Here is a 111134-nt window from a genome sequence, read left to right as displayed (position 1 = left end):
CGCCTCGGTCAAGGCGACGCAGAAGATCACCAAGGCGATGCAGATGGTCGCCGCGGCGAAGCTGCGCCGCGCGCAGGAAGCAGCGGAGGCGGCGCGTCCCTATTCCGAGCGGATGGGTGCGGTGCTGGCCAATATCACGCAGGCGATCGGCGGCGGCGGCGATGCCCCGGCGCTGATGACCGGCACCGGCAAGGACGATGTGCATCTGCTCGTCGTCTGCACCGCCGAGCGCGGCCTGTGCGGCGGCTTCAACTCGCAGATCGCACGTCTGGCCCGCGACCATATCCGCCGGCTTCTGGCCGACGGCAAGCAGGTCAAGATCATCTGCGTCGGCAAGAAGGGTTTCGACATTCTGCGCCGAGACTATGCCTCGCTGATCATCGACCGCGTCGACCTGCGCGATGTCAAGAAGCTCGGCTTCGTCAATGCCGATGCGATCGCCCGTAAGATCATCCATCTGTTCGGCGAAGGCGGCTTCGATATCTGCACGCTGTTTTATTCGCAGTTCAAGTCGGTGATCAGCCAGATTCCGACCGCGCAGCAGATCATTCCTGCCGGCGTGGCTTCCGCTCCCGCCGAAGCGACCGCCGGTGGCAATGCCGTCTACGAATACGAGCCGGAGCCGGGCGAGATCCTCACCGACCTCATTCCGCGCAACATCTCGGTCCAGGTCTTCCGCGCGCTGCTCGAAAACGCAGCCGGCGAGATGGGCGCCAAAATGAGCGCCATGGACAATGCAACGCGCAATGCCGGCGACATGATCAACAAACTGTCGATCACCTATAACCGCCAGCGGCAGGCGCAGATCACCAAGGAACTGATCGAAATCATTTCGGGCGCCGAAGCGCTCTAGGCGCGACCGCCAGGAGGTCATCGACCTTCTGATGGAGCGTGAGAAACAAAGGACGAGAAGGGTAAAGACGATGGCGAAAGCAGCGACCCCCGCGAAGACGGCCCCCAAGGCGGCCGCAAAGGCTCCGGCAGCAGCGGCGAAGGCCGCTCCGGCCAAGAAGGCGGCCGCGCCCGCCAAGGCCGCGGCCCCGGCAGTGAAGACGACGAGCGTTGCCGTCAAGAAGACCGGCGCCATCGGCAAGGTTCGCCAGGTCATCGGCGCCGTCGTCGACGTGCAGTTCGGCGATCATCTGCCGGCCATTTTGAACGCCATCGAAACCTCCAATGTCGGCAACCGCCTGGTGCTCGAAGTTGCCCAGCATCTGGGCGAAAACACCGTGCGCTGTATCGCCATGGATTCCACCGAAGGCCTGGTTCGCGGCCAGGACGTCTATGACACCGGCGCGCCGATCACCGTTCCGGTCGGCCCGGGCATGCTCGGCCGCATCATCAACGTCATCGGCGAGCCGGTCGACGAAGAAGGCCCGGTCGACGGCATCGAGATGCGCGCCATCCACCAGCCGGCGCCTACCTATGTCGAACAGTCGACGGAAGCGCAGATCCTGATCACCGGCATCAAGGTGCTCGACCTTCTGGCGCCCTACGCCCGCGGAGGCAAGATCGGCCTGTTCGGCGGCGCCGGCGTCGGCAAGACGGTTCTGATCCAGGAGCTGATCAACAACGTCGCCAAGGCGCATGGCGGCTTCTCGGTCTTCGCCGGCGTCGGCGAGCGCACCCGCGAGGGCAACGATCTTTATCACGAGTTCATCGAGTCCGGCGTCAACAAGAAGGGCGGCGGCGAAGGGTCCAAGGCGGCACTGGTCTATGGCCAGATGAACGAGCCGCCGGGCGCGCGTGCCCGCGTCGGCCTGACCGGCCTGACGGTCGCCGAATATTTCCGCGACCAGGGCCAGGACGTGCTGTTCTTCGTCGACAACATCTTCCGCTTCACGCAGGCCGGTTCTGAAGTGTCGGCGCTGCTCGGCCGTATTCCTTCGGCCGTGGGTTACCAGCCAACGCTGGCCACCGACATGGGTGCGCTGCAGGAACGCATCACCACAACGACCAAGGGTTCGATCACTTCGGTGCAGGCGATCTACGTGCCGGCCGACGATTTGACAGACCCGGCGCCTGCGACCTCGTTCGCCCACCTGGACGCGACGACCGTGCTCAACCGCGCGATCTCGGAAAAGGGCATCTACCCCGCCGTCGATCCGCTCGACTCGACCTCGCGCATGCTCGATCCGCTGGTCGTCGGCGAGGAGCACTATGCCGTCGCCCGCCAGGTGCAGTCGATCCTCCAGCGCTATAAGTCGCTGCAGGACATTATCGCCATCCTTGGCATGGATGAGCTTTCGGAAGAGGACAAGCAGACGGTGGCCCGCGCCCGCAAGATCGAGCGCTTCCTGTCGCAGCCGTTCTTCGTCGCCGAAGTGTTTACGGGTGCGCCGGGCAAGCTGGTCGACCTCGCCGACACAATCAAGGGCTTCAAGGGCCTCTGCAACGGCGACTACGATCACCTGCCGGAAGCCGCCTTCTACATGGTCGGCGGCATCGACGAAGCGGTCGAGAAGGCTCAGCGCCTGGCGGCTGAAGCAGCGTAATCAAGGCAATAGGGAGTAGTCAGTAGTCAGTAGTGAATAGCGGCCGGGTGATCAGGACAGCTGTCCTCTCCCTACTCCCTACTCACTATTCCCTACTCACTAAATTGACATGGCTGAAGCTTTCAAGTTCGAACTGGTCTCGCCGGAGCGCCTCCTGGTTTCCGAGCAGGTCGAGTCCGTCGTCATTCCAGGCGCCGAAGGTGAAATGACAGTCATGGCGCACCATGCGCCAGTCATGACCACGATCAAGCCGGGCGTCGTCACGCTGAAGACCGCCGGCGGCAAGGAAGAACGCTATGTGGTGTTCGGCGGCTTTGCCGACATCGTCCCTGCCGGCTGCACGCTGCTCGCCGAATCGGCGGTCGCCGTCGGCGATATCGACCGCGCCGATCTCGCCCGCCGCATCCAGGAAGCCAAGGAAGACGCCGCCGACGCCAAGGACGACCAGAGCCGCAGCAAGGCGGAGCAGTTCCTTAGCCAGCTTACCACGCTCGAAGGCGCGCTGCTGCCGGCGTAAGCCGCAGAATGACTGGACGTGATCCGAGGGGTCATGGTCGGGCAAAGGTATGAAACAGGCCGGGCTTAAGCCCGGCTTTTTGTATCCGGGCGACGTCAGGTCACCTGGTCTTTCCCGGTATACCCAGTGCCGCGAGCGCGAGCGCCACCCCGCCTTGCAGGATATGCTCGCGATGAGCGGCAACCAGTTCGATCAGCGTCTGGCGGTCGGGGCTGCCGCTGGCGAAGCCGGCGAGGTCAAACACCGTCACCACCCGTTCCAGCGTCGGCTGCGCTCCGAGCGCCGCCAGTGCCGCGTCGAGCGGATCGGTAAAGTGGGCTTCCGGCAGGTCCTTGCCGCGCGCCTCGCAGGCGGCGATCCAGGCGGCGATCACCAGCGTCAGATGCTCCGGGACCAGGCCGGCCTGGATGCGCTCGATGGCGGTAGCGACAATGCGTTGCGGCAATTTCTGGCTGCCGTCATTGGCGATCTGCGCCGTGCGGTGGGCCAGCGCTGTGTTGGAGAAACGTTCGGCAAGTTCGGCCGTATAGGCTGAGGTGTCGAGCCCGGCATCCCTAGGCAAGGTCGGGATGGCCTCGGCCCAGAGCCGGTCGACGAACGCGCGGATCGCGGGATCCGCGAAGGCGCGGTCGACCGTGACGTGGCCGCTGAGCAGGCCGATATAGGCGATGCCCGAATGGGCGCCGTTGAGCAGCCGAAGCTTCATGTCCTCGAACGGCCGGACATCCTCGACCATGGTGACGCCGAATTTCTCCCAGGCCGGCCGTCCGGCTGGAAACCTGTCCTCAATCACCCATTGCCGGAATGGCTCGGTCATCACCGGCCAGGCGTCCTCGAGGCCGAGTTCGACCGCGATGCGCGCCCGGTCGGCATCGGTGGTTGCCGGCACGATGCGGTCGACCATGCTCGATGGGAATGCAACGTCATCGGCTATATGACCGGCGAGGGCAGCGTCGCCTGAAGCAGCAGCGCCGGCATCGCGCAGTTTTGCAAACCCGACCAGCAGCCGGTGCAGCGTGGCGCCATTGGCCGGCAGGTTGTCGCAGCAAAGCACGGTGAAGGGCGGCGTGCCGGCGGCCCGGCGTCGCACCAGCGCTTCCGCCAGGAATCCATGCGCTGTCCTGGGAGATCCGGGATTGCCCAGATCGTGGACGATATCGGGATGGTTTTCGTCGAGGCTGCCGTCGGCGGCCCTGAGATAGGCCTTTTCGGTGATGGTCAGGGTGACGATGCGGGTGCGCGGGTCGGTCAGCGCGGCCAGCACCGCGCCGGGGTCTTCCGGCGCGACCAGCATCGACTGGATCGAGCCGATAATGTGCAGCGCTTCGCCATCGCTGCCGCGCACCGCCAGCGTGTAGAGCCCGTCCTGTGGCGTCAGCGCATCGCGCGTGTCGGGGCTGCGCAGCGAGACGCCGACAATGCCCCAGCCGGTTTCGCCGGCCGCTAGGCAGTCATCGACATAGGCGGCCTGATGGGCACGGTGGAAGGCTCCAACGCCGAGATGGACGATGCCTGGGGCGACACTGGCGCGATCATAGGCGGGGACGGCGACCGAGGCCGGCAAGGATTGCACTGTTGCGTTGGAAAGGCGTCTGCTGGTCATGGCGCGGCTTGTCGCTGGATGGTGTGCGGGGCGGGATCTGCTAGCGGCGTAACATCCGCTCTTCCGCCGCACAATGACCTGACGCCGGTTAAAAGTCATCATACAACAATCCAGTTTTTGTATGTTGACATTATTTCTTTCCAATCCTACCGATATCGCCCCTGGGAGGAACGACGTGGCGGGACTGACCGATCCGGATCTGCTTTTTGCCGCCGAAGGGCGCGCGCTGTCGATCGCGCGCGATCTCCATGCCGGCATCAAGGACCTGCCGATCATCAGCCCGCACGGCCACACCGATCCGCGTTGGTATGCGCTCAACGAGCCATTCCCCGATCCCGCGCAATTGCTGGTGGTGCCCGACCACTACATTTTCCGTATGCTGTTCAGCCAGGGCGTGCGGCTGGAAGATCTCGGCGTCCCGACCCTCGACGGCTCGCCGGTCGAGACCGATCCCAGGGCGATCTGGCGGCGCTTCGCCGAGCACTATTACCTCTTCCGCGGCACGCCGACGCGGTTGTGGCTCGACCATGTGCTCGAGCATCTGTTCGGCATCGAAGAGCCGCTCAACGCCGACACCGCCGACCGCCACTACGACACCATCGCCGCCCTGCTGCAGCGCGACGATTATCGTCCACGCGCGCTGTTCGAACGCTTCAACATCGAGGTCATCGCGACGACCGAGGGCGCACTCGACGATCTCCAATGGCACAAGACGATCCGCGACAGCGGCTGGCAGGGCCGCGTCGTCACTGCCTACAGGCCGGATGCCGTCGTCGATCCCGACTTCGAAGGATTTTCTGCCAATCTCGATCGCCTGGGCGAGATCGCCGGCTGCGACACCGGCACATGGGCCGGCTATCTGGACGCGCATCGCCAGCGCCGCGCCTTCTTCAAAAGTTTCGGCGCAACCTCGTCGGATCACGGCCATCCGACGGCCGAGACCGCCAATCTTTCCGATGCGGCGGCGGAAGAGCTGTTCAACCGCATCCGCCGCGGCTCGGACGACGAGCGCGAGCGCAAACTGTTTCGCGCCCAGATGCTGACCGAAATGGCCAAGATGAGCCGCGACGACGGGCTGGTCATGCAGATCCATCCCGGCTCATGGCGCAACCACTCGCCTGGTGTTTTCCAAAAATTCGGCCGCGACAAGGGCTTCGATATTCCGACCCGCACCGACTATGCCGCGGCGCTCAAACCCTTGCTCGACTGCGTCGGGCTGGAGCGCGACCTCTCCATCATCCTGTTCACGCTCGACGAGACCAGCTACGCGCGTGAACTGGCGCCGCTTGCCGGCGTCTATCCGGCGCTGAAGCTCGGGCCTGCCTGGTGGTTCCATGACAGTCCGGAAGGCATGCGCCGGTTCCGCGAGATGACCACCGAGACCGCCGGCTTCTACAACACTGTCGGTTTCAACGACGACACCCGCGCCTTTCCATCCATGCCCGCCCGCCACGATGTGGCGCGCCGGGTTGACTGCGCCTTTCTCGCCCGTCTCGTCGCCGAGCACCGGCTGCGTGAGGACGAGGCGCATGAGCTGGCGCGGGAGCTTGCCTACACGCTTGCCAAGAAGGCGTACCGGCTGTGAGCCGGGCGCGTGGAATTTTAAGGGAGGAAGACAGTCATGTTGCATTTTTCAAAACTGATGGCAGCCACATTCGCCTTCGGCTCGCTGATGATCGGCGTTGCCGGCGCCCAGACCGTACTGCGCTCGGCCGACACCCATCCGGACGGGTATCCGACTGTCGAGGCGGTCAAATATCTCGGCGAGCTCATCAAGGAGCGCACCGCCGGCCGCTATTCGGTCGAGGTCTATCATTCGGCGCAGCTCGGCGAGGAAAAGGACACGATCGAGCAGACGCAGACCGGTGTCATCGATCTGAACCGCGTCTCGATGGGTCCGTTCAACGGCATCGTGCCGGAAACCGCGGTGCCGTCGCTGCCCTACATGTTCCGTTCGGTCGAGCACATGCGCCATGTCATGGACGGGCCGATCGGCGACGAGATCCTCAAGGCCTTCGAGACGCATGATCTGGTCGGCCTTGCCTTCTACGATTCCGGCGCCCGTTCCTTCTACAACACCAAGAAGGACATCACCTCGATCGCCGATCTGAAAGGCATGAAGTTCCGCGTCATCCAGTCCGACGTGTTCGTCGATATGGTCAACGCGCTTGGCGCAAATGCCACGCCGATGGCGTATGGCGAGGTCTATTCGGCGCTCGAAACCGGTGTCATCGACGGCGCCGAGAACAACTGGCCCAGCTTCGAATCCGCCAAGCACTACGAAGTCGCCAAGCACTATACCGTCGACCAGCACCAGATCGTGCCGGAAGTGCTGGTGATGTCGAAATCGAGCTGGGACAGACTGACGCCGGAAGACCAGGCGATCGTCAAGCAGGCGGCCAAGGATAGCGTCGTCAAGATGCGCGAATTGTGGGACGCGCAGGAGAAGAAGTCGCGAGAGATCGTCGAGAAGGCCGGCGTCAAGGTCAGCGAGATCGACAAGCAGCCGCTGATCGATGCGATGAAGCCGGTCTACGACAAGTATCTGAAGACGCCGGAGCTCAAGGACCTCGCGACGCGCATCCAGGCGACCAAGTGATTTTCTGGCGGGGCGGCATGGCGCCGCCCCGCCAATCGCTTTTAGGGGACGGAAAGACCGGGAGGATCGGATGACTGCGGGAACGGCCAGGAGCGGAGCGCCACCGCGCTTCAGCGCGGTGCTTTCGAAGATTTGCGACGGTGCGCTCTATCTCGCGGGCATCGGGATGGTCGCCATGACCGCGCTTGTTGCCTACCAGGTGTTTTCCCGCTTCGTGCTCAACGCGTCACCGAGCTGGACCGAAGTCACCGCCATCATGCTGATGAACTGGTTCATTTTCCTGGGCGCTGCCGTCGGCGTGCGCGAGAATTACCATATGGGCTTCGACGTGCTGCTCTACATCCTGCCCAAGGGCAGCAAGTGGGCGCTGCGCACCCTGTCCGACCTGATCGCGTTCGGCTTCGGCTTCGGCATGGTCTGGTACGGCTGCAAGCTGGTCGGGCTGACCTGGCGGACCATCATCCCGGCGCTCGAACTTCCCGGCGGTTTCGACTATCTGCCGCTGGTTGGCGGCGGCTTTCTGATCAGCCTGTTCTCGGCCGAACGCATCGCGCTGCGCTGGTCCGGCGCCGACATCGACAAGGATATCAATCTCGAAGAAGTGCCGGAAATGCCGGCCGTGCAGGAGGCCTAGATGGAACTCTGGATCCTGTTTGGCGTCTTCACGCTTTTGATGTTTGCCGGCACGCCGATCGCCCTTTGCCTGGGTGCGGCGTCCTTCGCCACCGTGCTTTATCTCGGCCTGCCGCCCCTGGTGGTGTTCCAGCAATTGAAGTCGGGCATGTCGGCGTTCTCGCTGATGGCGATCCCGTTCTTCATCTTTGCCGGCGACCTGATGGTGCGCGGCGGCATCGCGCAGCGCATCGTTTCCTTTGCCGGCTCGCTGGTCGGTCATGTCCGCGGTGGGCTCGGTCAGGTCAACATCATCGCCGCGACGTTGTTCGGCGGCATTTCCGGCTCGGCTGTGGCGGAAGCCGCTGCCGTCGGCGGGCTGATGATCCCGCAGATGAAAGCGCGCGGCTACGGCGCCGACTATGCCGTCAACGTCACCTCAATGGCGGCGCTGATCGCGCTGCTTCTGCCGCCGTCGCAGAACATGATCATCTATTCGATCGCCGGCGGCGGCAAGATTTCGATTGCCGACCTGTTCACCGCCGGCATCCTGCCCGGCCTGCTGTTCGCCGCTTCGCTGATGGTCACCGCCTATTTCGTCGCCCGCAGCCGCGGCTACCCGGTCGAGGCTTTTCCCGGCTTCTCGCGTGTCGGCCAGCTGGCGGTCATCGCCATCCCCGGACTTCTGCTCATCGGCATCATCTTCGGCGGCGTTCGCTCGGGCATTTTCACGGCGACGGAAAGCTCCTGCATCGCCATCATCTACGCCTTGCTGGTCACCGTCTTCGTCTACCGGTCGATGGCCTGGGGCGATTTCGTCCATGCCACAAAGGGCGCGGTGCGCACGACCTCGATGGTGCTGCTGATCATCGGCACGGCGGCCTCGTTCAGCTGGCTGATGGCCTATCTAAAAGTGCCGGTGCTGCTGATCGCAGGCATGAACGCCATTTCCACCGACCCGCTGGTGGTGCTGCTTCTGCTCAACGTCCTGATGCTGCTGCTCGGTACCTTCATGGACATGGGGCCGATGATCATCATCTGCACGCCGATCTTCCTGCCGCTGGTCACCCATTACGGCGTCGACCCCGTGCATTTCGGCGTCATCACCATCCTCAATCTCGGCATTGGGCTCAACACGCCACCGGTCGGCACGGTGCAGTTCGTCGCCTGTGCCGTCGGCAAGATTACGGTCTGGGAAGCGATGCGCTCGATCTGGCCGTTCTATGGCGCGGGCATCGTGGTCCTGGGGCTGGTGACCTATATTCCGGCGATTTCGCTCTGGTTGCCGAGCGTGTTCAAATAGGGCGTCTTCAAATAGACGTCTTCAAACAGGGGTGCGATATGGCATCGGATAGCGCTGTTGATCTCAGGGTCGAGAGAAAACCCAAACTGTCGGAGACCGTCGTCGCAGCGATCCGCAAGCAGCTGCAGGCGGGCGAGATCCTGCCCGGCCACAAATTGCCGACCGAAGGACAACTGACCGAGACCTTCGGCGTCAGCCGCACCGTCATCCGCGAAGCGCTGGCCAAGCTCGCCGCCGACGGGCTGGTCGAGGCGCGCCAGGGCGCAGGCGTGTTCGTCACCGAGCACATCTCAACGATGTTCGGCGCGCTCGCCGCCGACATGGGCAGCAAGGATTCCATCGCGCTCAATGTGCTCGAAGTGCGCCTGGCCGTCGAAATCGAATCGGCCGGGCTCGCCGCCATTCGCCGCAACGCCGCGCAGGAAGCAGCGATCCAGGAAGCGTTCTTCGAATTCGAACGGCTGCTTCTCAACAGCGAGCCGACCGGTCCGGCCGATCTCGCCTTCCACCGGGCAATCGCCAGCGCCACCAACAACCCGTTCTATGTCGAGATGCTCGATGTGCTCGGACGCCGCGCCATTCCTTGCGACGTGACCTCGCCCTGGTCGACCGAACTGGTGCAATCCGACAGCTATCAGCGAGGGCTGCAACGCGAGCATCTGGTGATCCTGAATGCGATCACCTCAGGCGACGCCGAAGCCGCGCGCGAGGCGATGCGCGCTCATCTCACCGCCAGCCAAGAGCGCTACCGCGAGCGGCTGCACGCCCGCCAGGTCTACTACGCCGACTCGGTCAAGGCGTCGGCAACCAAATAGCCATTCATTCAGCTGGAGCAGCAATGACTCAAAGTCACCCGCATACCGATTTCACCTCGCGTTTCGCCATCGACCCGGTCGCCGCTGCTTCCATGGGCACCGACGAACTGCGTCACAATTTCCATATTGACGACCTGTTCCAGCAGGGACGCATCAGCCTGACCTACACCCATTATGACCGCATGATCGTTGGCGGCGCCGTGCCGGAAGGGACAGCGCTGCCGCTGGAGGCGATCAAGCCGACGGGGACCAAGAATTTTCTCGACCGCCGCGAGCTGATCATCGTCAACATCGGCGGCGCCGGCTCGGTGACGGCAAATGGCGAGACCCACCAGTTGCAGGCACGTGACATGCTCTATCTCGGCATGGGCAGGACCGACGTGTCGTTCGCGTCGGCCGACGCGGGCGCACCGGCCAAATTCTACCTGCTCAGCGCGCCGGCGCATCATACCCATCCGAGCCGGCTGATCCGCATTGGCGATGCCAAGCGCCTCGATCTCGGCAGCAAGGAAACCTGCAACGAACGCTCCATCTTCCAGTTCATCCATGCCGATGGCGTCAAGACCTGCCAACTGGTGGTCGGTATGACCCAACTGGCGCCGGGCTCGGTGTGGAACACTATCCCTTGCCATGTGCATGACCGGCGCATGGAGGCCTATCTCTATTTCGACCTGCCGGAGACGGCGCGCGTCTTCCATTTCATGGGCGAGCCGGACGAAACGCGGCATCTGGTGATGGCTAACGAGGAGGCGGTGCTGTCGCCGGGCTGGTCGATCCATTCGGGGGCCGGCACCTCGAACTATGCCTTCATCTGGGCGATGGCCGGCGACAATGTCGACTACACCGATGTCGACCCGGTGCCGCTGGGTGAATTGCGTTGAGCGGCCCTTCCTCCTTCAGCCTGGCCGGCAAGCGTATCCTGGTCACCGGCGCGAACACCGGCATCGGCCAGGGCATCGCCGGCTCGATCGCGCGCGCCGGCGGCACCGTCATCGGTGTCGGCCGCTCGGCGATGGACGACACGGAAAGACAAGTCGCGGAAGCCGGTGGCCAGTTCGAGGCGGTGCGATGCGATCTTGCCGACCATGCGGCCGCCAAGGCGATGCTCGACCAGGTCTGGGAAAAGACCGGCCCGATCGACGGGCTGGTCAACAATGCCGGCATCATCCGCCGCGCCGATGCGGTCGATTTCTCCGAGGCCGACTGGGACGACGTCATCGACGTCAATCTGAAGACGCTATTCTTTCTCAGCCAGGGTTTTGCCAGACACGTGCTGGCCGATCCCGGGCGGCGCGGCAAGATCGTCAACATCGCCTCGGTGCTGAGTTTCCAGGGCGGCATCCGCGTCGCGTCCTATACCGCGTCGAAACATGGCGCGCTCGGCGTGACCCGGCTGCTTGCCTGCGAATGGGCGGCCCAAGGCATCAATGTCAATGCCATTGCGCCCGGCTATATTGAAACCAGCAACACCGAGGCGTTGCGCGCCGATCCCGACCGCAGTGCTGCCATCCTGGCGCGCATTCCGGCGGGACGTTGGGGCGGGCCGGAAGACATAGGCGATGCCGCCGTGTTCCTGCTGGCGCCAGCGTCCGACTATATGCATGGCGCGGTGGTTCCCGTGGACGGCGGCTGGCTGGCGCGATGAGGAGATGGTCATGATTGAAGTCAAGATTTTCGCACAGCCCGGCGAGAGCGCCTGGACGCCGACGCCGGACGGCAACAGGCGGCGCGTTCTCCTGCACACCGACGAACTGATGATGGTCGAGTTCGGTTTCGACAAGGGCGGCGTCGGCGCACTGCATTCGCACCCGCATGTCCAGGCCAGCTATGTCGCCGAAGGTCGCTTCGAGGTGACCATCGACGGCCGCACCGCGACCATCGAGACCGGCGGCAGCTTCATCGTGCCGTCCAATCTGGTGCACGGCGTCAAGGCGCTGGAGGCCGGGCGCCTGGTCGACAGCTTTACCCCGCACCGCGCCGATTTCCTGGCCTGAACCTTTTTCGGCAATTCCAGAAACAGGAAACCCGCGCCTCCTGGGGAGGCGCGGGCCGTTGCCTGTGCGCTCGTGGCGCAGCGGTACTCGAAACATCGCCGCAGGGTTGGACGGTGCCGCAACATGGTGAAGATAGGTTTAACGATGCCAATCAGGTCGATCGCCGGTGGGGTGTTGCTGCTGCTTGTTGTGGTCGCGCAGGGGCTGCGCTAATCGTTCTGTCCACGCCGCTGCTTCGGGCGGCCGATCGCAAAAACATCAGTGATGCAGATATCGACGACAAGCGTGCCGACGCACGATCCCAAACGGCGCGTCCTCAAGGACGTGTTCGGTTTCGACGATTTCCGTCCCGGACAGGCCGCGGTGATGGAGGCGCTGCTTGGCGGCCGCCATGTGCTGGCCGTCATGCCAACGGGTGCCGGCAAATCGCTGTGCTACCAGGTTCCGGCGCTGGTCAAGGGTGGGCTGACCATTGTCGTTTCGCCGCTGGTGGCGCTGATGCAGGATCAGGTCGCGGCACTGCGCCTCGCCGGCGTCGCCGCCGATACGATCAATTCCTCGATCGACCGTGATGCCAATGTCGCGGCATGGCGCCGCGTCGCGTCGGGCCAGACGCGGCTGCTCTACCTCGCGCCGGAACGGCTGATGACCGAGCGGATGCTGGATGCGCTTGCCAGGCTCGATGTCAGCCTGATCGCCATCGACGAGGCGCATTGCATTTCGCAGTGGGGGCCGGCGTTCCGGCGCGAATATGAAGACCTGTCGCAGCTGCGTGGCATCTTTCCCGACGTACCGATCATTGCGGTGACGGCGACGGCGGACGAGACGACGCGGGCAGACATCGAGAGACGGCTGTTTGGCGGGCGTGTCGAAACGCAGGTGCTTGGCTTCGACCGGCCCAACATCAAGCTTGCCATCGAGCCCAAGCAGGACAGCAAGCGGCAGTTGCTCAACTTCATCGAGCGCCATCAGGGGCGCAGCGGCATCGTCTACTGCCTGTCGCGCAAGAAGACCGAAGAGATGGCGGCATTCCTCGAAAAGAACGGCGTGACCGCGCTCGCCTATCACGCCGGGATGAGCAAGGAGGCGCGTGATGCCAACCAGAACGCCTTCATGACGCTGTCGGGCGTCGTCATGGTGGCGACCATCGCCTTCGGCATGGGGATCGACAAGCCTGATGTCGCCTATGTCTTCCACACCGACCTGCCGGGCAGCCTCGAAGCCTATTACCAGGAAATCGGCCGCGCCGGTCGCGACGGCCGGGCGGCGGAGGCGCATATGCTTTACGGCCTTGGCGACATCCGCATGCGCCGCATGTTCATCGACGACGAGGACGCCGCTGTCGAACACAAGCGTCGCTCGCATGGCCGGCTCGATACGCTGATCGGCTATTGCGAGACGGCCGAGTGCCGCCGCCAGGTGCTGCTCGGTTATTTCGGTGAAGAGGCGGTCCCTTGCGGCAATTGCGACAATTGCCTGGAACAGGCGCCGCGCGCCGACGGCACCGCCGAGGCGCGCCTCATCCTGGCGGCGGTGGCGCAGAGCGGCGAGCGCTTCGGCGCCGGCCATGTCATCGACATCCTGATCGGCCACGAGACTGAAAAGATCGCGGCAAGGGGGCATCACAGGCTGGCAGCCTTCGGCAATGGCGCCGCGCACAAGAAGGATTTTTGGCAATCTATGATTCGCCAGCTGGTCGCGAACGGTTTCCTGATGCCGGACCCGGCCGGCCATGGCGGGTTGGCCATCGCGGACAAGGGCCACGCACTCGGCCGGGGCGAGGTGCCGTTCCAGTATCGGGTCGAGATGCGCACGCGCGCCGCGCGCCGCGCGGCTCGTGCCGGGCAGAGCCCTCAGAGCGAAAATGTCGATGCGTCGCTGCTCGCGGCGCTCAAGACGGTGCGGCTGCGGCTGGCCAAGGAACGCCAGGTGCCGGCCTATGTGGTGTTTTCGGATCGTACACTGATCGACATGGCCGAGCGTCGTCCGCAAGACCTCGACGATTTTGCCGAAGTGAATGGCGTCGGCGCCGCCAAACTCAAGGAGTTCGGCAAGGCTTTTGTGAGCGCCATTGCCGCGCACCTTTCCGAGACGCCAGGCTGAAAGGGTTTTGCTGGACCAAAGCCCGATCCGGCATCAGTACGCCTTCAACTTGCCCGCCCGCTTATCCTTTCATTTTGGCGCTACCCTGCCGTAGGGGAATGGCCTTCTAAATTGTATGGAACCGTGACGACAACACACATTCCTGAATCTATGCGGTCGATTCTTCGGATGTAGCCGTGACTATGGAAACCCGCTGTTGCGCGCGGATGGCGGTTTTCTCGGCCTTGGAGACGCTACCTCGGCAGCCGCTATCCGCTGACCCGAATGGTATGATTCAGACCATCTTTGTTGTTGAAAACCCGCTTTCGACGGGAGTATAAAACTCGAGGTTACCATTGCTTTTCGTATAGAGGCTGTGGTGGAAACGTGGGTCCAATCCGCAAAGCATTGCCTTGCGTGGAAGTGGTCGAAGCCGGCGGCGGATGGTCCGTTCCTGTGGCCAAGGAAGACCAGGAAATTACCCGATCATTCGTGATTGAACCGTTTGCGCTGTCCTATGCTGAGGGCCAGCGGATACGCCTGCATCTCGACAAGTTCGTTCGTCTGTAGAGAGGCTAAGCCCGATGAAAGACCGGTGGGAACCTGACCACCAGTTCATTGAAAGCGCCCGCCGTAGCCAGCTCCGAGCGGAGAGCCAACTGGACTCCCTGCAATCGACCATCGCCGAAACGCGACGCGTCCTAGAGGCTTCACGGAAGCTCTTGGAAAAGATAGGGAATGGCCGGTGCAGGTTGGGCATGCTTGTGGGGCTTCACCGCACCGGCCACTGCGGGAAGATATGAGGCCCCCCCCGCGCCGCCTAAGATATAGGCATATTAGCAATCGCGCAATTAACCCTATTGCGCTACCCAGCCGTAGAGGCAAGGAAATCGGAGAAGTTGGTGCCGGTTAACCGCCAGCACGCGAGCAAGTCATTCTGAAAGCATGAAAAACGCGATTTTGCTCGTGCCAATTGAGCGTCTGAAATCTAGTTCCTCCTGCCGATTATCCCTAAGTTAACTGGAATACTTATATCCCCGAAGGGTTGCGAATCAGTCGATTGTCAAGCGCATGCCATGGAGCAAGCAAGGGATCGATTTGAGCAGAAGGGCCGCAGCGGTCGAAGCGCGCTGGGAAATCCGAGCGGCTTCGGCAATTGTCCGCTCTGGCTCGCCCGCTACAACTCGACTCGCGCAGTGTGGACGGAATCACCGGCCATGTGGACGAGAACAATCTGGCGATGTCGTTCACCGAGTTTCGTTCGCGCTACAGCCTCTAAGGGCAAGGTAATCAAGGCGCTCGGATCGCCGCCTCAGGCGGCTTCGCGTTCGGCCTGCGCAGTCAGGTCCGGCTCCCGGCGGCTGTACTGCCGCGGCGAACAGCCCATGACGCGCTTGAATGCCGTGCTGAAGGCGCTTTCGGATTCGTAGCCGAGCGCCAGCGCGATGACGGAAACCGGATCGCCGGAATGCATCAGCCTGTCGCCGGCCAGCATCATGCGCCAGCGCGTCAGATAATCCAGGGGTGAGGCCCCGACCGTCTGCTTGAATCTGAGCGCAAAAGTCGATCGCGACATGCCGGCGCGCTCCGCCAGTTGCTGCAATGTCCAGCCATGCGCCGGGTCCTCGTGCATGGCGCCGATCGCCGCGCCGATCTGCCTGTCGGTGAGTGCGAACAGCCAGCCGACATTGCCTTGCGCGGTCATATGCAGGCGCAAGGCCTCGATCAGGATCATGTGGGCGAGGTGCTCGACGATGAGAAAGCCGCCGGGACGCCGCTGGCGCAATTCCTGCATCATCCGCTCCACCGGCCAGCGAAGCGCCGAATGGTCGCTCTCGCCGCGGATGTGGACGATGGGCGGCAGCATCCGCAAGAGGATGCCGGCATGGTCGCCGGACAGCGTGAAGCGACTGCTGACCAGGAGGAAATCGCCGCCGCCATTATGGACGGTGATGCCGCCGGTCCGCGCCGGTGAAAAGATCGTTCGCGCATCGACCGTCGGCAGGCCGAGATCGCTGGCAAGGCGGAAAGGCCGGCCGCGCGGCAACAGGAAGCAGTCGCCCACGTCCAGCCGCACCGCGTCAGGGACGCCCTCGACCGACAGCCAGCATCGGCCGGACACCACGGCGCCGCATTTGATGGCGGCCTGCTGGTCAGGAAACTGGATCGCCCAGTCGCCACCGGTTTCCAGCCCAGCCGACAGGTAATTGCGCGGCTTCAGTAGCGACAGCACGTCTGACAGCGGATCCATGAGCGTTCTCGGACGATTGCGAAGATATCTCGGATTTTACAGTATAGATCGTATGATCTCAAACTTCTATCTCCTTCGCAACGGGCTGGCTGTACGGCGTTCGACAAAAACCAAGGAGAAATCATCATGCGTGTGTTCGTTACCGGGGCTACCGGTTTTGTCGGTTCGGCTGTTGTGCGGGAATTGCTCGGGGCGGGCCATCAGGTGCTTGGCCTCGCGCGGTCGGAAGCAGGTGCGGAGTCGATCGTGGCCGCGGGTGCCGAGGCGCATCGCGGCGATATCGAGGATTTCGACAGCCTGCGCAGCGGCGCTACCCAATCGGATGGCGTCATCCACACGGCCTTCAACCACGACTTTTCGAGATTCGCCGCCAGTTGCGCAGTTGACCAGCGCGCCATCGAAACGCTCGGCGCGGCGCTCGAGGGTTCCGAGCGGCCGCTGCTTGTCACCTCCGGCCTCGCCGGTTTTGCGCAGGGAAGGCCGGCAACCGAAGACGACAAACCCGCGCCTCCATCGGCCGCCATGCCGCGCGCTTCGGAAGCAACGGCCGTGGCGCTCGCAGCGCGCGGGGTGCGCGCATCGACGGTGCGGCTGGCGCCGACCGTCCATGGCGAGGGCGATCACGGTTTCGTGCCGATGCTGATTGCCATTGCGCGTGAAAAGGGCGTCTCGGCCTATGTTGGCGACGGCGCAAATCGCTGGGCGGCGGTGCACCGGTTCGACGCCGCCACCCTGTACAGGCTGGCGGTGGAGAAGGGGGCGGGCGGCGTCAGCTATCATGCGGTTGCCGAACAGGGCGTGGCGAGCAAAGAGATCGCCGAGATCATCGGCCGCCGGCTCGGCCTGCCGGTCGCTTCCATAGGCCCCGAGGACGCGGCTGCGCATTTCGGCTTTCTCGGGCATTTCATCGGCAGGGACTTGTCGGCGTCAAGTGAGCAGACCCGCACTGCGCTGGGATGGCAGCCGACCGGGCCGGGGCTCATCGCCGATCTCGATCGTGCCCGCTATTTCGAGGCCTGATCAGGCCGGCCAGTCGCGTTGCATTGCACGACCGACAGCCTGGCGATCAGCGGCAGTGCCAGCAACACGGCCAGACGCAGCCCGCCGAGCGGGCAGCACCGTCGTGCTGCTGGAACCGCCGCCACATCTGTATGGCGGCAAGCAGAACGAACACGGCGTAGGCCGCCCGCAGCCCGGACGACCTGCTCGCCCGTCGCCGGAAAGCCGGCGAAGGCATGGCCTCGTCATGGCAGACCTACCTTGTTACGGGGATGCGCGCGCGATTCCCGCGCCTAGTTAGAGATCGCCCTTCCTCACCTTGCCGTAAACGATATTCCGGTTCGAGCCATAGTAGACTTTCGCGTCGAAAGGACTCCCGCCGAGGGCGGCATTGATGATGTCCCACATATCGTCGGCCGAACGTAGGATGAGCGGCCAATCCATGAAAGTCTCCATGTAACCATCCGTCGTTATCTCGTCGCTGAAATTGGCAAACAGGAATTCGCCACCGGGCTTGACGAGTTCCATGGCTCTTTGAAGCAGGCGGACGCCGATGGCACGCGGCAGGTAATCGTAAAGCCCCGATGCGTAGACGAGATCGAATGTGCCAAGGGCGTAGGCGCGGCGTAGGATGCCGCGTACGGAACCCTGGACTGCCTCGACTGCCGTGCCGGCAAAGTCGTGGTTCACCGTGGCTACGCTGACGGGGTCCTGATCCAGGCCGATCCAACGTTGCAGTTTATGCCTGGCCAACGCGTCGGAGCGTTCGGCTTCCCTGAGGTGGCCGCAGGCAATCGCCAGCACCTCAGCCTTTTCCACACTGCTGGCCGTCTCGTCCACGGTCCTGGCCAGAATATCCCGCCGCTCGCGCCCCGCCACCGAACTGGCAGCTTCACTGGTGTACGCATAGATTTGCCGACCAAGTAAGGTCGACGAGGCCACGATCTCGTCGGCGATCGGATGCTTGTAGTAAATATCCAGCAGGCCTGCATCGCCCGAATACCCGCGCGGTTTTTCGACCGACCACCGCGTGAACGGGTCCTGGAGCAAATATTCCGCGACCCGATGCTGCTGAGCCAAAGGAACGAGTTTCTGCCAAACCGCGGTAGCAACCTGCCGGCGGAGCTTGTGGAGTCGCCCCGCCAAACGATGGACGACGGGGGCGGCCGGTTTGTTTCGCGCAAAGGCTTGATGAGCAAGGTCCAGTATCAGGGCGAGCTGGGCCGTGCTGTCCCTCAACTCGTCGGAGTCAGCCGCCTCTTCGGAGGTCGCAACATGTTTCTTCATCAGCCTGGTGGTGACCAGGCTGTATTGGTCGAGCTGCAGTTTTGGCTTGATAGGCATGCCGTTTACTCTCCGGTTTACCGCCCCGGTCCCCGGCCAGCAGCATAGGTGCGCCGCCGACCAATGCTAACAATTTTAATAAAATTTTAGTAAAATTTTAAGCAACGGAACGGCCATCAATCCTGCAAACTGGCTAAATCCGAACCGCCCGTTTACCCTCGGTTAGCGACATCTGACTTTTCTTGCGGACAGGGACGTCTTCATTCCCCGACCGCAGGCGACGTCGGCTGTTGCATTCGCTACTGCAGATCGCGGAGGAGCGTTGCGATGCAACTGAGCGAGGACGTTGCCCAGAAGGTGGCGGCAGCGATTGGACGTCCGCGGTGGCATTCCGCCGATCCGGAACTCCTGACACTGTTCCTGCAGAAGGATGCCGATGAGAATCGCAGCCTTGTGCGATGGGGTATTGCGGCTGCTGTATTCAGCTATGTGGCCTATGGCCTTTTCGATTGGTTTCTTTTTCCGGATATCGCCGGCCGGCTTGTTTTGACGCGCGTTACGCTAGGGATCACTTCCCTGGCGCTTGTCGAATTTGTCGCCCGACGGGGCTTTGCCCTTGCCACCTTGCACCTTGTAGCAGCGCTGGCGATTGTATCCGGTGCCCTTGGGTGGCTCGTCTCCGCTGTTGGAACAGAGCATCAGGATGCCCTCTCCCATTTCATGGTTTTTGGCACCGTGTTCATCCTGGGTGCGAATCTGTTCTTCAACTTCCGTTTTTGGCTTTCAGCCCTTGCCTCCGCGACGGTCGCCGCAAGCTTTGTGTACGCCGCGATGTTCTCCCTTCAGGCCGACATCGCCGGTCGGGTCGTGTTGTCGGCCTATTTCGTGAACTGCCTCGTCTTGTCGCTTTATCTTTCGTGGCGGCTGAGCCTGGAGCGTTACCAGACCTTCCTGCACGCGCTTCGGGCGCAGTTCCAGGAGCAGGCTGCTATCAAGAAGGGGCAGAAGCTAACCGAAATCGCCGACACCGATCCGCTCACGGGAATGAAGAACCGCAGGGCGATCATTCGAGAATTCTCGGAGCTGCGCGAAGACTGGGCCGCGGACGACGACGAGATAGGGCTCATTCTGATCGACGTCGACTACTTCAAAAGGTTCAATGACGGACTTGGTCATCAGGCCGGCGACGATTGCCTGATCAAACTCGCCCATGTCCTCTCCGAGATGGCGGCTGCCAACAACGCCATCGCGGCCCGCTATGGCGGAGAAGAATTCGTCATTCTCTGCAAGGTCACCGGGCGGGCTCACCTTCATGAGATAACGAAGAAATTCTGTCGCGCTGTAGAGGATTTGGATATCTACCACCCTGATCGGGGCGACAAGCTCAACATCGTAACGATCAGTGCCGGGGCGTCGTTGACGCGCGCCGATCAGAGCATAGAGCTTAGAATCCTGCTGCAGGAAGCTGACCGCGCGCTCTACGCGTCCAAGTTTGCCGGTCGGGCTACGTTCACGATTTACGACCCGCATGCCACCAGCCAGGATCGCTCCGGCGAAAATCTTTCAGAACTGCTGAAGGTGGCAGTTTCCAACCAGCTCGTTTCTGTCGCTTACCAGCCAATTCGCGAGCTGGCGTCGGGACGCGTGCTGGGCCACGAGAGTCTGATGCGGGTATGCGACTTCGACGGCACCATGATCAGTCCGTCCGTATTCATACCCGTTGCCGAGCAGACCGGAGCGATCGTGGAACTGGGTACATGGCTGATCGATCGAGCCTGCGGTGACATGGCGGAATACGGATTGGGCTCGGTCGTGACGGTGAACGTATCCGTTCTTCAGCTCAAGGCTCCCAACTTTTCACTCCGGATCACCGAAATCCTTGGCAGGCACGGCCTTGCGCCCCAGAAACTGGCCATCGAAATCACCGAAGGCAGTGACATCTTTCTGGAGGCGCAAGCGGTCAGAAACGTGGAGCGGTTGCGAAAACTCGGCGTTCAGATCTGGCTGGACGACTTCGGAACGGGATTTGCCGGCTTGACATGGCTCCGCCGCTTCAAATTCGACGTGGTCAAGATTGATCGCAGCTTCCTCCACGATTGCCAGACGTCTCGTGGCTTGAGCCTGTTGCGGGACATGGTCGGGCTGCTTCGCAATCTCGGCCATGTCGTGCTCGCCGAGGGCGTCGAAACGGAGGAGCAGTACATATTGCTGCAGCGCCTGGGGGTAAATTTGATGCAGGGCTTCCTCACCGGGCATCCCGTGCCGATCGAAGAGGTAAACCAGATCAGGCAAGGCCTCGTTGCCTAGCGGCAGCCTCTACGCTGAAGCTTCGGAGGGCATCCTGCTTCGTTCCGGTCCCCCTACGCTACTTCGTAGCTTCGGGCGACACTCCTACGCCCAGATTCGGTTCCGGGTGGCCTGCCACCCGAAGCCCGCAGGGCGTAGGGTGGCGGAGAGGGAGGGATTCGAACCCCCGATGGGCTTGCACCCATGCCGCATTTCGAGTGCGGTGCATTCGACCACTCTGCCACCTCTCCGCGGTCATGGTCGGCCGTTGCCGGCGCGGCGCACTAGATAACGGCTGGGCGGGCAGGTTACAAGGCCAAATCCGCGGGGGAATTCAGCTTCCTGTGCGGGCTCTGTCTGGAGGGCTGCGTTGCGGCCACGTCGGCAGATGGGGCCAACCGGTCCTCGACTGGAGAGATCGGGGGCGGCAAGGAGGCGGCGTGGCCAAGGATTCCGCCCGTTTGCCTTGACTCGTACCGAACCTTCGGTTAGGGGAAGCGCGCAATCGGCGTGGAGGGTTCTTCCACGCCGCTTGTTTTTCGAACCCGCAGACTGACAAAAAGACGGCCGAACCGCGTGACGCGGCTCATCGAGGCCGACCGAACAGCGAAAGGCAAAAAATGTTCGCAGTCATTAAAACGGGCGGTAAGCAGTATCGCGTTGCCGCCAACGATCTCCTGAAGATCGAGAAGCTCGAAGCCAATGTCGGCGATATCGTCGAAATCGGCAGCGTCCTCGCCCATGGCGAAGGCGAAAATGTCACCTTCGGCGCCCCGTTCGTCGATGGCGCTCTGGTCACGGCGGAAGTCGTCGAGCAGGGCAAGAACCGCACCGTCATCGCTTTCAAGAAGCGCCGCCGGCAGAATTCGCGCCGCAAGATCGGCCATCGCCAGCTTCTGACCACCGTGCGGATCGCCGAGATCCTGCTGGGTGGCGCCAAGCCTTCCAAGAAGGCCTCAGCCAAGGTGGAAGTCAAGGCTGACGTAGCGCCCGAGGCGAAGGCCGAGGCCGCGCCGAAGGAAGCCAAGGCGAAGAAGGAAGCCAAAGCCGAGGCTGCTCCGAAGGATGAAGCCAAGACGGAGACCGCCGTCGCCGCGCCGCTGTTCAAGGCGCCGAAGGGCGAGCCGGACGATTTGGCCGTGATCAAGGGCATCGGCCCGGTTGCCGCCGGCCAGCTGCACGAGCAGGGCATCACCACCTTCGCCCAGCTTGCCAAGCTGTCGGACAAGGACGTGGCCAAGATCGACGCGCACATGCCCTTCAGCACCGACCAGATCAACGACTGGCGCGAGCAGGCCAAGGAACTGGCGAAGAAGTAAAACGAACCGGCGACAAGGTCGCCGGATCGGACTTGAAACGGAACGCGAACGCGTTCATAAGACCATTCAAGCGCCCCAGGGCGCATCGGAGTTAGTTAGATGGCACACAAGAAAGCTGGCGGCTCGTCGCGCAACGGTCGCGACTCGCATTCCAAGCGTCTGGGCGTGAAGAAGTTCGGCGGCGAAGCCGTCATCCCGGGCAACATCATCATCCGTCAACGCGGCACCACCTGGCATCCCGGCGTCAATGTCGGCATGGGCACGGACCACACCCTTTTTGCGCTCGAGACCGGCGCAGTCACCTTCAACAAAAAAGCCAACGGCCGAACCTACGTATCGGTCAACCCGATTACCAAAGCCGCGGAGTAGCCGGTTCCGCACTATAAAACCGGCGCCCATCTCGGGAACCGGTGTCTGGCCAAACCAGTGAATGGAGCCAGGAAAAGGATCAGGGGAGATGGGTTTTCCATCTCCCCTTTTTTCTTGCCTGGAGGACGTCGAATGGTTGCCGAAGCGGAAGACACCGAAGACGAAAGTTACGCGATAGATTGCCCGGTGCTGGCCACGGAGCGGCTGGTGATGCGCGCCCCGTGTGAAGCCGACATCGCGCAACTGGTCGAGCTTGCCGACAACCGTCACGTCGCCGAGATGCTGGCCCGCATGCCGCACCCCTATGGCGAGGCCGAGGCACGCGCCTTCCTGGCTATGACCCGGTCGCGCCGGGCCGGCATCGCCTACGCCCTGACGCTCGCCGGCACCGACATTTTCGTCGGCTGCGCCGGCCTCAACATGACCGATCGCGGGCTGGAACTCGGCTACTGGATCGGCGAGCCCTATTGGAAGCGCGGCTATGCGACGGAGGCCGCGCACGCGTTGGTCGACCTTGCCTTCCAACGGACGTCGATCCACGTGCTGCAGGCTTCGACGCGGGTGATCAATCCGGCCTCGCGCCGGGTCATCCACAAATGCGGCTTCCAGTATGCCGGCCAGGGCATGCTGAACTCGATCGTCGCCGGCCAGGTGCCGGTCGAGCGGTACCGGCTGGACAGAAAGACCTGGATCAGTCTTCGAAACTGGGTGCATTTCTAGGTGTTTTGATATTCAGGTGAGGCCGGCCTGCAAACGCGGGTTTTATGCGCTTCCGGTGCACGTACTTAAGTACACTCCGCTCCGGTTCTCGAAAGACAGTGTTTTCGGCTCGGCCTGACCTGAATCTCAACACCTAGGCGCGTGCCTCCAAACGACAGGTTTGGAAACGTTGGTTGTGGATCGGGCTCAACTCAGCCCATCTCGACCCAAATCGGGAGATGGTCCGAACCGACCGCTTGCGGGTCGACCCACAGGCGCTTCAGCGATCCGGCGAGCGAGGCCGAGGTAAAGATGTAGTCGATGCGCTTGTGGCGGCTTGTGTCTTCGGGTCGCGTGGGATCGACCCAGGTGACGACGTCTGGTGTGTTCAGGCGCTGGGCGACGTCGACGGCGAGATCGGCGGTCAAGGGCATGCCGAATTCATGGTCCGGGCGGCCGACGAGTTCGACATATTCGGGCGAGCCGGGCAGCATGTTGAAGTCGCCCATGACGATGAAGGCTTCGGGATAGGGCAGGTCCGGCAGGCCGATCTCGGGAATGCCGGAGAGACCGCCGCCCTCGAAGGCATAGTTCAACAGGCGCTGGCGCAGGAAACGGATCTGGCTGGCGCGCTCAACCGGACTGCGATGGTCGAGATGCGTGGAATAGAAGCGGATGAAGCCGAGCGGGGTCTCGACCAGCGCCTCGAGTGCGCCGCGCTGGAAGTTCATCGCCTCAAGGCTGCGGCTGCGCGGCAAAAGCAGATTGCGCGACAGATGGATCGGTGTCTTCGACAGCACCATGTTGCCGAGCTGGAAAGTGGTGGTGATGGCGCGGCCGGCCTCCAGGCGCGAGCCGACATTGACCTCGAAATTGCTGCCGTAGGCGGCAAAATATTCGGGCAGCGCCTCACCGATCTCGGCGACCATGTCGCGGTTGCCGTTCCTCGGATTGTTGCGGGTCACTTCCTGCAGCGCGATCACGTCGGCGCCGCGAACCGCCTCGGTGATGCGGCCGAGATCGTAGCGGCCATCCAGACCGATACCGTACTGGATGTTGTAGCTCACAACCTTCATTCCCGCGCCCCTCAAGCTCCGTCCGCGAACACTGCTACCGCGTCCCCGACAAAAGGGCATCCGGCGCTTTAGTCGCAAAACGGCCTCGCCCTTGGCCGCGCCTTGGTTTAGAGCAAGGCGCAAGATCTAGAGCAAAGCCGCAAGGCCAACAGAAACTGCGTAGTCCAATGAAATTTCTCGATCAAGCCAAGGTTTATATCCGCTCCGGCGACGGTGGCGCCGGCTCTGTGTCGTTCCGGCGCGAAAAATTCATCGAGTTCGGCGGCCCGGATGGCGGCGACGGCGGCCGCGGCGGCGATGTCTGGCTGGAAGCGGTCAACGGTCTCAACACGCTGATCGACTATCGCTATCAGCAGCATTTCAAGGCCAAGACTGGTGTCCACGGCATGGGCCGCAACATGACCGGCGCCAAGGGCGCCGATGTGACGCTCAAGGTGCCGGCCGGAACCCAGGTGTTTGCCGAGGACAATGAGACGCTGATCTGCGACCTGACCGTGGTCGGCCAGCGCTTCCTGCTGGCCAAGGGCGGCAATGGCGGTTTCGGCAACCAGCATTTCAAGACCTCGACCAACCAGGCGCCTCGCCGCGCCAATCCCGGCCAGCCCGGCGAAGAGATGAATGTCTGGCTGCGGCTGAAGCTGATTGCCGACGCCGGCCTGGTCGGGCTGCCCAATGCAGGCAAGTCGACTTTTTTGGCAACCGTCACCGCGGCCAAGCCGAAGATCGCAGACTACCCCTTCACCACGCTGCATCCCGGCCTCGGCGTTGCCCGCATCGATGCGCGCGAATTCGTCATCGCCGACATTCCGGGCCTCATCGAGGGCGCGCATGAGGGTGTCGGCATCGGCGACCGCTTCCTCGGCCATGTCGAGCGCACGCGTGTACTTCTGCACCTGGTCTCGGCGCAGGAGGAAAATCCTGGAAAGGCCTACAAGACCGTGCGCGCCGAGCTCGACGCCTATGGCAATGGGCTGATCGAGAAGGTCGAGATCGTCGCGCTCAGCCAGGTGGATATCCTTGACGCCGATGAGCGCAAGAAGAAGGTTGCGTCCCTCAAACGCGCTGCCGGCCGCGCGCCGATGCTGCTGTCGGCGGCCACCGGCGAGGGCGTCGAAGCGGTGCTGCGCGCGCTGATGGCAGTTGTCGGCGAAGCGCGCGACAGGGCTGCCGCTCCCGTCGAGACCCGCTGGGACCGATAACGATGACGGCGCGGTCGCTGACAAAATACCGGCGCATCACGGTCAAGATCGGTTCGGCCTTGCTGGTCGACCGCACCAGCGGCCTGAAGCGCGACTGGCTGGCTTCGCTTGCCGAGGATATTGCGGTGCTGGCCAATGGCGGCGCCGAGATCCTGGTCGTATCGTCCGGCGCCATTGCGCTCGGCCGCACCATTCTCGGTCTCGGAAAACGGGCGCTGAAGCTCGAGGAGAGCCAGGCGGCGGCCGCCGTCGGGCAAATTGCGCTCGCCGGCGCATGGTCGGATGCGCTGGGCAAGGGTGCGCTGAAATCGGGCCAGATCCTGCTGACGCTCGGCGACACCGAGGAGCGCCGACGCTATCTGAATGCCCGCGCGACGATCTCGACGCTGCTCAAGATGAAGGCGGTGCCGGTCATCAATGAGAACGACACGGTAGCGACCTCCGAAATCCGCTATGGCGACAATGACCGGCTGGCGGCCCGGGTGGCGACGATGATGGGCGCCGACCTGCTTGTGCTGCTCTCCGACATTGACGGGCTCTATACGGCGCCGCCGGCGCGCGATCCCGATGCAAAATTCATTCCGGTGGTCGACCGCATCACGCCCGATATCGAGGCTATGGCCGGGGCGGCCGCATCCGAACTGTCGCGCGGCGGCATGCGCACCAAGCTCGATGCCGGCAAGATCGCCACCGCCGCCGGCACCGCCATGATCATCACCTCGGGCACCAGGCTGTCGCCACTGATGGCGATCGAGCGTGGCGAGCGCGCCACCTTCTTCAGGCCGAGCGCCAATCCGGTGAAAGGCTACAAGACCTGGATCGCCGGCCAGCTCGAACCGGCCGGGCGGCTCACCGTCGACGCCGGCGCCATCGGTGCGCTGCTGTCCGGCAAATCGCTGCTGCCGGCGGGCGTCAGGCTGGTCAGCGGCAATTTCTCGCGCGGCGACACGGTGGCGATCCTGTCGCCCGAAGGGCGCGAGATCGCGCGCGGGCTGGTTGCCTATGATGCCGCCGATGCCGTAAGGATCGCAGGCCTGAAGACCGCCGAGATCGAAACCGTGCTCGGCTACGAGGCGCGATCGGCGATGATTCACCGCGACGATCTGGTAGTGAGCGGCGCGGCCGAGTGAGGCGCGGCCCTGCGATTGACGGCGCGCTACTTGTCAGGTTCACGCGGCCATTTGGGCGGATTGCGGTACCTCTCCTGAACGTCCCGTTGAATTTTCAGAAGCTTGCTGCAACCTCCCAACTGTCCTTCAATGATAGCCTTGGCACGTTTATCCATTTCGGCTTGGGGGAGGTCCGTCCCGTCTGCGATGAGGTCGTGCATGACTGAGTCGGCCATCATTGCGTCTGTCGCTTTTTCCTCCTCCATCTTTTTCTTGAATTCTGCTTCAAGCCTCACACGCGGCCCACATCCATGTCCCTCCTCAACTACGACGTAGATTTGGGAAAACGGCGTCGGTAGCGCGCCGCAATAGCGCTCAGCGAGTACGAGGGACATCATCGAACCTACCATGGTCATGGCCAGGCCATCGGGGCTCTCGCCGAGTTCGATCTTGTCATCGCAGTAATCGGCTGCGCGAAGGCCGGTGGGCGCCAGCATCGTGGCCAAAGCAAACAAGACTGCGGCGCTCTTCATTCTGCTCTCCCGAATTTGCGGCCATTGCCGCGAAGGCCGGCCGCGTGTAAATCCACCAGGCTTCACCGGAGCGGTCAGATGTTGAACAAACACCAAGGCGAAGATGTAGCCAGTTTGATGGCACGGATAGGCCGCAATGCGCGCGCCGCCGCCCGACCGCTGGCTATCGCCACGACCAACGCCAAGAATGCCGCACTCGTCGCCATGGCCGACGCGATCATTTCGCGTGAGCAGGACATTCTCGACGCCAACGCCATCGATGTCTCGAATGGCCACGAATCGGGATTGTCCGGCTCGTTCATGGACCGGCTGAAGCTCGATCCGGCGCGCACCCGTGCCATGGCGGATGGCATCCGTGAAATCGCCGAGCTCAGGGACCCGGTCGGCGATGTGATTGCCGCCTGGGATCGCCCCAACGGCCTGCAGATCGAGCGCGTGCGCACGCCGCTCGGCGTTGTCGGCGTCATTTATGAAAGCCGGCCGAATGTGACGGCGGATGCCGGCGCGCTCTGCCTCAAGGCCGGCAATCCGGTGATCCTGCGCGGCGGCTCGGACTCGCTCAATTCGTCCGCCGCCATTCATGCCTGCCTGGTCGAGGGGCTGAAGGCCGCCGGCCTGCCGGAAGACGCCATTCAGCTGGTGCCGACCACCGACCGCGCCGCCGTCGGCGAGATGCTGAAAGGGCTTGGCGGCAATCTCGACGTCATCATTCCGCGGGGCGGCAAGAGCCTGGTCGGGCGCGTCCAGAGCGAGGCGCGGGTGCCGGTCTTTGCCCATCTTGAAGGCATCTGCCATCTCTACATCGACCGCTCGGCCGATCTCGACATGGCGGTCAGGATCGCCGTCAACGCCAAGATGCGGCGCACCGGTGTCTGTGGCGCTGCAGAGACTTTGCTGGTCGACCGCGCGGTGGCCTCCACACATCTGGTGCCGATCCTCGACGCGCTACGCGCCGCCGGCTGCGAGATCCATGCCGATCAGGAAGTGATGAAGCTGTTCTTCGACGCCAAGCCGGCGACCGATGCCGACTGGATGACCGAATATCTCGAGGCCATCATCGCGGTAAAGCTGGTAGACGGAATTGCCGGTGCCATCGACCATATCGAGACGTTCTCCTCACACCACACCGAGGCGATCATCGCCGAGGATACCAAAGCGGTCGAGCGGTTCTTCAACGAGATCGACTCGGCGATCCTTTTGCACAATGCCTCGACGCAGTTCGCCGATGGCGGCGAATTCGGCATGGGAGCCGAGATCGGCATCGCCACCGGCAAGATGCATGCGCGCGGTCCGGTCGGCGTCGAACAGCTGACCTCGTTCAAATACCGCGTGCGCGGGTCGGGACAGGTGAGGCCTTGAGCGCTGGCCTTACCCTCCCCCTTGTGGGGAGGGTGGCGAGCGCAGCGAGCCGGGTGGGGGTACGACGCTGAATTCTGCAATCCCCCCACCCCGCTCCGCTTCGCGGATCGACCCTCCCCACAAGGGGGAGGGTGGGGCGCCTCTTTCCTCGCACTACCTCCGCATGCCGCATGCCGAAAAGGGCCTTGCCGTCGGCCTGTTCGGCGGCTCGTTCAACCCGCCGCATGCCGGTCATGCGCTGGTGGCGGAAATCGCGCTCAGGCGGCTGGCGCTCGACCAGCTATGGTGGATGGTGACGCCAGGCAATCCGCTGAAGAGCACGAGGGAATTGGCGCCGCTGAGCGACCGGCTGCTGCAGTCGGAGCAGATCGCCAAGAACCCGAAGATCAAGGTCACCGCCTTCGAGGCGGCGCATCATATTCGCTTCACCGCCGACACGCTGGCGCTGGTCAAGGCACGCAATCCCGGCGTCGACTTCGTCTGGATCATGGGCGCCGACTCACTCCGCGATTTCCACCGTTGGCAGCGCTGGCGCCAGATCGTCATGGCCTTCCCGATCGCCGTCATCGACCGCCCGGGCGCGACGCTGTCCTTCCTGTCCTCGGTCGTGGCCAAGACCTTCGACTATGCCCGCGTCGACGAGGGTGACGCGCCCCGGCTCGCCCGCATGAAGGCGCCGGCCTGGACTTTTATTCACGGCCCACGCTCATCGCTGTCATCGAGTGCTATTCGCCAGCAAGCCAAGGGGTAACTCCGTAAGACCAGATCGCCGATGTCGCTTTTACGGCGGCCTTTCGCGATTGGCTGGGCGATGCTGCGCTGGATATGGCCACTTCAGTGAACCAGACCGACATCGACCCCAATCATGGCACCCCGCCGGCGCCCGTGATCGCCATTGCCAGCGTAATCGTGTCGATGGCGCTGATTGCGGTCGGCAACGGGTTGATGTTCGCCTATATCCCGGTCCGGCTTGGCGTCGAGCGCTTCGATCCGACCTGGGCCGGGCTGATCATCACCGGCCTGTCTGCCGGCGGACTTGCCGGCTGTATCCTGACCGGGCCGCTGGTGCGCCGCGTCGGGCACGCCCGCGCCTTCATGGTGCTGTCGGCGCTGATAGCGCTGTCGAATGCTGCCATTGGCGCCGGCACCTACCCGCTGCTGTGGATCGCGGCGCGCGCGCTTTACGGTTTTGCAATATGCGGCCTGTTCATCGTCGCCCAGAGCTGGCTCAACGATGCCGTCGCAAACGCCATTCGCGGCCGGGTGATGGCGGTGTTTTACGTCGCCTATGTCGCCGGACTTGGCGTCGGCTATGCCCTGCTGGCGGCGGTCGACATCGCGACGGCGCAGGCGCCGCTGATCGGCATTGCCTTCACCGCGGTGTCGATCCTGCCGGTCGGCATGACGCGGTTGGCTCAACCGCCGCCACCTCGCGCAGCCTCCGTGGCGCTTGGCCGCGCCTGGCGGATCTCGCCGGTCGGCGTGGCCGGCATGCTGGCCGTCGGCGGCCTGTCGATGGCGATCGCCGGGTTCGCTCCGATCCATGCCACGGCCAAGGGCTACAGCCAGGCCGATGTGGCGCTGCTTTTGTCGGCCATGCCCGTCGGCACGCTGATCCTGCAGATCCCGCTCGGCTGGATTTCGGATCGTACCGATCGCCGTTACGTGCTGGCCGGCGCTGCGGCACTGGCCATCGTTGCCGGTATTCTGGCTATCGGCTTTGACGGTGGCGCTCTGGCGGTGCTGGTGGTGATCTATGTGATCTGGGACGGCGCTTCGGAATCGATCTATTCGCTGGCCAGCGCACACGCCGCCGATCGCGCCGGCAAGGACGACATGGTGGCGCTGTCGAGTTCGTTGCTGTTTGCCTGGTCGCTGTCGGGGTTCATCGTGCCGGGTATCGTGACGGCCCTGTCGGCTGTCTATGGCACGCAGGCCTTCATTTATGTGGCCATCGTCATCGCCACTGTCTTCTGCCTGTTCGTGCTGTGGCGAGTGGCCACCACGCGCGCCGTCCCCGCTACGGAGACCAGCAGTTTCGCGCCGATGTCGGCGCAGGCGCCGCTGCCGGTGGAGCTCGCCTACGCCCCGGAAGATCAGCGCTGAACGGTTTCACAGCTCCTACTGCCTGGTAGCGGCAGTTTCCTGTCGAGCCTCCGGCGGAGGTGCGGGAACCGAAATGGCTTCGGCGTCGAACGCCTGCTTGACGCGTTTGGTGAGATCGATCTGGGTGGCGAAGAAATCCGCCGCCGTGGTCCAGTAGCGCAAGGTGATGGCGACGCTGGCATCGCCCACCGTGGCGACGAAGGCGATCGGCGCCGGCTCTCGCTTGACGCGGCGCTCGCCGCCGGCAACGCCCAGCATGGTTTTCTGCGCCAGGTCGATGTCGTTCCAGGAGCCGATGCTCAGCGTGATGTCGCCGCGGCGCACACCGTTGCGAGTAAAATTGCGCACCGGCTGGTTCCACAGCGTCGAATTGGGCGCCAGCACATAGACGCCGTCTGTCGTGCGGAGCTTGGTGGCGAACAAGCCGATTTCCTCGACGGTGCCGGAAATGGCGCCGACCTCGACATATTCGCCGATGCGGAATGGCCTGAGCGCCAGAAGCATGATGCCTGCGGCGATGTTCTGCAGCGTGCCTTGCAGCGCCAGGCCGATTGCCAGCCCGATGGCGCCGATGGCGGCGATGATCGAGGCCGTCTGAACGCCGAACTGGCCGAGCACCATGATGACGACCAGGATCAGGATGGCGTAGCGCACGATCTTCGAGAAGAAATGGCGCAGCGTCGCGTCGAAACCATGGATATGGCCGAGGCCGGCTGAGATCGATCGTTCTGCGAGCCCGGCGACGAGATAGCCGACGACCAGCAGGATGATGGCGCCGATGGCGGAGAAGGAATAGGAAACGATCAGTGTGCTGAGTTGCGCAAGGCCAGCCTGCACGGTGAGCAGCGTGTTCTGGGGGTCGATTGGCATCAGGAAAATCCGTTTGGGGGGTGTGTCGATAACCCCTGCCGCGGCCATGGGTTCCGATTTTTCTCAAGGCTCCGGAACCGGAAGTCGTGCACTGCGTTCGCGGTGGCAGGGCCTCCCGTCTTGAAACTGCAAGGGAACTCTGCCTATCTATAGGGTGTCACCTGATTTCGTGGGTGATTTGGTTGTTCTTGCTGCGAAAGGAAATACACTGAGAACAGCATTGCGGAAGAAGGCTGACGTCATGCCTTCGCCGGCCAGGATCAGCGTAGATGACGCCGTGTCCCGTGCCATCAAGACAGTCCTTGCCAGTCTGGAAGACTCCAAGGCCGAAAATATTGTCTCAATCGACATTCAGCGGAAATCGAGCCTCGGCGACTATATGGTCATCGCGTCGGGCCGGTCGCACCGTCATGTCTCGGCTGTCGCCGACCACCTGCTCAAGGCGCTCAAGGATGCCGGTCTCGGCACGGCGCGCGTCGAGGGGCTGTCCGGCGCCGACTGGGTCCTGATCGATTCAGGCGACATCATCGTCCATGTCTTCCGCCCAGAAGTCCGCGAATTCTACAATCTTGAAAAGATGTGGCAGGCGCCGGACCTCGAGGAAGAGACCTTGCACTGAGCTCCGTCTCATGTCGTAACCATCCGGGGTGCGACATGGATTGAAAGCTCGCCGAGGCAGGGATGAAGATAGCAGTTCATGCCGTGGGCCGGATGAAGGCCGGCCCCGAGAGAGAACTCGCCGACCGCTATTTCGAGCGTTTCGCCAAGAGCGGCCCGGCGATCGGGTTCGAATTCTCTGGTGTCGCCGAGATCGCCGAGGGACGAGCCCAGAACGCCAATGAGCGCCGCCGCGAGGAAGGCCAGAAGCTGCAGGCACAGCTGCAGCCGGGCACGGCGCTGTTCCTGCTCGACGAACGCGGCAAAAACCTGTCCTCAGACGATTTCGCCAGCCGTATCGGCCAGCTGCGCGATGGCGGACGCAAGGCGTTGGTCATCGCCATTGGCGGCGCCGACGGGCACGACCAGTCGATTCGCGATCAGGCTGAGCTGATAGTCTCGTTCGGCGCGGCGACCTGGCCGCACCAACTGGTGCGCGTCATGCTGGGCGAGCAGCTCTATCGGGCGGCAACGATTCTTTCGGGACATCCCTACCACCGTTCGTAAATCAGTGGGTCGAGGATCAATCGTCCGGATTTCCGCCCCAATGCGCGGCTGTTTTGTGCTAGGCTTCGGTTCGATCATGGTTGATGGTTCGTTAACGAAGCCACGCATAGAGTCGGGCTTCAATGGCTGACAACGGGAAATCACGAACGGGCTTCCGGCACGCGCGCTGCGGCATCGCTGCAGCAGTGGTTTTGCTGTCGCTCGGGCTTGCGCGGGCCGAAAATACGCTGGACGTGGCGCCCGACCCCGATCTGAGCCGTGCCGAATATGAGAAGGTGTCGGCCGAGATCACGCTGTCGTCCGAACGGCTGGCCAAGCTCGCCGCCGACATTGCTTCGGTCAAGAAGGACCATGCCTCGATCACCGCGGCGCTTATCCAGTCGGCGATGACCGAGCAGAAGCTCGGCCAGGACATCGAGGATATCGGCGCCAGGCTCGAAGGACTGAAGGGCGAGGAACAGAAGATCCGTGTCTCGCTGGCGGCGCGGCGCGACGTGCTGGCCGAGGTGCTGGGGGCGCTGCAGCGCATGGGGCTCAATCCGCCGCCGGCGATCCTGGTCAAGCCGGAAGACGCACTGTCGTCGGTGCGCAGCGCCATCCTGCTCGGCGCAGTGGTGCCGGAACTGCGCCAGCAGACCGACAAATTGCTGGCCGACCTCAGGGAACAGACCCGGGTGACGGCCTCGATCGAGGCCGAGCGGACGCGGCTGACAGCGGCGGTCGGCGAGCAGACGGCGGAAAAGAAACGCCTCTCCATGCTGCTCGAAGCCAAGCAGAAGCTCGAGGCGGACACCTGGACGGCGATGGCCGCTGAAAAGCAGCGGTCCCAGGCGCTTGCGGCCAAGGCCGGCAGCCTGAAAGAGCTGATCGCTTCGCTTGAAGCCGACAAGAGCCGCAAGGCGGCGGATGCCGTCAAGGCAGGCGAACAGAAAGCGGCCGACAGCGATAAGCCGGACGCCGATAACGCCGATGCAGGCACAACCGCGTCGACGGAGCTGGCTTCGCTGCCCGTGCCGGAAGGCAACCGCCTCACCGCCGCCGCGCCGTTTTCGGCACTTCAGGGACAGGTCTCGCTACCGGTCACCGGCAAGATCAAGCTGCGTTTCGGGGCCGATGACGGTAACGGCGCGGTGATGCTTGGCGACATGGTTGCGACACAATCGGGAGCCATCGTCACGGCACCGGCGGACGGAAATGTGCTTTATGCGGGGCCTTTTCGCTCCTATGGTCAACTCTTGATCCTCAATGCGGGAGACGGCTATCATGTCGTCCTGGCGGGGATGAGCAGAATCAGCGTCGCGTCTGGCCAGTCGGTGCTCGCAGGAGAGCCGGTCGGCGCGATGGGAGAGGCCCGGGTGGCAAGCACCTCGGCCTCGAAGAATGGAAATGCCACGCCGGAACTCTATGTCGAGTTCCGCAAGGATGGAAAACCCGTCGATCCGACCCCATGGTGGGCGGACCGCTTCTCTGGAAGGACGTGAAATGATGCGGAAACTGTCGCTTCTTATTGCCGGTGCGCTGATGGGCGCGTCAGCGATGAGCCTGGTCTATGGCGCCCCCGGCTCGACGGCGAACGCTGCAGGCTCCGAGACCTACAAGCAACTGGCGATCTTCGGCGACATCTTCGAGCGCGTGCGGGCGCAGTATGTGACGCCGCCGGACGACAAGTCGCTGGTCGAAAACGCCATCAACGGCATGCTCACCTCGCTCGACCCGCACTCCTCCTACATGAATGCCGAGCAGGCGCAGGACATGCGCGTGCAGACCAAGGGTGAGTTCGGCGGCCTCGGCATCGAGGTCACCATGGAGAACGACCTGGTCAAGGTGATCACGCCGATCGACGACACCCCGGCTGCCAAGGCAGGCGTGCTGGCCGGCGACTATATCGCCAAGATCGACGGCCAAGAGGTTCGCGGCCTGACGCTCAACGATGCAGTCGAAAAGATGCGCGGCCTGGTCAACACGCCGATCAAGCTGACCATCCTGCGCCAAGGCGCCGACAAGCCGATCGAGCTGACGGTGGTGCGCGATATCATCAAGGTCAAGGCGGTCAAGTTCCGGGTCGAGAACGACATCGGCTACATGAAGATCACCTCCTTCACCGAAAAGACCTATGACGACCTCGAGAATGCCATCGACACCATCAAGAAGCAGGTGCCGAACGACAAGCTCAAGGGCTATGTGCTCGATCTCAGGCTCAACCCGGGCGGCCTGCTCGACCAGGCGGTGAGCGTGTCCGACGCCTTCCTCGACCGTGGCGAGATCGTCTCGACCCGCGGCCGCGACCCGAAGGACGTCACACGCTTCGACGCCAAGGCAGGCGACGACATCGGCGCCAAGCCGCTGATCGTGCTCGTCAATGGCGGTTCGGCCAGCGCCTCCGAGATCGTCGCCGGCGCGCTGCAGGACCTGCGCCGCGCCACAGTGGTCGGCACGCAGTCATTCGGCAAGGGCTCGGTGCAGACCATCATCCCGCTTGGCGAGAACGGCGCGCTGCGCCTGACGACGGCGCTCTATTACACGCCGTCCGGCAAGTCGATCCAGGGCAAGGGCATCACGCCCGACATCAAGGTCGACCAGCCGCTGCCGCCCGAACTGCAGGGCAGGGACCTGACGCGCGGTGAATCTGACCTCAAGGGCCATATCAAGGGGGCCGACGAGAGCGATACCGGCTCGGGCTCGGCTGCCTATGTGCCGCCGGATCCAAAGGACGATCTGCAGCTGATCTATGCCGAACAGCTGCTGCGCGGCCAAAAGACCGATCCGGCATTCCCGCCGAATCCGGAGAAGGCAGTGCTTAACCAGTGAAATCGACTGGTAGCTCTGGCTGCCCAATCGAAGCGATGCAATGCTGCCGGGACCGTGAGGTTCCGGCAGTTTGATTCGGGGGCAGCTGGGCGCTGTGCCTCAAAGGCGCAGGGGACGCGCCGTCAGTTTTGGATCTGCGCATGGCGAAGATTTCGCTGATCACGCGCCGGGGGATGCGGCTTGGCTGACGTCGGCAAGGACATCGAACGCCCGCTCGGACAGACCGTCCGACCGCGTGCCGCGTCGCGCGGGATCAGCGCTGGCGCCGTCGCGGCGACGCTGGTCGTGCTGGCCGCGGTCGGCATCTCCGGCGCGATCGCGCTGCGCGAGAAGCCGTTCCGCAAACCGGAAGCAATCGCGGTCTCGACGCCGAAGGTGACGGCGGCGGCCGAGCCCGCGGCCGCAGCGCCCACTGCTCAAGCGACGGCGGCAGCGCCGAAGGCGGAAACGCCCAAGGCCAGCGGTCCGCAGATCATCCATGTGCAGTCCCAGGAGGGTGATGGCCCGCCCAATGCAGCCATCGTCATCCACGACCCGTCGACGATCGGCCAGAACCTGAAGATCGCGCATATCCCCGACAGGGCGCTGATCGAGGCCAGCGACACCGGCCCGTTGCCGGTTCGCGCCGCTGACGGCCGGCGGCCGTTCGATGTCTATGCGCGGCCGTGGTCGGGTTCGCGTGGCGCTCGAGTGGCAATCGTCATCGGCGGGCTTGCCGTGTCGCAGACCGGCACGCAGGCCGCGATCGCCAAGCTGCCGGCCGAAGTGACGCTGGCTTTTGCGCCGCAAGGCAACAGCATCGGCCGCTGGATGCAGGCGGCACGGCAGAGCGGGCATGAGGTGGTCATGCAGGTGCCGCTCGAACCGTTCGACTATCCCAACGTCAATCCCGGCCGCAACACGCTGACAGTGGCGGCAAGCCAGGACGACAATCTGAAGAATCTGCGCTGGGCGCTGTCGCGGACCACCAACTATACCGGCGTCATAAACTATATGGGGGCGCGCTTTTCGGCCGACGCGACAGCGATGGGGCCGTTCATGGCCGAGCTTGGCAAGCGCGGCCTTGCCTATATCGATGACGGCTCGTCCGCGCGGAGCCTGGCGTCCGATCTCGCCTTGAAGGACGGTGTGCCGTTCGTCGCCGGCGATACGGCAATCGACGCCGTGCAGGACCGCGGCGCCATCCTGAAAAAGCTCGACGCGCTGGAAGCGACCGCGCGTGCCAAAGGCTCCGCCGTCGGCATCGGCTCGGCCTTCGACCTCACCGTCGACACCGTGGCGTCCTGGGCGGTCGAAGCAAAAAAGCGCGGCATCGAGATCGTGCCGATCTCGGCGGTGGCCATCGACCCGGAAAAAGGCTGATCGGCGCTTGTGGCGATTTTCAACGATGCCGAGAAAAGAGCTCTCTCTGGGCCTGATTGATTGAACCATCATCCCAGTCGACCTCGCGCTTTGATTGCGGGATGTGTCTCCGCCGATATTCGTTGTTGTAGAACAGGGTGCCGTGGATTCCGAGCACATCGCGTTTCAGGATGGGACGACCCCAAAGCGGCGCCAGCACGCGACCTGCCTCGTCTTCACCAAGCCGCTCAAATAAATCTTCGGCCAGTTCCATGTCTCTTCCATCCGGGAAGATGGCGGCGTACTCCTCCTCTGTTGCCTCGAACACGCTGAAGGTTGCGTTCAAGGCGCCGTCGATGATTTGAATATTTTTCATGGGATTACTCTGCCATTCGACCGCAACGGCGGCAACGGGGCCGGGTGGCAGTGACTGGAACGAACCCACGTTTTCCGCTTCCGGGGCAAGCCTACTTTGAGTACGCTCCGCTCCGGTTCTCGAAATCATTCGCCACTGCCTCGCCGGAGCGAATCTCAGAACGGCTTTAAACTCCGATGGCTAAAAAGATCGATCCCGAGACGCTGCCATACCGCCCCTGTGTCGGGCTGATGATCCTCAATGGCGACGGGCTGGTCTGGGTTGGGCACCGCATCGCCGAACCGGACAGCGAATTTGCCGGGACCACGCAGCTCTGGCAGATGCCGCAAGGCGGCATCGACGAGGGCGAGGAGCCGCTGCAGGCGGCCGGGCGCGAGCTCTATGAAGAGACCGGCATGCGCTCGGTCACGCTGCTGGCCGAGGCGCCGCATTGGATCAATTACGACCTGCCGCCCGATCTGGTCGGCATCGCCCTCAAGGGCCGCTATCGCGGCCAGACGCAGAAATGGTTCGCCTACCGCTTTCACGGCGAGACCAGAGAGATCCAGATCAATCCGCCGCCGGGCGGCCACACCGCCGAATTCGATGAATGGGCATGGCGGCCGATGCAGGACCTGCCCGATCTGATAGTGCCGTTCAAACGCAAGGTCTATGAGGATGTGGTGGCGGCGTTCCGTCATCTTGCCTAGCTGGATGTGACGGTTCGCACGGCACCTGATTCGTGCTTTATTGATCGGGACACCCGCAGCCACGAGACCCATATGAACGACGCCGGGCAATGGCCTCTTAGCGCAGCGTATGGGCTGCCCCTCACCCGCCTGCCGGCTTTCGTCACTCGAAAAGCCAAGCAGTTGGCTTTTCGTCCGCTTTACGCCGACCGCTCCTCAACTCCCCGTATAGGGATAGGGAGAGATATCCGGCAGGACAATGAGGGGCAGCGCCGACTTCAGCGGGTCTGCGATGCATAAAGCCAAAGATACGATCAGCGAAGCGGCGGCCGGCGCCATTCTCACCATCGATCTCGGCGCTATCCGAGAGAATTACCGGCGGCTCAAGGCAAAGCTCGGCGGCGTGCGCTGCGCCGGCGTCGTCAAGGCCGACGGTTACGGGCTCGGCGCGCGGCAAGTGGCGGCGGCACTGGTTGCCGAAGGCTGCGACAGCTTCTTTGTCGCGCATCTCACCGAGGGTGTCGCGCTGCGCGACGCACTCGGACCGAAGCTGGAAATCCATGTGCTGAACGGGCTGCCGCCGGGCTCGGAACCCGAAGCGGTGGCTGCCGACCTTGTTCCCGTCATCAACAGTGGCGGACAATTGAAGGCGTGGAGCAAAGCCGGCCAGAAGGCCGGCCGCAAGCTCAAGGCCGCCATCCAGGTCGACAGCGGCATGTCGCGGCTGGGCATGGCGCCGGCAGAGGTCGAGGCGCTTACGGCCGATGCTTTCGCCGGCGTCGATGTCGTCCTCGTCATGAGCCATCTGGCCCGTGCGGACGAACCGACCAATGCGGCCAATGACGCGCAACTCAGGGAGTTCGAACGGCTGCGCAAAATGCTGCCCAAGGCGCCGGCGTCGCTGGACAATTCCTCCGGCATCTTTCTTGGGCCGCGCTATCAGTACGACCTCGCGCGTCCGGGCGCTGCGCTCTACGGCATCAATCCGACGCCTGATGAGGCGAACCCGATGCTGCCGGTGGTGCGGCTCGAGGCAAAGATCATCCAGACACGCGGCATCGATAAGGGCGCGGGCGTCGGCTACGGACATGCGTTTCTGGCCAGCGGTCCCTTGCGCGCGGCCACGATCTCGCTCGGCTATGCCGATGGCTGGCACCGGCGCGCGGCTTCGGCTGCTTGGCTCGACGGCGTGCGACTGCCCTTTGTCGGGCGGGTGTCGATGGATTCGATCATACTCGACATCTCGGCCCTGCCGGCCGGCCGGCTGCGCGAGGGCGACCTTGTCGAACTCCTAGGCCCCTCGCAGAGCGTCGATGACGCCGCCGGTCATGCCGGCACGATCGGTTATGAAATCCTGACCAGTCTCGGCCCCCGCTTCCACCGCCGCTATATCAACGAATAGAGCCGCGACACGCCGCCCCTTGGCGGACGCCGCAGAATCCGGCAGACAGGAGGCGGCGGCCCTCTGACGGAAGTCGTCGTGGAGAGTGATGCGATGAAGATCTTCGTGTTGGGCGGCGGCGTTATCGGGGTCACCACTGCCTATTATCTCGCTGAGGCCGGCCACGAGGTGACGGTGTTCGACCGCCAGAAAGGGCCGGCGCTGGAAACCAGCTTCGCCAACGCCGGCGAGATCTCGCCGGGCTATGCTTCGCCCTGGGCCGGCCCCGGCATTCCGCTGAAGGCAATCAAGTGGCTGTTGATGAAGCACGGCCCGCTGGTGGTGCGGCCGGCCTTCGATCCGTATATGTGGACATGGCTCATCAAGATGCTGCGCAATTGCACCGCGGATCGCTATGCCATCAACAAGGCGCGCATGGTGCCGCTCGCCGAATACAGCCGCGACACGCTGAAGGCGCTGCGCGAGGCGACCGGCATCGCTTATGATGAGCGGACCAAGGGCACGCTGCAGCTGTTTCGCACGCAAAAGCAGCTCGACGGCACCGGCGGCGATGTAGAGGTGCTGAAGAAATATGGCGTTCCCTACGAGTTGCTCGATCCCGAAGGCTGCATTGGCGCCGAACCTGCGCTGGCCGGCGTGCGGGAAAAGTTTGTCGGCGGGCTGAGATTGCCCGGCGACGAAACTGGCGACTGCAAGATGTTCACCGATCGGCTGGCCGAGCTCTGCGTGGCGCGCGGCGTCACGTTCGAGTACGGTACGCAGATCCGGCGCTTCTCCAAGAACCGCAATCGCATCGTCAGCGTCGGCACCGACCAGCGCTCGCGCGCGGCCGACGCTTATGTGCTGGCGCTGGGCAGCTATTCGGCGCGCTTCATGCGCCTGCTCAGGCGCCCGATCCCGGTCTATCCGGTCAAGGGCTATTCGATCACCGTTCCGATCAAGGACGCGGTCGCCGCCCCGGTGTCGACGGTAATGGACGAAACCTACAAGGTGGCGATCACCAGGCTCGGCGACCGCATCCGCGTCGGCGGCACGGCGGAGATTTCCGGCTTCGATCTCAGGCTGCATGAATCGCGCCGGCGCACCCTCGAACATTCGGTCGGCGATCTGTTCCCGGATGGCGGCGACCTCAAGGCGGCGTCCTTCTGGTGCGGGCTGCGGCCGATGACGCCGGACGGGCCGCCGCTGGTCGGCCGCACCGAGTTCTCCAACCTCTATCTCAACACCGGGCACGGCACGCTTGGCTGGACCATGGCCTGCGGCTCGGCCAAGGTGCTGTCCGACATCATCTCCAGCAAGGTGCCTGATATCGATGTGCGGGAGCTGGGGCCGGAGCGGTATTTGAGGTAGGGGTGCTTTTTAAAGCTGGCGGGCCAGCACCCCCTCTGTCCTACCGGACAGAGGGGGTAAAGGATCGCTACAGAACGGCATTCCTTCAGCCTCGCCAGCCCCTCAAAACGCCTCCTTCACCCAACCCTTCGAGAACAGCCATCGGTAGGCCCACGGTATCGTCACCTTGGTCGATACCGGGTTCGAATGGGCGACATAGTCGTCATAGACCGGCTGCATCCTGGCGTAGAAGGCAGGGTCGAGCACCGTCATGCCGTTCTCCAGATCGTGGAAGAAACTGCGGTTGTTGAGATTGACCGACGAGATCGTCACCAGCCTTTCGTCGATCATCATGATCTTGGAGTGCAGCACGACATCGGGCGCCTTGAATTCGCGGATGTTGATGCGGTCGCCATATTTCTCGACGAACAGCTTGTTGAGCGCGGTCAGCAGCTTGCCGCCAATATCGCCCTTGAGGTCGATGCGGCCGACAATGTCGATCCTGACGCCGCGCGCCAGCGCCCGCTCGATGGCCAGGCTGAGCTTCGGCGTCAGATTAAGGTAGGGATTGACGATCTCGATATGGTGCCGGGCAGTGTCGATCAGCTCGACGAAATAGGTCTCGAGCGCATGGTTGTCCTCGTAGGGCACGGAAATGAAATGGCGCACCGTGCCCGGCGGGCGCCGGCTGTCGGAGCGCACCGGAATGGAGAAGGGTCTTGCGATGTTGGTGTCGGCGTCGCGCAGCCACAATGTCGAGAGATGCGCGGCCAGCGTCTCGACCGTGGCCGGGTCGGCAAACTCGATGTCGAAATCGCTCCAGTTCGAATAGTAGTTGAGCGAGAGGCCGTCGGTCTTGCCGTATTGCTCCAGGTTCGGATAGCGCGACAGGTCGATCGGCTTGTGGAAGAGGAAGCCGTCATGAATGTTGCGGCCGCCGATGATGACGCGCGAGCGGGCGGGATCCTCGGCAAGTGTCGCCAGCATCTTGACGTGATGGGTCTTGTGCAGCTGTGACAGTTGCTCGTCGACCGGCGCGCCGTGGTCGGCCCGCCAACGATATTCCTGCAACTCGACATTGGGATAATCGGCCGCCAGCCGGTGCAGCAGGGCATCGTCCTTGTCGCGCTCCAGCACGTCTGTGACCATGATGCGCACTTTGGTGCCGAGGGCTGCGTGATGGCGGATCAGCCGCTCGATGACGCGGCCGGAAAAATCGGCCTTGAACTCCAGCGACGACAGATAGACCAGCTTGAGTTTCGGCGCGCGCGAGAAATCGAGCGGCAGTTCGGGGTCGGCCTTGTCGAAGGCGCTGTCGGGTAAAGGCGCGCCGAGCAGCGCTTCGACCTTGGCGTTGAAGCCGTCGCGCGACTTGCGCAACAGGCGCGGTAACCCGAGCGGCAGCGAACAGGTCTGCGACAGCCAGCGGCCGGCATAGAAGATGCGGGCGAGTTCATCCAGGCCGGATGGACCGGGCACTGGACAACGCTCGTAGCGGCTGTCGAGCGCGGCTATCGCCGGATAGGCAACCTCTTCGCGCAGGATGGTGAGCGGGGCGCCTGTCGGCGCCAGGCTGGAGCTGAGCTTGAGACTGCAGCGGTTCAGGCCATCGCTGGGGAACAGGCTGGCGGTTTGCCCGGCCGACAGGCGGAGGCGGAAGGCGGCACCGCTCGCCACGCTGCGCGAGCCACCGCCGGCGCGAATCGCCAGCGCCCCGTCGCAGGCGCCCGATATCTCAACCGGCTGCTTTCCCGCCTGGCGCATCACGATCTCGATCGAGCGCGCCTGCAGGCCGGAAAAGCTGAACGTCTTTGGCGCGGAGGGCCGCGCGGCGGCGTTGACATAGAGCGTCTGCCGCGACACGCGCCAACGGCCGTTGAAATGGCCTTCGCCGGTGCCCCTACCTGCCGGCATCTGTTCGGCGCTAACCGGCTTCGCCAGCTGTTCCAGCGTCCGGTAGGTGGCCTGGAAATCGCGGTTGGCGATGGCGTGGCGGTCATGGCCGAACGGACCGGTGCCGTTCGCCCTATCGATGGCGCCGATCTGGTTGTGGGCGAGCAGCGCCAGAAACTGCCTTTCATAGTCGCTGGCACCGGCATCGCCGAAAAACGCTGCTGCTGCAGTCTGCGGTCCGGGCGTGCCGGCCGATACCGACGGCCGGCCGCAATCCTTCGCATCGGGGAAGAAATCGCAGCTGTGCCGGATCGGGGCGGCGCAAGCGGCAAGGGCCGCCAGCCCCAGCCCGGCCAGAGCCAGGCAGATGGCGCGGTTCATCCCGTGGCCCCGTTCATCGTCTTCAGCTCAGCCGGGTCGCGCGGCGGCATAAAGCCTTGCGGAAAGACCTTGCAGACGGGAAGTGCGAAAGTGGCGATCAAAAGCTCGGCCTCGCCGCGCATCTTTTTCGGCGCTGTCTTGTCATCACGGATCGCCTTTGCCGAGGCGACGAGCGCGCCGTCGCAGTCGCAATGATTATGGCGCGCGATGTAGCAGGCGTCATGGATTTGGCAGGCGCTGTCGAGGCGATTGACAGGGCGAGCCGAGAGGTCGCCGGTGCGGGTGCCGGGACCGCAGTAATTGCCGAAGACGAAAGGCGACGGGCGGGCCATTGCGATACGGACCGGCTTGGGCAGTTCGGCTTCCGGAACTACGGTCCATGGATTGGCGCAGGCGGAAAGCGCGACAAGCGGCAAGATGGCGAGCACCGCTCGCATTTTGATCCGCACCAGCTTTGCAAAAAAGTGTCCCACCCGGCGCAGCCAATCCTTAATAATAGGCGACATCGCGCTTGTTGCCACACTGGCCGATTTTGTGGCGAGGGCAAGGCGGCGCGGCCATCAGACAAACAGCCCGCGCTCTCTCTCGACTGCCTTGGTGATGAAGTTGGCGACGATCTGCACGCGGCGCAGTGGCCGGACCGATTCATGATAGACCAGCCAGTAGGCGCGGCGGATCGGCGTCACGATGTTAACGGGGATCAGCTCCGGCATAGAGCGGGCGACAAAGGTGTGCAAGATGCCGATGCCGGCGCCCGACCGCACCGCTTCGGCCTGGCCCAGCGCTGAGGAGATGGCGAAGCTGGTGCGCCAGTCCGGGCTGAACTCCGCCGCATAGTCGAGCGACGGGCTGACGATCAGGTCTGGGACATAGCCGATCAGCGTATGCTGGCCGAGTTCGGCAGCGGTCTCGGGTAAGCCGTGCGCCTGCGCATAGTCCCGCGAGGCAAACAGGCCGAGGGTGTAGTCGACCAGCTTTCCCGCCACCAGCCTGCCTTCGCTCGGCCGCTCGACGGTGATGGCGATGTCGGCCTCGCGCCGCGACAGCGAGAAGGAACGCGGCACCGGCACCAGCTGGATGGTGAGTTCGCGGTGCAGCGCGGTCAGCGCGCCAAGACGCGTGGCGAGGAATGCAACGCCAAACCCGTCGGGCGCGCCGATGCGCACCGTGCCTGAGATATCGTCGCCTTCGCCCGACACGGCGGAGCGCGCGGCGATCATGTCGGCTTCCATGCGCTCGGCAATATCGAGAAAGCGCTGGCCGGCCGGCGTCAGCTCGCTGCCGGTGGTAAGCCGGCGAAACAGTTTTGTCCGTAACGCATCCTCAAGCGCTGCGATGCGGCGCGAGACGGTGGCGTGATTGAGTTCCAGCCGCTTGGCGGCGCCAAGGATCTGCCCGGCACGGGCCACGGCGAGGAAGATGCGGACGTCATCCCAGTTCATTGGGGTGGTCCGGGCTAGCGGCGAACGCGGCGTTCTCGCCCACCCCCCTCTGGCCTGCCGGCCATCTCCCCCGCAAGGAGGGAGATTGGCAGCTCCGCCACCTGCGTCTCTTTTGGTGCGTTGAAGATTTGCGAAGGCGGCAGCCACATCTGATCTCCCCCCTTGCGGGGGAGATGTCCGGCAGGACAGAGGGGGGTGTGACGGAGCGCAACCTTCGGGCCTTTCAGCAATCTGTAATTTGCGGCAATTAATGCACACTCGTCCTTCGTTGTCTATTTCTTGCACAACGGTTGCGTTTCCCCTCGCGTTGCCTTCGCGCCTGCAAAGGGGTTGAATGCGCCATCACAAACTCAGGGAGAGAAACCATGATCGAATACGGTCATTTCATCGGCGGCAAGCATGTCGCCGGGACCAGCGGGCGCAAGCAGGACGTCATGCAGCCCATGGACGGCTCGGTGCGCGGCACGGTGGCGCTGGCTTCGCCGGCGGAACTGCGTGCGGCTGTCCTGAATGCCAAGGAAGCACAGATCAAATGGGCTGCGACCAACCCGCAGCGGCGTGTGCGCGTGCTGATGAAGTTTCTTGAACTGGTTTCCCGCGACTATGACGAACTGGCCGATCTCCTGGCGCGCGAGCACGGCAAGACCATCGCCGACGCCAAGGGCGACATCCAGCGCGGCCTCGAAGTGGTCGAAGTCTGCATCGGTGCGCCGCACATGATGAAGGGCGAGTTCACCGACGGCGCCGGCCCCGGCATCGATGTCTATTCGATGCGCCAGCCGCTTGGCGTCGTTGCCGGCATCACCCCGTTCAATTTCCCGGCGATGATCCCGTTGTGGAAGATTGCCCCGGCGCTGGCCTGCGGCAACGCCTTTATCCTGAAGCCTTCCGAGCGTGACCCTGGCGTGCCGATGCGCATCGCCGAACTGTTCCTCGAGGCTGGCCTGCCGGCTGGCGTTCTCAACGTCGTCAATGGCGACAAGGATGTCGTCGACGCCATCCTCGACGATCCTGATATCAAGGCTATCGGCTTTGTCGGCTCGACGCCGATCGCGCATTACATCTACTCGCGCGGCACGGCCGCGGGAAAACGCGTGCAGTGCTTCGGCGGCGCCAAGAACCACATGATCATCATGCCCGATGCCGACATGGACCAGACCGTCGACGCGCTGATCGGCGCGGGCTACGGCTCGGCCGGCGAGCGCTGCATGGCGATCTCGGTTGCCGTTCCCGTGGGCAACGACACCGCCAACCGGCTGATGGAAAAGCTCATCCCGCGTGTCGAAAGCCTCAAAGTCGGCCCGTCGACGGATTCGTCCGCCGATTTCGGCCCGCTGGTCACGGCGCAGGCATTGGAACGCGTCAAGGGTTATGTCGACACCGGCGTCAAGGAAGGCGCCGAGCTGGTCGTCGATGGCCGCGGCTTCTCCATGCAGGGCTACGAGGATGGCTACTATATGGGCGGCTGCCTGTTCGACAATGTGACGGCTGACATGCGCATCTACAAGGAAGAGATTTTTGGCCCGGTGCTGTCGGTGGTGCGTGCGCCGACCTATGAGAGCGCCATCAAGCTCGCCAACGATCATGAGATGGGCAATGGCGTGGCCATCTTCACCCGTGACGGTGATGCTGCTCGTGATTTTGCTTCGCGCGTCCAGGTCGGCATGGTCGGCATCAACGTGCCGATCCCGGTTCCGATCGCTTACTACACGTTCGGCGGCTGGAAGGCGTCGTCCTTCGGCGACCTCAACCAGCACGGCCCGGACGCGTTCCGCTTCTACACCAAGACCAAGACGGTGACCTCGCGCTGGCCCTCAGGCATCAAGGACGGTGCCGAGTTCGTCATCCCGACGATGAACTGACCGGACGATTTCGAAGATCGGCAAGAAGGCCTGGGTTGAACGTCCCGGGCCTTTCTTTGTACGAAACCGACATTGGCCATCACGTTTAAGCGATGGAACCAAGAGCCTGTCATCTGCCTTAAATTGCATTCCTGCCGTGGTGCAGGCCATCAAAATAGCGCCGGTAGCAGCCGGGGTTCTCGTCTGGCGCAAGGAGGTGTCAGATGACACGACGTCTTGTGGCGGCGATGTTCTTTGCGGTGTTCGCGATGTCCGGCATCGCCCAGGCTAAAGCCGATCAATGCGCGGCGCGGACCGACTTGGTCAAGGCGCTCGGCGAGAAGTTCCACGAAAACCAAGCCGCTCGTGGCCTGGTGAACCCAAATGTGGTGCTTGAGATATTCGTCTCCGACCAGGGCACGTGGACCATCCTGGCCACCGACACACACGGCCAAAGCTGCATCATCACGGCTGGCGAAGGCTGGGACGGGGCGGCTATGGCAGCAGTCTTGCCGGGCACCTGATAAAGACCGGTCGGAAGTCTGGAGCAGAGACGGAGTTCAGCGTGTGGCGGCCACTTCGGCATGGCCGCGCAGCAGTGCCATAAGGCGTTTGGCGTCCTTGGCGGCAGCCTCTTCGTCACCAGCCAGGATCGAGCGGATTAGCGCGACGTGGTGCTCGGCCGATTCGGCCAGTCCTGTGTCGGCCCTGTAGCGGAACCAGAAGCGGCGGCTGTGGGTCTGCAGGGGCGCGGCCAGACGGGCCGCAAACGGGTTGTCGGCGGCCATCGCCAGGGCCTCGTCGAGCGCCTTGTCGGCCTGGATGAAGGCCAGCACATTGCCCGAGATGACGGCCTTCTGCATGGCAAGGGCTGCCTCATGAAACAGGTCGGCGGCCTCGCGGGTGACGAAGCGGGCGGCCGAGCGCGCCAGCACCACCTCGACACCGCGCCTGGCATCCAGCACGCGCAGCCAGTCGCCGGGATGAAGCGGGGCAATTGCGATTCCGGCGCGTGGCCTGACGTCGAGCAGTCCTTCCCAGGCGAGGCGCTGGATTGCTTCGCGGACCGGCGTACGACCGAGCGCCAGCTTTTCGATCAGCGCGCCTTCCGTCACGAAGCTCGCCGGCGCCAGTTCCAGCGTCACGATCATATGCTCGAGTACATGGTAGGCCTTGGCGGCGGCCGGCTTGGGGTATGCTGTCTCACTGGATATCAAAGGTGGGCTCCTGATATATCTTCCATATATCACAACGGATTCCTCATTGACAGCCGGTTTTCCAACAGATATACGGCTGATATATCAGATGGAGAGACGATCATGTGGACCGGAGTTTTCCCCGCCGTCACGACCAAGTTCACCGAAGACGACCGCCTCGACCATGCCGAGATGGAGCGCTGCTTTGCTTTGCAGATGGAGGCAGGCTGCGACGGTATCATCGTCTGCGGTTCGCTCGGCGAAGGGCCGATGCTGTCGCATGACGAGAAGATCGAGGTGCTGAAGACTGCCCAGAAAGTTGCCGGCAGCAAGCCGGTTCTGCTGACGGTCAACGAGGCAGGCACCCGCGAGGCGGCGAGCATCGCAAAGCGCGCGAGCCGGGAAGGCGCCAACGGGCTGATGGTGGTGCCGAGCCCGATCTATCACACCAACCCGGAAGAGACGGTCGCCGCCTTGCGCGCCGTCGCTCAGGCCGGCGACCTGCCGGTGATGATCTACTCCAACCGCCTCGCCTACCGCGTCGACGTCACCGTCGACCAGATGGAAGAACTGGCCGCCGACAAGCGCTTCGTCGCCATCAAGGAGTCCTCCGACGACATCCGCCGCTCGACAGAGATCATCAACCGCTTCGGCGACCGCTACGATCTGTTCACCGGCGTCGACAATCTCGCCTTCGAGGCGCTGTCGGTGGGCGCCATCGGCTGGGTGGCGGGTCTGGTCGTCGCCTTCCCGCGCGAGACCGTCGCCATCTACCAGCTGATGAAGCAGGGCCGCCGCGAGGAGGCGCTTTCGATCTACCGCTGGTTCCGGCCGCTGCTCGATCTCGATGTCTCGACCTATCTGGTCCAAAACATCAAGCTTGCCGAAGTGCTCGCGATCGACACAAATGACCGCGTGCGCATGCCGCGCCAGCCGCTGTCGGGCGAGCGCCGCAAAGCGGTCGAGAAGATCGTCAAGGACGCGCTGGCGGTACGGCCGAAGCTGCCGCAGTTCTGAAGGCTTTCTTCTCCCCGTGCACGTGCACGGGGAGAAGATGGCGGCAGCCGGATGAGGGGCAGCGCCGACGTGCAAGGAAATTCCAGGGACACAGAGGAGGGCCGCCGCCCCTCATCCGCCCTTCGGGCCCCGCAGCCCTTTGCTGGCGCTCCGGGCGTTCGTCGTTCGGAAAGCCAAGCAGTCGGCTTTTCCACCGCTTCGCGGACCACTCCTCACCCCCGTGAACGGGGAGAAGGGGTAGATATCGCCATTGTCGGTGGCGGCATTGTCGGCATCTGCGCTGCGGCCATGCTGGCCGAGGCCGGGCGCAGCGTCACGGTCTTCGACCGCACCGGCATCTGCGAGGAGACGAGCTCCGGCAATGCCGCCGCCTTCGCCTTCTCCGACGTGCTGCCGCTGGCGCATAAGGGCATGATGCGGCACTTGCCGAAATGGCTTGCCGATCCGCTCGGGCCACTCAGCATCCCGCCGGCCTACTTGCCGAAGCTGTTGCCTTGGCTGTTGCGCTTCTGGCGCGCTGGCGCACCAGAAAAATATGAGGCGAGCCTTGCTGCTCAGGCAGGCATGATGAAGCTCGCCGAGGCCGAATGGATGGGCCTGCTCGACCGTTCCGGCACGCGGCCGATGCTGCGCGAGGACGGCTCGCTGGAGCTTTATGAAAGCGAGGCCGAATTTCAGGCCGGGCTGCCGGGCTGGGCGGCGCGCGAGCGCTTCGGCATCGGCTTTCGCCATGTCGAAGGCGACGAACTGGCGCGGCTGCAGCCGGGACTGTCGCCGCGCTTCATCAAGGGCACCTTCGTGCCGGGCTGGAAGACCGTCGCCGATCCGAAACTGCTCGGCAAGGGGGTGTGGGCCTATGCCGAAAGGCTGGGCGCGCGTTTCGAAAAGGCGGGCATAGAGCGTGTCGCCGCCAATCCTGATGGCGCGACGCTGACGCTGACGGACGGCACGACCAGGCAGGCAAGACATCTTGTCGTGGCCGCCGGGGCATGGTCGCATCTGCTGACGAAGGCGCTTGGCGACACCATCCCGCTCGAAACCGAGCGCGGCTACAACACGACACTGCCGAAGACCGCTTTCGACGTGCAGCGGATGCTGATCTTTTCCGGCCATGGCTTCGTCATCACGCCACTCGAGACGGGCTTGCGCGTCGGCGGCGCCGTCGAGTTGGGCGGTCTCGACCGGCCGCCGAATTTTGCGCGCTCGAAGGCCATGCTGGAAAAAGCCAGACAGTTCCTTCCGGGGCTGGACGCGTCAGGCGGCCGCGAGTGGATGGGCTATCGCCCGTCGCTGCCGGATTCGCTGCCGGTGATCGGCACGGCGCGAACCGCGCCCAACGTTGTCTACGCCTTCGGCCATGGCCATCTCGGCCTGACCCAGGCGGCGGCCACCGGCCGCTTGATCCGCGATCTTGTTCTCGGGCAGACTTCGCGGATCGATCTTGCCCCCTTCAGCCCGCAACGGTTTTGAGTTCGAGGAAATCATGGCCAGAAAATCCTTCTTTTGCATCGACGGCCATACCTGCGGCAATCCGGTGCGGCTGGTGGCCGGCGGCGGCCCTTTGCTTCAGGGGTCGACGATGATGGAGCGGCGGGCGCATTTCCTGGCGGAGTATGACTGGATCCGCACCGGGCTGATGTTCGAGCCGCGCGGCCACGATGTCATGTCGGGCTCGATCCTCTATCCGCCGACGCGCGAGGATTGCGACATAGCCATCCTGTTCATCGAGACGTCGGGCTGCCTGCCGATGTGCGGCCACGGCACGATCGGCACGGTGACGATGGCCATCGAACATGGGCTGATCAAGCCGAAGACACCCGGCGTGCTCCGGCTCGACACACCGGCCGGGCTGGTCATCGCCGAATACAAGCAAGTCGGCGACTATGTCGAGGAGGTGCGCATCACGAATGTACCGTCCTTCCTTTATGCCGAGGGACTGACGGTCGACTGCCCGCAGCTTGGCGAGATCACCGTCGATGTCGCCTATGGCGGCAATTTCTACGCAATAGTCGAGCCGCAGGCGAATTTTCGCGACATGGCTGATTATTCCGCCGGCGATTTCGTCGCCTGGAGCCCTGTGGTGCGGCAGCGGCTCAACGAGAAGTACTCGTTCGTGCATCCGGAAAACCCCGGCATCAACCGGCTGTCCCACATGCTGTGGACCGGCGAGCCGACGGTGGAGGGGGCCGACGCACGCAACGCCGTCTTCTATGGCGACAAGGCGATCGACCGCTCACCTTGCGGCACCGGCACCTCGGCGCGCATGGCGCAGCTCCATGCCAAGGGCAAGCTCAAGGCCGGCGACAGTTTTGTCCACGAATCGATCATCGGCTCGCTGTTCAAGGGCAAGGTCGAGAAGGACGTCACTGTTGCCGGCAAGCCGGCCATCATTCCCTCGATCGGCGGCTGGGCGCGGATGACCGGCCTGAACACCATCTTCATCGACGACCGCGATCCGTTCGCGCACGGTTTTGTGGTTAAGTGATACGGTAGGCTGCCGATCATCCACCGAGACCAAGACTTGGACCCAGAGCGGGACCTCTTGGCGAAACCAGTCAGCGAAAGGTTAGCGCGTTGGGCGAGGCATCCACCGCCATAAGTCGGGAAGGAACCCATGTTGCAGCTGGTCAGTACGGAATGTGGCTAAAAAACGAAGCCCGCCAACAACGCAAGGATTCGTCTCATCGCCGAATTTTGACCGGGATTTCTTCGAAATGAGGTCGCTGGCCCGGCTGAATCGTCAAAGACATTGCGTTATGCCAATGATAGGGTCCGCGATAGTCCAGGGGTCGGGAGCAAAAAAACGGGCAATCGGAAGGCGTGCCGGCAAAACACGCTCGACGTTTGAAAAATCACGTTGCAATCCGGGCTCGAAACTTTACGACTAGGGGAAATACGAAAAGGAATGCGTCTGCATGGGCGACATTCCAGGGGAGCCATGTACACATGCAGTACTTTGTCCAGCAGCTTATCAATGGGCTGACGCTGGGATCGATCTATGGGCTGATCGCAATCGGCTACACGATGGTCTACGGCATCATCGGCATGATCAACTTCGCCCACGGCGACATTTTCATGGTCGGGGCATTCGCCGCCCTCGTTGTCTTCCTCATCCTCGGCTCCTTGTTCTATTCGGTCCCGGTCGTCCTGGCGCTGCTGATCATGATGATCGTGGCGATGCTGCTCACCAGCCTCTACAACTGGACGATCGAGAAGGTGGCCTACCGGCCGCTGCGCGGTTCGTTCCGGCTGGCGCCGCTGATCACCGCCATCGGCATGTCGATCGCGCTGTCGAACTTCATCCAGGTGACGCAAGGTCCGCGCAACAAGCCGATCCCGCCGATGGTCAGCCAAGTCTACAACATCAACGGCATCAGCGTGTCGCTGAAGCAGATCATCATCGTCGTCGTCACCGCCCTGCTGCTGGCGCTGTTCTGGTACCTGGTCAACAGGACTTCCCTCGGCCGGGCGCAAAGGGCGTGCGAGCAGGACCGCAAGATGGCGGCGCTGCTCGGTGTCGATGTCGACCGTACGATCTCGATCACCTTTATCATGGGTGCAGCGCTTGCGGCCGTCGCGGGCACGTTGTTCCTGATGTATTACGGCGTCATCGCCTTTTCCGACGGCTTTGTGCCGGGGGTCAAGGCCTTCACCGCGGCCGTTCTCGGCGGCATCGGGTCTCTGCCGGGCGCGGTGCTTGGCGGGCTTTTGATCGGCTTCATCGAGAGCATGTGGTCGGCGTATTTCTCGATCGACTACAAGGACGTCGCGGCGTTCTCGATCCTGGCGATCGTGCTGATCTTCCTGCCTTCCGGCATTTTGGGCCGGCCAGAAGTCGAAAAGGTCTGAGACAATGGCGGTTTCCGTATCCTCGGAGCGCGACACCGTCGCCTCCCCCGTGCAGCGTGCATTGCGCGAAGCGTTCTATGCCGGCGCCATCTCGCTGGGGTTGTTCATTCTCTTCATCGGCCTGAAGACCGACCAGAACATAAGCAACCAGCTGATCCTGGTGCAGCGCTGGTTGCTGCTCATCACCGTGGTCGTGCTGACCATGCTTGGCCGCTTCTTCTACATTGCATATGGCCAGCCGTTCATGGCCAATCAGAAGATCACCAATGTCGCCACCGGCCTGTTGCCGGCGAGCGTCGCGTCGCGCTTCTTCCTGCTTCCGGCCTTCATCGTCGCCGTTGTGCTGGCGGTTGTCCTGGTTGCGTTCGGCAGCGCCCTGCCGGTGTTGGTGGGACCCGATCTGGCCGGCTACCTTCAGTTCCTGCGCGCATTGGCCGTCATTTACGCGCTCGCTTGCGTGATCTTCTATTTCCGCTCCTTCATCCACGCCAATTTCACCAAGCTCGGGATTGCGGCGCTGGTGCTATACCCGATCCTCGTCGTCGTGGTGCTGTCGATCTACGCGTGGTCGATAACCGGCGGCCTGCAGGGCTCGTTGAAGTGGGTCGACAATTTCGGCATCCAGATCCTGATCTATGTGATGCTGGCCTGGGGGCTGAACATCGTCGTCGGCCTCGCCGGCCTGCTCGATCTCGGCTACGTCGCCTTTTACGCGGTCGGTGCCTATGCCTATGCGTTGCTCGGTTCGCAATACGGCCTGTCGTTCTGGATCCTGCTGCCCGCCGCCGGCGCCATGGCCGCCTTCTGGGGCGTTATGCTCGGCTTTCCGGTGCTCAGGCTTCGTGGCGATTACCTGGCGATCGTGACGCTGGCCTTCGGCGAGATCATCCGCCTGGTGCTGATCAACTGGCGTGAAGTCACCAACGGCTCGGCCGGCATCTCCGGCATCCCGAAGGTCACCTTCTTCGGCCTGATGACGTTTAATTCGACCGACCCGAACTATATCGGCAAGGTGCTGCACATCGCCCAGTCAAGCGCCTACTACAAGATCTTCCTCTACTATCTCATTCTCGGGCTGGCGCTGCTGACCGCCTTCGTCACCATCAGGCTCAGGCGCATGCCTGTCGGCCGCGCCTGGGAGGCGCTGCGCGAGGACGAGATTGCCTGCCGCTCGCTTGGCATCAACACCACCACCACCAAGCTCACCGCCTTTGCCACCGGCGCCATGTTCGGCGGTTTTGCCGGCGCCTTCTTCGCCGCACGGCAAGGCTTCGTCAGCCCTGAATCCTTCGTCTTCCTGGAATCGGCGATCATCCTGGCCATCGTGGTGCTCGGCGGCATGGGCTCGCTGGTCGGCATCGCGGTCGCCGCGCTGGTGATGATCGGCGGCACCGAGGCACTGCGCGAACTCGATTTCCTGAAAAGTGTCTTCGGAAAAGATTTCACGCCGGAGCTTTACCGCATGCTTTTGTTCGGCATGGCGATGGTCATCGTAATGCTGTGGAAGCCGCGCGGCTTTGTCGGCAGCCGTGAACCGACGGCCTTCCTCAGTGAACGAAAAGCGGTCTCCTCCTCCTTCACCAAGGAAGGGCACGGCTGATGAGCGCGACCTCCATTCAGAAGACCAATCCGGGTATGAAAGACGCCATCCTCCAGGTCGAGCATCTTTCGATGAAGTTCGGCGGCCTGATCGCCATCGGCGATCTGTCGTTCCAGGCCAAGCGCGGCGAGATCACCGCTCTGATCGGACCCAATGGCGCCGGCAAGACCACCGTCTTCAATTGCATCACCGGCTTCTACAAGCCGTCGGAAGGCATGATTACGCTCAACCGGGCCGACGGCTCGAGCTTCCTGCTCGAACGGCTGCCCAATCATGAGATCCCGGCGCGCGCCAAGGTGGCGCGCACCTTCCAGAACATCCGCCTGTTCTCGGGCATGACGCTGCTGGAGAATCTGCTGGTTGCCCAGCACAACAAGCTGATGAAGGCATCCGGCTATACGATCCTGGGCCTGTTCGGGATCGGCGGCTACCGCAGAGCCTCGGCTGAATCGGTGGAGCTTGCCAAGCACTGGCTGGAGAAGGCCGATCTTGTCGATCGCGCCGACGATCCGGCCGGCGACCTGCCCTATGGCGCGCAGCGGCGCCTCGAGATTGCGCGCGCCATGTGCACAGGGCCCGAACTTCTGTGCCTCGACGAGCCTGCGGCCGGTCTCAATCCGAAGGAGTCGGCTGCGCTGAATTCGCTGCTGATGGACATCAAGAGCAGTACCTCGATCCTGCTGATCGAACATGACATGTCGGTGGTCATGCAGATTTCCGACCATGTCGTGGTGCTTGAATATGGCCGCAAGATTTCCGACGGCAGCCCGCAATCGGTGCGTACCGACCCGCGCGTCATCGCCGCCTATCTCGGCGTCGACGACGAGGAGGTCGAGACGGTGCTGACCGAGGTTGGCGATGAAGACGTCATCGAGCAGCTGGACATCGGGCCGGATTCGGCTCACGGACCAGGCACATCGTCTTCCTATCTCGCCGGCCCGGTAAGCGACACGATCGGCCACAGCCAGGGCGAGCGGGTCACAGTGTCGAAGGGAGCTTCAAAAGCCACCCAATACGATACAAGAGCCAACTCCGCGCCAAGAGCACCGTCCGAGCGTCTAACGGCCAAGTCCAAGCCGGCGGCCACCAAATCCCCGACAGGCAAGCCGCGCGGAGGGCGTAAGTGATGGCCGAGACAACGCTCCTCGACATCAAGGGCGTCGAGACCTACTACGGCAACATCAAGGCGCTGAACGGCGTCGATGTCCACGTCAACCAGGGCGAGATCGTCGCGCTGATCGGTGCCAACGGTGCCGGCAAGTCGACGCTGATGATGACCATCTTCGGTGCGCCGCGCGCTCGTGCCGGCTCAATCACTTTCGCCGGCACCGACATCACCCAGATGCCGACGCACGAGATCGCCCGCATGCGTATCGCGCAGTCGCCGGAAGGCAGGCGCATTTTCCCGCGCATGACGGTGATGGAAAACCTGCAGATGGGCGCCGGTCTCGACAATCTCAAGCACTATGACGAGGATGCCGAGAAGGTGTTCGCGCTGTTCCCGCGCCTCAAGGAGCGCATTGCCCAGCGCGGCGGCACGCTGTCGGGCGGTGAGCAGCAGATGCTGTCGATCGGACGTGCGCTGATGGCGCGGCCTAAGCTGCTGTTGCTCGACGAGCCGTCGCTGGGTCTGGCGCCGCTGATCGTCAAGCAGATCTTCGATGCCATCCGCGAGCTGAACCGCACGCAAGGGCTGACTGTGTTCCTGGTCGAGCAGAACGCCTTCGGCGCGCTCAAGCTCGCCACGCGCGGCTATGTCATGGTCAACGGCAACGTGACCATGAGCGGCACAGGCAAGGAATTGCTCGCCAATCCGGAAGTGCGGGCGGCCTATCTCGAAGGCGGCCATCACTGATTTTGGAGCGGAATGTATGCATACGGTATTCCGCTCCAACTTGTTTGTTTGTCGCATGACCTTTGTCCGAAAAGTCTGCAACTTTTCGGGATCATGCTAGGGAGTCTTCATCATGCAAGGCATTCTTCACGAGGAACCTTCCATCTGGCAGTTCTTCTTCGTCACCTGTCTGCTCGGCGGCTGGGCGGCATGGATGACCGGCAAGGCCAGCGCCCAGACATGGCGCAGCCTGCCGGCGCTGTTCGCCTATCTGCTGGGCCTCGGCATCGGCATCAGGTTCATCCATCATGCCTTGTTCGGCGGCACGATGTTTTCGCTGCAATACTATGTCGTGGACACAATCGTGCTCATGATATTGGGGTTTGTCGGCTATCAATACACGCGTACGAACCAGATGGTGACGCAGTATAATTGGCTTTACGAACGGGCTTCGATCTTAAGCTGGAAACCGAAAGGTTGACGTTCATCATTAACGCCGTTCCGGGGATGAATCGGCGTGACAAGGGCCTGAAAATCGGCAAAGTACGCTTTCTGCGATAAGGGTGGGCATCGCATGAAAGTTTCATCCACGCCCACCTCGTAAATGGGAGCGTTTAAATGAAGAAATCACTTTTGTCCGCCGTTGCCCTGACCGCGCTTGTCGCGTTCGGTGGCAATGCATGGGCTGACGTTATCGTCGGCGTCGCAGGTCCGATCACCGGTCCGAATGCGGCCTTCGGTGCGCAGCTGCAGAAGGGTGCGGAAGCGGCCGTTGCCGACATCAACGCCGCAGGCGGCATGAACGGCGAGCAGATCAAGCTCGAAGTCGGCGACGACGTCTCCGATCCGAAGCAGGGCATTTCGGTCGGCAACAAGTTCGTCGGCGACGGCGTGAAGTTCGTGATCGGCCACTTCAACTCGGGCGTCTCGATCCCGGTTTCGCAGGAAGTCTACGTCGACAACAACATCGTCGAAGTAACCCCGGCGGCGACCAACCCGAAATTCACCGAGCGCGGCCTGTGGAACGTGTTCCGCACCTGCGGACGCGATGACCAGCAGGGCGGCATCGCCGGCGGCTATATCGCGACCAACTTCAAGGACGCCAAGGTTGCCGTCATCCACGACAAGACCCCCTATGGTCAGGGCCTTGCCGACGAGACCAAGAAGGCGATGAACGCAGCCGGTCTGACCGAAGTCATGTATGAAGGCGTCAATGTCGGCGACAAGGACTTCTCGGCGCTGATCGCCAAGATGAAGGACGCCGGCGTCACCCTGATCTATTGGGGCGGCCTGCACACCGAAGCCGGCCTGATCATCCGCCAGTCGGCTGACCAGGGCCTCAAGGCTACATTGATGTCGGGCGACGGCATCGTGACCGACGAGCTGGCTGCGATCGCCGGCGATGCGGTTATCGGTACGCTCAACACGTTCGGTCCAGATCCGCGTCTGATCCCCGAGAACAAGGCACTGGTCGAGAAGTTCCGCGCCCAGGGCTTCGAGCCGGAAGCCTACACTCTCTACTCCTACGCCGCCATGCAGGTGATCGCCGAGGCCGCTGCCGTGGCCAAGTCGAACGACCCCGTGGAAGTGGCCAAGGCGCTGCACGAGAAGGGTCCGTTCAAGACCGTTCTGGGCGATCTCGCCTATGACGCGAAGGGCGATCCGAAGCTCCCGGGCTACATCATGTACGAATGGAAGAAGGGTCCGGACGGCAAGATCTCCTGGTTCCCGAAGTCGTAATTCGGGACACAGCTCTATGGAATGCCCGGCGCTCGCGCCGGGCATTTTTCTTTGGTGACAGGGCGCAGCGAGGGTGGCTGGATAAGCCGCTAGCCGGGGTCGAATTTGTGCGGGCACGACAATTAGCGTCACCTCGCGACGCCAATCGCACGCAGCTTTTCGAGCAGAGGTGCTAGAATCCCATTTAAATCGGTTTAATCTCTCCCCGATTTTGGTTGCACTGCAGCATTTTCGCGTTAATCATGCCTCTGCCCCATCCCTCCCTGTCCGGAGCCTCCTTCCTTGGCCATCACGAAGATCCTCGTCGCCAACAGGTCCGAAATTGCCATCCGCGTCTTTCGCGCGGCCAACGAGCTCGGCCTCAAAACCGTGGCGATCTGGGCCGAGGAGGACAAATATTCGCTTCATCGGTTCAAGGCCGATGAAAGCTACCAGGTCGGGCGCGGGCCGCATCTGGCCAGGGACATGGGGCCGATCGAAAGCTATCTGTCGATCGAGGAAGTGATCCGGGTCGCCAGACTGTCCGGCGCCGACGCCATCCACCCGGGCTATGGCCTCCTGTCGGAAAGCCCTGAATTCGCAGATGCCTGCGCCGAGGCCGGCATCACTTTCATAGGGCCGAAGCCCGACACGATGCGCCGGCTCGGCAACAAGGTCGCCGCGCGCAATCTGGCCATCGAGGTCGGCGTGCCGGTGGTGCCGGCAACCGAACCGCTGCCGGACGACATGGAAGCAGTCAAGCAGCTCGCCAAGACAGTCGGCTATCCTGTGATGCTCAAGGCATCATGGGGCGGCGGCGGGCGCGGCATGCGCGCCATCCGCGCGGAAGCCGACCTCTCCCGCGAGGTGATGGAAGGCAAGCGCGAGGCCAAGGCCGCCTTCGGCAAGGACGAGGTCTATCTCGAAAAGCTGATCGAGCGCGCCCGCCATGTCGAGGTCCAGGTGCTCGGCGACACGCATGGCAACGCGGTGCATCTGTTCGAGCGCGACTGCTCGATCCAGCGCCGCAACCAGAAGGTCGTCGAACGGGCGCCGGCGCCCTATCTCAGCGAGGCATTGCGCCAGGAGCTTTGCGGCTATGCGCTCAAGATCGCGCGCGAGACCAGCTATATCGGCGCCGGTACGGTGGAATTCCTGCAGGACGCCGACACCGGCAAATTCTACTTCATCGAGGTCAATCCGCGCATCCAGGTCGAGCACACCGTCACCGAGCAGGTGACCGGCATCGACATCGTCAAGGCGCAGATCCACATACTGGACGGCTTTGCCATCGGCACGAAAGAGTCGGGCGTGCCGGCGCAGGCCGACATCAGGCTGAACGGTCACGCGCTGCAGTGCCGCATCACGACCGAGGATCCGGAGCATAGTTTCATTCCGGACTACGGCCGCATCACCGCTTATCGCGAAGCCGCCGGTTTCGGCATCCGCCTCGACGGCGGCACCGCCTATTCGGGCGCGGTCATCACCCGCTTCTACGATCCGCTGCTGGAGAAGGTGACTGCCTGGGCGCCGACACCGGCCGAGGCGATCGCCCGCATGAATCGGGCCCTGCGCGAGTTCCGCATCCGCGGCGTGGCGACCAACCTCACCTTCCTCGAGGCAATCATCAACCACCCGCGCTTCGCCGACAATTCCTATACGACCAGGTTCATCGACACGACGCCGGAGCTGTTCGCGCAGGTGAAGCGGCAGGACCGCGCCACCAAGCTGCTCAACTATCTGGCCGACGTCAGCGTCAACGGCCATCCCGAAACCCGCGGCCGACCGATGCCCAAGACCGATGCGGCAGCGCCTGTCGTGCCCTATCTCAACGGCAATGTGCCTGATGGCAGCAAGCAGAAGCTAGACGCGTTGGGGCCGGAGAAATTCGCTGCCTGGATGCGTGAGCAAAAAGAGGTGCTTGTCACCGACACGACGATGCGCGACGGCCACCAGTCGCTGCTCGCCACCCGCATGCGCACGCATGACATTGCCGGCATTGCCGGCACCTACGCGCGGGCGCTGCCGCGGCTGCTGTCGCTGGAATGCTGGGGCGGCGCCACTTTCGACGTCGCCATGCGCTTCCTCACCGAGGATCCGTGGGAGCGGCTGAGCAAAGTGCGCGAAGCAGCCCCCAACCTTTTGCTGCAGATGCTTCTGCGCGGCGCCAACGGCGTCGGCTACACCAACTATCCCGACAATGTCGTGCAACATTTCGTCAGCCAGGCCGCTGCTGGCGGCGTCGACCTGTTCCGCGTCTTCGACTGCCTGAACTGGGTCGAGAATATGCGCGTCGCCATGGACGCGGTGGGCGCCGAGGGCAAGCTGGTCGAAGCAGCGATCTGCTACACCGGCGACATCCTCGATCCGGCGCGCGCCAAATACGATCTCAAATATTATGTCGGGCTGGCGAAGGAATTGCAGGCCGCCGGCGCCCATATCATCGCCGTCAAGGACATGGCCGGGCTTTTGAAGCCTGCCGCCGCCCGCGTGCTGTTCAAGGCGCTGCGCGAAGCCACCGACCTGCCGATCCATTTCCACACCCACGACACGTCAGGCCTGTCGGCGGCGACGGTGCTGGCGGGCGTGGAAAGTGGCGTCGACGCCATCGACGCGGCGATGGATTCCTTCTCCGGCAACACCTCGCAGCCTTGCCTGGGCTCGATCGTCGAGGCGCTGAAGGGAACCGAGCGCGATCCCGGCCTCGATCCGCAATGGATCCGCAACATCTCCTTCTACTGGGAAGCGGTGCGCAACCAGTATGCGGCCTTCGAAAGCGATCTCAAGGGGCCAGCCTCGGAAGTCTATCTGCACGAAATGCCGGGCGGCCAGTTCACCAACCTCAAGGAGCAGGCGCGTTCGCTCGGGTTGGAAACGCGCTGGCACGAGGTGGCCCAAGCCTATCACGACGTCAATTTGATGTTCGGTGACATCGTCAAGGTGACGCCGTCATCCAAGGTGGTCGGCGACATGGCGCTGATGATGGTGAGCCAGGACCTGACCGTTGCCGACGTCGAAAACCCGGCCAAGGACATCGCCTTCCCGGACTCGGTCGTCTCGATGCTGCGCGGCGATCTCGGCCAGTCGCCCGGCGGCTGGCCTGAGAAGCTGCAGAAGAAGGCGCTGAAGGAAAACAAGCCGATCACCGTGCGGCCGGGCTCGCTGCTCAAACCGGCCGACCTCAAGGCCAGCCGCAAGGAGATCGAGGCGAAGCTGGAGCGCAAGCTTTCGGAGTACGAATTCGCGTCCTGGCTGATGTATCCGAAGGTGTTCACCGACTTCGCCGCCGCGCAGGAAACCTACGGGCCGGTCAGTGTGCTGCCGACGCCGACCTATTTCTACGGCATGAAGTCCGAAGACGAGATCTTCCTGGACATCGAGAAAGGCAAGACGCTTGTGGTGCGCTGCCTTGCGATCGGCGATGTCGATGAGAAGGGCATGGTCACCGTGTTCTTCGAGCTCAACGGCCAGCCGCGCCGCGTCAGGGTGCCGGACAGGGCGCATGGCGCCTCGGCAGCCAAGGCACGGCGCAAGGCCGAGCCCGGCAACGAGGCGCATGTCGGCGCGCCGATGCCGGGCGTGGTCTCCGCCCTTTCGGTTGCCGCCGGCCAAGCGGTCAAGGCCGGCGACGTGCTGTTGTCGATCGAAGCCATGAAGATGGAGACGGCCCTTCATGCCGAGCGCGACGGCACAGTGGCCGAAGTGCTGGTCAAGGCCGGCGATCAGATCGATGCGAAGGATCTGTTGATCGCGTTTGGCTGACGCGCGGATCCATCACACTGGGGACGGCTGGCAGCAGCCGTTCACGAAGCGCCGATAATGGCTTGACCCGCCGCGCCCGCTCGGGCATCGAACCCGCTCCCAATTTACCGCGCCAGAATCGCGGTGCTTAAAAAGTAGCGGAGAAAAAACATGGCCGACGACATCACAGATACCAGCCAGACTGTTGCCGCCGGCCAGTTGCGCGCCTTCATCGAGCGCATCGAGCGGCTCGAGGAAGAAAAGAAGACCATCGCCGACGACATCAAGGAAGTGTTCGCCGAGGCCAAGGGCACCGGCTTCGACACCAAGGCGATGCGGTCGATCATCCGGCTGCGCAAGAAGGACCAGGCCGAGCGCCAGGAAGAGGAAACCATCCTCGATCTCTACAAGGCCGCGCTCGGCATCGTGTAAGGCTGTCTGGAAATTCTACTCCGGCTGATATCGCCGGAGCGAATTTCGAAACAGTCTCGGGCCAAGGAATGATGCTGGAACGGGCATCGAACCATGAGCGAATTCGACTTCGGCGCCCGCCGCGCCTCTGAATTCCGCCAACGCAGCTTCTGGGCGCTGTTCGCCGAACGGCATCCGGAGGAACGCGCTTCCATGGCGCGGCGCGGACCCTGGTTCTGGCAGCGCGGGCTGCCTGACGTCGCTCTGGTCCTGTCCATGTATGTCGCGCCGGCGCAAAGCCAAGTTGGCGTCTTTTTCGGCCGTAACGGGAAGTTCGGCGCGACCGGGGTCTGGTCGCGGCTGAAGCCGTTCCAACCGGCAATCGAAGACAGGCTGAAGCTCAGGCCGGAGCAGAGCTGCGAGGGCCTCGGCATCAATTCGATGTGGCGGGTGAACTGCTATGCCGAGGACAACTGGCCGGCCATGGCCGACTGGCTGGTGACGGAATGCTCGCGCTTCGAGCGCGCCGTCACCGACGTGCTGGGAGAGGGATAGCTATCAGGTGTTGGTGCAAAGCATCGGATCCTTCTTCGGCTCGCGCTGGCAAGGCGCGGTGCCGGTCGAGCGGTTGTTCTGGCGCGATCTAGTCCTTGTCGGCACGGCGATCAACATCGCCTCGTCGGTGGCCGCGCTCATTCTGCTCGGCTTGAAGCTGCCGCTCGCCGTCGTCCTGGCGGTGCATTTCGCGCCCGTGCCCTACAACATCTTTCTGACCTTTGCCGTCTGGCGAACCACGGAAAAATCCAGTGGCGCCAAGGCTTCGTTGATGACGCTCGGGGCTACGCTTTGGCTGATCCTGGTGGTGGTTGTCTGAGAAGATTGACACGAAAAAGGGCGGCCGAAGCCGCCCTTTGAAGATGGTGGTCAAGCCGCGGCTTAAGCCGCCGGCTCGAATTTCAGCGCCACGCCGTTGATGCAATAGCGCAGGCCGGTCGGCGGCGGGCCGTCCTCGAAGACATGGCCGAGATGGCTGCCGCAGCGGGCGCAGTGACATTCGGTGCGGACCATGCCGTAGCTGCGGTCGACGGTGTTTTCGACCGAACCGGGCACCGGATCATTGAAGCTCGGCCAGCCGGTGCCGCTCTCGAACTTGAGCTTGGATTCGAACAGCGGCTGGTCGCAGCCGACGCAGGAAAAGGTGCCGGCGCGCTTTTCGTAGAGCAGCGCGCAGCTTCCGGGCCGTTCGGTGCCATGGCCGCGCATGACCGCATATTGCTCGGGCGTCAGGCGGGCGCGCCATTCGGCGTCGGTGCGGGTGATAGGGTAGGTGTGGGTGTCCATTTGATCTCCTCAGCCTTGGCGGCTTGTTGTTGGTTGCAAGCTATATTCGCTTAGAGATAGGCGTTTGTTACGTGTTTTGCTCGCATTTTCAGCCGAGCTCCTACCCAATCGCCTGAAGATAGCGGGCGATCGACGCATGAAATGCCGTTCTTGCGCCGCCGATGATGTTCTGCTGCCACCACGCGCCGTAGATGTCGTCGAATTCGAAAGGCTCAAGTGCCGCCGCGATGCGTCGCACGGCCGGCGCATTGAGCGGAATGTAGTTCGGATAGCTGTACATGAAGCTGACATGGCGACGCGTCGGCGTCACCTGCAATATGTCGCCGGACAGCAGGGCGTTACCGTCATCGCGTTTCCAATGCAGCACCTGGCCGCCGGCAAAATGGCCACCGCAACGCACGAGTGTCAGCGACGGGTTTATGGCCAGCGTCTCGCCCGCCCAGCTGACGATGGCGTTGTGCGGCCGCATGATCCACTGGCGGTCGTCGGCATGGAGATAGATCGGCACGCCGCCAAACGCCTCGCTCCACTCGACCATCACCGAATAATAGTGGCAGTGCGAAATGGCGATCGCGGCCAGGCCGCCGCGACGGTTGATTTCGGCTACCGCCTCGTCGCTCACCATCGAGATGCAATCCCACAGCACATTGCCGTGCGGCGTCTGCGCCAGCAGCGCCCGCTGGCCGATAGCAAAGCGCGGCTCGATGCCGAAAGCGAGAACGCCGGCATCGTCCTTCATCACAAGCCTATGCCCGGCAGAGAGTTCTTCCCCAGTGATCCAGGCCTGGCCTTCCCAGCGCACATATTGCCGCTCGTCCTCGCAGATCGGGCAATTTTCTGGAGGGGTCTGCGTTGCCGCGAACTGGACGCCGCATTGCGGGCAAAGAAAGCAGGTCATCGGTTTTCCTCTCATATCAATGCTTGCGTGAAAGCTGCTTCGTCGCGGCTTCCAACCCGGCCAGCGTCAGTGGGAACATGCGGCCGCCGAAGAGATCGCGGATCATCGCGATCGAATGGGTGAAGCCCCAGTTTTTCTGATTTTCGGGGTTCAGCCAGACCGCATTCGGCCATTGCTGGATGAGGCGGCCAAGCCAGACACTGCCGGCTTCCGGGTTCCAATGCTCGACCGAACCGCCGGGATGCGCGATCTCGTAAGGGCTCATCGAGGCATCGCCGACGACGATCACCTTGTAGTCGGGGCCGTATTTGTGAAGCAGATCGAAGGTCGGGATGGTCTCGGCATGCCTGCGCCGGTTGTCCTTCCAGACGCCCTCGTAAAGGCAGTTGTGGAAGTAAAAATATTCGAGCTGGCGGAATTCGGCGCGGGCGGCCGAAAACAGCTCCTCGACGCTTTTGATGTGGTCGTCCATCGAGCCGCCGACATCGAAGAACATCAAGAGCTTCACGGCGTTGCGCCGTTCGGGGCGCGTCTGCACATCGAGATAGCCGTGCTCGGCGGTGGCATGGATGGTGCCGGGCAGGTCGAACTCTTCCTCCGCACCCTCGCGCACCCAGCGGCGCAGGCGCTTCAGCGCCACCTTGATGTTGCGGGTGCCGAGCTCGACGGCGTCGTCGAAATTTTTGAACTCGCGCTTGTCCCAGACTTTCACCGCACGGCGATTGCGGCTTTCATGCTGGCCGATGCGCACGCCTTCGGGATTGTAGCCATAGGCGCCGAAAGGCGAAGTGCCGCCGGTGCCGATCCATTTCGAGCCGCCCTGGTGGCGGCCTTTCTGCTCCTCCAGCCGCTGCTTCAGTGTCTCCATCAGCTTGTCGAAACCGCCGAGCGCCTCGATCAGTTTCTTCTCTTCCTCGGTCAGGTGCTTTTCGGCGAGCCGGCGCAGCCATTCCTCAGGGATGTTGGCGACACCGACGGCATCGGGGCCGGTGAGCGCCTCGATCCCCTTGAAGACATGCGCAAACACCTGGTCGAAGCGGTCGATATGGCGTTCGTCCTTCACAAGCGCGGCGCGGGCGAGGTAGTAAAAACCCTGGACGTCATAGTCGACCAGCCCGGCCTCCAGCCCTTCCAGCAGCGACAGATATTCCCTGAGCGAAACGGGAACGCGCGCGGCCTTTAGTTCGAGAAAGAAGGGGAGGAACATGGTTGGCCGTTATCTATGCCGAACGGTCACGGCTGAGTCGCCACGGGCACTGTCGATTTCGCCGGATTGCAGAAGATTTGCCACTGTACGTGGGTTGGGCATGGGCAAGTGCTTTGCGATGCGGGCTTCCGCCCATTCGCGCATAGCCGAAACGGCATCGGCTATCGCTTCAGCCGGGTTTGCGCCGGCCCCGTGGCAGCCGGCGAGATCGGGCATCCGCACTCCCCAAACGCCGTCACTGCCATCCAGGATTCCGACATAGCGGATCATTCGGCTCCTTCCGCGTTATTTCGATCGCGCTCGCATCATAGCAGATCATACTCGATAAAACCTGTCCGCCGCGCGACATGGTCGTAGAGCTTGCGCGCTGTGGCGTTGGTTTCGTGGGTCATCCAATAGACGTTCTTGACGCCGATCTTGCCGGCTTCCTGCTTGACCGCTTCAATGAGGGCCGCACCGATGCCCTTGCCGCGCACATCAGGGTCGGCGAACAGGTCCTGCAGGTAGCAGTTGTTTTTCTCCGACCAGCCGGAGCGGTGATAGAGATAATGGGTCAGGCCGACCGCCTTGCCGTCGAGCGTGGCGATAAACCCCTTCGGTTCGAATTCACCTTCCGTGAACAGTCGTTTCCAGGTGATGTCGTAGACCTCGTCCGGCAGCTTGGTCTCGTAGAAGGTGAGGTAGGCAGTCCACAGCCGCCGCCAGTCGGCATGGTCGGCCAGCGCCAGCGGGCGGACGGTGATCTCGGTCATTTCGGTTCCTCCAAAGCCTTATCGGATTCCGGCGGAATCAGATCGGAAACACCATCGCCTAATCCACCGGCGAATTGTACTCGCGAAATGCGGTTGCCAGCATCTGCAGCGCGTCACGCGCGCGCGGCGCCAGATTGTGCGAATGCAGCACCACTTCGGAAGGGTCAAGCGACGGCAGGCCGAGCTTGCGGCCAACCTCGATCAGGCCGGGCGGAGCGACGCAGTGAGCCAGCGCCGAAACGGCAAAGCCCGCCGATATCGCAATGTTGACGGCCGCGCCGCCGCCGCCGACGAAGGCCTCCTCCCAGGCGATGCCTGCTTTGTCCAGCGCCTCGACCGCCCGCACACGATCCGGACAGTTGCACACGGTGCTTAAGAGCGCGAGGCGCAACGGCGTTCCGCGCTGCCACTCGAAGGAAGGTGCGGCGAACCAGCCATAGTGGTTGCGCGACAAGGTCCGGCCAGGACGGCTGTCGCCTTCGCGGTGCACGATGACTGCATCGAGCTCGCCGTGATCGAAAGCTTCCTTGAGCACCGTGCTGGTATCGATCCTCAAACTGAGCGTCAGCGATGGATCGTGCGCATGGAGCTGGGCAATCAGAATGGACAGCGCCGGACCGGCGGCATGATCGACAAAGCCGAGCGCAAGCCGGCACGGTGCTGATGCAAACTCCGCCATGGCGCGCTCGTGCGCGGCAAGGAAGTCGCGCGCGGCGGGGAGGAAGACGGCGCCTCGTGTCGACAGGCTGACGCGGCGCGGCGTTCTTTCGATCAATCGCGCGCCGAGCTTTTCCTCAAGACGGCGCAGCTTGACGCTGATTGTCGCCTGGGTGCTGCCCAGCGCCGTGGCCGCCTGGGTGAAGCTCTGCAGATCGGCCACCATCACAAAGGTTCGTACGGCGTCCACATCAAGACTGGTCATCGCAGCACTCCATTGGGCCAATCATTCCGTTTTGTCATTTCTGATATAGCCGAGCATAGCCTTTTTTCATGGTCGAGTCTCCTCTATCACAAACTGGTCGCGGTTTGAAGAGCGCCTCATGCTCGGATGGAAAGAGATCGATATGCCAATTCAACGAAACACCATCGCGCTCACCGGCGTGTGCTTGGCGTCGCTCTTGTTCGGGCTCGAAATCTCCAGCGTGCCGGTGATCCTGCCGAAACTCGAAAGCGTGCTCGCCGCCGATTTCAAAGACCTGCAATGGATCATGAACGCCTACACCATTGCCTGCACCACGGTGCTGATGGCGACAGGGACATTGGCCGACCGTTTCGGCCGCAAGAGCGTGATGGTGATCACCACCGTCGCCTTCGGCCTCGCCTCGCTGCTGTGCGGCCTGGCTCCGAGTGCGGCGCTGCTGATCGCCGCCCGCTTCCTGCAAGGCCTCGCCGGCGGCGCGATGCTGACCTGCAGCGTCGCCGTGCTGTCGCATCAGTTCCAGGATGGCCGCGAACGCGGCAAGGCTTTCGTCGCCTGGAGCGTCGTCTCAGGCATCGGGCTCGGTTTCGGGCCCGCCATCGGTGGCTTGATCGTGGCGCTGTCGAACTGGCAATGGGTGTTCCTCATCCACGTGCCGCTGGCGCTCCTGGCGCTCGCCTTTATCGGCGCCGGTGTCACGCAATCGCGCGATCACAATGCCCAGAAGCTCGACTGGGCCGGCATGCTGACGCTGTCGGCTTCTGTGTTCGGCTTCTCCTATCTGATTACGCAGGGTGCGGATCTCGGGACCAGCGCCCGCATCGGCGTGATATCAGCCTCCGTGGCTGCGTTCATCGCTTTCCTTGTCGCCGAGAGGGTCAATCCCTATCCGATGTTCGATTTCTCCGTGTTCCGCATCCGCCAGTTTTCCGGCGCGATCATGGGCGCCATCGGCATGAATTTCAGCTACTGGCCGTTCATCATCTATCTGCCGATCTATTATTCCGGCGTTCTCGGCTACGACAGCACGACGACCGGCCTGCTGTTGCTCGTCTACACGCTGCCCTTCATGGTGATGCCGCCGATCGCCGAGCGCATTCGCGCGCGCTATCAGGCACGAATTGCCATCCCGCTCGGTCTGCTGACGCTAGGGATCGGTTTCATCGCCATGTGGATCGGCTCCAGGCTCGAGGGCGCCACCTGGCTGACCATGCTGCCGGGCACGCTGATTGCCGGCATAGGCATCGGTCTCACCAATTCGCCGACCACCAATACCACGACCGGCGCGGTATCGCCGGATCGTGCCGGCATGGCGTCCGGCATCGACATCAGCGCACGCCTGATCACGCTCGCTATCAACATCGCGGTGCTCGGCCTGCTGCTGACGCAAGGTATCGTTTCCCACCTGCGGGCCACACTCGGCGCGGCTTTGGAGCCGGATGAGTTGCGGGCACTGGCGGAAAGGGTCGCTACCGGCAATCTGGAGGGCCTTGCGCAGGGGACGCCGAAGCTCGCAGCCCTCGGCCCATCCGGCGCCATCGTGCATGCCGCGCTGGTCAATGGTTTCGGCTGGGTCATGCTCTATTGCGGGATCGGCGTTCTCGCCCTGTCGGTCATCGGCTTCGTCATCTTCGGGCCGAAGCGCGTCGCGCCGCAGGAGAGAGGGTTTGCTCCCGCGGAGTAAGCGGCCAAAGCCGCCCGTAGCTGTCAGCCAACCCTCGATCCTCACCCCTGCCGTCTGGCCATGAAGGCCAGGCGTTCAAACAGATGCACGTCCTGTTCGTTCTTGAGCAGTGCGCCGTGCAGCTTCGGCAGCGCGTTCCTGGGGTCGGCGCGCAGATCCTCGGGTGCGATGTCGTCGGCGACCAGCAGGCGGATCCAGTCGAGCGCCTCGGAGGTCGACGGCTTCTTCTTCAACCCCTGCACATCGCGGATCTCGTAGAACTGGGTCAGGGCAGCACGCACCAAATTCTGCTTTATGCCGGGATAGTGCACGTCGACGATTTTGTGCAGCGTGTCGACATCGGGAAAGCGGATGTAGTGGAAGAAGCACCGGCGCAGGAAGGCGTCGGGCAGTTCCTTCTCATTGTTGGAAGTGATGATGACGATGGGGCGCACAGCGGCGCGGATCGTTTCGCCGGTTTCGTAGACGAAGAACTCCATCCGGTCGAGTTCCTGCAGCAGGTCGTTGGGGAATTCGATATCGGCCTTGTCGATCTCGTCGATCAACAGCACGACCTTCTTACCGGCCGCGAAGGCGTGCCAGAGCTTGCCGCGCTTGATGTAGTTTTTGATGTCGTTGAACCTGGCATCGCCGAGCTGGCTGTCGCGCAGCCGCGAGACAGCATCATATTCATACAGTCCCTGCTGCGCACGGGTGGTCGACTTGACGTGCCATTCGATCAGGTCGAGGCCGAGCGCCGATGCCACCTGGCGGGCAAGCTCGGTCTTGCCGGTGCCCGGCTCGCCCTTGACCAGCAACGGCCGCTCCAGCGCGATCGCGGCGTTCACCGCCACCATCAGATCCTTGTCGGCGACATAGGCCGCCGTGCCTTCGAAACGCATACTTGCTCCTCGGTTGGTCAGCGCGAGCGTAAGGACGCTGCTTGACCTGTGCAAGGGCGAGCCGGCTGCGACCAAAGCGTGTGAGATCGAAATGGAAACATCGGCTCATGTCACTAGCGCTTGACCGACCAGCCGCCTATATTGGGCTTGGCGGTCTGCGCTTCCCGGCAGGAGAACATTTTCCCCGGGGCCTTAACGATCCTTAGGGAGCTGTCCCTGGGAAGACCCGTGGGTTTTCTCATACGGCGCCCACCTACTTTGTAGGTTCCCGGGATCGCTCTCTCCACCGGTTGTGTGGATCGTCACTTACCTCTATCCGCCCAGTTTGGCGGATGATGTGGTAGAAAACGTCGCTCATGAAACGTCACCCAGATCCGACCTTTTCTATCGTCCGCGCATGACATCTCCCAAAGCCCTGAAAAAGCAGCTGCGCCTCGAGGCACTCGGCCGCCGCGATGCGCTCGATCCGCTGTGGCGGGTGGAGATCGCGCTTGAGATGGCCGAGACGGCGCGCGACCACCTCGCCATCGAGCCGGGTCAGATCGTTTCAGCTTTCTGGCCGATGCGATCGGAAGTCGACGTCAGGCCGCTGATGTTCGCCTTGCGCGAGAAGGGGGCCAGGCTTTGCCTGCCGGCCATCCTCGACAAGACCACCATCGTCTTTCGCGAACTGGTGCGCGGCGCGCCGATGGTCGAGATGGGTTTTGGCACGGTCGGTCCGCATGCGGAGGCCGAGGTTCTCGATCCCGCGGTGATGCTGGTGCCGCTCGCGGCCTTCGACAGCCGCGGTCATCGCATCGGGTATGGCGCCGGCTATTACGACCGCGCCATCGCCAGGCTGATCGACAAGGGCCAGCCGCCACGACTGATCGGCATCGCTTTCGATTGCCAGGAGGTGGGTCTCGTGCCGGATGAGGCGCACGACGTCATCATCCCGGAAATACTGACCGAGAGCGGTTTGCGCCGCTTCGACATCGCTTAAAAGACCGCGATCCCGCTTAACGCGTTTCCAAGACGTGCCGGATAGTATTCCGGCAACACAGTCCGAGCCGATGGCGGCCATCATGTTTGTCTTCGCACGCTTCCTGCTGATGCCGTTCGTCCTCATCGCGGTAACGCTGTTCGCGATGGCATTGCACATTTCCGGAACGGCCCTGCACCACCAGTTCGCCTGGCATCAGACGGTTGCCACTGTGACGGATGTCAGTTCCTACAGCGAAGCCCAGGGTAATGGCCTCACCGCGAAAGGCATCAACGTCGCTGTCACCTATGTCGCGAACGATGCACCGATGACGTGGTCCGGCAAGGGAAAGGACATCGGCCTCTACACGGCGTCCAAAGGCGACGCGGTGAAGTTGTATTACAACCCTGCCAATCCATCGATCCTCGATACCGCGGCGATGAAGGGCTGGCGCGGCGGGCTGTTGCTCCTGGCCGCTACTGGTGGGTTCACTGTTTTTTACGTCTGGTTCTTCTGGCTGCGCGGACGCACCGCACCGCCGGCGTCACCGATGATGCCTTCGGCAGTTCGCGTCGCGGGCGCGAGCGCAAAGCCGTCTCAACGGCAGCGTGGTACTTTCGGCCGGCGTTAGCGCCAATCGCCCGGGTAGCGCTTGCCTAGCGTCCGTGCCTCTGGATAGAAGTGGGCATGAGACTTCTCTTCCTCGGCGACATGGTGGGCAAATCGGGACGTACGGCGGTGTGGGAACAACTGCCCAGCCTGATCTCGGATTTCAAACTCGACTTCGTCATCGTCAATGGCGAGAACGCCGCCGGCGGCTTCGGCATCACCGAAGACATTTTTCGCGATACCATTGCAGCCGGTGCGGATGTCGTCACCACCGGCAACCATGTCTGGGACCAGCGCGACGCACTGGTCTTCGCGCCGCGCGAGGAGCGCTTCTTGCGCCCGTCCAACTTCCCCAAGGGCACGCCGGGGCGCGGTTCCGGCGTCTATATCGCCAAAAACGGCGCGCGCGTGCTGGTCGCCAACATTATGGGCCGGGTGTTCATGCATCCCGAGCTCGACGATCCGTTCCAGGCCGGCGAGCGCGAGCTGGCCGCCTGTCCGCTGGGCGAGCAGGCCGATGCCGTGGTCATCGACTTCCATGCCGAAGCGACCTCGGAGAAAATGTGCTTCGCGCATTTCGTCGACGGCCGCGCCAGCCTCGTCATCGGCACCCATACGCACCAGCCGACGGCCGACCACCAGATCCTCAATGGCGGCACCGGCTACATGTCCGATGCCGGCATGTGCGGAGACTATGATTCCTCGCTCGGCATGGACAAGGAAGAGCCGCTCAACCGCTTCCTGTCGAAAGTTCCGAAAGGCCGCTTCGAGGCGGCCACCGGACCGGCGACATTGTGCGGCGTCGGCGTCGACATTTCCGACCGGACGGGCCTGGCCGAAAAAATCGCGCCTTTTCGTCGCGGGCCGCGGCTCGAAGAAACCGCGCCATCGTTCTGGTCATGACATTGATATAGTCGAGTAAAGTACCTAACTGGCGACGAAACTGCTCTAGATCGTTAAAGAGGGGACGACCTCCATGCAGCTGATCGAGTTCTTTGCGCCGCATTTTCAATTTGTTTCCGATCCAACCGCGTGGGTCGCGTTGCTGACGCTGATCGTGCTCGAGGTCGTGCTCGGCATCGATAATCTGATCTTCATCTCGATCCTGACCAACAAATTGCCGGAAGCGCAGCGCGCCCGCGCCCGGCGTCTCGGCATCTCGGCGGCGCTGATCATGCGGCTGGTGCTGCTCGCAACCATCTCCATCATCGTGCAGCTGACGACGCCGGTGTTCACAGCGTTCGGCCATGGCTTTTCCTGGCGCGACCTGATCCTGATTGCCGGCGGCCTGTTCCTGGTCTGGAAGGCGACCAAGGAAATCCACCACACCGTCGATCCCGACGACCACAAGGATACGATGATGGGCGAGACGCTGCAGATCTCGCTTGCCGGCGCCATCTTCCAGATCCTGCTGCTCGATCTCGTCTTTTCGATCGATTCGATCATCACCGCCGTCGGCATGACCGACGAGATTGCCATCATGTACATCGCCGTGATCGTGGCGGTGAGCGTGATGATGCTGGCGGCCGGGCCGCTGGCCAACTTCATCGCCAAGAACCCGAGCATCGTCATGCTGGCGCTGGGCTTCCTGCTGATGATCGGCATGACGCTGATCGCCGACGGCATGGGCTATCATGTGCCGAAGGGCTACATCTACGCGGCGATGGGCTTTTCCGCCCTGGTCGAGGGCCTGAACATGCTGGCGCGGCGGCGCAAGAAATCCGGCGGCGGGCATTGAGGCTGGCGTCGCAGGGGCGGCCCTAGCGCCCCGGCACGCCGTTTGGGTAGCGGTCGCCGATCAGGCCAAGCGACAGGCCCTGTTCCAGCCATGCCTTTGCGCCGGCAAGAACCAGTGCGAAGCCGTCGGTCGAGCCGACCGCCTGCTTGACCTGCTCGTCGGCGGTGCCGGCGAAGCCGAAATTGCTGACCTCAAGAAAGGTCGCACCGTCAGGCGTTTCGGCGCCGGGCATCTCCGTGAATGTCCAGACCACAGTGGTCGGCGGATCGCTCCATTGCATGACGATCTTCTTGTTCTCGACGATCTCGCTGACATTGACCATCGCCGAGGCGCCGTACATGCGCCACTCCCAGCGAACCTCTTTGCCGCCATCCAGCCGGCCGCTGCTGTGGGTAAACCAGAATTTCGTGGTGATGGCCGGGTTGACGATCGCCTCGAAGACCTCGGCGACCGGCCGCCTGATCAGCATGCCGGCTTCGGCAGTCGGCGTTTTGTGAATTTCCATCGATGCTGCTTCCTTGTCCGGTTTGCGCTCACCAGGCGTCAGGCTCGCGCACCATGTGAACGATGCTGGCCGGGTTGGCGATCCAGAAGCCGCGAAAGCCTTCGCCCAGGGGCTCGACCGCGTCGCAACGGACGACGCCGGCCTTGGCGAGATGATCCGCAATGGCTGCAGAATCGTCGGTGAAAAGCTCAAGCCAGACTTCGGCCTGGCTCAGCATCGGCGCCTCGTCGATCCACAGACGGTAGGGGCCGAGCTCGAAGCCGATGGCTGGCGCCTTGGCGGTGAATGGATTCAAGCCGACGACGTCGCGATAGAAGGCGATCGTCGCCTCGTATTGATGTGACGGGACTTTCATGGCGATGTTGATTCCACCTGTCATTTTCGCGGTCATTGCGGGCTCCGTTGCGCGGTTCATCTGTTTGTCTCGTTGGCCGGCTCGCCCCTCATCTCGCCGCGGTAGTAGCCGTCGCGCAGATTGATGCCGTATTCGACATAGGCCTTCATGCAGGCCAGCATCTGCGACCAGCCCTCGCAATTGAGGTAGGATTTCTGCAGGCCGACCACGCCTTCCGGCCAGCCGGATTCAGCAATGGTCACAAGGGTGCCGCCATCGTCCAGCGGCTCGAAGTTCATCTCGATGCGTGTCTTGTAGGCCGGCCTGTCGTCGGCATCTGTGGCATCCCAGCGCAACACGATGCGGCTGTCCTTGACCACTTCATCGACCTCGACCGGCACTTTTCCCCACCAGACGACACCGATGCCGGCTTCCAGCGGGGCGCTGGCGCCGCCGATGGTGGTGAAATAGCCGCTGAGCTTCTCCGGATTGACGACTGCGTCGAAGACTTCGGCGACCGGTTTGCCGATGCGCCCGGAAACTCTGAATCCAAGAGACATATCCACAGCTCCTCCTTGATTGGCTCGACGATATGTTATAGAAACATAACATGTCAAGCCAAACCGCAGACGATCACGTTTTCAAGGCGTTGGCGCATCCGCGCCGTCGCGAATTGCTGGATCGGCTGAAGGATGCGCCGCAGACGACCGGCATGTTGTGCGAGGCGTTTCCCGACATCGATCGCTGCACCGTCATGCTGCATCTCAAGGTGCTGGAAGAAGCCGAACTGGTGGTGGCAAAGCGCCAAGGGCGAGAGCGCTGGAACCATCTCAACGCGCTGCCGATCAAGCACATCCACGACCGCTGGATCAGCCAGTATGCCGGCCATGCGCTCAGCATTATCGACCGGCTGAAGTCCGATCTGGAGGGCTGAACCGGCGCGGCTGGACGAATTGAGCCGATTTATCTATAAGCCGGCCATTCCGACAGAGAACGCCGTGCATCCATCGCGTTGCACCTTGGACGGCTCTGAAAATTTGAATTCGAGTACCCGGGAGGACGAGGTGAGACCACCTCGCTTCGGGATGCTCTAGCCGAAGACGACAGGGGTGCCATGGCCGGCCATTCACAGTTCAAGAACATCATGCACCGCAAGGGCCGGCAGGACGCGGTGCGGTCGAAAATGTTTTCCAAGCTGGCGCGCGAAATCACCGTCGCCGCCAAGAGCGGAACACCGGATCCGTCGATGAACCCGCGTTTGCGCCTGGCCATTCAGAACGCCAAGGCGGTGTCGATGCCGAAGGACAACATCCAGCGCGCCATCAACAAGGCATCGATGGGCGATGCCGAGAATTACGAAGCGGTGCGCTATGAAGGCTATGGGCCAGGCGGCGTGGCGCTGATCGTCGAGGCGCTGACCGACAACCGCAACCGCTCGGCCTCGAACGTGCGCGCCGCCTTCACCAAAGCCGGCGGTGCGCTTGGTGAAACCGGCTCGGTGTCGTTCATGTGGAACCGCGCCGGCGAGATTTACTATCCGGCCTCCGCCGGCAGCGCCGACAAGGTGATGGACGCGGCGATCGAGGCCGGCGCCGATGACGTCGAGTCCGACGAGGAAGGCCACACCATCTACTGTGCGTTCGAGAGTATGGGCGAAGTGTCTAAGGCGCTGGAAGCCTCGCTTGGCGAGGCCGAATCGGTGAAGCCGATCTGGCAGCCGCAGAACAATGTCCCGGTCGACGAAGAGCGGGCGCAATCGCTGATGAAACTGGTGGCAACGCTCGAGGACGATGACGACGTGCAGAGCGTCTACGCCAATTTCGAGGTCGACGACGAGACCATGGCCAAGCTCAGCGCGGCGTAGGTCCGTGCAATACAGTCGGATGCGAATATTGCTGTATGACGGCGGCCTGCCTATAGATTAGTCAGTTATCAGGGGGGGCCGATGACCGACTATAAAGAGGCAAGTTTTGCCGATGCGGTGGCCTGGCCTCGCCGGCCCGGCATATGGCGACGGTTTCTCGCTGCACTCATCGACTACCTTGTAATCCTGATCGCCCTCTATTTGCTCGTAGGGGCTCTATTTCTGCTGACCAACGGTGGCGTAAAAGGCAGCTTTTGGCTGAACTGGAAACTATGCCAGGAGGGTACGGTTCACGGTGCCCCGACACTTGCCCGTTATGATTGGCAGGTGTGTAGAACATCAGTACTCGGTTTGCCGGTCGCCATATGGAGCGTGGGTACGGCGCCGGGCTCAAAGCCTGGAGAAACCTCCTCCATCTCGATCGATCTGGATTCGCAAGGGAATTTCAGGCCTGCAGCATTGGACCTGGGTTTCCTCGAGCTGATCGCTCTGGCGTCTTATCTCCTCATTATGGAGTTGAAGTCCGGCCAATCAATCGGCAAGCGGCTCACGGAGCTGACTGTACATGATGAGGACGACAGACATAGGGTCGGCCTGCCGGCGAGAAAGGCTGTTCGGCGGCAACTTATCAAGTTTCTCGGCGCATTACCGATCGTCCTGACGGGAAGCTGGTATGCTTTTCAGGCTTGGGGCACCGCTCCCGGTGGCGTGCAGGATTACTCCAGCCTGGAAATAGTGGTTGCATCCGCTGCCCTCGTTTTGGTGCTGATCTGGCCGGTCTGGATTGCGATATCCATAGCTCTGGGCGACGACCCGATACACGATCGATTCGCAAATACCACGGTGCGCATACAGGAGGCCCAGACATGAGTGTGCCGGAGAGGCCCCGCGTGGTCATCACCTATTGCACGCAGTGCCAGTGGCTGTTGCGGGCCGGCTGGATGGCGCAGGAACTGCTCTCCACCTTCGGCACGGATCTTGGTGAAGTGACGCTGGTGCCGGGCACAGGCGGCATCTTCACCGTTTCCTGCAACGATGTGCTGGTCTGGGACCGCAAGCGCGACGGCGGCTTTCCCGATGCCGCCAAGCTCAAGCAGCTGGTGCGCGACGTCATCGATCCGGGCCGCGATCTCGGTCATTCCGACCGCAAGGGTCACACGCAAAAGGACCCCGCTTGAGGCGAGGTCCTTGCGTTTGCGAAGTGTCATTTTTCAGAGCAATGCGAACATGAAGCAGGCCATCGACACGATGGCGGTGATGGTGCGGACGTGGTTCCACATCACCCATTGATTCAGATGGTTCGCCCACACGGCTGCGCCATTGGCGCTGGCCGGGTCGACGGCGGCGAGCGCATCGTTGAGCGGCACATTGAAGACCATGGTCACGATCGGGTTGCCGATCAAATAGATCACGGCGCCGGCAAGCAGCCAGTATGAGCCGGACTGGCTCCACCCCATGAGAACGGCGGCGATAAGCACCAGACAGAGCAGGCCGGTGCCGAACAGCGCCGTCATGAAGGTGGGCGTGATCACCGTGATGTTGATCGAATTCATCGCTGCGATGCCTTGGGGGACCGGCAGCCGGGCAAGCGCCGCCATGATAAAGTCGGAAAAGGCGAAGAACACGCCGCCGACGACGCCCGAGCCGATGGCGGCGATGATGGTGAGGGTGGGAAGAAGCTTGATCATCTCAGTTGCTCCAGATGCCGGTTGCAGCGGTTTCATTTGCGTAGGCGGAAAAGTCTTTCGGCGCGCGGCCGAGCACACGCTGGACGCCGTCGGTCAGCGTCTCGTTGCGGCCGTCAAGCACTTCGGTGAACAGCTCGTTGAGCAGCCAGGCGATTTCGGGCGGCAGTTCGTATGCCGCCGTCGCGGCGGTGAATTCGTCATGCGAGATCTTGATATAGCGGATGTCGCGGCCGGTCGCCTTGGCGATCTCGGCAACCGCGTCGGCGAAGCTTAGCAGCCGCGGCCCGGTCAACTCATAGAGCTGGCCGACATGACCCGGTTCGGTCAGCGCAACGAAGGCAGCATCGGCGATGTCGTCGACATCGACGAAGGGCTCGCCAACAGGGCCGACAGGCAAAGCCACTTCGCCTTGCCGCAAGGACTCGACGAGAAAACCTTCACTGAAATTCTGCGAAAACCAAGCGCAACGCAGGATCGTCCAGTCAGCGCCCGAGGCTTTGACCATCTCTTCGGCGCGCTGGGCTTCGGTCTCGCCGCGGCCGGAGAGCAGCACCATGCGGGTGACGCCATTTGCCACCGCAAGCCTGGCGAAGGCGCGGACGGTCTCGGCGGCGCCCGGCACGGCGATGTCGGGATAGTAACTGATGTAGACGGCGCCCACGCCCTGCATGGCAGGCTCCCAGGTCGCCGGAACCTCCCAGTCGAAGCGGGGGCTGCCGGAACGCGAGCCGATGCGCACGGGAATGCCCTGTAAGGTCAGCCGCTCGGCGAGGCGACGGCCCGTCTTGCCAGTGCCACCGAGGATCAGGACTGGTTTGGTGTCGGTCATTGTGGTTTTCCTCTGTTTACAAATATGAGTAATCCTCACATTTGCAAAACGTGATAAACCCTCGTATTTTGGGAGTCAAGCCGTCTGTTGGCAGATTTTGTCGAGACCGGAGGCCGTCATGGAAGACACAGCAACGCCCGCATCTGCCCAGGAGCAGGTCGCATCGCCGCGACGGACGCCCACCCAGCAGCGCAGCCGCGAGCGGGTCGAGCGCATGCTGGCCGCAGCCTCGGCGCTGATTGCCGAGCAAGGCAGCGACGCCATGCGCATGGGCGAGGTGGCGGAACGGGCCGCGGTGTCGATCGGCTCGCTTTACCAGTTCTTTCCCGACAAGCGGGCGATCGTCTGGGCGCTGGCCGAGCGCTACACCGCCGAAAGCCAGGCCTGCATCTCCTCGGCGCTCAAGGATGTCGTCGACGCCGAGGGCCTGCGGCAGGCGTTTTCGGAGCTGGTGGATATCTACTATCAGCTGTTCCTGGCCGAGCCGGTGATGCGCGACATCTGGTCGGGCACGCAGGCCGACAAGGCGCTGCGCCAGCTCGAACTCGCCGACAGCCGGGCAAATGCCGAATTCCTGACCATGGTGCTGAAGCGGCTGCATCCCGGCGCCGATCCGGTGGCGCTGGAGACCACAGCGTTTCTGGTCTGGCAGATGGGCGAGGCTGCCGTGCGGCTGGCGATCTCGGTCGATCGGCAGGAGGGCGACAGGCTGGTCGCCGCCTACAAGCGCATGGCGCTGCGGGAATTGGTGGACGGGTAGGCTCGCACCACTCTGGGAAGGGTCGCTTCGAAGCAGCAGGGTGGAGGCGTCGGACCACCCGACCCTTGGGCCGACCTCCCCACAAGCGGGAGGTATCGGCGCGTTAGCTTGAAGCGACTGACTTTGGCGGCAACAAAAAACCCGCCACAAAGGCGGGTTCTTGATTCAGCGATACAGGTAAACTTTAGAGGCCGAAGCCTTCGAAGCGCTTCTTGAACTTCGACAGGCGACCGCCGCGGTCGAGCAGGGTCTGCTGGCCGCCGGTCCAGGCCGGGTGCGTGGTCGGGTCGATATCGAGGTTCATCGTATCGCCTTCCTTGCCCCAGGTCGAACGGGTCGAGTATTCGGTGCCATCGGTCATGACGACCTTGATGGTGTGGTAGTCGGGATGGATATCGGCCTTCATTGTCGTGCTTCCTGGCTTGTGGCGCTACAGACTGGCCCGCGGCCTGCGTCGATGCGCCCCTTTTTAAAACTCGAAGCCGCAGCTATTGAAAAGCCACGGCTTCTAAAACGGTCGGCGAGCCTATACATCAGCCGGAATTGAATCACAAGGCCACGGCAAGCGCATATTGAACGCGCCCACCTGGAAGCGGCCAGAGGAAACGGTAATGGCGGACATCAGCGGCGAGCAAGACGGGCGCAGGCGCTCGCTCGGGCCGCTCAGGCGCCTATATCCCTACATATTCCGCTACCGCAAACTGGTCATAGGCGCCCTCATTTCGCTCGCCATCGCCGCAGCGACGACGCTGGCGCTGCCGCTGGCCGTGCGGCGCATGATCGACCACGGTTTCAGTGCTTCCGGCACCGTCGTCATCGCCGAGTATTTCGCCGCCCTGGTGGCGATGGCAGCCATTCTGGCGGCGGCATCGGCCGGACGCTACTACTTCGTCATCACGCTCGGCGAGCGGGTCGTTGCCGACATCCGCAGCGACGTGTTTTCGCATGTCACGACGCTTTCGCCGTCCTTCTTCGACACCGCCCAGTCGGGCGAGATCGTCTCGCGGCTTGCCGCCGACACCACGCAGGTGAAATCCGCCGTCGGCGCCACTGCCTCGGTGGCGCTGCGCAACGTCATCCTCGGGCTCGGCGCGGTGGCGATGATGGTCGTCACCAGCCCGAAACTGTCGGGCCTGGTGATCGCGGCCATTCCGCTCATCGTGCTGCCGCTGGTCGCGTTCGGCCGTTCGGTGAGGCGCCGGTCACGGCAGGCGCAGGACACGCTGGCGCAAGCGACCGCCTATGCCAGCGAGCAGATCGGCGCGGTGCGCACGCTGCAGGCGTTCACCAACGAGACGCTGGTCACCGGGCGGTTCTCGGCCGCGGTGGAAGCCGCCTTCCAAGCGGCGCGCTCGTCGATCTTCTCCCGCTCGCTGCTCACCTTCTTTGCCATCTTCATGATCTTTTCCTCGGTCGTGGCGGTGTTGTGGTTCGGCTCGCGTGACGTGCTTGCCGGCACGATGTCGCCCGGTACGCTCGGCCAGTTCCTGCTTTACTCCGTGTTTGCCGCAGGCGCGCTGGGCGCACTGTCGGAAGTCTGGGGCGAGCTTGCCCAGGCGGCGGGTGCGGCCGAAAGGCTGACCGAGATACTCGACGAGACGCCGGCGATTCAACCGCCGGCCAATCCGCTGCCGCTGCCCGCCAAGGCGACAGGCGCGATCAGCTTCGACGACGTCTCCTTCTCCTACCCGGCAAGGCCGGACCGTGCCGCCGTCCACGGCTTGAGTTTTCAGGTCAAGCCGGGCGAGACGGTGGCGATCGTCGGCCCGTCGGGCGCCGGAAAGAGCACCGTCTTTTCGCTGATTCTGCGCTTCTACGATCCCGAAACCGGCCGCATCGCCATTGACGGCGTCGACGTGCGCGAAGCCGATCCGGCTGAAGTGCGGGAGCGCATTGCGATCGTGCCGCAGGATGTCACCATCTTTGCGGCAAGCGCGCGCGACAATATCGGCTTTGGCCGGCCGGGCGCGACGAATGCCGAGATCGAGGCCGCCGCCGGGGACGCGCTGGCCGACGAGTTCATCCTCAGGCTCGACAAGGGCTACGATAGCCAGGTCGGCGAGCGCGGCGTCACCTTGTCCGGCGGCCAACGTCAGCGCGTGGCGATCGCCCGCGCCATCCTGCGCGACGCGCCGATCCTGCTGCTCGACGAAGCCACGTCGGCGCTCGACGCCGAAAGCGAAACGCTGGTGCAGACGGCGCTGGAACGGCTGATGCAGGGCCGCACCACCATCGTCATCGCCCACCGGCTGGCGACCGTGCTGAAGGCCGACCGCATCCTGGTCATGGATGGCGGCCGCATCGTCGAGGAAGGCACGCACCAGAGCCTGGTCGCCAAGGGCGGCATCTATGCAAGGCTGGCCAAGCTGCAGTTCGAAACCGGAGCAAGCGCCTTCAGGGGTGCCGCGGAGTAGCAACCCGCAATCAGGCGGGACCATACCGCTTGCGGAGATGCTCGGTGAAATACGCGGCGTTGAGCTTTTCGCCGGTGGCGCGCTCAAGCAGTTCGGGCGTCGACCAGCGCGAACCCTGCGACCAGATCTTGTCGCGGCGCCAGTCATTGATGGCGGCGAAATTGCCGTTGGCAAGCTCGCTGTCGGCTGAAGGATGGTCGCGCGTCAGCGCAGCCCATTGCTGCGCCGCCATCATGGCGCCCAGCGTATAGGACGGGAAATAGCCGAAGGCGGCGCCCGGCCAATGCACGTCCTGCATCGGTCCGTCGGCTGGGTTGTCGATGGTCGAAAGGCCAAGATACTCCCGCATCTTGGCGTCCCAGGCTTCGGGCAGGTCGGCCGCCTGCAGCCGCCCCGAGACCAGCTCCTGCTCCAACTCGTAGCGCAGGATGACATGCAGCGGGTAGGTGACCTCGTCGGCGTCGACGCGGATCAGCCCGCGCTCTACCCGGTGCACATGCGGCAGGATGTCGTCCAGCGACCAGGCTTCGCCGAGATGCTTTTCGACCACGGGCAGCGCCCAGCGCCAGAATTCGGGGTTGCGGCCGACCTGTTTCTCGACGAACAGGCTCTGGCTTTCATGCACCGCCATGCCGCGCGCCTTGCCGAGCGGCCAGTGCGCCCAGGCCTTCGGCAGGTTCTGCTCGTAGAGCGCGTGGCCGGTCTCGTGCAGCACGCCCATCAAAGCCGACAGGAAATCGGACGTTTTGTAGCGGGTGGTGATGCGCACGTCGCTCGGCACGCCGCCGCAGAAGGGATGGTGCGATACGGACAGAGAACCGTGGGTGAGGTCGAAGCCGACCGAAGCCATCATGGCGAGACCAAGCTCGCGCTGCCGGTCGATCGCATAGCTGCCGGAGAGCGGCTTCACGGGATGCCTGGCCAGGCGCGCTTCCTGCGCGGCCAGGGCTTCCGGCACGAAGCCCTTCAGGAATGTCTTCAGCTCGGTGAACACCGGCGTGATGTCGGCGGCGCGGTTGCCAGGATCGTATTGCTCCATCAGTGCGTCGTAGGGATCGAGGCCGAGCGCGTCGGCGCGCAAAGCGGCTTCCTGGCGCACCAGCGCGATGACACCTTCGAGCGCCGGCAGGAAGCCTGCCCAGTCATTCTTGGCGCGCAGGTCGCGCCAGAGTTGCTCGGAGCGCATACGCGCCACCGTCTGGCGCTCGACGAATTCTACCGGCAGGCAGGTCAGGTTGGTGTATTGGCGACGCAGTTCGCGGACCGCCGCCTGCTGCTCCTCGTTGAGCGCCTCCTGTTCGGCGGCGGCGAGCCAGTCGGCGATCTCCGGCGCCGTTGCCCTGATATGCAGCATCCCGGCCAGGGACGACATGGCTTCGGCGCGCTTCTCGCCGCCGCCGACAGCCATGTGAGTCGCCTCGTCGGCGCCGAGGATAGCGAGCGCATGTTCCAGCGCTTCGAGCTTGTGGCCGAGATCATCGAGCTTCTGAAAAGACATGACAGGTTCCGCGTTTTGGACCGCGGGAAAAGATACCAACGCGCCAGGATTGGCAACCCTCAAAGGTGGCTATGCAGCTTGCGCCGGTGAGCTGGTGCGTGGAATGCTGGCTGACGGTGGAACACCGCCATGGAGGGGAGACTAAGATGATCGGCAATATCCTGGTCGGGCTGGTGGCCCTGATCCACCTCTACATCGTCTATTTGGAAATGGTGGCGTGGGACACACCGCGCGGGCACAGGGCGTTCAACCTCAAGCCGGACTTCGCCAGCGCATCGAAGGTGCTCGCCGCCAATCAGGGGCTCTACAACGGCTTCCTTGCCGCCGGGCTGATCTGGGGCCTCTATCTCGGCGCGGCGGGATTCCAGATCAAGGTGTTCTTCCTGCTTTGCATCGCCGTCGCCGGCCTCTATGGCGCGGCGACTGCCAGCCGGAAGATCCTCTATATTCAGACCGTGCCGGCGGTGCTGGGCCTCGCTGCGCTGTGGCTGGGCTGGTGACAAAAAAGACGCCCTCGGAGCCAGATCCGGGGGCGTCAGACAGTCCCTTCCTCATTCCTGGAGATATCAGAGCGGATCTCAGCCGTTCGGATAATTCCCGCCGTCGGAGCCATCACCGATCATGAAGCCGCTGCCGGTGTCGGACATCAGCCTCTGATCGACATTGTCGAGGCGGCGCAGCAGATCGTGATATTGCGCGGCCGGGATCCGGCCATGGTCCGAAGCGGCGACCCGTTCGGCGGCCTGGCCGATATGCGCCGCACGCAGATGCAGCCACCGCGCTTCCGAGGTCGAGATGCCCTTCGTTTCGCGCGCATCCGCGATGCCCTGTTCGACGCCCCGCACCTGCTCGATCAGGCCGGTCACGCGCGGACCGGTCATGTCGGTCGGGTCGCTGGCGTCGAGGGCGCCCTTGTGATGTCCGGCGGCATGGGCGCCGGCGAGTGGAACAGTGATCAGAAGTGTCGTGAGGGTTGCGGTCCTGAGAGTCTTCAAAGAGCGCATGATGTGCGTCTCCTCCTGCTGTGGAAAGGGCAAGCGCTTTCGCTCCACCTTCCGGAAGCGGGCCGTCCGGTTCCGTCGCGTCGCGATGGGAGGCATCGCCGGCGGTTCTCGGCCCTGCGCGTCAAAGTAGGAGCCCGGAAACGCGAAGTGTAGTTAAAGAAAGATAATGTTTTCAGGCCTTGCCGGCTTGGCGTTGCGCCCTAGAGTTGAGCCGGCAAACAATTTCGCGTGACTGAAAATCACCGTTCGGTGAGCTTCAGTTCAATGCGTCGGTTCTTGTTGCGGGCGTCTTCGGTGTCGGCGGGGTCGAGCGGCTGGAATTCGCCGAAGCCGGCCGCAACCAGCCGGTTGGCGGGCACGCCGTTCTCGATCAGGTATTTGACCACCGAGGTCGAACGCGCCGTCGACAATTCCCAATTGTCGCGATAGCGGCCGGCGCCGGACAGCGGCTTGTTGTCGGTGTGGCCGTCGACGCGCAGCACCCAGTTGATCTCGGGCGGGATTTCCTTTTGCAACTCGATGATGGCATCGGCGAGCTTCTTCATCTCGACCTTGCCGGCATCGTTGATCACTTCCGACCCGGTCGGGAACAGAACTTCCGACTGGAAGACGAAGCGGTCGCCGACGATGCGGATGTTCTCGCGGTCGGCGAGGATTTCGCGCAGGCGGCCGAAGAAGTCGGAGCGGTAGCGGTTCAGTTCCTGCACGCGCTGCGCCAGCGCGACATTGAGCCGACGGCCGAGATCGGCGATCTTGGTGTTGGAATCGCGGTCGCGCGTTTCGGACACATTGAGGGCGTCCTCGAGCGCGCCGATCTGCTTGCGCAGTGCCGCGATCTGCTGGTTCAGGATCTCGACCTGGCTCAGCGCCTGCTGGCTGATCTGGCGCTGGCTGTCGAGTTCGCCGCCGAGCTCCGCGGCGCGCTGGTTGGCGGCGTCGCCGGCGCCGGCGCCTTGCGCCAGCAACTGCTCGAGCCGGCTCTTCTCAGCTTCCGCCGCCGACAGCGACGCCTGCAGATTGGCCAGCGAATCGTCCTTGTCCTGCGCGCTCGAGCGCTCCAGCGCCAGCAACTGCGTCAGTTCGTTGATCTGCGAGTTGAGGCGCGTGAGCGCCGTATCCTTGCCGGAGAGTTCGCGTCCGAGCAGGAACTGCGCCAGCACGAAAACGGTGAGCAGGAACATGATGGCCAGCAGCAGCGTCGACAGCGCGTCGACGAAGCCCGGCCAATAGTCGATCCGGCGATCGGTGCGCCGGCCCCTGGCGAGAGCCATGCTAGTGGACCCCGGGTTTCTTCAGCGCGTCGGCGATCTTTTCCAGCGTGTTGCGCATCGCCTTCTGCTCGTCCGACTGGGCCTCGACCCAGTCGCGCATGATCTGCTGCTCGGAGCGCATGTTCTTGACCAGTCCGGAAATGCCGTCGGCGAGATTGGCCATGGCGGTGGCGACGCGCGGATTGGAGCCGCCGCCGCTTTCCTGCATGCTGCGCAGCCGTTCCGACAGGACCCGGATCTCGTCGGAGGATTCAGTCTTGGCCGGGTCGGCGACGGCGATGTCGGAGGAGAGATCGGTGACCGAGGACAGCCAGTTTTCAAGCTCGGTATAGAAGCGGGTCTGCGCGCGGCCGGCCTGCAGGTCGAGGAAGCCTAGCACCAGCGACCCGGAAAGGCCGAACAGCGAGGACGAAAAGGCCGTACCCATGCCGGCCAGCGGCGCCGACAGCCCCTGCTTCAGCGAATCGAGCACGGCGGCGGCGTCGCCGGTGCCGGGATCGAGCGATTCGATGGTTTCGCGGATCGAGCCGATGGTGTTGAGCAGGCCCCAGAAGGTGCCGAGCAGACCGAGGAACACCAGCAACCCGACGAGATAGCGCGAGGTGTCGCGGCTTTCGTCGAGGCGGGTGGCGATCGAATCCAGCATGGTGCGCATCGAAGACGTCGAGAAGGCGACCGTCGAGGAGCGGCCGATCATCGCCTTCATCGGCGCCAGCAGCACCGGCTCGGTGGTTTCGGAACCGGCGCGGAAGGAATTGACCCAGCGCACTTCGCGAAACAGTCGTCCGACCTGGGCGAAGGCGAGCAGGATGCCGACCACAAGGACGCCGACGATGAGGCCATTGAGGCCGGGATTGCTCCCGAAAGCGGTCGAGATCTGGCGGGTGAGGATGGCGGCGATGAAGGCGACGATGACCAGGAAGATGACCATGGTCAGGAGGAAGACCTGCGGGCTCGACAGTTTGTGCGGATCGTACATCAGGACATCAGAACGCCTGCCCACGCCGAAGGATCTGAGAAAAGCCATCCGTGCCCCGTTTCCGATGCTCTATTTGCCTTGACGCAATTCCGAACGGGAAGCCGCTCATACTTCCCTGGAACCGCTCCAGTGCCGCCGATCACGTAATTCGCGACTCTAAACGGAATTGTGACCAAATTGAATGGCGCTTGGCAATATTGCCCGACTGTCGGGCCGCACCACGCCGTTCAGAGGCGGTTGACGACCAGGCAGTCGACCATGGCGGCAAGATGCAGCCCGGCGCCGGTGACGACAAAGCCGTGCCAGAGGGCATTGTGAAAGCGCAGGCGTTTCCAGGCGAAGAAGATGACGCCGCAGGAGTACACGATGCCGCCGGCGACAATCAGCGCGATCGAGGTCGTCGGCAACGTCGCCACCAGCGGCTTGACCAGGACGACGCCGCTCCAGCCGATGGCGAGATAGAAGACAATGGCCAGACGATCGAAGCGGCCGGGCAGGAACACTTTCATGGCAATGCCGGTCAAAGCAGCGGTCCAGACAAGGACAATCATCGGCAGCGCCAGCGGCGAGCCGTCGAGCTGGGCCAGAAAGGGCGTGTAGGTCGCGGCGATCAGGAGATAGATCGCCGCATGATCGAAGCGCCGCAAGATCCACTTCGCCGGCGACGTCACCGGCCACAGATTGTAGGTCAGCGAAATCGACAGCACAGTCAGCAGCGACACCACAAAGAAGGCGGCGGCGATGTATTCGCCGGGACCGGCATGGAAGGCGGCCAGTGCCAGCAAGGCCGAGCCGGCTGCTATCGCCAGCACGATGCCGACCGCATGGACGATGCCATCGGCGATCATCTCCGCACGCGAGTAGTGCCAACGCCCGACATAAGGGATTTCAACTGGCTGGTCTGGCTGCGCTTCTCGCGAGGATAGTGAAGGTATGCTCGTCATAAAAAATCCTGCGTCACCCTTATCTGGGCGGCCGCCGGGCAGTATTTCAAGCTTTGATTGCGGTTTTGCGACTGCGGCGCTTCAGCACGCCGCGCCGGCATGCCAAGTGATCAGCGCGCCGAAAGCGGCTTCTTCACCGCCTTGAGCAGCGCGCGCTGGATGACCTCGTTGCCGGCGACGAGCGAACCCGCCTCGAGCATATCCTGGCCTCCATCCATGTCGGAGACGAAGCCACCGGCCTCGCGGATCAGCAGCAGGCCGGCGGCAATGTCCCAGGCCGAAAGGCCGGTTTCCCAAAAGCCGTCCATGCGGCCGGCGGCGACATAAGCGAGATCGAGCGCGGCGGAACCCAGGCGGCGCACGCCCGAGACCTCGGCCATCACATTGCGCAACTCGACGAGGAAATTGCCGTGCTGGCCGCGGCCGAGATGCGGCACGCCGCAGCCGATGACGCAGTCGGTGAGCTTGCTGCGGCCGGCAACGCGCAGCCGGCGATCGTTCATGAAGGCGCCGCCGCCGCGCTCGGCGGTGTAGAGCTCATCCATTGCCGGATTGTAGATGACAGCGGCGACCAACTGGCCCTGTCGCTCCAGCGCGATCGAGATGGAAAAGATCGGAATGCCGTGCAGGAAATTGGTGGTGCCGTCGAGCGGGTCGACGATCCAACGGTGCTGGTCGTCGTCCCCTGCGATCATGCCGCGCTCTTCCATCAGGAAGGCATAGCCCGGCCGTGCCTTCGACAGTTCGGCAAACAGGATGTCCTCGGCCTTGCGGTCGGCTTGGCTGACATAGTCGCCCGGTCCCTTCATCGACACCTGCAGGTTCTGCACCTCGCCGAAGTCGCGCGACAGCGAGCGGCCGGCCTTCATGGCGGCCTGGACCATGACATTGAGAAGTGCGGAGCGTGCCATCGTATCTGTTCCTGCCTACGTGTCAGTCTGCGCGGCGCATGTAGGTGAGTTCGTTGGTGTCGACGACGATGCGTTCGCCGGCGCCGATGAATGGCGGCACCAGCACGCGGATGCCGTTTTCCAGGACCGCCGGCTTGTACGAGGACGCGGCCGTCTGGCCCTTCACCACCGGGTCGGCCTCGGTGATGGTCAGCGTCACCTGGTCGGGCAGCGAAATGCCGATCGGCCTGTCCTCATAGAGCTGGACCGTCACCATCATGCCGTCCTGCAGGAAGGCGGCGCGGTCGCCGACGAAATCCTTCGCCAGCTCGAGCTGCTCGTAGCTCTGCGTGTCCATGAACACCAGTGCGTCGTCCTGGGCGTAGAGGAAGGAAAAATCCTTCAGGTCGAGCCGGATCTGCTCGACGGTCTCGGCCGAGCGGAAGCGCTCGTTGAGCTTGGTGCCGTTGATCAGGTTCTTCAGTTCGACCTGGTTGTAGGCACCGCCCTTGCCGGGCTTGACGGTGTTGGTCCTGACCGCCACCCAAAGGCCGCCATCGTGCTCGATGACATAGCCGGGACGGATTTCGTTGCCATTGATCTTGGCCATGATGAGATTGATCCGGGATGCTACCAACGGCTTGGCCGTTGGTATGGGGATGGTCGCTGGACAAGCGATTTCGGGCCCCCAAGACCACAAATCGGCAGGAGAGGCAAGGGATGCCAGATCGCCCGACAAGGGCCGGTAGCCTCAAACCTGGGCTGCAATGACTTTGCCTACGGCCTCGACTATGGCATCCGCAGCCTCAGTCAGCCGGTTGAGATGAGGCGAACGAAGTGCGGCGACCTGCAAGGAAAGGTCGACATCTTCCGTGTTGACCAGCATGAGGCCGTCGGGAAGTCCGCGCCTTGCAAGACGCAACGGCACTAGCCCAAGGCCGTGCCCCCGACGGACCCATTCCATCTGCAAGGCCGGATCCTGTATCTCCGCCGCGATCTCGAAACAACGCCTTCCGCCGACCAGAACCGACATGAGTTTCTGGCGCGCGTCGCAAGGGGCCGGACTAAGCACCCACGGCATGGGTGTCCGGCCACCGTCTTCCGGATCGGGGACGGTGGACGCAGCTATGACGCCAAGACGTTCAGTGCCAAGCGCTTCCGGGCCTGGCTTATCCGACGATCGCAGAACAATCGTCACATCGAGCTCGCCGCGTTCGAATTGATCGATCAGTTCGGCGCTCCAGCCGGTCTTGAGCCGTAGCGACACTTTCGGGAACGCCGCCGCGGCGTTGCCGATGGCCCCGGCGATGTCGCGGTCCGAGAGGCCATGGGCGAGACCCAGGCGGAACAGTCCTTCCGGCTCGGTCTTTCCGGCGAAGGATTTCAGCGCTTCTACGGAAGCGATGATATCGCGTCCGCGCGCCAGCACTTCCAGCCCCGTCGGCGTCAGTCGCGGCGGCTTTTGCCGGCGGTCGAGCAGCGTCGTGCCAAGCATGTCCTCCAGCCGCTGGATTTGCCGGGTCACAGCCGGCTGCGTCAGCGGCAGGCGCCGGGCGACCTTCTGGATCGAGCCCTCCTCGGCAAACAGGGCGAGCGTGCGCAATTCCTCAAGCATAGCTAGAACCATGTCTCGTAAGCATAATCATTGTAAACATTATGAATTTGAAATCCATCGCCTGGCAAGCAATTTTCCTTTCAACGAAAGGACGACGACAATGAAGGCAATCGAACTGCAGAAGCCGGGCGGCATCGACGATCTCAAGATGGTCGAACGACCAATGCCGGAGCCCGGCCGTCAGGAGATGATCGTCCGCGTCAAGGCGACGGCGCTCAACTATCGCGATGTCGAGATCGCGCGCGGCAGCTATCACACGACATTCCCCTTGCCGCTGGTGCCGCTTTCCGACGGCGTCGGCGAGGTCGTCGGGCTTGGCCCCGAGGTCAGCCGCTTCAAGGTTGGCGACCGGGTCTGCGGCACGTTCTGGCAGCGATGGGTCGGCGGCAGCTTCGCCATGGCCGAACCTTCCTACCAGCGCGGCGGCCCGATCGACGGTTTGCTGAGCGAATTCGCCCGGCTGGACGAACAGGCGGCTGTCATCGCGCCGGCGCATCTCAGCGACGTAGAGGCGGCGACATTGCCTTGCGCCGCCGTCACCGCTTGGCATGCCTTGTTTACGGAAGGCAACCTCAAGCCGGGCGAGACCGTGCTCAGCCTCGGCACGGGCGGCGTATCGCTGTTTGCCATGCAGTTCGCGAAGGCGGCCGGCGCGCGGGTCGTCGTTACGTCGAGTAGCGATGAGAAACTTGTCCGGGCCAAAGAGCTCGGCGCGCATCACGGCATCAACTACCGCGACAATCCGGACTGGTCGTCGGCCGTGCTGGCGCTGACCGATGGCCGTGGCGCGGACCACATCATCGAAGTCGGTGGTCCCCAAAGTTTCGCGCAGTCGCTCAAGGCGTCGGCGCGCGGCGCCCAGATCAACGTCATCGGCTATCTCGGCGGCAGCGAAGGGTGATCAATCCGCTCGACATCTTCCGACGCCAGGTGAAAGCACGCGGCATACCGGTCGGCTCGCGCGAGTCCTTCGAAGCGATGAACCGGGCGCTCGCCGTCAATCGGCTGCGGCCGGTGATCGACCGGGTCTTCCCATGGGCAGAGGCAGCGCAGGCCTTTCGCCATCTCGAACACGGCTCTCCCTTCGGCAAGGTTGTGCTGGATCATACACAGTGACGTTGCGTGTCAGGGCAGGCGGTTGGCCTTCTGCAAGGCTTGCTTTGTCTGGTCGTCGGTCAGCCCTTGCAGGAAATCGTCCATCTCCGGATCGATAAGGCCGGCGCGGCGGGCGACCACATACCAGGCCCCAGCCAGGATCAGGTCGGGGTCGGTGCCGATGCCGCCCATATAGAGCTTTGCCAACCGGTTCTGGGCAGCGACATTGCCGCCTTCAGCTGCCTGCTTCATCCAGTTGAAGCCGGATTTCAGGTCGCGAACACCGCCCCGGCCCTCGATCATCCAGGCGGCAAGATCGATCTGAGCGGTGTCGTAGTTCTGCCTGGCAGCCTGTGCCAGCAAGCTGCGGGCCTTTCCATCGTCGCGGGTCTTGCCGCCGACGCCATTGGCATAGACCTGCGCCATCGCATACTGGGCGTCGGCAAGCCCTGTCGCCGCGGCACGCTCATAATAAGGCACAGCCCTGGCGATGCCGGCATCGCCCGGATCCTGCTGCACGAGCAATTGCGCGAAGTTGAACTGCGCCAGCCGGTTGCCGGCCTCGGCGGCGGCCTGCATCAGCGCAAAAGCTCCCTTCTCGTCCTTCTTGACGTAGCGGCCGTCGAGCAGCATCAGCGCATACTGGAACTGCGATTCAGGAATCCCCTGCTCGGCGGCCTGCGCATACCATTTGGCGGCTTCCGCTGGGTTGAGCGGCACGCCCAACCCGCGCGACAGGATCTCGGCCACCAGCGTTTGCGCCGCCGGGTCGCCATTCTGAGCCCGCACCAACGCTAGATTGTAGGCTGTCTTGTAAAGGCCGCGCTGGAAAGCGCCATAGGCGGGGTCCGCCGGCTTGGCGCCGAAACGTTCGGGGTTGATCGCGTCGGCCGACGGCAGCGGCGCGGTTGTCGCGGGCTGCGGCAGCGGCGTGTCGATCGGCTTGTCGATATGGACGCCGGAATCGGTGGCGCCGGCTTTTGGGGCACCCGCATCGGGGGCGACCGCATCCGGCACGCTGAGGGCGGGCGCGCTGGTGTCCGGCCTCGGCTGCGGCAGCGGAACGGTTTCCGCCGCGATCGCTGCCCCGCTCATCAAGGCCGCAACGAGAACCGCGAGAGGAAGTCCAGGTCGGCGCACGTCAGCCCTCGAAGCGCGGCGCGGTTTGGTCGAGCAGCGCATTGGCGGCGGCAATCGCCGCCTTCGGATCGGCGCCTTCGGCAAAGACGGCGCTGGACAGCGCCACGAACTCGGCGCCAGTGGCGGCCACCGCTTCTACCGAAGCGATGGCGGAACCGGCCATGACAATGCAAGGGATCTCAATCACGTCCGCCCACCATTGCCCGAGCGACAGGTTGCGCGGATGCGGTTCCGGCTTGTTGTCGTAGCCGAAGCGGCCGAAGAAGATGTAGTCGGGCCTGGTTTCGCCGAGTTCCAGCGTGTCGTCGCGCGTCTTGGCGCCACCGGCGCCGACCATCATCTTGCCCTGGAAGTGTTCGATGGTCTCGGCGAGCGCGTCCTTGGAAACCTCGACATGAATGCCGTCGGCCTGGACACGGCCGGCAATGCGGGTATCGCCGGCGATGATGACGGCGATGCCGGCCGCTTGCGCGGCCGGTACGATCTGTTCTGCGAAGGCCTGGAAGGCAGCCTCGTCCATGCCGTTTTCAGGCAGGATCAGGGAAGCGATATCACCGCCGTCGAAGGCAGCCGCAATGCGCTGCGCCGGAGCGTCCTTGGGCGCGATCAGCACGATGCGGCAGCGGTTGGGGGGTGTTGCGTCGTTCATTGGCTTTCGATCCCGGGTTTCGCCTATGCCGGGCGAAGATGGTTGCATTGCGGCATAGAACAAAGCGCCCGCCTTGAACAGGCGGGCGGGGAACGATGCGCTGGCTTTGGTTTACGATCGCCGGCGAGCAGACGCTCTGCGGCTCATTTGACGGCTTGCGGGCTTTCGGCCGGCGATTTGGCCCTCCACAAAGTCCAGCCGAGATTCATGCCGGCGGCGGCGATCAGGATGGCGGCTGCGCCAACGAGCTGGGCCGGATGCAGCCGGTGGCCGAAGGCCATCACATCGACCAGGATCGCAACGACAGGATAGATGAAGGACAGCGACCCCTGCAGATGCGTCGGCAGTTTCTGGATGGCGGCGTACATCAATATGTACACCAGGCCGGTGTGAACGACGCCAAGCGTGGCCAGCATGGCCCAGCTCCAGGCATCGGCGGGCAAATGCGAGAGGTTGGCGAAGGGCGCCAGCATGACGACGCCGACGCAGACCTGGATCAGCGCGATCAGATGCGGCGGGGTGCCCTTGAGCTTCTTGGCGACGATTGCCGCGACAGCCCAGAAGAAGGCCGCTCCGAGCGCCATGACGATGCCGATGACATAATCTGTGCCGGTTATGCCGGAACCGACACCCGCATCGGGCCCTGTCTGCACGATCAGCAGCATGCCGGCGAAGGCGATGCCGAGCCAGGTCAGCTTGGCCAGGGTCAGCCGCTCGCCGAAGAACAGCGCGCCGAAGCCGACCAGCATGAAGGGCTGCGTGTTGTAGACCGCCGTGGCAATTGAGATCGAGGCGCGGGAGAAGGCGCTGAACAGCAACAGCCAGTTGATGACAATGGCCGCGCCGCCAAGAGCGGCGATGGCAACAATGCGCAGCGTCAGCCTGCCGCGCAGCAACCCGAGTGCCGCGCAGGTGATCAGCAGCGCCACCGCGCCGAAGGCGCAGCGCCAGAACACCACGTCCATAACGGGCTGGCCCGACATGACGACAAACCAGCCGATCGTGCCGACGATCGTCATCGCCGCCGTCATCTCGATCGTGCCGCGTACCGTGTTGTCCATGACAATACCTCTATCTGTTGAGGCCATAATCTCATGCCGCCTTGAGGGTTTATATGCCCTATGAAAGGTGATAAGGGCACAACACCTTATTTAATAAGGCGCGCGCTGCCCTTTTGCGAGGAGATGAAAATGCTGGACGAGTTGGACAGAAAGCTTCTCGACATCCTGATCCTGGATTCGCGGACTTCGTTGAAGGATCTGGCGCAGCAGGTCGGGCTGTCGTCGCCGAGCGTCTCGGAACGGCTGCGGCGGCTCGAGGAACGCGGCGTCATCCGCGCCTTCACCATCGAGATCGACCCGGAGGCGCTGGGGTTTCCGCTGCAGGCGATCGTGCGGGTGCGGCCACTGCCGGGCAAGCTGCACATCGTGCAGAAGCTGATTGAGGAGATCCCGGAATTCGGCGAATGCGACAAGGTCACCGGCAACGACTGTTTCGTGGCCCGGCTCTACGTGCGCTCCATCGGCGAGCTCGACAAGCTTCTCGACCGCATCGCCGACAAGGCGGAGACCAGCACCGCCATCATCAAGGCGCAGCCGATCCGGCGCCGTCCGCCGCCACTGAATTAAGCTCCAGCTTGTAGCCGATGTGGCTGGCCTTGAAGCCGAGCCGGTCATAGAAGCGATGCGCGTCCTGGCGGCTCTTGTTGGTGGTCAGCTGGACAATCTTGCAGCCGCGTTCACGGCACTGTTCGACCGCCCATTCCAGCAGACGCTGTCCCAGCCGTTCGCCGCGGCGGTCCGCGGCGACGCGCACAGCCTCGATCTGGCCGCGCAAGGCGCCCTGCAGCGACAGCCCGGCGAGATAGCTGATCTGCAACGTGCCGATGACTCGGCCGCTATCCGTCATCACGGCAAGAAACTGGTTGGGGTCGGCGTCGATGGCGGCAAAGGCGTCGCGATAGGCCTTGGCGAGTGGCTCGGTCGCATCCTCGCGGCTGCGGCCAAGCGGATCGTCGGCGAGCATGGCTACGATGGCAGGCAGGTCGGCCGCTTCGGCGCGGCGGATGTGGGGTTCGCTCATTGTCAAAAACCTGGGGTCAAAAACCTGGGGTCAAAACCTGGGGTCAAAACCTGGGGCCAAAACCTGGGGTCAAAACCTGATGCATCGGACGGCGCCCTTATGCATCGGCGGCGATCTTGCCGTAAATCCGGAACCGTCGCTTTACGCACAGTTGATCGACACGGCCGGCATTTTCCCGGTCGCGGCGCAAGGGTTTCTGGGCTATTGCAGGGCAACCGTCTTCCCTCCAGCATTTCCAGTTCATGTCAGGTCTGCTCGCCGATCCGTGGTTTTATGCCGCCGCCATTCCGGCGGTGATACTTGTCGGGCTGTCGAAAGGCGGCTTCGGCGGCGCTGTCGGCTTCGTTGGCGTGCCTTTGATGGCGCTGGCCATGCCGCCGGTGCAGGCGGCGGCCATCCTGCTGCCGATCCTGTGCCTGATGGACATCGTTTCGGTGTGGACGTGGTGGGGCGTCTACGACAGAAAGATGCTGGTCGACATGATGCCGGGCGCGGTGATCGGCATTGGGCTCGGCTGGCTGACGGCAGCGCTCGTAACCGAAGAGATGGTGCGGCTGATCGTCGGCGCTGTCGCGCTGATCTTCGTGCTGCGCTGGCTCTATCTCCAGTTCCGCCACGGTTCCGACCATGCGGCGGCGCCCCACCGCATCGCCGCCGCCTTCTGGGGCACCGTCGCCGGCTTCACCAGCTTCGTCGCCCATGTCGGCGGGCCCCCCTTCCAGGTCTATGCGCTGCCGATCCGGCTCGATCCGAAGGTGCTGTCGGGGACATCGGCGATCTTCTTTGCCGCCACCAACGCGCTGAAGCTGATCCCCTACTTCGCGCTTGGCCAGTTCGACACCGCCAACCTGACGGCGTCGGCCGTGCTGATGCCGCTGGCGCCGCTGGCCACCATCGCCGGCGCCTGGCTGGTGCGGCGCATGCGGCCGGAGATTTTTTATCCCTTCACCTACGCGACCGTGGCCGTGGTCGCGGTCAAGCTGCTTTGGGACGGGATCGCCGGCCTGCTCTAAATCCCGCTCAGGCGGCTGCCGGTTTGGTTCGCGGGGCGCTCGCAAAGGTCAGCGATGCACCACCAACGACCACGACCGCCATGGCGCCGAGAGTGGCGATGTCGTGCGCGGTCGGCTTCAGCACCATGTCGGCGACGACGACGATCATGATGACGAAATCGAACTTGACGATCCGTATCATGCGGCGCCCAAACGCTATGGCAGCCGGGGTCATGCCGTCCGCGGCAAGCATTGTGGCAAGCTTTTCGAACGAAGGCTTCAGCACGAGGATACCGGTCAGAAACGCGGCGGCGTAGCCGCAAAGGCCGATGACGACCCAAAGGTCGGAGAAGCCGGTCCATAGCGAAGTCAGCACCAGACCAGAAGCCAGGGTCGCGATAGACGCCGGCACGAACAGACGCAAGCCGAGTTTGTCCGTCGTTCTCAGCATGACCATCAGCGTCTCGTCGTCGCCGTCGCGATCGGCGAGTATCGAAACCAGCAGCATGGCGAAACCGCCGCCGAGCCAGAGGATCGCTGCCATGACATGCAGGAATTTGAAGAGAGAATACCAGTCCATTGCCGCTCCTTGTGCATCGTTCCGGGGGTAAACGCTGCTATCGCGCGTCTGCTTCCGAAGGAGGGCGGATTATCTCCGTACATGTATCCAGAAGATGCCGCGTGGGTGCCGGCTTGTTGCGGTGGCGCCGTCGCCGGATTTTACCGCCAGCCCGCACAATACCCGGCATTTGCCGGATAGACGCCGTGTCGGCATTGGCTGGTTCGCGGCATGATCCTGAAACCTGCGGGGACTAAGCCGCTCGCGACCGACGCTCCATTTTGGCCGCGCGCGGTCGGACCAAGTCTGCAACAACCAACGAGGGTATCCCATGCAAGGCGTAGCACGAAATTTCTTCACCCTGGCCGTCATCTATTCCCTGTGCGGCATGGCGCTCGGCCTGCATATGGCGATCTCCAATGACCATGGGCAGATGCCGACCCACGCGCACACCATGGTGGCGGGCTGGCTGATGTCGGCGGTGTTTGCCTTCTTCTACCACCTGTTTCCAGCGGTCGGGCAAAAGACGATTGCCGTCGTGCATTTCTGGCTGACGGCAATCTGCGGCATCGCACTGATGATTGGGCTTTACTTTGAACTTGCCGGCCATCCGGAGATCGAGCCGGTGCTGGCTTCCTCCTCGATGGGGTTTTATGCGGCAATGCTGCTGTTCGCCTTCATTTCCTTGCCGGCTGTGTGGAAGAAGGCATGAACAAGCCGACGATCAGGCTTAGGGCACCGTTATGCTGATACGGCACAGAAGGGCAGCGGTCGATCAAGAAATATCCGCGCCGTTAAGGGTTCATTAAGCTTTACAGGTGTTTACTATGTCCATCCAGTGATCTGGATTCTTACCGAGTGGTTGGAGCCACTTCGTTTGACGCCTCCCTGTTAAACTCCTGAGAGCCGCCTTATCCGCGGCTCTTTTTTTGTCTGCTTTTGGTCCGCTTGGCGCCCCTGCGCAGGCGTTAACCGTTTGTTAAACATGTGCTTGCCTTCGCCGGCGGCGAAGCGCATTTTCAAGCTTCAGTCATCTAGGGTGCCGGCGTGACGGCGATGAAGCCGAATCAGCCGACGGGGCAGTGCAGGGGCGTATCGATGAACGAGCCTTCGAAGGGCAGCGCGAAAACCATCAAGCTGGCGGAACGCCGGGTTTTCTCCCAATCCTTCAAACCGCTCTACCAGGAAGGCATGGGCCTGGTTGAGCAAGCAGCGGAATATCTCGACGGCAAGGGCCGGGCCGAGGCCAAGAAGCTGTCCAGACTGGCGGCGACGCTCTATGCGGCCGAATCGATGCGGCTGACCACAAGGCTGATGCAGGTCGCCTCCTGGCTGCTTTTGCAGCGGGCGGCAAATTCCGGCGAGATGACCCGCGACCAGGTCGCCTCGGAAAAATCCAAGGTGCGTCTCGACACCGCCTCGGCGCATGACGAAGCGGTCGGCTGGGGCGAACTGCCGAAGGATTTCCTCGACCTCGTCACCCGCTCGCTGCGCCTGCAGGCGCTGGTGCGCCGCATGGACGAAGAGATCTATGGCGGCGCGTTTGCCGAGACGCCGGTAACAGGCCGCCGCGCCAATCCGGTTTCCGACCAGATCACGCTGCTGAATACGGCTTTCGCTCGAGGTTAAACGCTTCCCGTTTCCGGTTTGTTCACATTTCCCTGACATCGCTGTGCGCCGGAGGTAGACTTCGCGCATGAGGGAAGCGATTCGCATTATCGGTATCGATCCGGGGCTGAGGCGCACCGGATGGGGCATCGTCGAGAGCCTCGGCAACTCGCTGCGCTTTATCAGCTCCGGCACTGTACGCTCCGACGACAAGGCGGCACTGGCGAGGCGGCTGTGCCAGCTGCATGACGGCCTCGCCGATATCGTGCACAGCGCCATGCCGCACGAGGCGGCCGTCGAACAGACCTTCGTCAACAAGGATGCCGTGGCGACGCTGAAGCTCGGCCAGGCGCGCGGCATAGCCATGCTGGTGCCGGCGCGCGCCGGCCTTGTCGTCGCCGAATATGCCCCCAATGCCGTCAAAAAGGCGGTGATCGGCGTTGGCCATGGCGACAAGAAGCAGATCCACATGATGGTAAAGGTGCTGTTGCCGAAAGCCGTTTTCGACACCGAACATGCCGCCGACGCGTTGGCTATCGCCATCTGCCACGCGCATCACCGGCAAAGCGTCGCCTACAGGATGGCGCTGGCATGAGGGATCACGCATGATCGGCAAATTGAAAGGCACGCTGGACGAGATCGAGGAGGATTTCTGCCTCGTCGATGTGCACGGCGTCGGCTATGTCGCCTATTGCTCGGCGCGCACGCTGGCCGCGCTGCCTTCGCCCGGCGAGGCGGTGGTGCTGTTCATCGAGACCTATGTGCGCGAGGACATGATCCGGCTCTACGGTTTCCAGTCGGTGCTTGAGCGCGAATGGTTCCGGCTCTTGATGAGCAATGTGCAAGGCGTCGGCGCCAAGGTGGCGCTGGCCATCCTGTCGACGCTGGCGCCGGCAGACCTCGCCAATGCGATCGCGCTGCGCGACATCGCCATGGTCAGCCGCGCGCCCGGCGTCGGCAAGAAGGTGGCCGAGCGCATCGTCACCGAGTTGAAGAACAAGGCGCCGGCCTATGCCGGAACCGCCTCCGGCACCATCGGCCTTAAGCAGGAGCTCGGCGAAGGCGTGGCGCCGGCGCCGATTACCGACGCCGTCTCGGCGCTGGTCAATCTCGGCTATTCGCGCGACACAGCAGCCAATGCTGTCGCGGCGGCGCTGAAGACGGCCGGCGAGGACGCCGATGCCTCGAAGCTCATTCGTTTCGGGCTGAAGGAACTGGCGCGGTGAGTGATTGCTTGTCCGGTCCTTTGCCCTGTGCGAGGAAGGCCGCATGAGCCTTTCACCCCGCCTCATTGCCCCGGAAAAGCGCGGCGAGGATGCTGAGCAGACCTTGCGGCCGCAGACGCTCGCCGATTTCGTCGGCCAGGCCGCGGTGCGGGCCAATCTCAAAGTCTTCATCGAGGCCGCCAAGGGCCGCAGCGAGGCGCTTGACCATGTGCTGTTCGTCGGGCCGCCGGGGCTTGGCAAGACAACGCTGGCGCAGATCATGGCGCGCGAGCTCGGCGTCAATTTCCGCTCGACCTCCGGTCCGGTGATCGCCAAGGCCGGCGATCTCGCCGCACTTCTCACCAATCTGGAAGACCGCGATGTACTGTTCATCGACGAGATCCACCGGCTCAATCCGGCAGTCGAGGAAATCCTCTATCCGGCGATGGAGGATTTCCAGCTCGACCTGATCATCGGCGAAGGTCCGGCGGCACGCTCGGTCAAGATCGATCTTGCCCGCTTCACGCTCGTCGCCGCCACCACCAGGCTCGGCCTTTTGACCAACCCGCTGCGCGACCGTTTCGGCATTCCGGTGCGGCTCAATTTCTATTCTGTCGAGGAACTGGAGCAGATCGTGCGGCGCGGCGCCCGCATCCTGCAAATGCCGCTTGGCGACGATGGCGCGCTGGAGATCGCACGTCGCGCCCGCGGCACGCCGCGCATCGCCGGCCGGCTGCTGCGCCGGGTGCGCGACTTCGCCTCCGTTGCCGGCGACGGTCACGTCGACAAGCAGGTTGCCGACGAAGCTCTCACCCGGCTGGAGGTCGACGCGCTCGGCCTCGACGCGCTCGACCGCCGCTATCTCTCGATGATCGCGCGCAATTTCGGTGGTGGGCCGGTCGGCATCGAAACCATCGCCGCCGGCCTGTCCGAGCCGCGCGACGCCATCGAGGACATTATCGAACCCTATTTGATCCAGCAGGGTTTCATCCAGCGCACGCCACGCGGCCGCGTGCTGACCGCCAACGCCTGGCGCCATCTCGGCCTCGACGCGCCAAAGGATCTGGCGCAGCAGCAGATCAACCTGTTCCAGGAAGAGTAACGGAGATTTGTTCTTCGGAACGGATTTCTGTGCAGAATCTGCTCAAGCTTGCCAGCGTGAAGGCATAATTGCCGGCTTTAAGGCCTGCTTCTTAATGCCAGCTTCTCAATGGAATGCGTCTCAAAACCATGACGATGATCACCAGACGTGGCTTCCTGCGTTTGGTCGGTGGCTCGGTCTTCTCGATAATGTCGCTCGGCGCTTATGCGGTCGGCATCGAGCCGATGCTGTTGACGCATGTGAAGCGCTACCGGCTGACGCCGCCGCATTGGCCTGCAGATCTCAAGTTGCGCGTTGTAGCACTTGCCGATATTCACGCCTGCCGTCCCTGGATGACGCCTGAGCGGATCGCTTCGCTCGTCGAGGATGCAAACGCGCTGCAGCCCGATCTGATCGTACTGCTCGGCGACTACATCTCAGGCATGTCCCTGCTGATGCACCGGATGGAAGCCCATGAATGGGCGGCGGCCTTGTCCGGACTGAAGGCGCCACTCGGCGTCCTGTCGATCCTCGGAAATCACGACTGGTGGCACGATCCTTTCGCACAGCAGGCCGGAGCCGGGCCGACAGTGGCGCGCAAAGCATTGGAGAAAGCCGGCGTAGCGGTTCTGGAGAATGACGCCGTGCGCCTGCAAAAGGACGGATACGGCTTCTGGATCGCCGGGCTCGCCGACCAGCTGGCACTGTTGCCGAACAAGGCCGCAGGCCGCGACAGATTTGAAGGCCTCGACGATCTCGACGGCACGCTGGCGAAGGTCAGCGACCAGGCGCCGATCATCCTGCTCGCGCATGAACCTGACATTTTCCCGAAAGTGCCGTGGCGGGTTTCGCTGACGCTGTCGGGCCACACACATGGCGGGCAGGTCAGGCTGTTCGGCTATTCACCGGTGGTTCCGTCCCGCTTCGGCAACCGTTTCGCCTATGGCCATGTCGTCGAGAATGACCGCAATTTGATCGTGTCAGGCGGGCTCGGCTTCAGCATCGCACCGGTGCGCTTCGGCATGCGGCCGGAAATACTACAGATCGACCTCGGTTAGAGCATGCCGGTATTCAGGTGATGCCGGCCTGCAAATGAGGTGTTCCTGCGCTTCCGTAGTCACGGACCAAAGTCCGCTCCGTTCCGGTTCTCGGACCCTCATTTTCGACTCGGCCTGATCTGGATCTCGACATGCCCTAGGGCTAATGGAGCGAGCGGATTGCATCCATCACGGCGGGTTCGGCCTTTTCGCCGTTGAAGGCATCGACGATGCCGAAGGCGCCGCCAAAACTCCACACCGACCATGAGAAGCCATGCGCCTCGGCGCGCGCGATCATGTCTTTGACATAGGCTGCGCGGTATTTGGGCGGCATCACATAGGGGTTGCCATACTCCTGGCGGATCATGCCGAACTCGCCCAGCGTGATGTTTTCCGGCTTGATGGCGTTGGCCTTCGCCCAGGCCTCGACCTTTTCGAACGGCGCATCCATGACGCCGAGCAGCTTTTCGTCCGTGTCCATGCTGGCGGCTTGTTCATCGAGATAGGCGAGCAGGCCGTTCCGTCTGGTCCATGGCGCCTCGGCTTTTATCTTGGCGCGGATTGCATCCAGCGTCGCATCGAGCTCGGCGCGCGGCACCGCGGTCAGCGGATAGGGCAGGCCGGTGACATAAGGGATGAAATCGCCGGCCCAGGTCGCGCCCTGATGGGTCAGCAGGAACGGGTCGTAGGAGTGGAAGGTCCAGATGATGTTGTCGTCGGGGATCGACTTTGGGTCGATCCTGACCAGCGAAGCCGCACTGGAATAACAGGCGCCGGTCAGGATCAGCGTCAGCCTGGTGGCCGAGGCGCGCGCGGCCGCGAACAGCTTTTGCTGACGCTCCGGCCACAGGCTGGTGCCCTCGCTGTCGCAGTCGACGATAGGCTCGTTCATCGGCTCGAAAGCGACCTGCGCCGGGTCCTCAGTGGCAAGCGTGCGCGCCATTTTGCGGACGACCTCGACATAGGCGTCGAAGGTTGCGGGATCGTCCATCACCTGGCCCATGCCGATCTCGCGGCCGCCGCCGGCCGGGATCAGGTGCATGTCGACGATCACTTTCAGACCGGCCCGGTTGATCATGCGCGCCGAGTCCCGCACGCTGGCATAAAGGTCGTCACGCAGCGCCAGTGTCTGATCCGACATAAACGGCGAGGGATCGACCGGCATGCGCAGAAAGTCGAAACCGGCGGCCTTCAGCGCCTTGAGGTCATCCTCGTTCAGGAACTTGCGCCATTCCGGATAGGGCAGGATGGCTTGTCGGTCGTTCCATTTGTCTTCCCCGACCCAGGTCGTCCACTGGTCGAGGTTGAGGCCGCGCTTCATCGAAAAGCTAGCGGCCTGACCGGGAAGCGCAGACGCCGCCAGCACCAGCAGCGCTGCCATCACGGTCTTGATCATCGCCGTCAACAGTGCCATCCGGTTTGCTGCGCTGGTGATTTTGGCAAGACAGGTGCCCCGCCGGGGGCAAAAAGGAAAGCGCGATGGACGATCATGGTGAATCGGCGGCGCTTGCCGGCGGGCTTTCCGGAGCCTTGACGGAATTCGGCCATCGGCTGATGGCGCGAGTCTATTATGCCGACACCGATTTTTCCGGCGTCGTCTACCACGCGCGCTATCTCGAATTCTTCGAGCGCGGCCGCTCGGACTATCTCAGGCTGGCGGGCGTCCACCACACAGAACTTCACGAAGGCAAGCACGGCGAACGGATCGTCTGGGTGGTGCGGCGGATGGAGATAGATTTCCGCTCGCCTGCCCGCATGGACGATATCCTGACCATCGACACATCAACGCAGGATATTTCCGGCGCCCGCATCGTCATGGCGCAGCAATTGAAACGCGGGACAGAGGTTCTGGTCGAAGCAAAGGTCGAGGCGGCGATCATCGGCGAGAACGGCCGGCCGAAGCGCTTTCCGAAAGAATGGATCGCGGCCTTTCTACCAGGAGCAAGCTGATATCCAGGCCTGCCGGCCGGCAACGAGCGGCCAATCGGCAGCGCATTCGATTGTGGATGGATGGCCCGCGTCGTGCCTTGGCGCGGCAATGCGCCGCGCCATATTTCCTAACCCATCCTTAACCATAACGGTTCATGAAGAGATCGGTGAAGATTGGAAGAATCCGCGCGCCTTCCTTTCACCAATATTTGCCCTGAAAAGGCCGCCAACGGTGCATTTTGGGGTTAATCCGGAAGCCAAGCGCGAACGGACCACAAGGATGCCCATGGGCCAGCCGCCAGCGATGCCCGGAAAATCTTAAGGACTGAAGCATGGAAACTACCGCACTCGCCGATCCGGCAGCGCAATTGTCGATTTGGGCGCTGTTCACACAGGCCAGCTGGGTGGTCAAGCTGGTCATGATCGGTCTGCTCTGCGCCTCGGTCTGGACCTGGGCGATCATCGTCGACAAGCTGGTCAGCTATGCCCGCATGCGTCTGTCGCTCAATCGCTTCGAACAGGTGTTCTGGTCGGGGCAGTCGCTGGAAGAGCTCTATCGCACGCTTGCCGACCGCAAGACCACGGGCATGGGTGCGATCTTCGTCGCCGCCATGCGCGAATGGAAGAAGAGCTTCGAGAAGGGGGCCAAATCGCCGCTCGGCCTGCAGACCCGCATCGACAAGGCGATGGACCTGGCGTTGACGCGCGAGATGGAGAAGCTGGAGGGCCGTCTCGGCTTTCTCGCCACCACTGGTTCGGCCGCACCCTTCATCGGCCTGTTCGGAACCGTCATCGGCATCATGACCTCGTTCCAGGCGATTGCCGGTTCGAAGAACACCAGTCTCGCGGTTGTCGCACCCGGCATTGCCGAAGCGCTGCTGGCAACGGCCATCGGTCTGCTCGCCGCCATTCCAGCGGTTATCGCCTACAACAAGCTGTCATCCGACGCGAACAAGATCGCGGTGCGGATGGAAGGGTTCTCGGACGAGTTCTCCGCCATACTCTCGCGCCAAATCGATGAAAAAGTAGCGCCTAAGGGCTGAGGTAAGAAGATGGGTATGTCGGTTGGCATGGCAGGACGCGGCGGGCGCGGACACAGGCGGCGCGGCCGCCACCATGCATTGATGTCGGAAATCAACGTCACGCCGATGGTCGACGTGATGCTGGTGCTCTTGATTATCTTCATGGTCGCCGCACCTATGTTGACGGTCGGAGTGCCGGTCGACCTGCCGGAGACGAAGGCCAAGGCTATGAACGCCGACACCCAGCCGATCACCGTTTCGATCGACGCGGCCGGCAAGATTTTCCTGCAGGAGACCGAAATCCCAAGGGAAGAGCTGGTCGCCAAACTGCAGGCGATTTCCAAGACCGGCTACGAAGAGCGCATCTTCATCCGCGGCGACAAGGCGACCAATTATGGTGCCGCGATGGAGGTCATGGCCCTCATCCAGGCCGCCGGCTACAAGAATATCGGCCTGATTTCACTGCAGCAACAGGATCAGTAGACGCACGATGAAGACCGGCCTCACCACATCGGTGATACTGCATACGGTGGCACTGGCTTTCGGCCTGTTCACCCTGTCGGCGCCGGCCGCGCTGCCGTCCACGGATGTCGAGTCGATAGCGGTCGACATCGTTCCCATGGAAGCCATTGCGCAGACGCTGCAGGGCGACAAGAAGGCGGTGATGCATGAAAAGCCGGCGCCGATGCCGACCAAGCGTCCCGACATCGTGCCAGATGCACAGAAAATCGGCGAGAACAGCGTTGATACCGACAAGCCGGTGACGGACGATCCCAAGCCGAAACCGGTGGAGAAAACAGCGACGGCTGCTCCGGCGCCGACGCCGACCGAAAAGCCGAAGACCGAGGACACGCCGAAGCCAAAGGAAGCGCCGAAGCCGACACCTGCGACGGAGGTGGCGCCGGAGCCGCAGCCGAAGGAAGAGGTCAAGCCCGAGCCGGTGAAGCAGGTTGAACCGAAGCCGACCCCGGTGAAGGAGCCTGCACCAACACCGCAGCCGGACACGACCGCCGCCATAGAGCCGAAGCCACGCGTGAAGCCCGACGCGGTCGCCGAAGCCATATCGGATCAGCAGCCTCTGGAAGAAGCGCAGCTTCCGACTTCCGCTCCTGCTCCCGAAGCACGGCCGAAGCCGCAGCCGGCGCAGGCCGAAAGCGCCAAGGCACCGGACCGCAAGGACGCTGACAAGCCAGTCAAGGAAGCCTCGTCGAAGCCGAAGTCGGATGACAAGCAGTTCAATGAGGCTGACATCAAGGCTTTGCTCGACAAGCAGAAGCCATCCGGCGGCGGCGCTAAGCGCTCGACCCAGCAAGCATCGCTAGGCGGCGACAAGGATCAAGGCCAGAAGCTGTCGAAGTCCGAGCAAGGGGCATTGGAAGAACAACTCGGTGGCTGCTGGACCCTCCCGGTTGGGCTTGAGGGTTCTGAGGATTTCACCGTGGTGATCCGTTTCAGCCTGGATGCCTCCGGCAAGCTGGAGGGCCGTCCGACCGTCGAGAAGTCCAGCGGCAACCCCCAGTTCGACAGCAGCGCGGTTCGCGCTGTGCAGAAATGCGATGTCGCCGGCCTGCAGGTGCCCGCCGGAAAGCATGACATTTGGTCCGACGTTCGCGTCAACTTCGATCCCAGAGCGATGCTTGGCCTGTAGCCTGAGCACCCAGAAATCAGCAAGAGAAGCGAGAAGACATGAAATCCATCCTCAAGCCGCTCCTGATGGTCGCCGCGATGGCGATGGGCATGAACGCCGTCGTCACCTTGCCTGCTCGAGCAACCCTCGAGCTCAACGTCAACAAAGGCAATGTCGAACCGATGCCGATCGCCATCCCAGATTTCCAGGGAGGGCTCGGCGCGCAGATTTCCGAGATCGTCACCGCCGACCTGAAGCGCTCCGGTCTCTTCGCACCGATAGACAAGAACGCCTTCATCGAGAAGATCGCCAATCCGGATGCGCAGCCCCGTTTCGACGACTGGAAGGTGATCAATGCGCAGGCGCTGGTCACCGGCAGCGTGAGCAAGGAGGCGGACGGCCGAATCCGCGCCCAGTACCGACTATGGGATATTTTTGGCAACCAGCAGATAGCCGGGGAGCAGTTTTTCGCCAACGACGCAAATCAACGCCGTGTCGCCCACATCATCGCCGATGCGATCTATGAGAAGCTCACCGGCGAGAAGGGCTATTTCGACACACGCGTCGTCTTCATCGACGAATCCGGCGCCAAGAATGCGCGCAAGAAGCGGCTCGCCATCATGGACCAGGACGGCGCCAATGTGCGCTATCTCTCCGATGGCCGCTCGATCGTGCTGACACCGCGTTTCTCGCCCAACCGGCAGGAAATCACTTACATGTCGTACGAAAGCGGTCAGCCGCGGGTCTATCTGCTGCAGATCGAGACCGGGCAGCGCGAACTGGTCGGCAATTTTCCCGGCATGACCTTTGCGCCGCGCTTTTCGCCCGACGGCCAGAAGGTGATCATGAGCCTGCTGCGCGACGACGGCAATTCCAACATCTTTGCCATGGATCTGCGCAGCCGCTCGACCACCAGGCTCACCAATTCGACGGCGATCGATACCTCGCCGTCTTATTCGCCCGACGGCAGCAAGGTGGTGTTCACTTCCGACCGTGGCGGCCGCGCGCAGATCTATGTGATGGGCGCCGACGGCTCGGGCCAGACCCGCATCTCGTTCGGCGACGGCGTCTATTCGACGCCGGTGTGGTCGCCGCGCGGCGACCTCGTCGCCTTCACCAAGCAGACCGGCGGCGAATTCCAGATCGGCGTCATGAAGACCGACGGTTCGGGCGAGCGCATCCTCTCCTCGGGCTTCCAGCAGGAGGGACCGACCTGGGCGCCCAACGGCCGCGTGCTGATGTTCTTCCGCGACTCCGCCGGCGGCCCAAAACTGGTTTCCGTCGATCTCACCGGCCGCAACGAACAGTCGATCCCGACCGCGAATTTTGCTTCCGACCCGGCGTGGTCGCCGCTGCTGGAGTAACTAAGTTTCGGCCTGGCCCGCTCGCTTCGTTGCAACTCGGCAACACTACCTTAAAAGCCCCGTTTTGGGGCTTTTTTCACGCCAAAGTCGCGTTTTGGCCGCATTTCCGCCTACGGTCCGCGACCATTGTGGCATCAGGTCATTTTGGCTGGGGACGGCGGCTGAAACCAAATTTTAACCGTGTTTCTTGAATGCCGGTTAACCCAAACGTGGTTACTGGGTGATCAACGAAGTCACTCGAATACGAAGGAGAGGCGGCATGGGCCGTATCGCAGCACTTACCAGAAACCCGGCGATGATCGCCCTGATCGCGATGCTCGCCATCACCGGTTGCGCCTCGAAGAAAACCCCTAACAACGCTGCCGATCTCGGTCTCAATGGCGCGGGTGCGGCAACGCCGGGCTCGGCGCAGGACTTCACCGTCAACATTGGCGACCGCATCTTCTTCGACACGGACTCGACCGCGATCCGCGCCGATGCGCAGACGACGCTGTCGCGCCAGGCGCAGTGGCTCAACCAGTACAAGCAGTACGCCATCGTCGTCGAAGGCCATGCCGACGAACGCGGCACGCGTGAATACAATCTGGCTCTCGGCGCCCGCCGCGCCGCCGCCACCCGCGACTTCCTGGTCGCCAGGGGCGTTTCGGCGAGCCGCCTGAAGACCATTTCCTACGGCAAGGAACGTCCGGTCGCGGTCTGCGACGACATCTCCTGCTGGTCGCAGAATCGCCGCGCCGTCACCACGCTCTCCGGCGCCGGCTCCTGATGAGTAAGACGGCGGCCTTAGTCGCATAATTGCAACACTTCCATGCGAAAGGCGGCCTTGTGGCCGCCTTTTTCAGTTTCGGTCCCGGAAACAAACCCGGAAACAAAATTTGGCCGAAGTCTCGCCTCCTGCTAAGAGCCGAGGGCGTCGTGCCGGTCCCACTGTGATCGGAAGGCGCGAACAGGCTCACGATATTCACGGCGAGAGGCACATGCATTTCAGATCGGTCTTGAGCGGCACGCTTGCGCTGCTGCTCGTATCAGGCTTCGCGGCTTCTGCGAGCGGCACCGGACAACCCGCGGATAGCGGCTTTTCCTTCCATCTGCCGACGCTCGGCATTTTCGGCAAGAAGGAGAAGCCGGAGCAGCAACAGATCGCGCAGCAGCAGGACGGCACCGCCGCCGCGGGGCTGGAAGATCAGCTCCGGCAGATGAACGGCAAGCTCGAGGAACTCAACTTCCAGATCCTGCAGATGCAGGAGCAGATGCGCAAGCAGCAGGAAGACAACGAGTTCCGCTTCCAGCAGTTGGAAGGCGGCTCCAGCGGGCAGCCGCCGGCCCAGAAGAAATCGGAGGCCGCGCCGCAGGACGGTGGCGCGGGCACCGGCGTCGCCGAGGCCCCGGCAGACCAGGCGCCGGCCGATGCCGGCGCGCAGTCGGATGGCGGCCAGAGCGTCGGCGAGGTCATCGTCGAATCGCAGACCGGCGATCCCGGCAAGGTGATCAACGGCACGCCGCCCAAGACCTTCGGCACCATCACCGTCGACAAGAACGGCAATGTAATCGACGCCGGCGGCAACACGCAGGCAGCGGCGCCGGCGGAAGGTGCGGCTCCCGCCGCCGAGGCGCCGGCTGCCGGGGCTAAGACCGGCAAGTCGGACGGCACGGTGGTGGCGGCGCTGCCTGCCACCAACAACCCGGAAGAGATCTACCGCAACTCCTACCAGTTCATCCTGTCGGGCGACTACAGCACCGCCGAGCAGGGTTTTCGCGACCACATCGCCCGGTTCCCGAAGGACGCCAAGGCGGCGGACGCGCATTACTGGCTTGGCGAATCGCTGCTTGGCCAGCAGAAGTATCATGACGCTGCCGAGGTTTTCCTCTCCGCCAGCAAGGACTATCCGAAGGCCAAGAAGGCGCCTGACATGCTCCTGAAGCTTGGCGTGTCGCTGGTCGGCCTCAAGCAGAAGGATGTCGCCTGCGCCACCTTCGGCGAGATCGGCAAGCGCTATCCCGATATTTCGGCCGCGCTCAAGGAACGCGTCAAGCAGGAGAGGGCGCTGGCGGCGTGCTAGTCTTTGCCGTGTTGTCCCAGAACCGGGACCACTTTTGCGCGACATGCATTGATGCTCGATACCGAGCCTGACCTTTCGAATTTTTCGCAGATCGACTTTACCAACGGCGCGCTTGCGGCCGTGTCCGGCGGCAGCGACTCGACCGCCCTCCTTCTTCTCCTCAAGGCTCACCTCGACCGCAGCGCCCCGACAGCCCGGCTGCTGGCGGTGACGATCGACCACGGCCTGCGTCCGGAAGCAGCAGCCGAAGCGCGCAGCGTGGCAAAGCTTTGTGCCGAGCGCGGCATCGCGCACCGGACGCTCAACTGGTACGGCGCCAAGCCGTCGGCCGGCCTGCCCGCGGCGGCACGCGAGGCGCGCTACCGGTTGCTGGCCGAGGCAGCGCAGGCGCAAGGCATTGGTGTGATCGTAACCGGCCACACCGCCGACGACCAGGCCGAGACCGTCCTGATGCGAGCCGCGCGGAATGACGGGCGAGAGCTTGCAGGCCGAGGTCTCGCCGGCATGGCGCCTGCCACCCTCTATGACTGGCGGATCTGGATCGCGCGGCCGCTGCTCGGCGCTCGGCGCGCGGCGTTGCGCGCCTTCCTGCAGCGCGAACATGTCGGCTGGGTCGAGGATCCGACCAACATCGACACGAATTTCGAACGCCCGCGCATCCGCGCCGTGCTCGGCGAAGACCGGAGCGGGCAGCGTTTTGCCGAAGCGATCGGCCTGGCCAGGCGGGCCGCCGGCGAGCGCGAACAACTCGGTCGCCGCGCCGCCGCCCTGATCGGTGAATTTGCCAGCCGGCCGGCGAGGGGTCTCATCCGTCTCGATCCCGGTCTTGCCGAAGCTGACGACACGCGAGCCTCGGTCTATGCGCTGCGTGTCCTGCTGGCGGCGACGGGCGGCACCGCCTTGTTGCCGGACCAGGCGCGCGGCGAAGCGCTGTTCGAGCAAATGCGGGCCGGTCGGCTTTGCGCCACATTGTCGCGGGCGGTCGTCGATATCAGGCGAAACGGCATCTTCCTGCGCCGTGAATCGCGCGACCTGCCGCGTTCCGCGCCGATAGCTGGCACTCTGCTTTGGGACGGTCGCCGGCGGATCACGCCAGACATCGAAGCCGGGGCGATCACATTGGGCGACAGTCCGGGTGCATGGTTGATCGCGCCGCTTGGCGCCGCTGCCGCCGCCAGAACGCCGATTGCCGGGGATGGCGCGCCGCCAAGCCTTGTGCGCGCCGCCCTGGCTGCGGAACCGGCGCTATGGCGCGGCGGCGAATGCCTTGGTTTTGCAGGGGATGTAGCGGCGGCGGCGGCAATCGCCGTCAGTCCCGCCGTTGCGCCCTTTGCCCGTTTTCTGCCGTGCTTCGATCTGGTGTTGGCGCAGGCCGTGGCCGAGTTGATCGGCGCACCGCCTGTCCCGGCTTGCCCTTTGGCCGCCACAGTGCCGGTTGATCATGGCGCGAAAGCTTAACCCAGACGTGCTGTTATGCTTGGCAAGGGGGGGCGCTCTCCCTATGTTAGGCGCAAGTTTCCTCTCATGACGCGTGTCCCAGCGGGCACCAACGGGACAATTGATGAATCCGAATTATCGCAATCTCGCGCTCTGGGCGATCATAGCGGTCCTGCTCATTGCTCTCTTCAATCTGTTCCAGACGCCGCAGACTCGCGGGGCCTCGACCGACGTTCCCTATTCGCAGTTCCTGCAAGAGGTCGCGGCCGGCCGGGTCAAGACGGTGGTCATCGCCGGCGCCCGCATCACGGGCACCTACGCCGACAACGCCAATGGCTTCCAGACCTATTCGCCTGGCGATCCGCAGCTGGTCTCGCGGCTGCAGGACAAGAACGTCACCATCAATGCGCGGCCTGAGTCGGACGGTTCCAACTCGCTGTTCAGCTATCTGATCTCCTACCTGCCGATGATCCTGATCCTCGGCGTGTGGATATTCTTCATGCGCCAGATGCAGTCCGGCTCCGGCCGCGCCATGGGTTTCGGCAAGTCGAAGGCCAAGCTTCTCACTGAGGCGCATGGCCGCGTCACCTTCCAGGATGTCGCCGGCGTCGACGAGGCCAAGGAAGATCTGGAAGAGATCGTCGAGTTCCTGCGCGATCCGCAGAAGTTCCAGCGCCTCGGCGGCAAGATCCCGCGCGGCGTGCTTCTGGTCGGACCTCCCGGCACCGGCAAGACGCTGCTCGCCCGCTCCGTCGCCGGCGAAGCGAATGTGCCGTTCTTCACCATTTCGGGTTCCGACTTCGTCGAGATGTTCGTCGGCGTCGGCGCAAGCCGTGTGCGCGACATGTTCGACCAGGCCAAGAAGAATGCTCCCTGCATCATCTTCATCGACGAAATCGACGCTGTCGGCCGCCATCGCGGCGCCGGCCTCGGCGGTGGCAATGATGAGCGCGAACAGACGCTGAACCAGTTGCTGGTCGAGATGGACGGATTCGAGTCCAACGAGAGCATCATCCTGATCGCCGCCACCAACCGGCCCGACGTGCTCGACCCGGCGCTGCTGCGTCCGGGTCGCTTCGACCGCCAGGTGGTGGTGCCGAACCCCGACATCGTCGGCCGCGAGAAGATCCTCAAGGTGCATGTGCGCAACGTGCCGCTGGCACCGAATGTC

Annotated in this window: 114 protein-coding genes, 1 tRNA gene, 1 other RNA gene and 1 pseudogene (2 of these 117 only partly in view); 78 read left to right on the top strand and 39 right to left on the bottom strand. The window is 63.2% G+C overall.

Annotated features, from left to right (window positions below; all coding sequences use genetic code 11):
- The 3 genes from NLY36_RS13695 to NLY36_RS13685 form a co-directional block, all read left to right on the top strand.
- A protein-coding gene (locus NLY36_RS13695; RefSeq protein WP_023668672.1) for a F0F1 ATP synthase subunit gamma crosses the window boundary here: on the top strand, positions 1 to 853 show its 3' portion. Its footprint begins 32 nt before the window's first position; 853 of the gene's 885 nt are visible here — the last part of the coding sequence; its start codon lies off the left edge, out of view; the stop codon is at positions 851 to 853.
- Between the two features lie 70 nt (positions 854 to 923).
- Positions 924 to 2495 carry a F0F1 ATP synthase subunit beta gene (gene atpD / locus NLY36_RS13690; RefSeq protein WP_023698224.1) on the top strand — a complete coding sequence of 524 codons (1572 nt, stop codon included), beginning with the start codon at positions 924 to 926 and terminating at the stop codon, positions 2493 to 2495.
- Positions 2496 to 2604: 109 nt separating this feature from the next.
- Positions 2605 to 3012, top strand: coding sequence for a F0F1 ATP synthase subunit epsilon (locus NLY36_RS13685; protein WP_023668674.1), 408 nt, complete (start codon positions 2605 to 2607; stop codon positions 3010 to 3012).
- 100 nt (positions 3013 to 3112) lie between these two features.
- On the opposite strand, the gene NLY36_RS13680 is transcribed toward NLY36_RS13685, so the two are convergent.
- A complete protein-coding gene (locus tag NLY36_RS13680; RefSeq protein WP_023732974.1) occupies positions 3113 to 4615 on the bottom strand; it encodes a mannitol dehydrogenase family protein in 1503 nt (500 codons plus the stop codon).
- 175 nt (positions 4616 to 4790) lie between these two features.
- Between NLY36_RS13680 and uxaC the strand changes: the two genes are divergently transcribed.
- The 10 genes from uxaC to NLY36_RS13630 all read left to right on the top strand — a co-directional run bounded on the left by uxaC (position 4791) and on the right by NLY36_RS13630 (position 14590).
- Complete coding sequence (gene uxaC, locus NLY36_RS13675; protein ID WP_023736850.1) at positions 4791 to 6200, top strand: glucuronate isomerase; 1410 nt, start codon at positions 4791 to 4793, stop codon at positions 6198 to 6200.
- A 36-nt stretch (positions 6201 to 6236) separates the two neighbouring features.
- Positions 6237 to 7214 carry a TRAP transporter substrate-binding protein gene (locus NLY36_RS13670; RefSeq protein WP_023684104.1) on the top strand — a complete coding sequence of 326 codons (978 nt, stop codon included), beginning with the start codon at positions 6237 to 6239 and terminating at the stop codon, positions 7212 to 7214.
- A 70-nt stretch (positions 7215 to 7284) separates the two neighbouring features.
- Positions 7285 to 7848, top strand: a complete 564-nt coding sequence (locus NLY36_RS13665; RefSeq protein WP_023736851.1) for a TRAP transporter small permease — start codon at positions 7285 to 7287, stop codon at positions 7846 to 7848.
- A complete protein-coding gene (locus NLY36_RS13660; protein WP_023736852.1) occupies positions 7849 to 9129 on the top strand; it encodes a TRAP transporter large permease in 1281 nt (426 codons plus the stop codon).
- A gap of 38 nt (positions 9130 to 9167) precedes the next feature.
- Entirely contained in the window at positions 9168 to 9944 is a 777-nt protein-coding gene (locus NLY36_RS13655; RefSeq protein ID WP_023700229.1) for a FadR/GntR family transcriptional regulator, read from the top strand.
- Positions 9945 to 9967: 23 nt separating this feature from the next.
- Positions 9968 to 10825 (top strand): 5-dehydro-4-deoxy-D-glucuronate isomerase, encoded by an 858-nt coding sequence (gene kduI / locus NLY36_RS13650; protein ID WP_023728681.1) that lies wholly within the window; start codon positions 9968 to 9970, stop codon positions 10823 to 10825.
- Positions 10822 to 11589 (top strand): 2-dehydro-3-deoxy-D-gluconate 5-dehydrogenase KduD, encoded by a 768-nt coding sequence (gene kduD, locus NLY36_RS13645; RefSeq protein WP_023736853.1) that lies wholly within the window; start codon positions 10822 to 10824, stop codon positions 11587 to 11589. Before kduI ends, kduD begins: the two co-directional genes overlap by 4 nt.
- A 10-nt stretch (positions 11590 to 11599) precedes the next feature.
- Positions 11600 to 11938, top strand: coding sequence for a cupin domain-containing protein (locus NLY36_RS13640; RefSeq protein WP_023698219.1), 339 nt, complete (start codon positions 11600 to 11602; stop codon positions 11936 to 11938).
- Positions 11939 to 12202: 264 nt separating this feature from the next.
- Complete coding sequence (gene recQ, locus NLY36_RS13635) at positions 12203 to 14041, top strand: DNA helicase RecQ (RefSeq protein WP_023684111.1); 1839 nt, start codon at positions 12203 to 12205, stop codon at positions 14039 to 14041.
- A 396-nt stretch (positions 14042 to 14437) separates the two neighbouring features.
- Positions 14438 to 14590 (top strand): hypothetical protein, encoded by a 153-nt coding sequence (locus NLY36_RS13630; RefSeq protein ID WP_023668683.1) that lies wholly within the window; start codon positions 14438 to 14440, stop codon positions 14588 to 14590.
- Positions 14591 to 15332: 742 nt separating this feature from the next.
- Here NLY36_RS13630 and NLY36_RS13625 read toward each other — a convergent pair.
- Entirely contained in the window at positions 15333 to 16271 is a 939-nt protein-coding gene (locus NLY36_RS13625; RefSeq protein ID WP_023693170.1) for an AraC family transcriptional regulator, read from the bottom strand.
- Positions 16272 to 16397: 126 nt separating this feature from the next.
- Here NLY36_RS13625 and NLY36_RS13620 point away from each other — a divergent pair, with 126 nt between their 5' ends.
- Entirely contained in the window at positions 16398 to 17291 is an 894-nt protein-coding gene (locus tag NLY36_RS13620) for an SDR family oxidoreductase (protein ID WP_023698216.1), read from the top strand.
- A 276-nt stretch (positions 17292 to 17567) separates the two neighbouring features.
- On the opposite strand, the gene NLY36_RS13615 is transcribed toward NLY36_RS13620, so the two are convergent.
- Positions 17568 to 18614 carry a class I SAM-dependent methyltransferase gene (locus NLY36_RS13615; protein WP_023684116.1) on the bottom strand — a complete coding sequence of 349 codons (1047 nt, stop codon included), beginning with the start codon at positions 18612 to 18614 and terminating at the stop codon, positions 17568 to 17570.
- A gap of 267 nt (positions 18615 to 18881) precedes the next feature.
- Here NLY36_RS13615 and NLY36_RS13610 point away from each other — a divergent pair, with 267 nt between their 5' ends.
- The gene (locus NLY36_RS13610) at positions 18882 to 20861 is read left to right on the top strand and encodes a putative bifunctional diguanylate cyclase/phosphodiesterase (RefSeq protein ID WP_023684117.1); all 1980 of its coding nucleotides are present in this window, start codon (positions 18882 to 18884) and stop codon (positions 20859 to 20861) included.
- Positions 20862 to 21001: 140 nt separating this feature from the next.
- Here NLY36_RS13610 and NLY36_RS13605 read toward each other — a convergent pair.
- Positions 21002 to 21091 (bottom strand) — tRNA-Ser (locus NLY36_RS13605).
- Positions 21092 to 21460: 369 nt separating this feature from the next.
- On the opposite strand from NLY36_RS13605, the gene NLY36_RS13600 reads away from it, so the two are divergent.
- The 3 genes from NLY36_RS13600 (at position 21461) to NLY36_RS13590 (ending at position 23248) form a co-directional block, all read left to right on the top strand.
- Entirely contained in the window at positions 21461 to 22159 is a 699-nt protein-coding gene (locus tag NLY36_RS13600) for a 50S ribosomal protein L21 (protein WP_023668688.1), read from the top strand.
- Positions 22160 to 22258: 99 nt separating this feature from the next.
- Positions 22259 to 22528 (top strand): 50S ribosomal protein L27, encoded by a 270-nt coding sequence (gene rpmA, locus NLY36_RS13595; protein ID WP_015315190.1) that lies wholly within the window; start codon positions 22259 to 22261, stop codon positions 22526 to 22528.
- A 132-nt stretch (positions 22529 to 22660) separates the two neighbouring features.
- On the top strand, positions 22661 to 23248 hold the full coding sequence (locus tag NLY36_RS13590; protein WP_023684119.1) for a GNAT family N-acetyltransferase: 588 nt from the start codon (positions 22661 to 22663) through the stop codon (positions 23246 to 23248).
- A gap of 191 nt (positions 23249 to 23439) precedes the next feature.
- On the opposite strand, the gene NLY36_RS13585 is transcribed toward NLY36_RS13590, so the two are convergent.
- Positions 23440 to 24303: an endonuclease/exonuclease/phosphatase family protein gene (locus NLY36_RS13585; RefSeq protein WP_023668690.1), complete on the bottom strand. Its 864-nt coding sequence runs from the start codon at positions 24301 to 24303 to the stop codon at positions 23440 to 23442.
- 167 nt (positions 24304 to 24470) lie between these two features.
- Between NLY36_RS13585 and obgE the strand changes: the two genes are divergently transcribed.
- Positions 24471 to 25502 carry a GTPase ObgE gene (obgE, locus tag NLY36_RS13580; RefSeq protein WP_023668691.1) on the top strand — a complete coding sequence of 344 codons (1032 nt, stop codon included), beginning with the start codon at positions 24471 to 24473 and terminating at the stop codon, positions 25500 to 25502.
- Positions 25503 to 25504: 2 nt separating this feature from the next.
- Positions 25505 to 26632: a glutamate 5-kinase gene (gene proB / locus NLY36_RS13575; protein WP_023668692.1), complete on the top strand. Its 1128-nt coding sequence runs from the start codon at positions 25505 to 25507 to the stop codon at positions 26630 to 26632.
- Positions 26633 to 26658: 26 nt separating this feature from the next.
- Here proB and NLY36_RS13570 read toward each other — a convergent pair whose 3' ends face one another.
- Positions 26659 to 27144 (bottom strand): hypothetical protein, encoded by a 486-nt coding sequence (locus NLY36_RS13570; RefSeq protein WP_023668693.1) that lies wholly within the window; start codon positions 27142 to 27144, stop codon positions 26659 to 26661.
- Between the two features lie 78 nt (positions 27145 to 27222).
- Here NLY36_RS13570 and NLY36_RS13565 point away from each other — a divergent pair, with 78 nt between their 5' ends.
- From NLY36_RS13565 to NLY36_RS13555, 3 genes are all read left to right on the top strand, one after another.
- On the top strand, positions 27223 to 28503 hold the full coding sequence (locus NLY36_RS13565; protein WP_023668694.1) for a glutamate-5-semialdehyde dehydrogenase: 1281 nt from the start codon (positions 27223 to 27225) through the stop codon (positions 28501 to 28503).
- A gap of 163 nt (positions 28504 to 28666) precedes the next feature.
- The gene (locus NLY36_RS13560) at positions 28667 to 29254 is read left to right on the top strand and encodes a nicotinate-nucleotide adenylyltransferase (protein ID WP_023698215.1); all 588 of its coding nucleotides are present in this window, start codon (positions 28667 to 28669) and stop codon (positions 29252 to 29254) included.
- A gap of 74 nt (positions 29255 to 29328) precedes the next feature.
- Entirely contained in the window at positions 29329 to 30609 is a 1281-nt protein-coding gene (locus tag NLY36_RS13555; RefSeq protein WP_023698214.1) for an MFS transporter, read from the top strand.
- A 15-nt stretch (positions 30610 to 30624) separates the two neighbouring features.
- Here NLY36_RS13555 and NLY36_RS13550 read toward each other — a convergent pair whose 3' ends face one another.
- The gene (locus tag NLY36_RS13550) at positions 30625 to 31479 is read right to left on the bottom strand and encodes a mechanosensitive ion channel family protein (protein WP_023736854.1); all 855 of its coding nucleotides are present in this window, start codon (positions 31477 to 31479) and stop codon (positions 30625 to 30627) included.
- Positions 31480 to 31720: 241 nt separating this feature from the next.
- Between NLY36_RS13550 and rsfS the strand changes: the two genes are divergently transcribed.
- The 5 genes from rsfS (at position 31721) to NLY36_RS13525 (ending at position 36813) form a co-directional block, all read left to right on the top strand.
- Positions 31721 to 32098 (top strand): ribosome silencing factor, encoded by a 378-nt coding sequence (gene rsfS, locus NLY36_RS13545; RefSeq protein WP_023668698.1) that lies wholly within the window; start codon positions 31721 to 31723, stop codon positions 32096 to 32098.
- A gap of 62 nt (positions 32099 to 32160) precedes the next feature.
- Complete coding sequence (gene rlmH, locus NLY36_RS13540) at positions 32161 to 32643, top strand: 23S rRNA (pseudouridine(1915)-N(3))-methyltransferase RlmH (protein ID WP_023684125.1); 483 nt, start codon at positions 32161 to 32163, stop codon at positions 32641 to 32643.
- Positions 32644 to 32765: 122 nt separating this feature from the next.
- Positions 32766 to 34124 carry a murein hydrolase activator EnvC family protein gene (locus tag NLY36_RS13535; protein WP_023668700.1) on the top strand — a complete coding sequence of 453 codons (1359 nt, stop codon included), beginning with the start codon at positions 32766 to 32768 and terminating at the stop codon, positions 34122 to 34124.
- A 1-nt stretch (position 34125) separates the two neighbouring features.
- Entirely contained in the window at positions 34126 to 35451 is a 1326-nt protein-coding gene (locus NLY36_RS13530) for a S41 family peptidase (protein ID WP_023668701.1), read from the top strand.
- 180 nt (positions 35452 to 35631) lie between these two features.
- Positions 35632 to 36813: a divergent polysaccharide deacetylase family protein gene (locus tag NLY36_RS13525; RefSeq protein ID WP_023712010.1), complete on the top strand. Its 1182-nt coding sequence runs from the start codon at positions 35632 to 35634 to the stop codon at positions 36811 to 36813.
- A 19-nt stretch (positions 36814 to 36832) separates the two neighbouring features.
- Here the strand turns inward: NLY36_RS13525 and NLY36_RS13520 are convergent, their stop codons facing one another.
- The gene (locus NLY36_RS13520) at positions 36833 to 37297 is read right to left on the bottom strand and encodes a DUF8220 family protein (RefSeq protein WP_023698408.1); all 465 of its coding nucleotides are present in this window, start codon (positions 37295 to 37297) and stop codon (positions 36833 to 36835) included.
- Between the two features lie 47 nt (positions 37298 to 37344).
- Here NLY36_RS13520 and NLY36_RS13515 point away from each other — a divergent pair, with 47 nt between their 5' ends.
- The 3 genes from NLY36_RS13515 (at position 37345) to NLY36_RS13505 (ending at position 40588) form a co-directional block, all read left to right on the top strand.
- Complete coding sequence (locus NLY36_RS13515) at positions 37345 to 37857, top strand: RNA pyrophosphohydrolase (protein ID WP_023693158.1); 513 nt, start codon at positions 37345 to 37347, stop codon at positions 37855 to 37857.
- Between the two features lie 271 nt (positions 37858 to 38128).
- The gene (gene alr / locus NLY36_RS13510) at positions 38129 to 39238 is read left to right on the top strand and encodes an alanine racemase (RefSeq protein ID WP_031197166.1); all 1110 of its coding nucleotides are present in this window, start codon (positions 38129 to 38131) and stop codon (positions 39236 to 39238) included.
- 93 nt (positions 39239 to 39331) lie between these two features.
- Positions 39332 to 40588 (top strand): D-amino acid dehydrogenase, encoded by a 1257-nt coding sequence (locus NLY36_RS13505; protein ID WP_023668705.1) that lies wholly within the window; start codon positions 39332 to 39334, stop codon positions 40586 to 40588.
- Between the two features lie 102 nt (positions 40589 to 40690).
- On the opposite strand, the gene NLY36_RS13500 is transcribed toward NLY36_RS13505, so the two are convergent.
- The 3 genes from NLY36_RS13500 to NLY36_RS13490 form a co-directional block, all read right to left on the bottom strand.
- Entirely contained in the window at positions 40691 to 42841 is a 2151-nt protein-coding gene (locus NLY36_RS13500; RefSeq protein ID WP_023736855.1) for a phospholipase D-like domain-containing protein, read from the bottom strand.
- Positions 42838 to 43278: a phospholipase A2 family protein gene (locus NLY36_RS13495; RefSeq protein ID WP_023736856.1), complete on the bottom strand. Its 441-nt coding sequence runs from the start codon at positions 43276 to 43278 to the stop codon at positions 42838 to 42840. Before NLY36_RS13495 ends, NLY36_RS13500 begins: the two co-directional genes overlap by 4 nt.
- Before the next feature lie 123 nt (positions 43279 to 43401).
- Entirely contained in the window at positions 43402 to 44283 is an 882-nt protein-coding gene (locus NLY36_RS13490) for a LysR family transcriptional regulator (protein ID WP_023668708.1), read from the bottom strand.
- Between the two features lie 365 nt (positions 44284 to 44648).
- On the opposite strand from NLY36_RS13490, the gene NLY36_RS13485 reads away from it, so the two are divergent.
- Complete coding sequence (locus NLY36_RS13485; protein WP_023736858.1) at positions 44649 to 46145, top strand: CoA-acylating methylmalonate-semialdehyde dehydrogenase; 1497 nt, start codon at positions 44649 to 44651, stop codon at positions 46143 to 46145.
- 203 nt (positions 46146 to 46348) lie between these two features.
- On the top strand, positions 46349 to 46648 hold the full coding sequence (locus NLY36_RS13480) for a hypothetical protein (protein WP_023736859.1): 300 nt from the start codon (positions 46349 to 46351) through the stop codon (positions 46646 to 46648).
- 36 nt (positions 46649 to 46684) lie between these two features.
- Here NLY36_RS13480 and NLY36_RS13475 read toward each other — a convergent pair whose 3' ends face one another.
- Positions 46685 to 47275 carry a GntR family transcriptional regulator gene (locus tag NLY36_RS13475; RefSeq protein WP_502882037.1) on the bottom strand — a complete coding sequence of 197 codons (591 nt, stop codon included), beginning with the start codon at positions 47273 to 47275 and terminating at the stop codon, positions 46685 to 46687.
- Between the two features lie 168 nt (positions 47276 to 47443).
- On the opposite strand from NLY36_RS13475, the gene NLY36_RS13470 reads away from it, so the two are divergent.
- The 13 genes and pseudogenes from NLY36_RS13470 (at position 47444) to NLY36_RS13410 (ending at position 62365) form a co-directional block, all read left to right on the top strand.
- Positions 47444 to 48337: a dihydrodipicolinate synthase family protein gene (locus tag NLY36_RS13470; protein WP_023736861.1), complete on the top strand. Its 894-nt coding sequence runs from the start codon at positions 47444 to 47446 to the stop codon at positions 48335 to 48337.
- 288 nt (positions 48338 to 48625) lie between these two features.
- Entirely contained in the window at positions 48626 to 49807 is a 1182-nt protein-coding gene (locus NLY36_RS13465) for an NAD(P)/FAD-dependent oxidoreductase (protein ID WP_245260314.1), read from the top strand.
- Between the two features lie 13 nt (positions 49808 to 49820).
- Positions 49821 to 50822 carry a 4-hydroxyproline epimerase gene (locus tag NLY36_RS13460; RefSeq protein ID WP_023736863.1) on the top strand — a complete coding sequence of 334 codons (1002 nt, stop codon included), beginning with the start codon at positions 49821 to 49823 and terminating at the stop codon, positions 50820 to 50822.
- A 461-nt stretch (positions 50823 to 51283) separates the two neighbouring features.
- The gene (locus NLY36_RS13455; protein WP_023668715.1) at positions 51284 to 52186 is read left to right on the top strand and encodes a branched-chain amino acid ABC transporter permease; all 903 of its coding nucleotides are present in this window, start codon (positions 51284 to 51286) and stop codon (positions 52184 to 52186) included.
- A gap of 4 nt (positions 52187 to 52190) precedes the next feature.
- On the top strand, positions 52191 to 53786 hold the full coding sequence (gene livM / locus NLY36_RS13450) for a high-affinity branched-chain amino acid ABC transporter permease LivM (RefSeq protein WP_023668716.1): 1596 nt from the start codon (positions 52191 to 52193) through the stop codon (positions 53784 to 53786).
- Positions 53786 to 54892: pseudogene (locus tag NLY36_RS13445) on the top strand (ABC transporter ATP-binding protein); the annotation flags it as partial. The gene livM and the pseudogene NLY36_RS13445, both read left to right, overlap by 1 nt.
- Before the next feature lie 20 nt (positions 54893 to 54912).
- A complete protein-coding gene (locus NLY36_RS13440) occupies positions 54913 to 55641 on the top strand; it encodes an ABC transporter ATP-binding protein (RefSeq protein ID WP_023668718.1) in 729 nt (242 codons plus the stop codon).
- Positions 55642 to 55753: 112 nt separating this feature from the next.
- Positions 55754 to 56101, top strand: coding sequence for a DUF6867 family protein (locus NLY36_RS13435; protein WP_023668719.1), 348 nt, complete (start codon positions 55754 to 55756; stop codon positions 56099 to 56101).
- Between the two features lie 137 nt (positions 56102 to 56238).
- Positions 56239 to 57360, top strand: coding sequence for a branched-chain amino acid ABC transporter substrate-binding protein (locus NLY36_RS13430; RefSeq protein WP_023668720.1), 1122 nt, complete (start codon positions 56239 to 56241; stop codon positions 57358 to 57360).
- A gap of 282 nt (positions 57361 to 57642) precedes the next feature.
- Positions 57643 to 61101 (top strand): pyruvate carboxylase, encoded by a 3459-nt coding sequence (pyc, locus tag NLY36_RS13425; protein ID WP_023698418.1) that lies wholly within the window; start codon positions 57643 to 57645, stop codon positions 61099 to 61101.
- A 150-nt stretch (positions 61102 to 61251) separates the two neighbouring features.
- Entirely contained in the window at positions 61252 to 61512 is a 261-nt protein-coding gene (locus NLY36_RS13420; protein ID WP_023698419.1) for a DUF2312 domain-containing protein, read from the top strand.
- Positions 61513 to 61605: 93 nt separating this feature from the next.
- Positions 61606 to 62046 (top strand): hypothetical protein, encoded by a 441-nt coding sequence (locus NLY36_RS13415; RefSeq protein WP_023698420.1) that lies wholly within the window; start codon positions 61606 to 61608, stop codon positions 62044 to 62046.
- 7 nt (positions 62047 to 62053) lie between these two features.
- The gene (locus tag NLY36_RS13410; protein WP_023688926.1) at positions 62054 to 62365 is read left to right on the top strand and encodes a hypothetical protein; all 312 of its coding nucleotides are present in this window, start codon (positions 62054 to 62056) and stop codon (positions 62363 to 62365) included.
- 62 nt (positions 62366 to 62427) lie between these two features.
- On the opposite strand, the gene msrB is transcribed toward NLY36_RS13410, so the two are convergent.
- The 6 genes from msrB to NLY36_RS13380 all read right to left on the bottom strand — a co-directional run bounded on the left by msrB (position 62428) and on the right by NLY36_RS13380 (position 66611).
- Positions 62428 to 62832 (bottom strand): peptide-methionine (R)-S-oxide reductase MsrB, encoded by a 405-nt coding sequence (gene msrB / locus NLY36_RS13405; RefSeq protein ID WP_023698422.1) that lies wholly within the window; start codon positions 62830 to 62832, stop codon positions 62428 to 62430.
- Positions 62833 to 62932: 100 nt separating this feature from the next.
- Positions 62933 to 63730: an MBL fold metallo-hydrolase gene (locus NLY36_RS13400; protein ID WP_023684142.1), complete on the bottom strand. Its 798-nt coding sequence runs from the start codon at positions 63728 to 63730 to the stop codon at positions 62933 to 62935.
- Between the two features lie 16 nt (positions 63731 to 63746).
- On the bottom strand, positions 63747 to 64937 hold the full coding sequence (locus NLY36_RS13395; protein ID WP_023698424.1) for a vWA domain-containing protein: 1191 nt from the start codon (positions 64935 to 64937) through the stop codon (positions 63747 to 63749).
- A gap of 9 nt (positions 64938 to 64946) precedes the next feature.
- The gene (locus NLY36_RS13390) at positions 64947 to 65207 is read right to left on the bottom strand and encodes a type II toxin-antitoxin system HicB family antitoxin (RefSeq protein WP_023698425.1); all 261 of its coding nucleotides are present in this window, start codon (positions 65205 to 65207) and stop codon (positions 64947 to 64949) included.
- A 35-nt stretch (positions 65208 to 65242) separates the two neighbouring features.
- Positions 65243 to 65689, bottom strand: coding sequence for a GNAT family N-acetyltransferase (locus tag NLY36_RS13385; protein WP_023668728.1), 447 nt, complete (start codon positions 65687 to 65689; stop codon positions 65243 to 65245).
- Between the two features lie 58 nt (positions 65690 to 65747).
- Positions 65748 to 66611 (bottom strand): LysR family transcriptional regulator, encoded by an 864-nt coding sequence (locus NLY36_RS13380; RefSeq protein ID WP_023736865.1) that lies wholly within the window; start codon positions 66609 to 66611, stop codon positions 65748 to 65750.
- A gap of 142 nt (positions 66612 to 66753) precedes the next feature.
- On the opposite strand from NLY36_RS13380, the gene NLY36_RS13375 reads away from it, so the two are divergent.
- The gene (locus NLY36_RS13375) at positions 66754 to 68292 is read left to right on the top strand and encodes an MFS transporter (protein WP_023736866.1); all 1539 of its coding nucleotides are present in this window, start codon (positions 66754 to 66756) and stop codon (positions 68290 to 68292) included.
- A gap of 41 nt (positions 68293 to 68333) precedes the next feature.
- Here the strand turns inward: NLY36_RS13375 and NLY36_RS13370 are convergent, their stop codons facing one another.
- The gene (locus NLY36_RS13370) at positions 68334 to 69173 is read right to left on the bottom strand and encodes an AAA family ATPase (RefSeq protein WP_023694573.1); all 840 of its coding nucleotides are present in this window, start codon (positions 69171 to 69173) and stop codon (positions 68334 to 68336) included.
- 149 nt (positions 69174 to 69322) lie between these two features.
- Here NLY36_RS13370 and ssrS point away from each other — a divergent pair.
- The 5 genes from ssrS (at position 69323) to NLY36_RS13345 (ending at position 72481) form a co-directional block, all read left to right on the top strand.
- A non-coding RNA gene (ssrS, locus tag NLY36_RS13365) (6S RNA) lies at positions 69323 to 69478 on the top strand.
- Between the two features lie 92 nt (positions 69479 to 69570).
- Complete coding sequence (locus NLY36_RS13360; RefSeq protein ID WP_023711998.1) at positions 69571 to 70155, top strand: 5-formyltetrahydrofolate cyclo-ligase; 585 nt, start codon at positions 69571 to 69573, stop codon at positions 70153 to 70155.
- A gap of 82 nt (positions 70156 to 70237) precedes the next feature.
- Positions 70238 to 70765 (top strand): DUF3592 domain-containing protein, encoded by a 528-nt coding sequence (locus NLY36_RS13355; RefSeq protein WP_196815260.1) that lies wholly within the window; start codon positions 70238 to 70240, stop codon positions 70763 to 70765.
- Positions 70766 to 70821: 56 nt separating this feature from the next.
- On the top strand, positions 70822 to 71646 hold the full coding sequence (locus NLY36_RS13350; protein ID WP_023728645.1) for a TIGR00282 family metallophosphoesterase: 825 nt from the start codon (positions 70822 to 70824) through the stop codon (positions 71644 to 71646).
- Between the two features lie 73 nt (positions 71647 to 71719).
- Complete coding sequence (locus NLY36_RS13345) at positions 71720 to 72481, top strand: TerC family protein (RefSeq protein ID WP_031205303.1); 762 nt, start codon at positions 71720 to 71722, stop codon at positions 72479 to 72481.
- Positions 72482 to 72503: 22 nt separating this feature from the next.
- Here the strand turns inward: NLY36_RS13345 and NLY36_RS13340 are convergent, their stop codons facing one another.
- From NLY36_RS13340 to NLY36_RS13330, 3 genes are read right to left on the bottom strand one after another with little or no spacing between them, the layout of a single operon-like run.
- Positions 72504 to 72986 carry an SRPBCC family protein gene (locus NLY36_RS13340; RefSeq protein ID WP_023728643.1) on the bottom strand — a complete coding sequence of 161 codons (483 nt, stop codon included), beginning with the start codon at positions 72984 to 72986 and terminating at the stop codon, positions 72504 to 72506.
- Positions 72987 to 73014: 28 nt separating this feature from the next.
- Entirely contained in the window at positions 73015 to 73377 is a 363-nt protein-coding gene (locus tag NLY36_RS13335) for a VOC family protein (RefSeq protein WP_023736867.1), read from the bottom strand.
- Between the two features lie 20 nt (positions 73378 to 73397).
- Entirely contained in the window at positions 73398 to 73880 is a 483-nt protein-coding gene (locus NLY36_RS13330) for an SRPBCC domain-containing protein (protein WP_023684154.1), read from the bottom strand.
- A 50-nt stretch (positions 73881 to 73930) separates the two neighbouring features.
- Between NLY36_RS13330 and NLY36_RS13325 the strand changes: the two genes are divergently transcribed.
- From NLY36_RS13325 to NLY36_RS13310, 4 genes are all read left to right on the top strand, one after another.
- The gene (locus tag NLY36_RS13325) at positions 73931 to 74254 is read left to right on the top strand and encodes an ArsR/SmtB family transcription factor (protein ID WP_023668739.1); all 324 of its coding nucleotides are present in this window, start codon (positions 73931 to 73933) and stop codon (positions 74252 to 74254) included.
- A gap of 180 nt (positions 74255 to 74434) precedes the next feature.
- Positions 74435 to 75184, top strand: a complete 750-nt coding sequence (locus tag NLY36_RS13320; RefSeq protein ID WP_023668740.1) for a YebC/PmpR family DNA-binding transcriptional regulator — start codon at positions 74435 to 74437, stop codon at positions 75182 to 75184.
- 81 nt (positions 75185 to 75265) lie between these two features.
- Positions 75266 to 76054, top strand: coding sequence for an RDD family protein (locus NLY36_RS13315; protein ID WP_023700267.1), 789 nt, complete (start codon positions 75266 to 75268; stop codon positions 76052 to 76054).
- Positions 76051 to 76362, top strand: a complete 312-nt coding sequence (locus tag NLY36_RS13310; RefSeq protein ID WP_023668742.1) for an Rdx family protein — start codon at positions 76051 to 76053, stop codon at positions 76360 to 76362. The genes NLY36_RS13315 and NLY36_RS13310 overlap by 4 nt, the downstream gene beginning before the upstream one ends.
- Before the next feature lie 33 nt (positions 76363 to 76395).
- Here the strand turns inward: NLY36_RS13310 and NLY36_RS13305 are convergent, their stop codons facing one another.
- Together NLY36_RS13305 and NLY36_RS13300 are read right to left on the bottom strand one after the other, a co-directional pair.
- The gene (locus tag NLY36_RS13305) at positions 76396 to 76872 is read right to left on the bottom strand and encodes an anthrone oxygenase family protein (protein ID WP_023698432.1); all 477 of its coding nucleotides are present in this window, start codon (positions 76870 to 76872) and stop codon (positions 76396 to 76398) included.
- A gap of 1 nt (position 76873) precedes the next feature.
- Positions 76874 to 77701, bottom strand: coding sequence for an NAD(P)H-binding protein (locus NLY36_RS13300; protein WP_023698433.1), 828 nt, complete (start codon positions 77699 to 77701; stop codon positions 76874 to 76876).
- 118 nt (positions 77702 to 77819) lie between these two features.
- Between NLY36_RS13300 and NLY36_RS13295 the strand changes: the two genes are divergently transcribed.
- Positions 77820 to 78461 carry a TetR/AcrR family transcriptional regulator gene (locus NLY36_RS13295; RefSeq protein WP_023698434.1) on the top strand — a complete coding sequence of 214 codons (642 nt, stop codon included), beginning with the start codon at positions 77820 to 77822 and terminating at the stop codon, positions 78459 to 78461.
- A 184-nt stretch (positions 78462 to 78645) separates the two neighbouring features.
- Here the strand turns inward: NLY36_RS13295 and rpmE are convergent, their stop codons facing one another.
- Positions 78646 to 78867 carry a 50S ribosomal protein L31 gene (gene rpmE / locus NLY36_RS13290; protein ID WP_023668748.1) on the bottom strand — a complete coding sequence of 74 codons (222 nt, stop codon included), beginning with the start codon at positions 78865 to 78867 and terminating at the stop codon, positions 78646 to 78648.
- A gap of 205 nt (positions 78868 to 79072) precedes the next feature.
- Here rpmE and NLY36_RS13285 point away from each other — a divergent pair, with 205 nt between their 5' ends.
- Positions 79073 to 80875, top strand: coding sequence for an ABC transporter transmembrane domain-containing protein (locus tag NLY36_RS13285; protein ID WP_023698435.1), 1803 nt, complete (start codon positions 79073 to 79075; stop codon positions 80873 to 80875).
- Between the two features lie 10 nt (positions 80876 to 80885).
- Here the strand turns inward: NLY36_RS13285 and NLY36_RS13280 are convergent, their stop codons facing one another.
- On the bottom strand, positions 80886 to 82373 hold the full coding sequence (locus NLY36_RS13280) for a carboxypeptidase M32 (RefSeq protein WP_023698436.1): 1488 nt from the start codon (positions 82371 to 82373) through the stop codon (positions 80886 to 80888).
- A gap of 146 nt (positions 82374 to 82519) precedes the next feature.
- Between NLY36_RS13280 and NLY36_RS13275 the strand changes: the two genes are divergently transcribed.
- Positions 82520 to 82873 carry a DUF1304 domain-containing protein gene (locus NLY36_RS13275; protein ID WP_023736868.1) on the top strand — a complete coding sequence of 118 codons (354 nt, stop codon included), beginning with the start codon at positions 82520 to 82522 and terminating at the stop codon, positions 82871 to 82873.
- 78 nt (positions 82874 to 82951) lie between these two features.
- On the opposite strand, the gene NLY36_RS13270 is transcribed toward NLY36_RS13275, so the two are convergent.
- The 7 genes from NLY36_RS13270 to NLY36_RS13240 form a co-directional block, all read right to left on the bottom strand.
- Positions 82952 to 83377 (bottom strand): hypothetical protein, encoded by a 426-nt coding sequence (locus tag NLY36_RS13270; RefSeq protein WP_023736869.1) that lies wholly within the window; start codon positions 83375 to 83377, stop codon positions 82952 to 82954.
- Positions 83378 to 83616: 239 nt separating this feature from the next.
- On the bottom strand, positions 83617 to 84648 hold the full coding sequence (locus NLY36_RS13265; protein WP_023698439.1) for a peptidoglycan -binding protein: 1032 nt from the start codon (positions 84646 to 84648) through the stop codon (positions 83617 to 83619).
- Between the two features lies 1 nt (position 84649).
- Complete coding sequence (locus NLY36_RS13260; protein ID WP_023668754.1) at positions 84650 to 85675, bottom strand: MotA/TolQ/ExbB proton channel family protein; 1026 nt, start codon at positions 85673 to 85675, stop codon at positions 84650 to 84652.
- Between the two features lie 179 nt (positions 85676 to 85854).
- The gene (trhA, locus tag NLY36_RS13255; RefSeq protein ID WP_023688947.1) at positions 85855 to 86571 is read right to left on the bottom strand and encodes a PAQR family membrane homeostasis protein TrhA; all 717 of its coding nucleotides are present in this window, start codon (positions 86569 to 86571) and stop codon (positions 85855 to 85857) included.
- A 110-nt stretch (positions 86572 to 86681) separates the two neighbouring features.
- Positions 86682 to 87482, bottom strand: coding sequence for an inositol monophosphatase family protein (locus NLY36_RS13250; protein ID WP_023684166.1), 801 nt, complete (start codon positions 87480 to 87482; stop codon positions 86682 to 86684).
- 22 nt (positions 87483 to 87504) lie between these two features.
- Positions 87505 to 88071 carry an elongation factor P gene (efp, locus tag NLY36_RS13245; protein ID WP_023668757.1) on the bottom strand — a complete coding sequence of 189 codons (567 nt, stop codon included), beginning with the start codon at positions 88069 to 88071 and terminating at the stop codon, positions 87505 to 87507.
- A 141-nt stretch (positions 88072 to 88212) separates the two neighbouring features.
- On the bottom strand, positions 88213 to 89076 hold the full coding sequence (locus NLY36_RS13240) for a LysR family transcriptional regulator (RefSeq protein WP_023698440.1): 864 nt from the start codon (positions 89074 to 89076) through the stop codon (positions 88213 to 88215).
- Positions 89077 to 89176: 100 nt separating this feature from the next.
- Here NLY36_RS13240 and NLY36_RS13235 point away from each other — a divergent pair, with 100 nt between their 5' ends.
- Positions 89177 to 89977 carry a zinc-dependent alcohol dehydrogenase family protein gene (locus NLY36_RS13235; protein WP_245260315.1) on the top strand — a complete coding sequence of 267 codons (801 nt, stop codon included), beginning with the start codon at positions 89177 to 89179 and terminating at the stop codon, positions 89975 to 89977.
- Positions 89974 to 90192 carry a zinc-binding dehydrogenase gene (locus NLY36_RS13230; RefSeq protein WP_245260316.1) on the top strand — a complete coding sequence of 73 codons (219 nt, stop codon included), beginning with the start codon at positions 89974 to 89976 and terminating at the stop codon, positions 90190 to 90192. The genes NLY36_RS13235 and NLY36_RS13230 overlap by 4 nt, the downstream gene beginning before the upstream one ends.
- Before the next feature lie 9 nt (positions 90193 to 90201).
- Here the strand turns inward: NLY36_RS13230 and NLY36_RS13225 are convergent, their stop codons facing one another.
- The 3 genes from NLY36_RS13225 to NLY36_RS13215 form a co-directional block, all read right to left on the bottom strand.
- Positions 90202 to 91266: a tetratricopeptide repeat protein gene (locus NLY36_RS13225; protein WP_023698442.1), complete on the bottom strand. Its 1065-nt coding sequence runs from the start codon at positions 91264 to 91266 to the stop codon at positions 90202 to 90204.
- Positions 91267 to 91312: 46 nt separating this feature from the next.
- Complete coding sequence (locus tag NLY36_RS13220; protein WP_023736870.1) at positions 91313 to 91960, bottom strand: thiamine phosphate synthase; 648 nt, start codon at positions 91958 to 91960, stop codon at positions 91313 to 91315.
- 143 nt (positions 91961 to 92103) lie between these two features.
- Positions 92104 to 93021, bottom strand: coding sequence for a DMT family transporter (locus NLY36_RS13215; RefSeq protein ID WP_023716071.1), 918 nt, complete (start codon positions 93019 to 93021; stop codon positions 92104 to 92106).
- 129 nt (positions 93022 to 93150) lie between these two features.
- On the opposite strand from NLY36_RS13215, the gene NLY36_RS13210 reads away from it, so the two are divergent.
- The gene (locus NLY36_RS13210) at positions 93151 to 93588 is read left to right on the top strand and encodes an Lrp/AsnC family transcriptional regulator (RefSeq protein WP_031249394.1); all 438 of its coding nucleotides are present in this window, start codon (positions 93151 to 93153) and stop codon (positions 93586 to 93588) included.
- Here NLY36_RS13210 and NLY36_RS13205 read toward each other — a convergent pair.
- Positions 93545 to 94042 carry a GNAT family N-acetyltransferase gene (locus NLY36_RS13205; protein WP_023728625.1) on the bottom strand — a complete coding sequence of 166 codons (498 nt, stop codon included), beginning with the start codon at positions 94040 to 94042 and terminating at the stop codon, positions 93545 to 93547. The genes NLY36_RS13210 and NLY36_RS13205 overlap by 44 nt on opposite strands.
- A gap of 242 nt (positions 94043 to 94284) precedes the next feature.
- Here NLY36_RS13205 and NLY36_RS13200 point away from each other — a divergent pair, with 242 nt between their 5' ends.
- Positions 94285 to 95055 (top strand): sulfite exporter TauE/SafE family protein, encoded by a 771-nt coding sequence (locus NLY36_RS13200; protein ID WP_023736871.1) that lies wholly within the window; start codon positions 94285 to 94287, stop codon positions 95053 to 95055.
- A 7-nt stretch (positions 95056 to 95062) separates the two neighbouring features.
- Here the strand turns inward: NLY36_RS13200 and NLY36_RS13195 are convergent, their stop codons facing one another.
- Positions 95063 to 95614: a DUF2269 family protein gene (locus NLY36_RS13195; protein WP_023694595.1), complete on the bottom strand. Its 552-nt coding sequence runs from the start codon at positions 95612 to 95614 to the stop codon at positions 95063 to 95065.
- Positions 95615 to 95924: 310 nt separating this feature from the next.
- Here NLY36_RS13195 and NLY36_RS13190 point away from each other — a divergent pair, with 310 nt between their 5' ends.
- The 6 genes from NLY36_RS13190 (at position 95925) to NLY36_RS13165 (ending at position 100545) form a co-directional block, all read left to right on the top strand.
- Positions 95925 to 96305: a hypothetical protein gene (locus NLY36_RS13190; protein ID WP_023668767.1), complete on the top strand. Its 381-nt coding sequence runs from the start codon at positions 95925 to 95927 to the stop codon at positions 96303 to 96305.
- Between the two features lie 386 nt (positions 96306 to 96691).
- A complete protein-coding gene (rcdA, locus tag NLY36_RS13185) occupies positions 96692 to 97222 on the top strand; it encodes a protease adaptor protein RcdA (RefSeq protein ID WP_023688956.1) in 531 nt (176 codons plus the stop codon).
- A 67-nt stretch (positions 97223 to 97289) separates the two neighbouring features.
- Positions 97290 to 97796 (top strand): crossover junction endodeoxyribonuclease RuvC, encoded by a 507-nt coding sequence (gene ruvC, locus NLY36_RS13180; RefSeq protein WP_023736872.1) that lies wholly within the window; start codon positions 97290 to 97292, stop codon positions 97794 to 97796.
- Positions 97797 to 97806: 10 nt separating this feature from the next.
- Positions 97807 to 98427: a Holliday junction branch migration protein RuvA gene (ruvA, locus tag NLY36_RS13175; protein WP_023668770.1), complete on the top strand. Its 621-nt coding sequence runs from the start codon at positions 97807 to 97809 to the stop codon at positions 98425 to 98427.
- 43 nt (positions 98428 to 98470) lie between these two features.
- Entirely contained in the window at positions 98471 to 99508 is a 1038-nt protein-coding gene (ruvB, locus tag NLY36_RS13170; protein ID WP_023688958.1) for a Holliday junction branch migration DNA helicase RuvB, read from the top strand.
- Positions 99509 to 99642: 134 nt separating this feature from the next.
- The gene (locus NLY36_RS13165) at positions 99643 to 100545 is read left to right on the top strand and encodes a metallophosphoesterase (RefSeq protein ID WP_023736873.1); all 903 of its coding nucleotides are present in this window, start codon (positions 99643 to 99645) and stop codon (positions 100543 to 100545) included.
- Between the two features lie 142 nt (positions 100546 to 100687).
- Here NLY36_RS13165 and NLY36_RS13160 read toward each other — a convergent pair whose 3' ends face one another.
- Complete coding sequence (locus tag NLY36_RS13160; protein WP_023736874.1) at positions 100688 to 101938, bottom strand: glycoside hydrolase family 5 protein; 1251 nt, start codon at positions 101936 to 101938, stop codon at positions 100688 to 100690.
- A gap of 65 nt (positions 101939 to 102003) precedes the next feature.
- Between NLY36_RS13160 and ybgC the strand changes: the two genes are divergently transcribed.
- From ybgC to ftsH, 9 genes are all read left to right on the top strand, one after another.
- Positions 102004 to 102474 (top strand): tol-pal system-associated acyl-CoA thioesterase, encoded by a 471-nt coding sequence (gene ybgC / locus NLY36_RS13155; RefSeq protein WP_023673845.1) that lies wholly within the window; start codon positions 102004 to 102006, stop codon positions 102472 to 102474.
- 311 nt (positions 102475 to 102785) lie between these two features.
- Positions 102786 to 103496 (top strand): protein TolQ, encoded by a 711-nt coding sequence (gene tolQ, locus NLY36_RS13150; protein ID WP_023673844.1) that lies wholly within the window; start codon positions 102786 to 102788, stop codon positions 103494 to 103496.
- A 9-nt stretch (positions 103497 to 103505) separates the two neighbouring features.
- Positions 103506 to 103958, top strand: a complete 453-nt coding sequence (tolR, locus tag NLY36_RS13145) for a protein TolR (RefSeq protein ID WP_023673843.1) — start codon at positions 103506 to 103508, stop codon at positions 103956 to 103958.
- Positions 103959 to 103965: 7 nt separating this feature from the next.
- Positions 103966 to 105123: a cell envelope integrity protein TolA gene (gene tolA / locus NLY36_RS13140; RefSeq protein ID WP_023733017.1), complete on the top strand. Its 1158-nt coding sequence runs from the start codon at positions 103966 to 103968 to the stop codon at positions 105121 to 105123.
- Between the two features lie 38 nt (positions 105124 to 105161).
- Complete coding sequence (tolB, locus tag NLY36_RS13135) at positions 105162 to 106466, top strand: Tol-Pal system beta propeller repeat protein TolB (protein ID WP_023673841.1); 1305 nt, start codon at positions 105162 to 105164, stop codon at positions 106464 to 106466.
- Between the two features lie 259 nt (positions 106467 to 106725).
- The gene (gene pal / locus NLY36_RS13130; protein WP_023684182.1) at positions 106726 to 107232 is read left to right on the top strand and encodes a peptidoglycan-associated lipoprotein Pal; all 507 of its coding nucleotides are present in this window, start codon (positions 106726 to 106728) and stop codon (positions 107230 to 107232) included.
- Positions 107233 to 107443: 211 nt separating this feature from the next.
- The gene (ybgF, locus tag NLY36_RS13125; RefSeq protein WP_023733018.1) at positions 107444 to 108526 is read left to right on the top strand and encodes a tol-pal system protein YbgF; all 1083 of its coding nucleotides are present in this window, start codon (positions 107444 to 107446) and stop codon (positions 108524 to 108526) included.
- Positions 108527 to 108577: 51 nt separating this feature from the next.
- Complete coding sequence (gene tilS / locus NLY36_RS13120) at positions 108578 to 109984, top strand: tRNA lysidine(34) synthetase TilS (RefSeq protein WP_023733019.1); 1407 nt, start codon at positions 108578 to 108580, stop codon at positions 109982 to 109984.
- 103 nt (positions 109985 to 110087) lie between these two features.
- A protein-coding gene (gene ftsH / locus NLY36_RS13115) for an ATP-dependent zinc metalloprotease FtsH (protein ID WP_023673598.1) crosses the window boundary here: on the top strand, positions 110088 to 111134 show its 5' portion. The gene runs 879 nt beyond the window's last position; only the first 1047 of its 1926 coding nucleotides appear in the window; its start codon is at positions 110088 to 110090; its stop codon lies beyond the right edge, outside the window.

This window comes from Mesorhizobium sp. C399B (assembly GCF_030323185.1).
In the GTDB taxonomy this organism is placed as follows: domain Bacteria; phylum Pseudomonadota; class Alphaproteobacteria; order Rhizobiales; family Rhizobiaceae; genus Mesorhizobium.
Note: the sequence above shows the minus strand (reverse complement) of the source record. Positions and strands in the feature narration are given on the sequence as shown.

Bases quoted from the DNA above. Each gene is read 5' to 3' on its own strand.
- atpD (WP_023698224.1), top strand. From the start codon at position 924: ATGGCGAAAGCAGCGACCCCCGCGAAGACGGCCCCCAAGGCGGCCGCA.
- NLY36_RS13685 (WP_023668674.1), top strand. From the start codon at position 2,605: ATGGCTGAAGCTTTCAAGTTCGAACTGGTCTCGCCGGAGCGCCTCCTG.
- NLY36_RS13680 (WP_023732974.1), bottom strand. From the start codon at position 4,615: ATGACCAGCAGACGCCTTTCCAACGCAACAGTGCAATCCTTGCCGGCC.
- NLY36_RS13670 (WP_023684104.1), top strand. From the start codon at position 6,237: ATGTTGCATTTTTCAAAACTGATGGCAGCCACATTCGCCTTCGGCTCG.
- NLY36_RS13665 (WP_023736851.1), top strand. From the start codon at position 7,285: ATGACTGCGGGAACGGCCAGGAGCGGAGCGCCACCGCGCTTCAGCGCG.
- NLY36_RS13660 (WP_023736852.1), top strand. From the start codon at position 7,849: ATGGAACTCTGGATCCTGTTTGGCGTCTTCACGCTTTTGATGTTTGCC.
- NLY36_RS13655 (WP_023700229.1), top strand. From the start codon at position 9,168: ATGGCATCGGATAGCGCTGTTGATCTCAGGGTCGAGAGAAAACCCAAA.
- kduI (WP_023728681.1), top strand. From the start codon at position 9,968: ATGACTCAAAGTCACCCGCATACCGATTTCACCTCGCGTTTCGCCATC.
- NLY36_RS13640 (WP_023698219.1), top strand. From the start codon at position 11,600: ATGATTGAAGTCAAGATTTTCGCACAGCCCGGCGAGAGCGCCTGGACG.
- recQ (WP_023684111.1), top strand. From the start codon at position 12,203: ATGCAGATATCGACGACAAGCGTGCCGACGCACGATCCCAAACGGCGC.
- NLY36_RS13625 (WP_023693170.1), bottom strand. From the start codon at position 16,271: ATGGATCCGCTGTCAGACGTGCTGTCGCTACTGAAGCCGCGCAATTAC.
- NLY36_RS13620 (WP_023698216.1), top strand. From the start codon at position 16,398: ATGCGTGTGTTCGTTACCGGGGCTACCGGTTTTGTCGGTTCGGCTGTT.
- NLY36_RS13615 (WP_023684116.1), bottom strand. From the start codon at position 18,614: ATGCCTATCAAGCCAAAACTGCAGCTCGACCAATACAGCCTGGTCACC.
- NLY36_RS13610 (WP_023684117.1), top strand. From the start codon at position 18,882: ATGCAACTGAGCGAGGACGTTGCCCAGAAGGTGGCGGCAGCGATTGGA.
- NLY36_RS13600 (WP_023668688.1), top strand. From the start codon at position 21,461: ATGTTCGCAGTCATTAAAACGGGCGGTAAGCAGTATCGCGTTGCCGCC.
- rpmA (WP_015315190.1), top strand. From the start codon at position 22,259: ATGGCACACAAGAAAGCTGGCGGCTCGTCGCGCAACGGTCGCGACTCG.
- NLY36_RS13590 (WP_023684119.1), top strand. From the start codon at position 22,661: ATGGTTGCCGAAGCGGAAGACACCGAAGACGAAAGTTACGCGATAGAT.
- NLY36_RS13585 (WP_023668690.1), bottom strand. From the start codon at position 24,303: ATGAAGGTTGTGAGCTACAACATCCAGTACGGTATCGGTCTGGATGGC.
- obgE (WP_023668691.1), top strand. From the start codon at position 24,471: ATGAAATTTCTCGATCAAGCCAAGGTTTATATCCGCTCCGGCGACGGT.
- proB (WP_023668692.1), top strand. From the start codon at position 25,505: ATGACGGCGCGGTCGCTGACAAAATACCGGCGCATCACGGTCAAGATC.
- NLY36_RS13570 (WP_023668693.1), bottom strand. From the start codon at position 27,144: ATGAAGAGCGCCGCAGTCTTGTTTGCTTTGGCCACGATGCTGGCGCCC.
- NLY36_RS13565 (WP_023668694.1), top strand. From the start codon at position 27,223: ATGTTGAACAAACACCAAGGCGAAGATGTAGCCAGTTTGATGGCACGG.
- NLY36_RS13560 (WP_023698215.1), top strand. From the start codon at position 28,667: ATGCCGCATGCCGAAAAGGGCCTTGCCGTCGGCCTGTTCGGCGGCTCG.
- NLY36_RS13555 (WP_023698214.1), top strand. From the start codon at position 29,329: ATGGCCACTTCAGTGAACCAGACCGACATCGACCCCAATCATGGCACC.
- NLY36_RS13550 (WP_023736854.1), bottom strand. From the start codon at position 31,479: ATGCCAATCGACCCCCAGAACACGCTGCTCACCGTGCAGGCTGGCCTT.
- rsfS (WP_023668698.1), top strand. From the start codon at position 31,721: ATGCCTTCGCCGGCCAGGATCAGCGTAGATGACGCCGTGTCCCGTGCC.
- rlmH (WP_023684125.1), top strand. From the start codon at position 32,161: ATGAAGATAGCAGTTCATGCCGTGGGCCGGATGAAGGCCGGCCCCGAG.
- NLY36_RS13535 (WP_023668700.1), top strand. From the start codon at position 32,766: ATGGCTGACAACGGGAAATCACGAACGGGCTTCCGGCACGCGCGCTGC.
- NLY36_RS13530 (WP_023668701.1), top strand. From the start codon at position 34,126: ATGATGCGGAAACTGTCGCTTCTTATTGCCGGTGCGCTGATGGGCGCG.
- NLY36_RS13520 (WP_023698408.1), bottom strand. From the start codon at position 37,297: ATGATTTCGAGAACCGGAGCGGAGCGTACTCAAAGTAGGCTTGCCCCG.
- NLY36_RS13515 (WP_023693158.1), top strand. From the start codon at position 37,345: ATGGCTAAAAAGATCGATCCCGAGACGCTGCCATACCGCCCCTGTGTC.
- alr (WP_031197166.1), top strand. From the start codon at position 38,129: ATGCATAAAGCCAAAGATACGATCAGCGAAGCGGCGGCCGGCGCCATT.
- NLY36_RS13505 (WP_023668705.1), top strand. From the start codon at position 39,332: ATGAAGATCTTCGTGTTGGGCGGCGGCGTTATCGGGGTCACCACTGCC.
- NLY36_RS13500 (WP_023736855.1), bottom strand. From the start codon at position 42,841: ATGAACCGCGCCATCTGCCTGGCTCTGGCCGGGCTGGGGCTGGCGGCC.
- NLY36_RS13495 (WP_023736856.1), bottom strand. From the start codon at position 43,278: ATGCGAGCGGTGCTCGCCATCTTGCCGCTTGTCGCGCTTTCCGCCTGC.
- NLY36_RS13490 (WP_023668708.1), bottom strand. From the start codon at position 44,283: ATGAACTGGGATGACGTCCGCATCTTCCTCGCCGTGGCCCGTGCCGGG.
- NLY36_RS13485 (WP_023736858.1), top strand. From the start codon at position 44,649: ATGATCGAATACGGTCATTTCATCGGCGGCAAGCATGTCGCCGGGACC.
- NLY36_RS13480 (WP_023736859.1), top strand. From the start codon at position 46,349: ATGACACGACGTCTTGTGGCGGCGATGTTCTTTGCGGTGTTCGCGATG.
- NLY36_RS13475 (WP_502882037.1), bottom strand. From the start codon at position 47,275: ATGATCGTGACGCTGGAACTGGCGCCGGCGAGCTTCGTGACGGAAGGC.
- NLY36_RS13470 (WP_023736861.1), top strand. From the start codon at position 47,444: ATGTGGACCGGAGTTTTCCCCGCCGTCACGACCAAGTTCACCGAAGAC.
- NLY36_RS13465 (WP_245260314.1), top strand. From the start codon at position 48,626: ATGCTGGCCGAGGCCGGGCGCAGCGTCACGGTCTTCGACCGCACCGGC.
- NLY36_RS13460 (WP_023736863.1), top strand. From the start codon at position 49,821: ATGGCCAGAAAATCCTTCTTTTGCATCGACGGCCATACCTGCGGCAAT.
- NLY36_RS13455 (WP_023668715.1), top strand. From the start codon at position 51,284: ATGCAGTACTTTGTCCAGCAGCTTATCAATGGGCTGACGCTGGGATCG.
- livM (WP_023668716.1), top strand. From the start codon at position 52,191: ATGGCGGTTTCCGTATCCTCGGAGCGCGACACCGTCGCCTCCCCCGTG.
- NLY36_RS13440 (WP_023668718.1), top strand. From the start codon at position 54,913: ATGGCCGAGACAACGCTCCTCGACATCAAGGGCGTCGAGACCTACTAC.
- NLY36_RS13435 (WP_023668719.1), top strand. From the start codon at position 55,754: ATGCAAGGCATTCTTCACGAGGAACCTTCCATCTGGCAGTTCTTCTTC.
- NLY36_RS13430 (WP_023668720.1), top strand. From the start codon at position 56,239: ATGAAGAAATCACTTTTGTCCGCCGTTGCCCTGACCGCGCTTGTCGCG.
- NLY36_RS13420 (WP_023698419.1), top strand. From the start codon at position 61,252: ATGGCCGACGACATCACAGATACCAGCCAGACTGTTGCCGCCGGCCAG.
- NLY36_RS13415 (WP_023698420.1), top strand. From the start codon at position 61,606: ATGAGCGAATTCGACTTCGGCGCCCGCCGCGCCTCTGAATTCCGCCAA.
- msrB (WP_023698422.1), bottom strand. From the start codon at position 62,832: ATGGACACCCACACCTACCCTATCACCCGCACCGACGCCGAATGGCGC.
- NLY36_RS13400 (WP_023684142.1), bottom strand. From the start codon at position 63,730: ATGACCTGCTTTCTTTGCCCGCAATGCGGCGTCCAGTTCGCGGCAACG.
- NLY36_RS13395 (WP_023698424.1), bottom strand. From the start codon at position 64,937: ATGTTCCTCCCCTTCTTTCTCGAACTAAAGGCCGCGCGCGTTCCCGTT.
- NLY36_RS13390 (WP_023698425.1), bottom strand. From the start codon at position 65,207: ATGATCCGCTATGTCGGAATCCTGGATGGCAGTGACGGCGTTTGGGGA.
- NLY36_RS13385 (WP_023668728.1), bottom strand. From the start codon at position 65,689: ATGACCGAGATCACCGTCCGCCCGCTGGCGCTGGCCGACCATGCCGAC.
- NLY36_RS13380 (WP_023736865.1), bottom strand. From the start codon at position 66,611: ATGACCAGTCTTGATGTGGACGCCGTACGAACCTTTGTGATGGTGGCC.
- NLY36_RS13375 (WP_023736866.1), top strand. From the start codon at position 66,754: ATGCCAATTCAACGAAACACCATCGCGCTCACCGGCGTGTGCTTGGCG.
- NLY36_RS13370 (WP_023694573.1), bottom strand. From the start codon at position 69,173: ATGCGTTTCGAAGGCACGGCGGCCTATGTCGCCGACAAGGATCTGATG.
- NLY36_RS13360 (WP_023711998.1), top strand. From the start codon at position 69,571: ATGACATCTCCCAAAGCCCTGAAAAAGCAGCTGCGCCTCGAGGCACTC.
- NLY36_RS13355 (WP_196815260.1), top strand. From the start codon at position 70,238: ATGTTTGTCTTCGCACGCTTCCTGCTGATGCCGTTCGTCCTCATCGCG.
- NLY36_RS13350 (WP_023728645.1), top strand. From the start codon at position 70,822: ATGAGACTTCTCTTCCTCGGCGACATGGTGGGCAAATCGGGACGTACG.
- NLY36_RS13345 (WP_031205303.1), top strand. From the start codon at position 71,720: ATGCAGCTGATCGAGTTCTTTGCGCCGCATTTTCAATTTGTTTCCGAT.
- NLY36_RS13340 (WP_023728643.1), bottom strand. From the start codon at position 72,986: ATGGAAATTCACAAAACGCCGACTGCCGAAGCCGGCATGCTGATCAGG.
- NLY36_RS13335 (WP_023736867.1), bottom strand. From the start codon at position 73,377: ATGACCGCGAAAATGACAGGTGGAATCAACATCGCCATGAAAGTCCCG.
- NLY36_RS13330 (WP_023684154.1), bottom strand. From the start codon at position 73,880: ATGTCTCTTGGATTCAGAGTTTCCGGGCGCATCGGCAAACCGGTCGCC.
- NLY36_RS13325 (WP_023668739.1), top strand. From the start codon at position 73,931: ATGTCAAGCCAAACCGCAGACGATCACGTTTTCAAGGCGTTGGCGCAT.
- NLY36_RS13320 (WP_023668740.1), top strand. From the start codon at position 74,435: ATGGCCGGCCATTCACAGTTCAAGAACATCATGCACCGCAAGGGCCGG.
- NLY36_RS13315 (WP_023700267.1), top strand. From the start codon at position 75,266: ATGACCGACTATAAAGAGGCAAGTTTTGCCGATGCGGTGGCCTGGCCT.
- NLY36_RS13310 (WP_023668742.1), top strand. From the start codon at position 76,051: ATGAGTGTGCCGGAGAGGCCCCGCGTGGTCATCACCTATTGCACGCAG.
- NLY36_RS13305 (WP_023698432.1), bottom strand. From the start codon at position 76,872: ATGATCAAGCTTCTTCCCACCCTCACCATCATCGCCGCCATCGGCTCG.
- NLY36_RS13300 (WP_023698433.1), bottom strand. From the start codon at position 77,701: ATGACCGACACCAAACCAGTCCTGATCCTCGGTGGCACTGGCAAGACG.
- NLY36_RS13295 (WP_023698434.1), top strand. From the start codon at position 77,820: ATGGAAGACACAGCAACGCCCGCATCTGCCCAGGAGCAGGTCGCATCG.
- rpmE (WP_023668748.1), bottom strand. From the start codon at position 78,867: ATGAAGGCCGATATCCATCCCGACTACCACACCATCAAGGTCGTCATG.
- NLY36_RS13285 (WP_023698435.1), top strand. From the start codon at position 79,073: ATGGCGGACATCAGCGGCGAGCAAGACGGGCGCAGGCGCTCGCTCGGG.
- NLY36_RS13280 (WP_023698436.1), bottom strand. From the start codon at position 82,373: ATGTCTTTTCAGAAGCTCGATGATCTCGGCCACAAGCTCGAAGCGCTG.
- NLY36_RS13275 (WP_023736868.1), top strand. From the start codon at position 82,520: ATGATCGGCAATATCCTGGTCGGGCTGGTGGCCCTGATCCACCTCTAC.
- NLY36_RS13270 (WP_023736869.1), bottom strand. From the start codon at position 83,377: ATGCGCTCTTTGAAGACTCTCAGGACCGCAACCCTCACGACACTTCTG.
- NLY36_RS13265 (WP_023698439.1), bottom strand. From the start codon at position 84,648: ATGGCTCTCGCCAGGGGCCGGCGCACCGATCGCCGGATCGACTATTGG.
- NLY36_RS13260 (WP_023668754.1), bottom strand. From the start codon at position 85,675: ATGGCTTTTCTCAGATCCTTCGGCGTGGGCAGGCGTTCTGATGTCCTG.
- trhA (WP_023688947.1), bottom strand. From the start codon at position 86,571: ATGACGAGCATACCTTCACTATCCTCGCGAGAAGCGCAGCCAGACCAG.
- NLY36_RS13250 (WP_023684166.1), bottom strand. From the start codon at position 87,482: ATGGCACGCTCCGCACTTCTCAATGTCATGGTCCAGGCCGCCATGAAG.
- efp (WP_023668757.1), bottom strand. From the start codon at position 88,071: ATGGCCAAGATCAATGGCAACGAAATCCGTCCCGGCTATGTCATCGAG.
- NLY36_RS13240 (WP_023698440.1), bottom strand. From the start codon at position 89,076: ATGCTTGAGGAATTGCGCACGCTCGCCCTGTTTGCCGAGGAGGGCTCG.
- NLY36_RS13235 (WP_245260315.1), top strand. From the start codon at position 89,177: ATGAAGGCAATCGAACTGCAGAAGCCGGGCGGCATCGACGATCTCAAG.
- NLY36_RS13225 (WP_023698442.1), bottom strand. From the start codon at position 91,266: ATGAGCGGGGCAGCGATCGCGGCGGAAACCGTTCCGCTGCCGCAGCCG.
- NLY36_RS13220 (WP_023736870.1), bottom strand. From the start codon at position 91,960: ATGAACGACGCAACACCCCCCAACCGCTGCCGCATCGTGCTGATCGCG.
- NLY36_RS13215 (WP_023716071.1), bottom strand. From the start codon at position 93,021: ATGGACAACACGGTACGCGGCACGATCGAGATGACGGCGGCGATGACG.
- NLY36_RS13210 (WP_031249394.1), top strand. From the start codon at position 93,151: ATGCTGGACGAGTTGGACAGAAAGCTTCTCGACATCCTGATCCTGGAT.
- NLY36_RS13205 (WP_023728625.1), bottom strand. From the start codon at position 94,042: ATGAGCGAACCCCACATCCGCCGCGCCGAAGCGGCCGACCTGCCTGCC.
- NLY36_RS13200 (WP_023736871.1), top strand. From the start codon at position 94,285: ATGTCAGGTCTGCTCGCCGATCCGTGGTTTTATGCCGCCGCCATTCCG.
- NLY36_RS13195 (WP_023694595.1), bottom strand. From the start codon at position 95,614: ATGGACTGGTATTCTCTCTTCAAATTCCTGCATGTCATGGCAGCGATC.
- NLY36_RS13190 (WP_023668767.1), top strand. From the start codon at position 95,925: ATGCAAGGCGTAGCACGAAATTTCTTCACCCTGGCCGTCATCTATTCC.
- rcdA (WP_023688956.1), top strand. From the start codon at position 96,692: ATGAACGAGCCTTCGAAGGGCAGCGCGAAAACCATCAAGCTGGCGGAA.
- ruvC (WP_023736872.1), top strand. From the start codon at position 97,290: ATGAGGGAAGCGATTCGCATTATCGGTATCGATCCGGGGCTGAGGCGC.
- ruvA (WP_023668770.1), top strand. From the start codon at position 97,807: ATGATCGGCAAATTGAAAGGCACGCTGGACGAGATCGAGGAGGATTTC.
- ruvB (WP_023688958.1), top strand. From the start codon at position 98,471: ATGAGCCTTTCACCCCGCCTCATTGCCCCGGAAAAGCGCGGCGAGGAT.
- NLY36_RS13165 (WP_023736873.1), top strand. From the start codon at position 99,643: ATGATCACCAGACGTGGCTTCCTGCGTTTGGTCGGTGGCTCGGTCTTC.
- NLY36_RS13160 (WP_023736874.1), bottom strand. From the start codon at position 101,938: ATGGCACTGTTGACGGCGATGATCAAGACCGTGATGGCAGCGCTGCTG.
- ybgC (WP_023673845.1), top strand. From the start codon at position 102,004: ATGGACGATCATGGTGAATCGGCGGCGCTTGCCGGCGGGCTTTCCGGA.
- tolQ (WP_023673844.1), top strand. From the start codon at position 102,786: ATGGAAACTACCGCACTCGCCGATCCGGCAGCGCAATTGTCGATTTGG.
- tolR (WP_023673843.1), top strand. From the start codon at position 103,506: ATGGGTATGTCGGTTGGCATGGCAGGACGCGGCGGGCGCGGACACAGG.
- tolA (WP_023733017.1), top strand. From the start codon at position 103,966: ATGAAGACCGGCCTCACCACATCGGTGATACTGCATACGGTGGCACTG.
- tolB (WP_023673841.1), top strand. From the start codon at position 105,162: ATGAAATCCATCCTCAAGCCGCTCCTGATGGTCGCCGCGATGGCGATG.
- pal (WP_023684182.1), top strand. From the start codon at position 106,726: ATGGGCCGTATCGCAGCACTTACCAGAAACCCGGCGATGATCGCCCTG.
- ybgF (WP_023733018.1), top strand. From the start codon at position 107,444: ATGCATTTCAGATCGGTCTTGAGCGGCACGCTTGCGCTGCTGCTCGTA.
- tilS (WP_023733019.1), top strand. From the start codon at position 108,578: ATGCTCGATACCGAGCCTGACCTTTCGAATTTTTCGCAGATCGACTTT.